This is a genomic window from Actinokineospora terrae (assembly GCF_900111175.1).
In the GTDB taxonomy this organism is placed as follows: Bacteria; Actinomycetota; Actinomycetes; order Mycobacteriales; family Pseudonocardiaceae; genus Actinokineospora; species Actinokineospora terrae.
In genome coordinates this window covers 1-114917 of the sequence record NZ_FOGI01000006.1, presented here as the reverse complement: position 1 = coordinate 114917, position 114917 = coordinate 1, and the positions used below count along the sequence as shown (strand labels likewise).

Genomic DNA, 114917 nt, shown 5'->3' with positions numbered 1-114917 from the left:
GACCCGGGCCGCGGTGCCCGGGCTGCCGAGCACGCACCCCATCGGGGAACTGCTGCCCGCGCTGTACGCCGCCGACGACTTCGCCTCGCGCTTCACCGCGGGCCTCGACGACGTGCTCGCGGTGGTCTTGTCTACTTTGGACAACCTGACCGCCTACCTGGATCCCGCGCTCACCCCCGAGGACTTCCTGACCTGGCTGGCCTCGTGGGTCGCCGAGTCCCCAGACCCCCGCTGGCCCGTGGAGGTCCGCCGCGAACTCGTCCGCCGTGCCATCGCCCTACACCGAGACCGCGGCACCCCCCACGGCCTGGCCACCCGCCTCCGCCTGACCCTCGGAGTCGGCGTGACCATCGCCGACGGCCCAGGCGTGGCCTGGTCCCCCTCCGCGGGCGCCGAACTGCCCGGCACACCCCCAGAACTCGTGATCCGCGTCTGGCCCGACCGATCCCCAGTGGACCAAGACCAGATCACCGCCGTCGTCGCCGCCCACTGCCCCCTGCACCTCACCCCGCAGATCGAGGTACTCCCAGCCCCACCCGAGGACCCCACATGACCCGCCCCTGCCCCGTCTGCGGCACCCAGGTCCACCCCACAGACGACTTCTGCGGCAACTGCGCCACCTACCTCGGCTGGTCCGCCTCCACCGACCCAGCCGACCCTGTCACGCTTCCTGCCGCTCCCGCACTCAGCACCGATCTCGCACAGCGGCCAGAGAACCCCGTCTCGCAACCGGTCGACAACCCGGTCTCCGGTTCCCAGGCCCACCGCCGAGACGACCCCGCCACGGGCACGAACAAGCCCACCCAACACGCCTCCGTGGGCACTCCCCCGCAGTCCGGAGGATCCGCCGACAACCCGACGACCGAGGTCTCAACCCGTCAGACAGGAGGATCAGCGACCGTCCATAACGGAACCCCGACCTCGGGCGCAACCGAACCCGCCACCGGCGCCGCTCATACGGCCACCAATCCGGCGGCCTCTCTCTTCGCCGAACCTGTCCCCGCACCCACTGCTCGTGGCCGCGCCGCCGACAATCCCCCCACCCCGACGCCCCCCGAACTGGACACCGCCCCTGTACTGCCGGGAAGACCAGTCGCCCAGCGCCCAGTCGCCTCCGCCGCCCAAGTCGACACCGTCGAGGGTCCCCCCTGCCCGGTGTGCGGGACGGCGAACCCGCCTGGCAGGAAGTTCTGCCGCCGCTGCGCCACCCCCCTCGACCCCGCGGCCGCCCTGTCCGCCACCACCAAGCGCCGCCGCTGGTCCTGGCACGGGGACCGGTCCCGCTGGCTACGCGCGATCGTCGCCCTCCTGGTCGTCGCGGCCTTGGTAGTCCTCGGCGTGGTCCTCTACCCCCACCTCGACCCCGCCATCCAGGACATCCGCGACCGCGTGTCCACCCCCGCTGCCGTCGCCCCCCGAACCGTCACCGCGACCGCCGAGCTCCCCAACCACCCGGCTCGCGCCGCCGCGGACGGCCTGTCCAACCGCTACTGGGGCACCCCCACGCCCGGCGCCCAGGCCACCTTCACCTTCGCCGAGCCCATCCGCCTGCTGTCCGTCGTGATCCACACCGGCCCCACCGCCGACCGGGACCACTTCACCGACCAGGCCCGCCCCACCACCGTCGACCTCACCACCACCAGCACCGGTGGCACCACCCGCACCACCACCATCACCCTCGCCGACGAACCCGGCCCCCAGCGCACCGACCTCGGCACCTCCGACGTCACACAGGTCCGCCTGACCATCCGCTCCGCCACCCCGCAAACCCCCACCACCCACATAGCCCTCGGCGAGGTCGAGTTCTTCCGCCGCCCCTGACCCACCCGGGTGACGGGCCTCAGGACCGCGGCAGGCCCGCCGATTCGAAGGCGACGGTGGAACGGGCCGCCGGTACGCGCAGGGGAGCATCCGCATGTCGAGTTTCCGGGGCCGTCTGCTGGCCGTGCTGGTTCCGGTCGTCGTCGCCGGTCTGGCCGTGCTGTCGACCTTCGTCGTGGTCAACGCCACGGCGCTGGAGGAGAGCGCGCAGCGGGGGCACGGCAGCGACGTGGCGGAGAGCCTCGCCCGGCAGGTGGAGACCCAGATCTCGGCGGCTCGGACGGCCGAGCGCGCCATCGTCGCCGCGGGCAGCGCCATGCCCGTGGCGAACCGCCCGCTGCTCGACGAGGTGGTGCGCGGGACTCTCGCAGGCACGCCCGAGATCTACGACATGTACCTGTGCTTCGACGTCCCCGGTGACCCGCGCTACCCGCTGTCCGGCGTCTCCCAGTACCTCTGGGTCAAGGACGGGACCGGCAAGCCCGTGCGGCAGGACCTCGACGACGCGGCGAACGCCGACGCCATCACCTACGCCTGGTACACCGAGCCCAAGCGCACCGGCGCGGAGAGCGTCGTCGAGCCGTACTACGACGCCAACCTCAAGGCGCTGATGACCTCGGTGACCGCGCCGATGGTCCAGGACGGCCGCACGATCGGCGTCGCGGGTGTCGACGTGACCCTCGACCAGCTCTCCAAGAAGGTCAGCGCCGCGAAGGTGTCCGAGCACGGCTACGCGATCCTGCTCTCCCGCGCGGGCACCCTGCTCGCGGCCCCCGACGCGTCGGTCGTGGGGTCCAAGACCCTGGAGCAGGCCGCGTCCGAGCCCGCGCGCGACACCGCCACCGCCCTGACGCGCCGGATCGCCGAGGGCGGCAGCGGCACCCTGGACGGCAAGAACCCGCTGGCCGGGGCCGCGGACGACGCGGTGCTGACCTGGGCGCCGGTCGAGGGGACGGGCTGGACGCTGGCGACGGTGACCCCGATGAGCGACGTGCTCGCCCCGGTCGGCGCGCTGCGGACCAAGCTGATCGGCTTCGCGCTCGTCATCGCCGTCGTGCTGCTGGCGACCGTCTGGTTCACCACCCGCCGCCTGACCGCCCGGATGCCCGTCCTGCGCACCGCCGCGCTCGACATCGCCCGCGGCCGCCTCGACGTCACCCTGCCCCGCTCCGGGCGCGACGAGCTGGGCGAGCTGGCGGGGGCCTTCGGCGAGATGGTGGCGACCCTGCGCCGCACCGCCGACCACCTGCGCCGGATAGCCGCCGGTGACCTGACCGCCCCGATCGAGCCCGCGGGCGCCGACGACGAACTCGGCACCGCGCTTGTGGAGATGCAGCGCGGGCTCACCGCCTCGGTGCAGGCCGTGGTGGACACCGCGGCGGACCTCACCGGGTCGGCCGAGGCGCTGCGCGGCCAGGCAGGCGAACTGCGCGAGAGCGCGACGGTGACCCACACCGAGTCGGCCGCGGCCAGCATCGGCGCCACCGAGTTCAGCGCCAGCGTCGCCGAGATCGCCTCGTCCATCTCCCGCGGCTCGACCCTCGCCGCCGACGCCGAGCAGGCGACCGCCACCATGACCGCCCAGCTGCACAGCCTCGCCGGGTCGTCGGCCGCCATCGCGGGCGTGGTCGACGTGATCACCAGGATCGCCGCCCAGACCCACCTGCTCGCCCTCAACGCGACCATCGAGGCGTCGCGGGCAGGCGAGGCCGGGCGCGGCTTCGCGGTCGTGGCCACCGAGGTCAAGAGCCTCGCCGAGTCGACGACCACCGCGACGGTGAGCGTCACCGAGCGCATCGCCGCCATCCAGTCCGATGTGGACGGCACGGTCCGGGTGATCGAGCAGATCGGCACCTCCATCCGCGACATGGCCCAACTCCAGACCACCATCGTCGCCGCCGTCGAGGAGCAGTCCGCCGCCTCCCACTCCGTCCGCGAGAGCATCGGCCACGTCACCGACGTGGCCGCCCACACCGAGACCAACGTCCAGGCCAGCCTCACCCTCGCCGACAACCTCGCAACCGCCGTCCACCGACTCGAGCAGGTCAGCAAGAGCTTCCACCTCCCCCGCTGACCGCCGCGCACCGATCAGTCCCGAGTGGACCATCCGCGGGGTCGACCTCCATCATGATCTTCGACCCCACCCGAGGAATCCGGTACAACACTTCGCACGAGCGCGGCGTTCGCCACCGGGAGTGGATTCCCGTACTCGCAACACTGAGCCCTTTTCATCCTGCTGTGGCTTCGTGGTTCTGGAGCACGTGGATGGCCTTGGCGAGTCGGCCGATGCGGCGTGGGTTGACGCGGACTTTGCGCAGGACGCGCCAGGTCTTGAGTGGGGCGTGGGCGCGTTCGCCGGGGTCGCGCAGGCGGGCGTGGGCGCGGTTGGCGTCCTTCTGTGACTCGGGCTTGTTCCGCCCCTTGTCAGGGGTGATCACGCGCTGACCGGTGGGTCGTAGCCGTGATAGCCCTTGTCACCCAACGCGATCAGCCCGGCGTTGCGCAGAGTGGCGAGAATGTTGCGGATCCTGGCGGCGGCGGTGTCGTGCGTGCTGCCGGGCAGATCCCCCGACACCCACAAGATCGTCCCGGCCGGTGAGGCCACGACCTGCAGGTTCACCCCGTGCATCCGGTGTTTGCCGGAGTAGAAGGGCCGGTCGGCGGCGATCCGGTCGATCGGGATCAGCGTGCCGTCGATCACCACGTAGGCCATGCCCTGGCGTTTCGCCGCCGGCAGCGCCGCCCCCAGCTTCGGCGCCCGCCGGGGCCAGCAGCTCCACGGTTTCGGCGACGTAGCGCCAGCAGGTCGTGGTCGACACCCCGAACCCGGCGCCGACCTGCGCGAACGGTTCACCCTCGCGCAGGTACACCAGCACCGGCAGCGCCTGCTGTCCCGGGGCGAGCCTGCGCCACACCGAGCCCAGTTCTCTGCGGTGGGCGCGGACCAGGCCGGACACAAAGGTCAGGGTCCGATGTGACAACGGCAGCGCGGCACGGTGGAACAACATGCGAGGCCCGTGGTGGACGGGGATCTTGGTCGATTAACGTCCTACCAAGGGCTTCGCCATGTCCCGGCACGACACGCCGACACCGGGCAGCCATGATCAACAACAAACCCCTGCCCGCCAACGCATCCAGCCCAGGATGAAAACGGCTCACTGAGGGCACATGCCGCCTATCGCTTGCGGCGACTCCGTTTTCTTTCCATCGGGCGAAGGGTGAGCTTTTCCGGGGCGGGCGCGGGCAACAACCTGGACAGCCAACTTCCCAGGAACACACCTATTGTCATACTCGCACCAGGTATTCCCACCATCAGAAGGAAGAACAACACGCCGTCGTACCGGTGCGGATAGTCCGCGGTCACGATCTTGGCGCCCGCGCCACCTCGGCCAGTGCCGGAACCGTCGATTCGCAGCTGCACGTCGACCGCGCCGACGCGCGGCCCCACCGAGTGGATCCGCTTATCCTCGGTGCGTTCTTCGCCTTCCCACCGCACGTCCGCCTCGCAGATCGTGGTCAACCAGAGGTTGAGAGGATCCGCCGCGCACGACCGCACCTCGGCGACGCCGGTGCGGCGCACGGACGGCTCCGCCGAGGGTGTCAACCCGGTCCGCGACTGCACGCCGATGAACACCCAGATCCCGACCAGCAGGAAAGCGATACCGGTGCCGATGGTCGGTCCCCAGCGCATCTCAGGCGTCCTCGTCCGGGTTGAGGGTGTCGTTGATCGACTTCGTGCCTTCCTTGACCGTCTTGGTGCCCAGGTGATCGAGGGTGCGGCCGAGCCCGGACTCGGCCGTCCGGTCCACCCTGTCGGTGTAGGCCTTCAACCGCCCCGACTGCGGCGCCAGGTCGTCCAACGTCCTGGTCGACTGCCTGATCGCCTTGTTCGCCTCCCGCCCCAGTTCCGTCGACCTGCGCCCGAGCGACCTCGCTGCCTCGGCCGACCGGTCGCCGAGGGCGCGGTACTTGGCCACGAACCCCTGGATCGCCTGGAGCAGCTTGCCCAGCCGTTTCTGCAGCTTGGCGGCGAGCTGGACCGCGTCGGCGATCACGCTGGCGATGAACACACCGACCGAGGCACCCAGGGTGAACCAGGACGATGCCAGCGCCAGCAGGGCCCGGGTGATCACATTGCTGATGAAGGTGGCGATCAGGTCGAAGACGATGGCCCTGGTCGTGCCGACGACGACACCGGCGGTCCGCACGCCGTTGGCGGCGTCCCTGGCCTGGTCGGCGACCTGTGTCAAGGCCGCGATGTACTGGCCGGCCAGTCCGCGGTACGCCGTGGCGGCGTCACCGCTCCACCCCGCGGTCAGCGTCATCGCCGAGGTGTAGTCGGCGTTCATCTTGTCCAGGCGCTTGCCGATGTTCTCCCAGGTCGCGGCGATGGCGTCGATCTGGCCGGGGTCGCCGGTGAGCACCTCCAGCGGCTCGCGGAGGAGGTCGAGGTGCTCCATCAACCAGCCGACCCCGGCCTTGACCAGCTCACCCAGCGGGTTCATCACCACCGACAGGGCGTCGATGCCGATCATGACCCCGTCCACGGCCAGTTCCTGCCAGTTGGAGTCGTCGCCCAGGTCGTGGGCCAGGTTCATGCTCGATTCCAGCAGGCCGGAGCCCGCGAAGGTCTTCGGTCCCTCCGCCCGGGCGACCAGTTCGTCGCTCACCGCCCACCCCCGAACCTGTCGTAGTGGGCCGCGAGCCGCCGCTCCAGTTCGTCGTAGTCGGTGACGGTGCGCGAGATGCCCTCCGACAGCGCTCCGGCCAGGTCGGACGCGCTCTTCAGCAGGTCGTCCATGTGCCCCTGGAACACCTGCAAGGCGGGAATCACCAGCGGTGAGCAGAGCAGCCCGTAGGCCTCCACACCGCCGAGCCCGACCTGCGCGGCGGCCGAGTCGGCATCCCGAATGCCGTCGGCGACGGCCGCGAGCCGCCCGGCGTGCGTCGACAGCGACGCCGTGTCCTCGATCTCGTACCCTGCGGTCACCGCCGATCCCCCTTCCCGTAGACGCCGCCGAAGCCCTCGTCGTCGTCGAGGTGGGGGCGGGGCCGGTCGTCGGGTTCTGGGTCGGCGGGCATGGACCGCCGGACGATGTCGAGCGCCTCGGAGTCACCGCCGACGAGATCGGACATGATCTCCATGGTGCGCGCGGCCGCCTTCCGCGCGGCCTGGGTGTAGGTAGCCTGGATCAGCGTGGCCAACTGCCCGTGCCGCATCCGCTCGGCCTCCGGCGAGAGGGTCAGGCCGGTCAGGCCGCCGCCGGGGTTGACGGTGACGCTGACCACGCGGTCGGCGCTGGAGTGCGTGACCGAGTTCGCCGCCAATAGCTCCTGCGCGTCCTGCGCCTTGGCCATGAGCGCGGCGGTGCGCTGCTCCTGCTCCCGCATCCACTCCTGCGGATCGTGAATGTGCGCGCCAAACACCTCGGGCCGTCCTCCTCGGGTAGACGTCGGATCGCGACGGAGGGTAACTCCCCCGCGCCCGGCCCACGCGGCCATTTGGACGATGTCGGCCGGATCCGCGCCGGGGCGGGGCGACGGGAACGCACCGGGTCCCGGAGTTCGCCGCGGGCGCCTGAGCGAGCGCCGGATCAATCCGCCTGGGCGACCGCGCGGCGAGGCGCTCGACGACCTCCGGCAGCAACCGGGGTTCCGCCACAAGGACCTGCGCCGCCAGGCTCTCGGCCGTGTCGTCGGGCAGCACCGGCACTTCCCGCTGGGCGATGACCGCGCCCGCGTCGTACTCGGCTGTGACGCAGTGCACTGACGGACCCATGACCTCGTCGCCTGCCGCGAGCACCGCATCGTGTACCGCCGACCCGAAGTCTCCGGCGAAGCGCTCAAACACGGCGCCATCGCAGGGAGGCGGTGTGCCATGATGGCGCCGATTACCAGTTGGGCTGGGAATGCGACCAGGCAAAGGTCGTCGAGGTTGATCGGTCGACCGGTGTTGCGGTGTTCGCGGGGCGGGCTGGTCGAAACCCTACTTGGCGGGTACGACGGGTCGGGCTCCTGGTCAGTTGTGCTGTCGGCTATCCGTAGTTCCGATGAACAGCAAATGGTGGAGTTCCACGAGGGCCTGCACCACGAACTGCAGTTCACGTCGCCGTATGGGCTGGTGACCGCGATCGCGGCCTCGTTGGCGCGCCGGGGGTTTCGACCCGACGGCATGTCAGAATTGTTCGTTGACCTGGTGCAGAGTCCACGCAAGTCCACGAAGCGTTCGCCACTGCGCTCTCCGCCGAGTTTATCGGACAGGCGCGGGCGCGAGAGTTGCTCGTGGGCAACGTCGAGTACCTCGACCACTTCGACCGGGCGCACGCCTTGGTGGCCGTCGGCGCGGGCGGTCGGGAGGTGCGCAGCCGATTGGTCACACCCCTAATACAGACATCGGGCTGCCGATGGGGAGGTATACCTAGTGGTGACGTCAATCATGCGGCAGCTTGGGTGGAACCTGGCCGCACGCACCGCGAGGTCGTACCGACCTACCGTGCGCGGCGAAGCGAAGGTGATCACATCACTGTCAAACGCACGTTAATCCAAACGTCCCAACGGCATCGGCTGCGTTCGTCGGCCAACGGTGGCTACATCGGCGCCTGGATCGACGTGCACACCCCGGTCACACAACCCCGTCAACGCCCAGGTGCTGGATGCGGACAACCACACCTACAACGCCCTGCTCCGCAGACTGCGCCGTCTCGGAGAAACCACGGCACTCTTCCTCTGCAGCCAGCACGCACTCCGCCATATCGTCACCAGCCCGGCCCATTCATGGCATGGGTAGAAGAACGCAAAGACGGATTCCGGGTCCGCTACAGACTCGACGACGGAACCGTCTACTCCGAGAACGGATTCGTATCCCTGGACGCGGCCGAGGACCGGGCCGCGGACGTGGAGTCCGACCAACGCCGCCGCAAGTTCACCGATCCCAGGTTGGCGGAGACGTTGATCGATGAGTGGATCCGGCAATGGTCGGCCGCACACGATGTCTCGCCAGTGACGTGGTCCACCTACGACTCGCACATCCGCAACCACATCCTGCCCCGCTGGTCCGGCACCGCGCTCGGCGCCATCGCGCGGATCGAGGCCAAGGGATGGGTGAACAAGCGGCTCAAGCCGAACATGGCGCACAAGTCCGCCAAAGACATCCTCGTCCTGTTCTCCATGATCCTCGGCGAAGCCGTCGACGAAGGGCTGATCGCCGCGAACCCATGCCGGAAGCTGAAGATCACCTTCAACGACCGGCCCGAACGCGGCACCGCGACCACCGACGAGGTCGACGCTCCAGTGGATCCGGGTCTACCTCGACGACAACCCTCGCATCGAGATCGACCCCGACTTCGGTGCCCTGCACGAGATCAACGGCCGCCTGGAACTCGGGCCGCCCAAGACCCCCGCCAGTGTCCGAGTCGTGCACCTGCCGCCGTTCCTGGTCCGGCTGCTTCGCGACCATCGGGAACGGAACCCCGAGGCGCGGTTCGTGTTCACCGGCACCCACGACGGACTCTGGCGCCGATCCAACTTCCGCCGCCGCTTCTGGCTACCCGCACTCGCCGGAGACACCGAACAGGGATGGGCGCCGATCCTGGAAGGCATGCACTTCCACGACCAAGGCCACACCCACCAGACCTGGCTCATCGAGGACGACGTACCCCGCGTCCTACGACTGGCCCGGCTCGGCCACCGCCGCCGCGACACCGACGACGGCTACAGCCACGTCACAGAACGCATGGTCGAACGCATGTTGATCACATTGGATCACCGCTGGGAGCAGGATGCGACCTGGGAATGGCCCGAAAACCACGCCGCACCAACGCAAGCAGCCTGACCCCTTCGGTACGGGGCATAGGGGTCAGATCACGCTGCTCCCCACGTGCTCCCCGAAACGATCAACGCCCCACCAACGTGATCCGTTGACAGGGCGCTGACCTGCAAATATAACCAGTGGGCGATACTGGGATCGAACCAGTGACCCCTTCGGTGTGAACTATGTACAGCATATCGTGTTGACCTGCGGAATTGGTGTTTCCGCAGGTCAACACGAGTTCGTTCAATGTCGTTGAGTGCCGTTAACGGCTGTTCTGAGCGCATTCTTGCTCCCCGTTTGCTCCCCATCGTGCTCCCGACTGGATGCGGCTTCACGGGGGCCGGACGAAGTCATAGTTGGTCCAGGTCGGCTTGGTAGGGCTGGAGGGGTGGGCGGGGCAGGGAGGTGAGGAGTGCGGCGATGCGCTTTGTCGCTTCGGTGGAGAGGTCTATGTGGGCGGCGAGGCTGCTGGGGATGGTGTCGGTGGGCAGGCCGAGGTCGTGTAGTTCGGTGAGGATGCGGCGGGCGTCGCGGAGGCCGGGCTTGTCGGCGTAGCCGTTGTTGCCAGCGAACACCAAGTGGTCGAGGTGTTCTTGCACCGCTTGGTTCACCGGGGTGGGGAGCCCGGTGGTCAGGTCGATCGCTCCGACCTGGCCTGCCCAGCCCCGGATCGGTGCGTCTCTGTGTTCCCACACGCAGATGGCCGACGATGCCATCCGTTGGGCTGCGCGCAGCGCCTTGAAGGTTGGCTGGAAGGCCAGGACGGGACCCGCGGTCGGCGGGCCGCCACTGCGAACACTGAAGTGGGTGGTGCCACGTGTGAAGGCTTTCAGCAAACGGTCGGAGCCGACTCGTAGTTCGTCGGTGAACAGCACGGCAGGCGCGCCGGTTCGCCGCTGTTGACCTTCTAGCCAGTGCGATACCAGTTGCCACCCCGCCTGGTGGGTGTCGGGGGAGGTGGGCTGCGGTAGCCAGGCTGCGGCGTCGAACCGCGCGATTGTCACCTGCCTGCTCCTTCGCCTCGGACCATCGGGTAAGCGACCAGAGTAGACGAAGGTGCCGGCACTCCACGGAGCCGCGCGTTCGGGGCAGTCGAGCGGTCTCCGCTCGTGCTGGCAGTAGAAGCGGTCATCCCAACAGAGCTCGCCACATGTCGATGGCCTCGCGGGTGATGAGCGTGGTGGGGTGTTCGGGTCCCAGAACGCGCTGTTGGTCAGGGTGCAAGGTCTCCAGGGTGGCTATGGGATTGAAGGACCCGCAGACTCTAGTTGCGGGGCGCTGGCCTCCTTCCGGGCGATTCCGAACGCCGACACCCGTACAACCCGGTAGCCAGACCACGCATCAACTGTCGGTGCTTGATCGCATACTGCTAGCGACAGTGATCGCACGTAGGGAGCAGTTGTGACATCGGTCTACCGGGACGAAGTGCCTGAACACCTCATGACGATGGGGCAGCTGCGCAGGATAGGCAGGGAACCTGCAGTCCGATGGACGGTCGATGGTTGGCTCGCCCGCGAATCTGACGACGATCTCTGGTACGCCCCGCTCTACGACGTGCGCCTTGCCCTGCGGGTGCCGACAAGTTCATCTTCTCGCGTGGAGGGCCAGCAGTGGGCGGCCAGCCTTCTGCGTGATCCGAACGCGGTAGTTCTCGACACCGAGTTGACCGACTTCCACGGCCGGGTAATCGAGATCGCTGTCGTGGCCAGTGATGGGACCGTTTTGCTGGGCACCTTAGTGAACCCCGGCCTGGCACCCATGAATCCGCAGGCGCAACGCAAACACAAGATTACCACCGGGATGCTCGCCAACGCCCCAACCATACGACAAGTTTGGCCTCAGCTGGACTCCTTGCTACGCGGTAAGTTGGTGATCGCCTGGAACGCCTCCTTCGATCAGAGCAGACTCCGCGCGGAACACCACCACGTTCATCCAGGCGTGGCCGAGCCCGATTGGCTTGCCCGGCCCTGGCAGTGCGCGATGCTCCAGCACGCCGAGTGGGCATTCGACGGAACCTCAGGGGCACGACCTCGACGACACCGGCTGGAAGGAGGGCACCGCGCCGTTGGCGACTGCCAAGCGGTGTGGACCCGCATCCGTGAAATGGCAGGCTCCTGCCCTGCTCCGCCAGGACGTGTACCAGCGCCCGGGCTTGACCTGTTCGGACTCCGGTCCGCGTGGCCGGAGATCCAGAAGGCAGCCGGAAAACGCCGATACTCCCTCGCTGGACTGCTGTCCCAGGCCGACGTCATCGAGGCGAATCGCCACACCGTGGTGTTGACCCATCCGCAAGCAGTGATCGCAGACAGGCTGGCAACCGCCTGGCTTCCTCTCATCGAAGAGTCTTTTACCGAAGTCTTTGGTCCTGCTGACTGGATAATCCGGGTCGAAGCGCCGCCAAAGGGCGAATCTATCGCCACGGCAGGCGACGCCCCGTTAGATCCGACACTTGTGCGCTGGCGAAGAAGCGGCAAACTCCACATTACGCTGGACGGTATTCTTACCGTGTGCGGCAGCGAGATCATACCCGAGACGGCCGAAACACTAAATGACAGCACAAACTGGCCAGAACGAGTTCGATGCTACAATTGCGCCTACCGGCACACGCCACCTGGTTATCATCAACCAGCCTCCAGCCGCGACTTTCCGCTTAGAAAACAGCAACCGTGACAGGTGCAGGACTACGTCGAACCATACTGTCGTCATTGCCCTATGCTGGTCGGAACTTGGTTGCCGACCAGGCCTGCTGTTTTGTGATGTTCGTTGATTGGTGGTCTGTGGCTGTTCGACTGCTATACGAGCTCGTGGTCCAGGTGTTGCGCTGGCTGGCTGCTGTTCCGGGGCTCGGCTTCCAAGGACGCGGAGATACGCGCTCTGCGCCATGAGATAGTAGTTCTGCGCCGTGCAAACCCGCGTCCGCGGCTGGACTGGGTCAAACGGGCGGTGCTCGCGGCCCTGTCTCGGCTGCTACCGAGGTCCCTGCGGCCACCTGTCGGATCGTCACGCCCCGCGACGCTGCTCCGGTGGCATCGCAGGCTCGTGGCCAGGAAGTGGCGTCAACCGAAACCACCGGGCCGTCCTCCGTTCAGCGACGAGATCACCGCTTTGATCGTCCGCTTGGCGAGGGAGGACTCGACCTGGGGCGTGGTCCGCATCCAGGGCGAGCTGCGTCGGCTCGGGCATCGTCTCGCCGCCTCGACGATCCGCCGGATCCTGCGAGCCCGTCGTGTTCCGCCGCCTCGGGCCGATGCGTGGCGCGTGTTCCTGCGTGCTCCGGCCGATGGTCTTGTCGCGATCGACTTCTTTCACGTCGGCACGATCTCACTCAAGCGTTTCTACGCGGCGTTCGTGATCGAGCACCGCACCCGCCGCGTCCATCTGTTCGGCGTTACCGATCACCCGACCGGAGCCTGGGCAACCCAACTGGCTCGCAACCTCGCGTCCGATCTTGTCGACACCGGTCAGCGTTTCACCCACCTGATCCGCGACCGCGACGCCAAGTCCACCGCGGCCTTCGACGGAGTATTCACCTCGATCGGTATCCACACGGTTCTCACCGCGCCGCGAGCACCACGGATGAACGCGTTCGCCGAACGCTGGATCGGGTCATTGCGACGCGAACGCACCGACCGGCTACTCATCATCAACGGCCGCCACCTCCGGCACGTGCTGGACGCCTACGTCAAGCGCCACAACGTCACCGCAGCCACCAAGGCCACGGCATGAACCTACGAGCACCTGACGACGACCCGAACGTGATCAACTTGCCCACCCAACCGGCCAGATCACACGCACACAACGCCTCTCCGGACTGCTCATCACTACCTACCAGCCGCATGAATCCGCAGCTCACAGCCGATGACGGCATTCTCGACCAGCACAACGGTCTGGCCGTGCTCAGCCAGACACGCCGCCACCGAACTCACCATGCCGCCGTGGAAGGCCAGGCCCAAGAGCGCGATCCGTGCACTGGGTCGCACCACCAGCACGGCCTCGCCGCCGCCCGCGCGCACCCCCACTGGCACCGCGAGCCGCTCGCCCGCGGGCACGGCTCTGGGCTCGGACATCCGGAATGTCCGCTTTATCCGCGCGCGGGAGGAGCGGCAACGGCGGGGCGGTGGGCTGAATGACACCCGTGCGACCCGTTTCGGTGTCCATGGAGGATGGCCAGAGTAGCCGTGTGGCGGGATAGTGCGTGAGATGGCCAGCCAGACGGAGTGTCTCCGCGTCCTGGGCCGCCCGCCGTTCGTTGCGCTGGCTCTTGTGTGCTTGCCGGGCAGCGCGCAGCTCGAGGTTAGGGACCCAGCCGAAGAGCGCCTATCTGAATGGGTAGAGCCGTCGGTAGCAGATCAGGGCGCAGGCAAGGGCGAGGAAGGCTTCGTGGATGTCGGCGCGGCGTTCCCAGCGGGTGCGCAGGCGTCGGAACTAGCCGGAGCCGGCAACAACGGCTCCACCACCGCCCACTCGGCATCGGACAGATCCGACGGATACCGCCGCACACGCGCCACCCCACCCACCATGGACGACCACCCCGGCAAGATCAAGCAATCACGCCAACCAAGATCTCAAACACGCTCTTAGCTGGACGTGCGGCTAGTAATCAGGTGATCGACCGTCAACGCGACCCTTGCGCCGTTGTTGTCGAACCCGAACATCCGGGTGGGCAGGTTGAGCGCGTCCGCCTTCGACGGGTAGCAGAAGTAGAGGATTTCCCCACAGTAGGAGGCCGCGTCGGGCATCACGGCGTCCTGGCACGTGCCCAGCACGGTGATGCCGTGGTCGCGGGCGACCTGCGCGACGGCGGACAGCACATCGCGGCGGTGTTCGTCGCCGAGCGAGTCGCCGAGTTCGTCCAGGATCAGCACCCGGCCACGTGGGTGAGGGCTCGCGAGCAGGGCGGCCAACACGAGGTGAATGCTGAACAGCTTCTCCTGAGCGGTGTTGGTGGCGCTGTCGTAGGGCAGCATCCGTCCGTTGGGCGAGCGACGCCATGCCGGTGTTACCCGCCAGGTCCAGGTTTCCTCCGGGCCGACGGGCCTGTACACCTCGTAGTTCAAGGTCGCGCCGTAGCCGCTCGCGGACCTATTGAGCCGGTCGAGCGCGTCGCTGATCGCTGTAAGGTTCGCCTCGACGCGCTGTTCGAGACTGTCCTGGACATTGTGCAGGCTTTCCTGCAGCACGCCGAGGTTTGTCTCGACGTACCGCCTTTCCTTCGCGCGTTCCCCGCGGGCGATTTCGATCTGCTCCTCGGCCAGCCGGTCGCGCTCGACGTGCTGATCGAGCCAGTTGCGCAACGCGGAGGCGAGCACGGTGAACCCTGCCTCGTCGGGGGATGCTGGCGGTTGATCCCGGTCGTTGAGCACTTCCCGGTGCCGTACTGCCTCGGCGATCTCCACGGTGGGAGCTCCTTGGCCGGAGTCTCGTTGCACACCGAGGGCGCCGAGAATACTGCTCAGCTCCTCGTTGGCGCGGCGGGCTAGAACCTCGCGTGAACGGGTCACGCGTACGAGGGCGTCGGAGGACGCGGCAGGCCGGGCGACTCCGTCCTGTCCGTCGTGCTGCGCCGGTTGAGTGGTCCAGTTCAGAATGAGACGGGCATCCGCCTCGCCTCCCGGTAACCCGGAAAGCCAGTAGTCCAGTGCGGCTGACTCCCATGCCTGCTGGATCGTGGCACGCTCCTTCTTGGCAGAGCTGTGCTTGTTATGCGCCTCCTGGCGGTTCGTGTGTGCCCGTGCGCGCGCCGCCTCGATGCCCTCTACCTTTGCTACCGCCGAGGTAAGCACCTCCAAGGCATCCTTGCGCTTGTTTGCCCTCTCCTGCACGAGCTGGCGGATCTTGGGCAGTTCGTCCTGTTCGATCCTGCGGCGTTCTCGAAGACAATGTTCGTAGTCTGCCGCAGCCCGGGCGGCGTTGAGCTCTGTGAGTGCGTCGGTCTCACGGTCCGCGGCCAGTTCGGCTGCCGACTCTGCTGCGGCGTGCTCTTCCTCGACCTGCTGGAGACGGTCCCGGAGGGCGGCGACCAGTTGTACGCGCCCCGTCGTCGGACTCACGAACCCGCCGACCACCACTGCGCCGAGTATGTCGTCGCGGACCGCTCTGACGTCCGCGACGTCGATGGGAGAGACCCGTGTCGCGAGTTCGACCAAGAATCGCCATGCGGAACGCGGAGCGGCCAAAATGCCTTCAGGAAGGACAATATCTGCATCTGCGGCGCGTCCCGCGATGAGCACCGCTCCCGCACAGCCAACAAGCGCACTGAGAGCGTCATCATGGAGTTCGTCGTCCACGCAGACGGCGGCCCGCCAGGGGTGCAGGCGAGGCTCCCACACATCGCGGAACCCGTCTGCGACCTCGACAGCGTCCAGCAGGCCGACAGCGGGCACACCGGCGTCTACGAGTATCGAGATACTGAGGCCCGCGTCACCGGTCCTGCCTTCTTCCGCCTCGGCGAGTGCGAGACGTACGCCCTCCACAACCTCGACAGCCTTGGCGAGCTTCAATGCAGAGCTCCGCTGCTCCGATGTGCAGTTCGCCAATGCCCGCTTGGCTGTGTCGACGTCTACGCGTGCGCTTCGCGCACCTTGTTGTTCAAGGCGGGACATTTGCTCGCGGAGTTCGCCGATCTTGTTAGACAGCGTTGTTTCCTCGCGGGTCGCCTCTGTCAACCGTTCGTCGGCCCGTGCATGTGCGTCCTGCGCATCCTGTGCCCGCTCATGGACCGACACGTCATCAGCGAGCGCCTTCTCCTCGTCGCGGCACATGCGCAGTTCCTTCGCCAGTCTGGCGATTTCCCGTTCGACCTGCCATCCCTGCTGCTCTAGTGCCCGTCGACGATCAATTGTGTCGAGCAAGCCCCGTGCCAGGTGTTGACGCCATAGCTTCTCGCCCTCGTCGAGTCCGGCGCGGATCTTCCTGCGTACCCGGACGCCCTCGACAACCTTCTCCTCCGCTTCCCACTTCTGCTGGTGCTGAGTAGTCGTTATGGTGAGTTCGTCGAACTGCCTCGCCAGCTTGCGCCGCTGTTCCTGTTCGAATTCGAGTGCTTCGCTGCGCCCAGTCAGGCGGACGAGCGCCGCGCCGATGTCCTCTGGACTGAACGCGCCTGTGTCCATCTTCAGAAGCGACGGACCGCTGCGCTGCTTGCCACGAGCGGCGACGTAGGCCAGACAGCGCGGGCTGTGACCGTAGAGGATGTCGACGTAGCTGTGGGCGCCGAGGTCCACTGCAGGCAGGGCCTTCCACGCGGTCGGTGCCAGCCGGTGCCGTTCGACGTCGTTGTCCGCGTCCACCAGGTGCACACCGTCGCAATGGCGAACCTGTACGTACTTCGGCCTTGAGGACAGCTTCATCCATACCGTGTGCGCGGTGGCGGCGGGGTCGTCCGGGTTCGCGAACACGCCGATGATGAACCCGGTGTCCGCCGCGGGGTAACGGGTGGCGGCCACACCGGCGGTGTCGGGTTCGAACAGCAATTGGGCCACGGCCGCGACCCCACCCCCCGTGACCCGCCACTCGGGGTCACCGAGCAGCAGCGAGACCGCCGCGTTGAAGCTCGTCTTGCCGGACTCATTCGAGTCCCGGGGACCACGACCGGTCACCGCGACGAACGACGAGGGCACAATGGCAACGGGATGGCTGGTCAAGCGGGCGATGTAGAAGGTCTGCACCACCACAAGCTGTCGATCACCGATGACGCCGAGCGCGCCGCTGGCGTCCGTGAGCTGTTGGTCGAACAGGGTGCTCATCCCACCTCCAAGGTGTTGTCCGGCGGGACTGCTCCGGTTCGTCTGGCCCTGACCGCCTGGGCATAGAGGCTGGCCGGCGCGGCAAGGAGCAACAGGTTCTCCCACATCTGCGCGGAGCGCTTCGAGGTGAGCCGCAGCAACGACGGACCGGGAAAAAGCAGACTTCGACGGCGCTCCACCAACCCCGAGCTGCACAGACGGCTCATGGAGTCCTTGATTTGGGTCTTCGAGATGTTCCGGTTCTGAGCCAGGTCGTCGATCGAGGTGCCCCTCACCCCGTCGGTGTTGCCCCAGGTCTCACCCGTCGTGTTCCCGCGAGCGCGGGGAATGGCCACTGTGCGCAAAAGGAGAAGGACGAGCACGGCCCGGTCTCCGACCGGAAGAACGCCGAGACCGGACTCGACGAGCGTGTCGGCAACGTCATCACGGTACCCGCTCGTCCAGCCACCCTCGACGTTAATCAGCGTTCGCCCACAGTCCTCAAGACGCGTGCTGATCGCCTTGCGCAATGCGAGGTCCTCCAGAGCAGGGAGCACTCCGGGCGGCACGACGCCGTGGACGATCTCCAGCGCGCCGATCGCTTCACGCACGGCGGTCTCGTCCAGTGCGGACAGACGCTTCGGGGACGTCATTCGTCCCACGAATCGTCGTCCGAGCTCTCATCGGCATCGTCATCGTTGAAGAGGCCCGCATCGATCACGGACGTGCCGTACTCCTCCTCGGCGAGTTCGAGGTCTGCCAGTTCCTCGTCGTCGAGTTCGGCGTCGTGATGAGCAGCCGGTGGTGAGTCCAGACGGGGAAGCCGGTCGTGGAACCGCCGTAGCGCGTCGACAAACGGCCCCGGCAACGCAGCGGTCGCCGGCCCCAAATACAAGGTGGTTCCATCGACAACCACCAGCCTAGAAGGGGCGAGCGTTCGGAACAACGCGATCTTGACCCACATCGACGTCACGCCCAGCTCACCCGCAACGTCGAGCACTTCCGACGTGGTGAACGGCTCGCCAGGGTAGGGCGCGGCGGTCCGGTCTGGCCAGGCGAGTCCTAAACAGCATGCCCACGTCACCCTTGCCACAGGGGACAAGTTCCGCACCGGGTATTCCTGGCTTTCCTCCGGCGCGGGTGTCGACTGAGGAAGCCATCCGAGTGCGAGTCCGCGGCCGTCTGAGCGTTTGTGGGTGGCGCCGGTCCTGCACGGCACGAGTGTACGTCCGGCGGACTCGGCGCTGCGCCGTGCGGAGTCGACGGCTCGCGGATCGATTCGTTCCAAAGCGAGACCGGCGGTAGCGCGGATCGCGGCTAACAGGGTGGCGGGGTCTGTAAACAGCGTGTTCATGATCGCACCTCCCCCTCCACCGATGGTGTCCGGTATAGCACCACGGGGTGCAGGTACGTCACCGGCGCCTCGGCATCGGCGAGGAGTTCCTCACCCAGTCGCACGATGAACGGCTGTTCGGGGTCAGCCGAGACCCCAAGCAGATCGACGAGCTGGACGGCGGCCGCGGGCCAGCCCAAGTCGTGAAGCATTCCGGTCAGCTCGACCGACTCCGCATTCGCAAGGCGTGACTCGATCGCCAACCGTCGCTGGCGGGCGAGACGGTCATGCTGTTCCTGCATGACCGCGATCGGATCGACTTCGGCGCCTCCGACAGGCTCCGGCGGCCGAGTCGCCACCCGTCGCCTCGGGCGGAACTCATCCAACGCGTCCAGAACCGAGCCGGGATCCAGCCAGGCGCCAGGAGGGTCGACAACGAGTCTCTCCGCCACCATCGCCAACTCTTCCAGCGAGCCGTCGAGGGCCGCAGACAGGTACTGCTCGGGAGTCAGGACGCTGAAGTCCAGTGAAGCCCCTCCTTGGTCGAGTACCCGGTCCACCGCTGCGAGCACTTGATGGCGGTAGGCGAGTTCCGCCTTCACCAACTGGAATGCGAGTTCGCCAAGCTCGTGGTCGCTGTTGAACCGGTCGGTCACCAAACTGTTGAGCAAGTGGACGTCAGCTTCCACCCTGCTCGGGTCGTGGTTGCGGTGCTCGTCCATGAGTTCGCCGATGGAAGCGGTCGTGATCAGTCGCGATAAGGTCGCGGCGTAGACGCTGAGCATCTGCCGACATCGCTTGAGGTGCTTGGCCACCGTGGTCCGGTCCGCCTCGCCGGTTTCGATCAACCAGCGTGTTCGATCGAGCAGCAGCATCATCTCCTCGACGCCGCCCCGCGTGCCGAGCCGTTCGAACACCAGCAGGCCGACCATGCCCGAGGGGACTAGTACGTAGCGTGACTGACTCTTCTTCTCTAGGAAGGGTTTGATCAAACCCATCTTCAGGAAGAGATCAAACCGCGAGTCGAACAGCGCGCGGTCGGTGTGTCCGCGACGCGCCATCGCGTGCTCTACCTCGGTTCTGGTCATCCCGGTGAGTCCGGCATGATCGGCGAACACCTCGGACAGATCGCGCGCCACCTTCACCGCTCGCGGGTCGTCGGTGACGGCGGCCGCGTCGCGGGCAATTGGTGCCACGAATGAACGGATATTGTCCAACAGGGTCGCGTCGCTCACCTGACTCGCCTGATCGGGTGCCTTCGTCGGCGGCGCGGGGAACAACGCCTGCGTGTCCGACATGTCCACGTGTCGCTACTCCATCCCAAGTATGCTGAGTCGATCTGCCAGGGTCCGCAGGACGCGGTCGTGCAGCGTCTGTTGCTCGACCGCCTTCCCTGTCGCCTCGATGTACTCGGCTACCTCACGCAGCGAATCGGGCAGACGATCCTTCAGGCTGGCCGCCAGGCGCCTATCCTCACGATCGGCCTTCTGCTCCTCTTCGACGCTCGCCCTCTTCCTCGCCTGACCGGAGCGCAGCAGTTCCAGATCCATCCCGACCGGTGTCGCCGTCCGGCCGAGACGGTCGGTCAACATCGAGAAGATCTGCAGACCGGCTGCGTCCAAGTCCATCCAGGCAGCGACCTTGACCGGTGGCAGGGCGATGATCAGGTCGACCGCGTTGACCACCGCCTTGCCCTGACCCCAGATGCACAACCATGACTCGGTGATCTCCTTGATGTCACAGACTTCCTGGAAGGTCTCGGCGTTCTCCACCAACAGGATTCCCGCCGCGGCGAACTTGACGTCTCCGACCAGCCGGACGCCTTCGGAAGGCAGGCCGATCCACGGCCTGCTCCGAGCAGCGTCCGCGATCGCGCTTCCGTGGCTCCAAACCAAAGGCCCGCGCACCCTAATCGTGATGTCCGACTTCTTCACAGCCTGTGAGAACTCGCGGCCGACCAGTTGGCTGAACACGATGGACCGGGCGGTGGACCACTTCACGTGCGTGTCACCCCAGGCCAACCCAGCGAGTTCGGCTGCACCAGGCACCCGGTCCGAGCTCGCCCACCTGATCGCGGCCAGTAGTGAGGCTTCGTAGGTGGTCCAACTCTTCGCAGTCGTCGTGGTGCCCGGCGGTGGCACCAACGCAGAACCGGCGGGCACAGCGCGGAGCACATCTCGCTCCGCGACCAGTGACGGTGGTGATTCCAGGTTGTCGAGCTGGTCGAGCAACGCCCGACGCACCTCGTCGGGGTCGCGCTGCGGCCGCAGCTCGGCCAGCTCGTCGTCAGCCTGTTCCGCCCATGCACTCGACAAGGACCAACTCTCGGGCGATCCCAGCGCCAAGCGGTCCGAGTCGACGTCACAGCGAAGCACGACGCCGCCGGACCTGACCAGCTCGACAGCCACGGAAAGAGCACGACCACCGAAGCGGTTGCCCACCGAAGACCACTGCCGCCGCGCGGCGGACAGCACCCACGCCAGGTCCGCCCGGGACAGACCGTCGGGGGGCGAAAAGAGGGCGGTACGCTCGCTCGGAACGAGGTCCACCTTCGTCACCTTCACCCGACCGCGCCGGTCGCGCGGAACGCGGGACACACCGTTGCGGCGAACGGGCACAGTGACGGCCTCCACACCCGGCGGCAGGCCGCTCAGCAGGATCGTTGACCGTCCGGACATCTCCCCCAGCAAGGGTTTGTAGTGCTCACGCACGCGCACCGCCGGTCAAGCCATGCCTGAAACAGGCCAGCTCGGTTGTCCGATGCGGTGGTCTGTGCAAATGCGTTCCATCGATCCCGTCACTGACGCTCGCTCGTCGCTCCCGACGCTGTACCGAGTTCGTAACGACGTTACTCGGCAGTGCAACCGCAGAGGCTAGTACGGCGGCTACGGCAGCCGGACACTTCAGTGAGTCCCTCCCTTGATCACGTGCTTGCTCATCACGATCGGAGACCTGCGCCACTCCGTTACGGCCGACGCTTTCAGTCACCTCATTGGCGGACCCCATGGAGCGCACTACCGGGTCGGTGCACTCTGGCCGACCTCCGAACCGATCCAGTACCGTAACGCTGAGTGAACGCCAACCGATACCTCGTCCAACCGGTCAGCGGATCACCCCTGGTCGGGTCGCAGGATCTGAAGGGCGATCGCATAGTGCACCTCAGCAAGCTGGTGGTACGAGGTCTACGAGCCGGTGCCGAGTACGACTTCGAGGTTCGGTTTCCTGGTCGATTCGCAGTGCTGGTGGGTGCGAATGGCGTGGGCAAGACGACCGTGGCCGAAGCACTCCAGCTTGCCCACACAAGGGTCTTTCCTCGACTCAGCCCGCCCAGCGGAGCTGCCTTGGGCGAGGGTGAGCGATCGGTCGAGGTCGAGTGGACCTACGCTGACAGCGATTCCGTGGAGAGCCCGCTGGGCGCCTCAATGCAGGCACGCAGTGGCCGACCGACGCCGGGAGCGACGGCCATTGGGTGGACCCGAGGGTTGAGCCGCGACCTGGGCAGAGTGGCATCAAGACTGCTGACGCCGGTCGAGGGAGACCAGGCTGATGCGTTCCGGTTGGTGTACCTGCCAGCGTGGCGCAATCCGGTCGATGAGTTGGCACGCCGGGAAGCACGCATCCTGGTCGAGTTGCTGCGCGCCCAGCGGCAGAACTCAGGCGGAGGTCGCGACCTGACCGGTCTCCGAGCCCGTGCGTCTGCGCTGTTGGAGCAACTGACCGGAGATGGATTGATCAGGGCCGTCGAGGAACGGATCTCCACGCACCTCCAGGCGCTGTCGGCAGGGGTCTCCCGCAACTGGCCCTACGTGCGCAACCAGGTCATCGACGACACCTATCTGGCCAGGGTGCTGGAGTTGATGCTGGCCGTTCTGGAGGGCCGGGAGCACGCACGTCCGCTGGAAGTCTCCGGCTTGGGGTACGTCAATTTGCTGCACATCGCGGTCATCCTGGCCGCGATCCCCGATCAGCTCATCGCTGCCACAGCTGACGACCCGGCCGAACATCCCGATAATGCAGAAGGGGAATGTGGAACTCCCTCTGCGGAATCACCGGTTGAGTCCGACCTTGCCGAGGCTGCCGACGCGGAAGTCAGGTTGCGCCAGGCCCAGGCCGAGCGCGAGAGCGAGGAGGACTCCTTCTTCCCGTCCCGCCCGCTGCACGTCACCGTGCTCATCGAGGAGCCGGAAGCACACCTGCACCCGCAACTCCAGCACTCCCTGGCCCGGTACCTGCAACGGATCGTCCGTCGTCGTCCCGAGTTGCAGATCATCCTGTCCAGCCATGCCACTGACATCATCACCTCGTGCTCACCGGAGCAGATCATCGTTCTTCGTCGTGACCGGGACGGTCGCCGCGTGTGCCGCGGTATCGCCGAGCTGGACATCCCGGATCGCGCGGAGGTTATGCGTAAGACCCGGCTGCACCTGGACGCGAGCCGATCCGCGGCACTGTTCGCCGAGCGGCTGCTGCTGGTCGAGGGAGTCACCGACGCGGCGTTGGTGCGCGAGTTCGGCTGGGTATGGGCTGGCAGCGACGAGGACAAGCGGTCCTTCGTCGACGCTTTGAGCATCGTGCCGATGGGAACCAAGGTTGGTTCGTGGGCAGTTCGGCTCCTGGCCACTCGTGGCCAGGAGTTGTGTGACCGGCTCGCGGTGCTGCGCGACAGCGATAAGGAACTGGAAGACAGACCGACACAGCCGAAGTGGCTGACCGACGCTGCTCATGATCCACGGGTGGTTCGGGTGGTGCACAGCCATCCGACTCTCGAGCCGTCCATCACGAGCGGCAACGAAATCCACATTAAGGCAGTGCTCGACATCCTGCGCATCGAGGTCCCTGAGCCGCTTGACGTCAGAGCGGTTCACGAACTGTTCCGCAGCCCCCGCAAAGCCACCGCAACCCGCGCAAGCTCTCCAGCAGGTCCTGCCGCCTCACGCAAGGGCGAGTTCGCCTTGGAACTGGCAGCCCGCCTCGCCGAGCGCCGCGACTCGGGCGCGGCCGACTTGGCTGTCCCCGACCATCTGAGAGAGATCTTCGACTTTCTTTACTCCACTGATGTCGACGAGACGCCCGACGACCCGTCCGAGGCGTCGGCCGCCAACGACGCACAGGAGTGAGCCGCACAGTGGTCGGGATGCCGCCGTTGCAGAGTAGCGACGTACGTCCTGCAGATTTGACCAGGCAACAGATCGTGGCCAGTGGAACTCCGGAGAAGCGCCTGTTCATCGACGCAGGGCCGGGGACGGGCAAAACCACGGTCGCGGCTCAGCGCTTCGGTGCCCTGCGCTTCTCCGCCGAGGCGCGGAACGATCACCGGTCAGTCACCGCTGTGAGTTTCACCAAGGCGGCGACATCGAACCTGCGGCGAAGGCTTACGCGGATCTGGGGACCGGTCGCCCTCGGTTGGCCCCATCGCGTCGTCACGCTCGACACGATCATGTACGACCTGCTGCACGACCTGCTGGATGCAGGCTTGCTTCGGTGGCCGACCGGCCACACCGAGCTCACAGTTGTCGACAGTTGGAACGCCTTCAGTCAGAGTGCATGGACCGACGCCTCCTATGAAGTCTTCGTCGAATCGGGTGAGATCCGCTTCCGGCGGATCACCCTGAACTCGACTTCACGTGTTCCGATCAGGGTAATCAAAGAAAAGCTCATGAGCGGCATCTGCACTCACCAGGATGTCCGGGACGCTCTCGAGGCATCGCTGAACGACAGCTCGATCGCCGATCGTATACGGGCACGCTGGGTCAAGACGACACGCGCCCTGATCGTCGACGAAGTGTTCGACGCCAACGAACTCGACGCGAAGGTCATCGAACTGGCGATCGAAGCCGGCTTGTCCGTCACGCTGGTCGGCGACCCGTGGCAGGCTCTCTACGTCTTTCGAGGCGCGCGTCCCGAAGCGATACGCGACCTCCTGCTTCGCACCGGAACCCGCACGCTCGTGCTAAACGACTCATTCAGGTGGCGCGATCCCGCGCAGCGTCAGCTTGCATCTGACCTACGCGCCGGTAGAGCCGTCAGCCTCGTCCCATCTGACCACCACGCCGTGGACGTGGTGCTGGCCGTCACGTGGAAGCAACTGTGGGCGGCCGGTGAGCGCATCCTGCCCTTGGCCTTCCAGTCCTTCAAAGGCGGCTCCGAAGAGGCAGCCGCCACCCTGTTGCTCAACCATGTGACCAGTACCGTCTTCGGAAGACAGGCCACCTATCTCACCGAAGCCCTTCTTGCCCTGGGTATCGACGATCCCGACATCACCGATCAGGTCTACAGCAAACTCCAGGACGTGCTGGACCTTCTGGCACGCAACGACAAGATGGCCGTCACCAACGCCTACTCCGCGCTCGCCGAGGTCATCAAGAGTGTCTCGTCCCGCCAACTCCGTCCAGCACACCACGCACACACCAGACGCCTCGCCGACCTCGCATCCCGACTCGCTCATGCCGACAAACCGATACTCGGCCTCACGACCCACCAGGCCAAGGGCGGCGAGTGGGACGTTGTGGGTGTCGTTCTGTCACGGTCCGAGCGGGATCGACTGCTGATCGGCCTCGACAACGCAGAAGAGACCGACCGCAAGTTGTACGTCGCCTGTACCAGAGCAAGGTACAGGACTCTGCTAATCAACACGTGACTATGCGGATCATGCAGCCGAATCCCTCTTCTGAGTACGCATCTCAAATAGCCGACGAGAGCTCTCAGAGGCTGTCCGATCAACAGGCCGAGCGGATCGACCAGCAAATCAGCGTGTCAATGCGGGAGAACTTTCTCGATCGCACATAGTAGGGAGAGGTGACGTGTTGGAAGCAGCGCATCGACCGCGAGCATCGAGATGTCCCAAGATCCCAACTGAGTCCAGACTACGACGGTCTCGGCGCACAAAGTGACCGGGTCGGATCTTCCTAACCCCACCAATCGACTCTGGGCACTGCTCCCCTCGACGAACCCGGGACCACCACCGCCAGCACGCCCTGCTCGAACCGAGCTTCGGAGAAGACCGTCCACGGGGCGCCCGCTGGAGTCCCGTCAAGGTCGCTCACCCGCCGAATCCGGCGTAGCCGCCGAAGTGCGCCATGCCCAACCAGGCGTCAGACGCCCGTGCGTCGTTTTGGCCTTGACGAGAATCGATCAGGTCGTGGTGCGCACGATCGACGGCACCGGATCGCTGTAGACACCGAACCTATCGCTGACCCGGACGTCGAAGACGTGCTGGCCTGGATTGACACCGCTGAACTGCTTCGACGAGCGCGTGCCGCACTGAGAGTCGAACCAGGACTGCCCGTCGATCAGGAAGTGGCAGATCACCGGATCTCGGCCACTCTGCCAGCCGACGTCGAACGCGACTCCGACGTTGCCGTCTCCCTTGACAACGACGACGAAGTTGGCCACGGTCGGCTTCGGGTCCGCAGGAACAACCGGTGTTGGTGGAACCGGGTCGCCGGGAATGTCGACGGTCAACGCTGGCGACCACTGGCTGGTGTTGCCAAGACGGTCACGGACGAGCGCCTTGAATCTGTGCATGCCCGCAGCGAGACCGGTGACTCGCGTCGACGAACGCGTCCCGCACTGGCTGTCCTGCACGGCCGAGTCGTCTACGTAGATCACGCACCGCACCGGATCCGTACCAGCCGTCCAGCCAACGTCGAACATCACGGCAGCGACACCCACGCCAACACTCTGGACGGAGAAGTTGGCCAAGACCGGCGCGGCGGGCTTCACCACACCGGTATTCACGGCGGGCGGTTCGCCCGCCGCCTTGGCTGCCACGGTCAGAGTCCGTGTACCGTGGATGATCTTGTTCGCGTCCTTCGGCTGGGCGTCAGCCCACTTCAAGTAGGTCGGGAGGCTCAGAAAGAGGCTAAACAGCTTCTTCGAGAGGCCGGACGCGACGGCCCTGCCGACCGCGAACTCGACGTTCCTGACCCGTAGGACGTCACACTTAAGCCGCTCGACCCAGTTCGTGTCCGCGACGCAGTTCTCATAGTCGGCGTAGACGTCCGAGATCTCGGTGATCAGGGTCGTGTAAATGCCCCAATACTTCTTGACATCCGCGAGCTGAAGTCCGGGCATGAACGTCACGAGCGTGGTGAGCAGAGCAAAGTTTCGGCCCGCGCGTGAGAGCTCAACCGAGATCGTCGAACCGCCCTTGTCCAGTGGAACACGCGCGACATCTCCCGGCATGAGGATGGAGGGGTCGGAGTGACGCAACCGCGTGAGCGCAGCGGCCAATCCCTGGTTAACGCCGACCGACCGGACAGCGGACGCGTCACCGGTGAGCTTGATCTGAACCGGAAGCGCGAGCGTGTTCCTCAGGATGACTTCCGACGTCGTCATGCACGCTTCGATCGGGTAGTCCGCCGGAACCGCTCCCCTGGATTCGTCCGTGGCGCAAAGTCCTGGCGCGGGTGCCGCGATCGCCAGCGTGCCAGTGCTCGCGAGTGTGCAACTTGCTATGACAGCGACGAGACGCATCAGTTTTCGGCGAGCCTGCACGGCCCCTCCAATCTCTTTCCGAGCTCGGCCAAGGCGTCAGCCGCGCGAGTCGCGGCTCTTTCGTCCGAGAAACCTTTCCCCGCCAGGTCGTCCAAGGCGTCCGCAGTGTTCAGAAGAACATCGCGGGCCCCTGCAAGATCAGGGGTCCTGGCCATACCTCGAAGACCTTCCGCCGTCTCGCGCAGCTTGCTTCGCGCCGCTTCAGCCGAGTCCGGGTCAGCGAACTCGTTCATCGCATCGCTGAGCCTACCGAGGTTGGCGTCGCCAGACGACAACCTCTCGCACGCGTGGCTTCCACCGCCATCCTGGGACGCAGCCTTCTCGTCCGCACTCGAGCCACAGGCCACTAGCGTCGTCAGGAGCAACCCAATGACGACGCCTGAGGGGCTTCTTCTGATGATCTCCTCCTCGAGTCAACGGCGAGCAGCGCGGTCCAGTATGAAGACTGCGCACCGCGAACCCAATCGAGTTGATGAAGAATTAGGACAAGACATCACCCTCTCGTCCATCGAAACCGTTCGCTGGAGGATGGTGCCGTCACGCTTCTAGCCCGCCGACGGAGGGCGGCGAAGGGTACGAGCTGGTCCTTGAGGCGTAGCTGATCTCGTAGTCGACGATGCCCACCAGTCACCCTCCACGCTAGGGAAGCGGCCGTGCAGGCGTGCAGGGATGGCGTCGGTGAGGTCGAGGCCGGTCTCGATCACATGTCGCGGGGCTCCCTTCAGTCGCGGGAAGAGGGCGTCGAGTCGGATCCAGGCCGGAGTGAGCACGCGGCTACGGCCGTGTAGGGTGTCGCCGTCCCACGAGGTGTATGGGCTGATGATCACGACTCGCCCGGGTTTGCCGCTTTGCCGCCCTGGGAAGACGGGCTGGCCGATTGTCGTAGAACCTCGCGTCCAGTTCGGCCCGTTCCGGGTAGCGGTGATCGCCGGTCCACAGCCAGCCGGTGTCGGTGCCGCCCGGTGTGGTGGCGCGGGCCGGGCAGTCGCCCCGGAGTTCGCCGTCCGCGGCGCGCGCGGTGCTGATGCCGGGAACGAGTGGGTGTCGCCCGCTCTTGCACCTGGTGGGCAGGATGGCGATCACCGCGCCCACGGGATCGAGCCGGTACCGCAGCACCCCGTCCGGTGGAGTGAGCGAGGAGGGCGGTGTCATGCCTGGCAACATATCACCCGTTCGCGCATATGTTCGATGTGGACATCGTCTGGCGTGCTGGTTCCCGACGGTGACCGCGTAGTCACTTCGCCCCCGGAGGAATCCTCCGTCCAAAGCTCTGTGTCGTCGCGTTGGTGATCTTGCTACACCTGTCCGTGTCCGCGTGGAAACAGGTTGTAGCGCGAAGGAAACCGATGCCCCGCACCAAGTCCGGCTTGCTCCTGCCCATCCTGGCCGTCGCCGGGATCGTGGCCTATCTCGGTCCGGAGGCGGTGATCGACACCGTGACCGGCGTGTTCGAGAACCAGGACCCGGTGCTGATCGAGGACGAGGGCCACCAGCTCCTGTGGGCGGTGACGGGGAAGCCAAGGCCCGGCAGTGCACCGTGGAGGTCGCGTTGACAACGCGGCAGTGCGGGGACGTGAAGGTGGTGGTGATCGACGCGGCCAAGATGCCGTTCATCGCCCGCAACATCCACCTGGCCTGGGGCGAGGGTCAGCCGTCGGTCCTGACCCGCAACTCCGCCAAGCAGGCCGCCAACCGGGCCGCGGCGTGTAGGCGGTTCGTGCCGAAGAACGGGGGGAGTTGCGACGAATATGGCTTCGCGACCACGGACGAGGGCGGTTCCGGCGCGCGCACCGAGGAGGTCCCGTTGCGCGAGCAACGTTGCCAGGGCGGGGCGATCAGCTCCGAATACGCTAAGGCCAAGATCGGCCAGGGGGACGGTTTCCTGGTGGTCATCTCCAACCCGGCCCAGGTCGCCACGACCGGGTTCGCCGGGGCCGACGTTGCTGACGAGCAGTTGGAACAATGCGCGCTGTGACCCGCTACGCGTGGGCGGACACCGCCTTCGACCTGGCCTGGACCCTGGCCGTGACCACCGGCCGGACCGAGTACGAGGTGCTGGCCGCCTACGGCGTCGGCGGCGACGCCCAGCCCACCGACGTGACGTTCGAGGCCGCGCTGGCCGAACACAACGAGCACGTTGACGACTACGGTCTCCTGCAACTCACCCGCCACGACGAGTGCGTGCTGGCCATTGAGCCCAATGGCTGGGTTGGCAACGCCCCGGCCGTCGCCCGGCAGCTCGCGAGCCCGAGCGGGTTGTTCGTGTCGGTGTACTGGAGCGCCAACGGCGACCATCAGATCGTGCAGGCCCGGGACGGGCAGCTCGTTGGCCGATTCGACCCCACCTTCATCGGTCTCCCGGCCGGGGCCAACGACATGCTGCCCGGCTGGGTGGAGCCCGAGGACTTTCCCCTCGACCACCTCAAGTCCGCCAGCCTCGCCGCGGTGGAACGGGTGACCGCGGTGGCGTTCGAGGAGTCCTGGTTGACCACTCCACTGCCGACCTACCGCCTCCCGGCCTAGGCCAGCCGCCGCAGCCCGGTCCAACGCCTGCTGGAAAGACTTCTCGTCACGCTGGATCTGTTCGGCCCGCTCGGGTCGGGTTCGGGGATGGCGTTGGTCCGGGGACGGCGGGGAAGGCGGTCCGCAGGGCGGCAGCGCAGTGCGCGCCGTCACTGCTATCGGCTTGGAACCGGTGCCCACTTGACTGTTTTTGCGGTCTGGCCTACGGATGGTTCTCGACCAACGCTCGGACGCAGCGGGCGCGTGCCTATCGCAAGAACTCGAAGCCGTGGAGCCCGAATGGTGGTGATTCACGGACGTTTTGCGGGTGAGGCTTCCGCGAAGGCGTTCCAGAGGAGGTTGAGGGGGTGGTCGGGGGTGTAGTGGGTGCGTTCGTGTTTGCGGGTGAAGATGCCGGTGACGATTTCGAGGTGGGGGTGGTAGTCGGTGGCGAGGGTGAGTTTGCGGAGGCCTTGGCCGGGGAGGTGGCCGTTGAGGGCGGCGTCGGCGACGCGGTCGGTGGTGAGGAGGCAGCCGTGGAGGAGGTGGGTGGTGAGGAGGTTGAGGCCGTAGTTGAGGGAGTCGATGGTGGCGATGACGGTGAGGGTGGAGTGGTAGTCGGGGCCGTACCAGCGGGTGAGGAAGTCGGCGAGGAGTCCGGCTGTGGGGGTGAGGAGGGGGAGGGTGGGTAGTTGGGTGGCGGTGATGGGGGTGTCGGGGAGTTCGCGGGTGGTGAGGTTGGTGAGGAGGGCGACGCGTTCTCGGTGCCATTCGAGGAAGTCGTAGTCGTGGGTGGGGGCCTCGTTGGGCGGGGCGGCGAGGCTGCCGCAGACGATGTCGACCTTCTTGCTGTCGAGGGTGCGCCAGAGGTCGCGGGTGCGGACGTGTTCGATGGTGAGGTGGATGCCGCGGGCTTCGAAGTCGTGGCGGAGTGTGGGCCAGATGGCGCCGAGGAACTGGACGGTGAACTCGGTGGTGCCGAAGGTGACCGTGGATCCGAGTCGTCGTCGGCTTTGGTGCAGGCTGTTGTTCCAGGTTGAGAGTGTGCTGCGCGCCAGGGCGACCAGCTCTTCGCCGGTGGTGGTGAACAGGAAGTCTTTGCCTCGGCCTTGTTTGACCACGAGTGCCTCGCCGACGAGTCGGGTGGCGGTCTTGTTGAGGTGGTCGAGTTGTTTCTGCACGCTGGATTGCTCGCGTCCGAGTGCGCGGGCCGCGCGTTGGGCGGTGCCGGTAGCGTGCACGACGGCGAGTGTGCGGAGTTGGTCGAGGCTGAGGTCGAGCAGGTGAGGTGGGCACCCCAGCAGCGCCGTGAGGGTCTCCGTCGCGCCGGTGTCCGTGCCAGGCATGGTTCTCCCGCGGGTTGGTGATGTTCGTTGGGACAGCTGGGTTGTCGTTGGCCGCAGTTCGCGTTGGGGTGGCCCAGAGATGTTCGCCGAGACATCGCGGGCCGCGCTACTGTCCGAGCGGACATCATGTGGGTTTTCGCCCGTTCGGGCTCTTTCGGTGTATCGCTTGGGGAAGCGAGGTTTCCGATGACCGCTCGCAGCATCGCCACCGACGAGGTGGCGTCGTCGTGCTACTTCCGTACCACGGTGGAGCAGCCGTTCCGCAAGGCGCTGGTGCAGATCAACGAGGATTGCAATTTGCGCTGCGCTCACTGTTTCGTCTCGGCGACGAGGATCGGTGGGCGGATGTCGCTGGAAGACGTTGTGGTGAGGGTGATCCCGGGCTTGGCCGCGGCCCGGGTCACGAGGGTGACGTTGACCGGTGGCGAGCCGTCCATCCATCCGGAGTTCCTGGCCATCGTGGCAGCGTTCCGGGCAGCGGGGATGAGTGTCGGTGTGTGCACCAACGCGACCACCCTCGACGACGCCCAGATCAGCACACTTGCTGCCCTCGGGGTGCATTGCAATGTTTCGTTGGACGGGTTCGCGGCCGAGTCACACGGCAAGTTCCGCGGCGACCGGGCAAGTTTCGCCGTCACCATCGCCACGGTGGAGAAGATCGCCGCGGCGGGCATATTGCAGGGGTTGCTGTGCACGCCGAACTCGCTGGCGCAGAACGAGGAGTACGCCCGGCTCTGCGCATTCGCCCGCGTCCACGGCGCCCGCTACGTGCTGCTCAACCCGCTCGGCAGCATGGGTCGCGGCGTCAAGTCCCAGGCGAGGCTGGCCAAGACGACCCTGCACATGCGGGAGATCTTCGAACTGACCGCCCCGTTCGACGGACCTGACCTCGACATCGCCCACATCCGCTTCCCCAACACCGCGGGACGCCCGCTGGCCGGGTGCGAGGCGGGCACGATCATCTACGTGTTCACCCCCGGCGAGGTCACGGTATGCCCCTACCTCGTGTTCGCCGCCCGCACACCAGCCTCGCAACACGCCGACACCGAGTTCATCGTCGGCAATATCCTCACCGATCCCGACATCGCCCAACGACTCGACGACTACCGATTCCACGACCGCTACCAGGTCGGCGCCAATCCCACCTGCACCGCCTGCTCCCTGAGCTCCGGCTGCGGCAAAGGGTGCCCGGCAGCCGTCGTCGCCGCAGGCGGACGCATCGGTGACCTCGACACCGAGCAGTGCCCGATCACCACGCCCACGGAGGGACGCAGGCTGCTGCCGCTGATGCCCGCATGAACAACGCTCGCCTTCCCGGCCTGCTGCTCACGCTGGACGGGCCCGGCGGCGTGGGCAAGTCCACCACCGCCAGACTCATCACCGAGAGCCTCGCGGCCGCCGGCGTGCCGGTGCACGCCACCTCTCAGCCGTCCCGCGCCCGGCTCGGCGAGCTGGCGCGTCACGGGACGGACACCTATCACGGCATGGCTCTGGCCTGCCTGTGCGCCGCAGACCGCCATCACCAACTCGACACCGAGATCCTGCCCGCCCTACGCCACGGCACGGTCGTGGTGTGCGACCGGTATGTCGCCTCCTCGCTGGTGTTGCAAGGCCTTGATGGTGTGTCCGCGGAAGTGGTGTGGCAGCTCAACCACGGCGTCTACCGGCCCGACCTGTCAGTCATCCTCACCGGCGACCCCCACGTCATCAACACACGACTTCGGGCGCGCGGCGGGCACAGCCGCTTCGAACGCGCCGCCGACAACAGCCTGCGCGAGACCGAGCACTACGTCCGAGCCATCGACAATCTGCGCGAACGGGGCTGGCGGGTCACCTCGGTGGAAGCCACCACCGAGCCACCCGAGACAATCGCCGCGGCCATCGTGTCCCTCGTCCACCACGCCATGACCGAGAAGAGCGCGGCATGACCCTCAGCCTGATCACCATCAACATCGGCGCACCCTCCCTCGACCGCGCCCACCGCCAACTGCGCTGGCTCGCGCAACGGCCCGAGGACGTCCTGGTACTCACCGAGACCAAGGCCACCCCGGGCAGCCACTACCTCGCGGAAGCCCTCGCCACCGCCGGATACGCCGTCACCTTTCCCGCGCACGGCCCCGGCGAACTCGGCGTCATGATCGCCAGCAAGATCCCGGTCGCACCGGACCCACTCGGTGCCGCACTGGACTACCTGCCCGCACGCGCTACCGGGATCGTCATCGACACGACGAACGGTCCCGTCCGCGTCATCGGCGCCTACGTTCCCTCACGAGACGCCAGTGCTGAGAAGACCGAACGCAAGAAGACCTGGACCAAGCACTTCACCCACGCCATGGACGCGACAGCAGGCTCCGCGCCGCTGCTGCTGCTCGGCGACCTCAACGTCCTCGAACCCGACCACCAACCCCCACACCGGGGCCAATTCGCTCCATTCGAGTACGACTTCTACACCGACCTCACCCACCGCCACGGCCTACGCGACCTGTTCCGGCACCTGCACCCACACGAGATCCAACACAGCTGGGCACGTCGACCCGAATTGGGTTACCGCTACGACCACGCCCACGGCACACACGCACTGGCCGACGCCCTGCTCGCCTGCGAATACCTCCACGAAACCAGGACACCCGCCTCCGACGGCACGCGACTCACCGACCATTCCGCGCTCTCGGTGCGCCTGGCCCTGACGGTCACCACACGCCTGCTAACGTCCGACCCCGCCACGGTGGCCACACCCGCCGAGTCGGAACCGACCTTGTTCTGAACCCGGTTCACGGTCCCCTGCTGGCACTACGCCCGCCAGCGGACCGCGAGGACCAGCCCACGCCATGCCCACCCGCACCACAACACCCCGCGTCGGCGCCCGCGTCCTCCTCCTGGACCCCGCCGACCGCGTGCTTCTCATCCACGCCCTGGACCCCACCGACCCCGACCACCACTGGTGGGAACTCCCCGGCGGAGGACTCGACTATGGCGAAGACCTCCACGCCGCGGCACGCCGAGAGGTCGCCGAGGAAACCGGAATCCTGCTCACGACCCTGGGGCGCAAACTCTGGGTGCGCGAGACCCGATTCCACTACAAGGGCCGCGACCACCACCGCATCGAACACGTCTTCCTTGCTCGAACCCCCACCACGGCACCCCGAGTGCCACTCAAACCCACAGCCAACGAGAAGGCAGGACTTGTCGAACGCCGCTGGTGGACAGCCCAGGACCTCCGCCGCTGCCGCGACAAACTCCTCCCTCCCACACTGCCCACCCTCCTGCACGACCTCCTCACCGACCAGCTCGGCTCGGAACCATTGGCTCTCGCCGACTAACCGGTGTCACCGCTGCTAGGAACCTGAACTTAGGGCTGCGGGACATCCCGCTTCGGTAGCGACGGCTAGTGGTCGTCTCCGCTGATATCTACCCCGTAGAGCTAGTGTCAGCTCATTCGGTGTGGCGCGGGATGCGGATACTCAAGTTTGGTCGGTGAGACTCGGTGCGGTGCGGACGCCATGCCAGCATTACGGCTTGGCCCACACTGTGATATCAATGACGACGGTGGAAATCGGAGCTAAAAGCTCGTGGATGCGACCAGTCCCAACGGCTGATCATCATCCCGATGTCCACGTTAATTCGCCTGGTTCATGTCGTGGTCACGCTGGTCGCGCCCAGGGCCGAAGACGCGTTGTGCAGCGTGGAGAGAGGTGGTGTTCGATGGCTGCCCGGCCCAATTCCCCTCTGGCCGCCGCCCGGGCAACTGCTGGATTCACTCAGGAGAGCCTCGCAACCGCGTTGGAGGTGGAGCGGACCACTGTTGGTCGTTGGGAGCGTGGGGTTCAGTCACCGCAGGCGTGGCAGAGGCCTGCGTTGGCCCATGCTCTGAAGGTCTCCCTCGGCCACCTGGAGGTCTTGCTCGACAGCGCCACCGTGCGTTCTGGCAGAGCGGCCTCCGCTCCGGTTGTGAGTATGGCCCTGTCACGAATTGAGTTGTCCGTGGACGGCGGTGCCGGTGAACGCGCACTGGTCGCCGAGGTTGATGTTGTGCATGCTGCCGTTCCGCGTCTGCGTCGTGCGCTTGACGGCTTGGACATGCCGGATGATGGACCTACGAGGTCGATCGCTGATCTCCAAGGCGAGATCGTGCGTGCCAGTGATGATAGGGTGCAGTCGCGGTATGGCGGGCTCGCTCGTCGTCTGCCTGACCTCATCACCGAGCTGGCGAGGGCGAACCAGCTTAGTGACGTGGCCGGTCGGCGTCGGACGGCTGCCTTGTTGACGTTGGCTCTGCGCGCCGCTGACGGAGTGGCCTTCAAGTTCGGCTATCTAGATCTGTCGGCGCGGTTGATTGACCTGATGCGTACAGCCGCCCAGTGTGCTGAGGACCCACTGTTGGTGGCCGCTGTCGCGTATGTGCGGACAGAGACGTTCTTCGCCAGCGGGGATCTGGGCACTGCGGCCCGTGCTCTCGAGCACGCTTTGGACCGCGTCCCGTTGCTCGATTCCGCTGCCGCGCACGCCTCGCTGGGCGCGCTCCACATGCGGGCCGCTGTCGTCGCGGGCCGGGCGGGCAAGGCGGACCGGGCTGCCGACCACCTGCGCGAAGCCCGCCGTGCGGCGTCCGTTGTACCCGAGGGTGTCTATCTGGGTACCGCGTTCGGTCCTGACTCGCTGCGCATCCACGAACTCGCCGTCGCTGTGGAACTACGCGAGCCGACCAGGATCGAACGAGCGGCGGGGTGGCTGCCGCCCGAGACCTTGCCCGCTGAGCGTCGTTCCCACTACTTCATCGACCTTGCCCGCGCCCAACTCATGCTGGGCCGCCACGAGGACGCCTACCTGTGTCTGCTGGCCGCTCGCCAGGCCGCGCCGGAACACACTCGCGCGCATCCCCAGGTCCGCCAGACCCTCTCGACCTTGCTGCGCACCCACAGCGCCGCGGGATCCGGGCTGATAGACCTCGCCGCGTGGGCCCGGGCGCGCTGAGTCAGTTCAGGTCGCTGAGCAGGTCGGGTAGGTCGAGCAGGGAGTCGATGATCCAGTCCGCGTCGCGGCGCACCAGCGGATCCTCGGCCCACAGGTAGCCCCAGGGACCACGCTTGATCAGTGCTGTCTTGCACCCTGCGGCCTTCGCGGCCACGATGTCGTAGTCCCGGTGGTCGCCCACGTAGACGGTCTCGGTGCAGTGGTGGGGCACCATATCCGCGACACGCTCGAAGAACCGGGACGAGGGCTTGGCAACGCCCCATTCGCCCGAAGTCGCGATCGCGTCCACGGGGAGGTCCAGGCGGCGGAGCAGGGTAGCGGCGTGGGCGGTCTGGTTGCCTGCGATGCCGACCCACAGGCCATGTTCGCGCAACGCGGCCAAGCCCGGCCGGACGTCGGCGTACAGGTCACTGTCCTGGATGGACTCACCGATCCCGGCTTCCTCTCGGAGTCGGCGTTCGCGGGCAAGGTCGAACCCGGGCTTGAAGTACTGGAAGGTCTCGACGTTGTTCCGACCCTCGGCAGTCACCGCCCCGAGAACAGCGGAGAACGTGTGGCGGGGTACACCGACCCAGTCCGCCCACGCTCCCCATTCACGCGAGTCGTCCAACAAGGTCTCGCCGACATCGAACACCACTGCGATCACGACCCCCATACTCCTACGCCATCCATTGGCACACGCGACCGGCCTGGGCTCGCACGCCGCTGGAGTGTCGGAGCGACCGCGATCAGCGGCGCAGGCATTGGCAGGGGATGACTCGGGCACCGGTGACGATCACGCCACGCGGGCGCTGGTTCGACTGTGCGCTCTGATTGTCTTTGGGTGAGGCCGCCTCGGCGGGGCCTGTCTGCGGGGTCAGGGCCTGCCAGCAGGGCCTACCTGTGCGTTGCGTGGACATGTGGCCACTCTGGTCGCCACCCCTCCCGATAGCTTGCGGCGCCTCAAGTCGTAGGAGGTCGGCGACGTGCAGCAGGTCTGCAGCGTGTGCGGCTTCTACTACTTGCGGATGTGGTGCAGGAGTAGAGCGAGGTCGATTCGCAGGTCGTGGAGTGTTGTGGACATCGCGTTCATGCGTTGTTCGATGGCGTCCAGTCGGGGTGCCAGAACGTGTGGGGCGTCTTCGGATTCGTCGGGGTGTGGCGGGGTGGTGCCGTGGAGGATGGCGTGGAGGTGGTCGGGGTGCCAGCCGAGGGCGATGGAGAGGGCTTCCAGCGTTCGTTTGCTGCGGTTGCGTTCGATGGAGTTGTATTGCAGTTCGCGGATGATCGCTTGGGAGACGTCGGAGCGTCTGGCGAGTTCGTTTTGGTGCCAGCGCAGTTCGCGGAGTCGTGTGTCGAGGGCGTGTGCGACTGCCGCCCAGCCTGTGGTCGGCTGCTTCATTGTGCGGGTGTGTTGGCGGACAGGGTTCTGCTGTTCGCGATGAGGGTTTCGACGTGGCCGAGTTGTGTCTGCACGGCACGCTTCAGCTTGTTGTGTTCGGCACGGACCTCGCGGAGTTCGGTGCGGGTCCCGGCGAGCATGTCGAGGATGAGGGTGCGCAGGCGGGGTGTGAGGTCGGCGTGGTCGAGTTCCGCCTGGAGCTCAGGTTCGGGCACAAAGGCGGGTTGGTCGGCCAGTTCTCTGAGGTGGTCGAGATCGAGCCCGAGAGTTCGAGACAGGCGCGAGAGTGTGAGGTGATGGCGGTGCCGTTGGGCGGTGTTGCGGGCGAGTTCCTTGACTGTCGTGAGGGAGACCCGGGATCGCGCGGCGAGTTGCCGTTCGCTCAGGCCGAGTGTGGTCATGCGGTGCTGGATGGTGCTGGCTACTTCGCTCCAATTGTGGGCTTGCTGTGTGGTCGGCATGTCACGGTGTCCAGAGAGTCGGCACGCGGCCGATGACGAGCCGCGGGGCGAGAGGGTCGTGTGGGTCGGGTAGGTCGACGAGTTGGTCGATGACGTCAACGAGGGTTCCGGTCCGGTTCCAGACCAGGCCGCCGTCGTGGGTGGCGCGGGCGGCGGCGGTGTTGGTGGAGTGGTGGATGACAAGCAGGTCGATCCATCCGCCGGGCCAGTGGCGGAACCCGTAGATCTGGGTGACGCCGTCGTCGTCGAGGGTGGGGCTGAACACCCAGCCTGCGTCACGGACGTCGATCAGGTGCTGGAGTTCGGGATAGGCGGCAACCGCCACCGTGTCTGTCGGGGGCATGAAGGACTTCCTCCGGCCTCTCGCAGAGGTCACGCGGGCCGACGACGTAGCGCCGGAACCTAGCCGAGGAGACGTCCTCGCCCAGCTCGGCAAGCAGGCCGGGCGAGGACCACCTCAGCGCCCTACTCGGCGTGGTGAGCGCTCATGCCCCCGTCCGACGGGGACTCGGCAGTCGCGGGCTGGTCGGACGCCGTCGTCGCCTTGGTGGCCACGGCGAGGAAGTCGTGGAGGGTGGCGCCGGTGAAGGTGAGCACCACGGCTCCGTTCATGCGGCCGCCGAGGGTGAACTCGGTCTCGCCCGCGGTGGTGGTCTCGTATGAGATCGGGCAGCCGGTGGTGACCTTCGCGTAGACATCGAGAGTTGGGGCATACATTTGTGGAGCCTCACACTTCTGCCGCGTAGCCAATCCACGCGACGTTGATATTGATCGGTTGTCAACTCGTGGGACCGTGACGGCGCCCCGTGTTGTGTCCACCAAATTAGGACGACGGTCGCGGTCGCGACAGAGCGGCAATGCAACAACGTTGTGGCGTCCTTGTGGCGTCGCTATCGCCGCAACGCATTCTTCGCGGAAGACTTTGGACCCATGCCCTCGGTGTGTCCCCGAGAATTGCCATGTCAGACCGAGATTCCCTGGCCATGGGTGCTGCCGGGCATCGGTTCTGCGGGCGCTGGTGTTGATCGGATAGTTCATTCGGGTGAATCAGATTGACTTTGTCGGGCTTCGGTGGTGCCGAGGGGCTGTTGTCCCAGTTCAGCGCCTTGATGCCCCCTGGCGACGTCGTCGTGAAATGTGGCACGATCGGGGCATCGGCGTGGGGATGGGGATGTCATGGCAACGCGACGGCGTGCATTGGCTCAGCGCAGAGTTGCGATGGGATTTACACAGGAGACCTTGGCTGAGGCGTTGGGGGTAGAGCGCTCCACGGTAGCGCGGTGGGAGCTGGGCGCCCAGGTACCCACGCCGGGGATCCGGCGTCGACTAGCGGACGCGCTGACGCTGCCACTTTACGACCTGGTGGCACTCCTCGAAGCTGGCCCTTCTCAGGCTAGTTTCGATCTAGGAAATGTCGGGTCAGTGGTGTTTCACCCCTTGACGGGCGGGGACGTTGTGGAGCGCATCCATGATGCGACTCAACAGATCCAGACTGCCGACCGCAGGCTCGGTGGCGGCGCTCTGTACGGCTCGGTGTCGACGTACTTGGCGACGCAAGTCGCGCCCCAGCTCGTCGTTTCCACCGCTGGTATTTCTGCGCGACAACTGTTCGCGGCAGCGGCGTCGGTGACCGGCATCGCGGGATGGATGGCCCACGACACCGGTGACGACCAAGCCGCACGAGGCTACTTCGACCGGGCACTCCGCTTGTCGCTGGGCGGTGATGACGATGCCCTGACGGCCAACGCATGCGCTTCTATGGCGCACCTGGCTGTCGAGCACGGTCAGCCGGTCGACGGTATGCGCATGGCGGAGAAGGGGTTGCAGCGGGTGCGCGCCGCGGAGGACGCTCTTCGACTGGAAGCGCGGCTCCATGCCATGAGGGCTCGCGCCCTAGCCCAGTTGGGTGATCGTGCGGCCTGTATAGAGGCACTCGACGCGTCGCAACGGTCGCTGGATCTAGCCGTTGGTAGTGGGCATGCTCGGTGGATCGCGGGCTTTGACGAAGGCGCACTGGCCAGCGAGGCCGCCCTCAGTTTCCTCCATCTCGGAGAGCTCGGTGAAGCCGAGGCCAGCGCGCGAGAGGCGATCCGACTTCGGTCCAATGATGACCGCGTTCGCAGCCTGGTCTTCGCGCGGATCACCTTGGCCGCGGTGCTCGTCCGCACAGCCCGCTCCCAGGAGGCCGCGATGGTGGGCACCGAGGTGTGCGCCGCGGCGGGCTCGCTGAAGTCCGGTCGTGCCGTGGCCAAGCTCGGTGCGTTGGGTATGGCCTTGCGAGGTGCTCCGGTCTCAGCCGAACGCGCCGAGTTTCTGGCAGCCGCAGCGAGTGTGACGGGCGCCCAGAGGTCTGGTATAGACGAGGCGTGGCCGATCTAGGTGAGGACGAGGCTCGGTTCGCCTACTACGCGGAGGGCAACGCGCGCCAAGCACGCAAGCGGGTGGCCGCTGACCTGATCATCCGGGACGAGGCGGGGAGCGTCTTGTTGGTCAACCCGACATACAAAGACGGATGGGACCTGCCGGGCGGCATGGTCGAAAGCAATGAAGCACCTCGGAGCGCGGCGGAGCGTGAGCTGCGCGAAGAACTCGGCCTCGAGGTGACCGCGGGTCGGCTGCTCGCGCTCGACTGGGTCCCGCCGGACGGTCCGTGGGACGACTTGCTGGCCTTCGTGTTCGACGGTGGACAACTGTCAGCCGCTGACGTGCTCGACCTCCAGATCAAAGACCCAGAGATCAGCGAGTTCGCCTTTGTAGGCATCGCCAAGGCGGTGACCATGCTCGGACCAGCCCTCGCCGACCGACTCCTACGCGCCAACGCGGCACTCGACTCCACAACTGCGGCGTACTGCGAGCACCAGGGCCGGGCAACCTGCTGAAGGCGCTGGTCGCCGTCAAAGCCTCAACCCATGCCGGTAAAGATCACTGCGGCTATGGCTCCCAGAGCTAGGTGTGGGCCGAGGGGAGTCGGCGTATCACGCTCGATTCGCCGGGATGCACGGAGCGCCAGCCTGGCGGTCGCTGCCAGTAGCCAGCCGAGGATGGTGCCGGTCAGCACGGCCTGCCAACTGATCCAGCCAAGGGCGAGACCCAGGAGACCTGCGAGTTTGACGTCGCCTGCTCCCAAGCCTCCTGTTGCCAGCGCTAGCACGAGGTAGGCCGCAGCGAGTGCTGCCATGGTGATCAACGACCTTGCCAGACTCTCATACCGGGCGTCGAGGACGGCGACAGTAGTCAGGCTGGCCCCGAGGATGGCGTAGCTGGGTAGGAGCATCGCGCTTGGCAGCCGTCGCTCCGCCAGGTCCACCGCCGCAAGAGGGACGAGCACAGCGGCTAGGTAGCTGAAGGGCAGCAAGACGTGGTCCTGGCCAATCCGCGAGGTCAACGCGGCGAACAGGATCCCAGTCAGGACGGCCGATATTATCCAGGCTCGCCATCCGAAAGCTCGTGTTCGCAGCGTTCTTCGTGTCATCGCGCCGAGCGCACCGCCGCTCGCGGTGCCGAGCGCCGCCCAGGAAGCAATCATTTCTGTGGAAGTCAATGCCTCTTACCGCCTATCACTCCTTGTAGCTGTCTTGGCTCCAGTTTGGCGAACCGGTCGCCGTGAGTAACACGCACAGAAGTTGTGGTCGCGAGCGACTTTAGTCCAAGCGGGTGAACTAGAGCGAGGGAGTGGCATACCGACTTCAAAGTCAGCACATTCCGACTTTCCCGTCTGCCGGGGGTCGGGGTGTAAACCTATGGTCGGTGAGTCAAAAGGGATCGTTCGGAAGGGATCGGTGCACCTGTGACACGACGGATGGTTCGATCTTGGCGCGACCGCGTGACCGTCGGGTTGCTGACTGCCGCAGCCCTGGTGGCGTGTAGTCCTGGGGGCTCAACCAGCCCGTCGTCCAGGGTGCCTGGACCCACTGCGACGAGCTCATCGACCACGGAGGCCGATTCAATGGTGCCGCTGGCCGAGCAGGCCAAAGAGGCCGCTTTGGCCGCCTATCGAGGGATGTGGGCGGACTTCGTGGAGGCCGGGCACACCTCCGATTGGCAGTCGGTGAAGCTCGGGGTGCATGCGACGGGGGTCGCGTTGACGAACCTGTCGCGGGGCTTGTACGCCGATCACTACAACGGGCTGGTGACCAAGGGCGAGCCGGTGCTGAGTCCGACCGTGTCCTCGGTAGAGCCCGCGACGGAACCGAAGAAGATCATTGTGTCCGACTGCGGTGATTCGACGAACTGGTTGAAATACCGGGCCGACACCGGGGAGCTCGCGGACAAGGAGCCGGGCGGACGGCACGCGATCAACGCGATCGCCGAGAAGCAATCTGACGGCTCGTGGAAGATCTCTGATTACGGCGTTCACGAGGTGGGGACATGCTGACCAAGAAGCGCTTATCGATCATCGCTGGCATCGCGGCGCTCGCCCTTGTCGGGACTGGTTCGCCCGCGCTGGCGGACACCGGCTGGGGAAGCACTGACTGCGGACAGGTCCCCACCCCCGCGTGTGAGCTGGAGGCGGGCAGTAATGGCGGCGGTGGGTCTCCGGGTGGGTCGTCTGGGCACGGCGGTACCCCGCATCGCCCGGGTGCCGGCGCTGGCGGTGGTGGGCAGGGCGGGTCGGGCGATACCAGCAGCGGCGGCGGTAACAGCGTGGCCAACTGCTCGTACGTGCGTAGCGACTTCCAGCCTCCGGCCGGTGGCGTGATCAGCGCGGCCTACCACCGTCCCGTCGCACTCGGTGGAGTCGTCCAGGCCGCGATGCCGCGCCCCGCAGTAGCGAGGGCTGCGCAGCCGGGTCAGGGCGCGGGTGCGTGGTACGTGTGGACGTGCGACACCGAGGGTGTGGCGCACGGGATGTACCGGTCCCCGGTGTGGATGGCTGACGGCCAGGCGCCGGGCGAGGCGTTGTTGCCGTCCCCGGCGGAGCTGTCGCGGGTCGCGCGCCGGCAGTTGCGGCTGCCCTCGCCCGCGATCGCGGCGAGCCCCACGGGTGAGCAGCTGGTGAACCTGCCGACGTGGCTGTGGCTGACCGGCAGCTGGCGGCCGGTGTCTGCCACGGCGTCGGTGCCGGGGGTGTCGGTGACCGCGGTCGCGACGCCGACCTCGGTGTCCTGGGTGATGGGCGACGGCTCCACGGTCACGTGCACCGGTCCCGGCACGTCCTACCAGGCTGGCGGTGACCCGAGGGCGGCGTCGCCGACCTGTGGTCACGTCTATCGGCGTTCGTCGACCAGCTTGCCGGGGCAGGTGTATGTGGTGTCGGCGACGGTGCACTGGCGGGTTTCCTGGTCGGGGGCGGGCCAGGGCGGGGTCTTTCCGGACTTGACCACGACTGGGACTGCGGTGTTCCGGGTGGCCGAGTCTCAGGTGCTCAACAACGGCGGCGGCTGACCATCACGGTCTGACTCTCCGCACGTAAACGTTGCTCTCTGTTCCGCGCGCCGGTGTCGGCGTCGCGGCGGGCTACCCCCATGCCTTCTGGAGGTTCGGCATGTCTGCCAACACCACATTCCGCTCCGATTCCGGCAGGTCCGCGAAGGCGGGTGATGGCCGGTGGGTGGAGAACGGGAAGAAGTCGGCGGCCTCGCGGCTGCGCACCCCGGGCCGCCGCCGCGGCGTCCCGTACCTGCTGCTCGGGGTGCTGCTCGTGCTCGTCTGCGTCGGTGCATTCGTGTTGATCTCGCTGCGCTCCGGCGACCGCCAGCCCGTGCTCGCCCTGGCCCGCGCCGTGTCGGTCGGACAGGTCCTGGCCACACAGGATCTGCGGCAGGTCAACGTCGCAGTGGACCCCGGCGTCGCGGTCGTGCCGGTGGACCAGGCGGCCGCGGTGCTCGGCCGTCCGATGGCCACGAGCCTGTCGGCTGGGGCGCTGCTCACCCCGGAGGACGTCGGCGCCGCCGCCGTCCCTGCCGCGGGACAAGGCATCGCCGCGCTCGCGCTCAAACCCGGACAGTTCCCGGCCGAGGTCTCGCCCGGAGCCCGGGTGTCGGTGGTGTTCGTACCCGGCCCGTCCGGGACGGCGAGCACCCCACCCAGCTCGGGCGGTGTTGTGTGGCCTGCGGTGGTGACCAGCGTCAACACCCAACTCAACGGGCAGGACACGGTGGTGTCCGTGCAGCTGTCGGAGACGGCGGCCCGGCAGGTCGCGGCGGTGCCCGCCGGTCAGGTGTCGATCGTGCTGCTCGCGGCGGGGGGCAGCTGATGTTGGTCTCGTTGCTGTCGTTGAAGGGTTCGCCCGGTGTGAGCACGTTGGCTACGGCCGTGGCCGCCCGCTGGCCCGCTGCGGCGAGGGCGGTGTTGGTCGAGGCCGATCCGTCCGGTGGGGACCTCACCCTGCGGTTCTCCTTGTTGTCGACCCCGGGATTGGTGTCGTGGGTCGCCGCCGCGCGCCGGGCCGGTGACGACCCGGACCTGGTGTGGCGGCACACCCAACAGCTCCCCGGTGGGCTGACGGTGGTCGCGGCCCCGCCGGACGCTGAGCAGGCCCGCGCGGCCCTCACGGCGCTGGCCCCCGACCCCGCAAGCGGACTGGGTGGCTTGCGCGCCGCGGCCGGACAGCCGGACACGGTGGTCGTCGTCGACTGCGGTCGCCTGGACCCGGGTTCGCCGGCGCTCCCGATCGTGCGAGCCAGCGACGCGGTCGTGCTGCTGACCGGCGCGGGCGCCGACGAGCTCGCGCACCTGCCCCGCTGGCTGCCCGTGATCAGCAGGTGGAGTCCGAACCCGATGTTGCTGCTGGTCGGCGACGGCTACTCCACCACCGAGGTCGCCCGCGAACTCGACGTTCCCCCATGGGGCCGCGTGCCGCACGATCCGAAGGGCGCGGCCGTCCTCCGTGGACAGCGAGGCAGCTCCCGCTGGCGGCGCACTGGCCCAGGGCGGTCGGCGTTGGGGCGCTTCGCGCTCCACCTCGCCACCGAACTCGCCGCACGCCACGAAACCTCGACGCCACCGCGGGAACACCAAGACCCGGCGGTATCCCCCGCAGCCGTCGTCGACGCGGCCCGCGTCGGCTCTGCTCGCGACGTCGATCTTGCACACCCTGGAGGGCAGCAGGCATGACCAATCCAACCGACAGCCACCCGGTGGTGCGCCAACTCCGCCAACACGGTTCCTCCACATCGGATCTGCCTGACCAGCCTCCCGACCTCGGGTGGGACATCGAGGGGGAAGCCACTTCGCCCGCGACGCTGGTGCGGCTGCGCCGGGCCCTCCGGGAACGGCTGAGCACGGAACTCCCCCAGCGGGTGGCCGAGCAGTCGGAGCACACCGGAGCCGCCGCCACCCCCGAGGCCCGCCGCGAGCTGGCGCAAGTGATCCTCGACGAGGCGCTGCGCGCGCACACCGAGGACGAGCTGGCCGCGGGCAGGCAGCTGCCGCCGCGCGAGGCCGAGCAGAGGGTCGTGGACGAGGTCGTCGCCGAGCTGTTCGGCCTGGCCGGGCTGCAGCCGTTGTTGGACGACCCGGACGTGGAGACGATCAACGCCAACCGCTTCGACCTGGTGTTCGTCCAGTACAGCGACGGCCGCCGAGCCCGGGTCGGGCCGATCGCCTCCTCCAACGACGAACTCACCGATCTGGTGCGGCTGCTGGCGGCGCGCGCGTCGAGCCAGGAGCGGCGGTTCGACCAGGGCTCCCCGGCGGTCAACCTGCAACTGCCCGGCGGGGAACGCTTGTTCGCTGTGATGGGCTTGACCGCGGGCGGGGTGACCGCGCTGTCAATCCGACGCCACGGCTACCTCACCGCCACCCTCGCGCAGCTGCGACGCGGCGGCACCATCGACGCGAGCCTGGAGGCGTTCCTGCGAGCGTTGGTCAAGTCGCGCAAGAACGTCCTGATCACCGGTGGCACCGGGGCGGGCAAGACCACGATGCTGCGCGCTCTCGCGGCCGAGATGGAGCCGCTGGAGCGGATCGTCACCGTCGAGGACGCCTTCGAGCTGGGCCTGGACCACGACCCGGAGATCCACGCGGACGTGACCGCGTTCCAGTCGCGCGAGCCCAATGTGGAGGGTTCGGGCGAGGTGACCCAGGCCGAACTCGTGCGCTGGGGGCTGCGGATGTCTCCGGACCGGGTGATCGTCGGGGAGATCCGCGGCCCCGAGGTCATCCCGATGTGCAACGCCATGAGCCAGGGCAACGACGGCAGCATGGCCACCCTGCACGCCTCCAGTTCGCGGATCGCGTTCACCCGGCTGGCCTCCTACGCCGCCCAGGGCGCCGAGCGGCTTCCTCTGGAGGCCACCAATCTCCTGGTCGCTTCCAGCGTGCACTTCGTCGTGCACCTCGCTCGTGCCGAGGACCGCCGCACCCGCGTGGTGTCCTCGGTGCGCGAGGTCGTGGGCGCCGACGGGGCCCAGGTGGTCTCGAACGAGGTCTACCGCCCCGGCAGCGACCGCAGGGCCCGTCCGGTGGCGGGCGCGCTGCGAAGCGACACCCTCGACGACCTGATCGAGACCGGCTTCGATCCTGAGCTGCTGGAGGACCCCGACGGGTGGTGGACGCCGTGAACCTCACCCTCGGGCCGAGCACCGCCGCCGCGGCCCTGCTCGGGATCGGAACCGGCCTCGGGGTCCTGCTGATCGTCCTGGGCTGGCGCGGCACCACCCCCCGCCCCCGCAGGATCCGCGACCGCACGGCCGGCGATCAACGGCGCCTCATCCGCGTCGCGGTCGCCGCCGCGGCCGGGGTAGTGACCGGGGTGCTCACCGGCTGGGTTGTCGGCGCCGTCCTGGCCGGACTCGCGGCGTGGTTCCTGCCGCGGGTGCTGGGCCGCGACCCCGAGCACGCCCGCCGGGTGGCGCGGATCGAGGCCATCGCCTCGTGGACGGAGATGTTGCGCGACACCCTCTCGGCCGCCGCGGGTCTGGAGCAGGCCGTGCTCGCGTCGGCGCCGTTGGCGCCCGCAGCGATCCAAGCGGAGGTCGGTGAGCTCGCCGCCGGGATCGAGGGCGGCGAGCGCCTCTCGACCGCGCTGCGGCGCCTGGGCGAACGGCTCGACGACCCGGTCGGTGACCTCGTCGTGGCCGCGCTGCTGCTGGCCGCGGAGCAACCGACCCGCGCACTGGGTGAGCTGCTGGGCTCGCTGGCCGAGTCCGCCCGCGGGCACGCCGCGATGCGGATGCGGGTGGACGCCGGGCGCGCCCGCACCCGCACCTCGGTGCGGGTGATCGTGGGCACGACGCTGGTGTTCGCCGCCGCGCTGGTGGTGCTCAACCGCGACTACATGGCCGCCTACGGCACCGCCACCGGCCAACTCGTCCTGCTCGGCATCGGTGGCCTGTTCGCCGCCGGGTTCGCGTGGCTGACGCGAGTCGTGCGCGTCGAGCAACCCGATCGGTTCCTCGCCGCGCACGTCTCCGACCCGGCCCGACCAGTCGCCGTCAGCATCCAGGGAGGTCGATCGTGATCACCTACGTCGCCCTCGGAGTGGGCGCGGGGGCAGGGTTGTGGGCGATGGCCGTGTACCTGTTCCCGCCGCGTCCCGCGCTCGGCGCGGTCCTGGCCGCCGCGACCACACCCCCGGCTCCGGCACCGATCCTTTCCACCGACGACACCGGCTGGGCCGTGCGCCTGGGCCGACCCGCCATCCCTACCCTGCGCGCGCTCGGCCTTCCCGGGCGGAAAGTGGCGCGTGATCTCGCCGTCGCGGGCCGCTCGGTGTCGGTGCATTTGGCGGAGAAGGCAGTCCTCGCCGTCGCCGGGCTCCTGCTCCCGGCCTTAACCGGCGCGGTCCTCGCCCTCGCCGGGTTCGGGCTCGGAATCCAGATCCCGCTCGTGGCCGGGCTCGCGCTCAGTGCGACCGGGTTCCTCGTCCCGGACCTCAACGCCCGCGCCGAAGCAGCGAAGCTGCGGGCCGGGTTCCGCCACGCGCTCTCGGCCTACCTGGACCTGGTGTGGATCACCCTGGCCGGGGGCATGGGCGTCGACTCCGCCCTGGGCGACTCTGTTCTCGTGGGCCGGGGGTGGGCGTTCGAGCAACTCGGCCGCGCCCTCGACGCCGCCCGCCTCACCCGCACCACCCCCTGGGCCGCGCTGCGGCAACTCGGCGAGGAACTCGACGTCGGCGAGCTCGCCGAGCTGGCCGCGTCGGTCAGCCTGGCCGGGACGGAGGGCGCCAGGGTTCGCACGTCCCTCGCGGCCAAGGCCCAGTCGCTGCGCACCCACCAGATCACCGAGGCAGAGGGCGCCGCCCAGGCCGCCACTGAACGGCTGAGCCTGCCGGTGATGGTGCTGTTCCTCGGTTTCCTCGCGTTCATCACCTACCCCGCACTCACACAGGTCCTCAATGGACTCTGACAACCACCGTGAGCCACTGCTCGCGTGCAACTGGGAAGGACATCATCATGCGTCTCCAACTCCAGGCGATGTGGACAGTGCTGCACGCCCGCTGGGACCAGCTGCGCCGCAGGCCCGAGGCCGGGTACTCGACCGAGGCCGTCCTGGTGACCGCCTTGTTGGTGGTGGCCGCGATCGCCGTGATCGCGATCATCGTGGACAAAGTGACCGAGAAGGCCACCGGGATCACCATGTGACCCCCGCGCCGGAAACCGGCAACCCGGTGCGCGGGCGAAGGCGAGGTGAATGGTCAGGCCGGGTGCGGCGTGCGTTGTGCGGAGATCGCGGGGCGGTCAGCGCGGAGTTGGTGATCGCCACCCCGCTGTTGCTGCTGATGTTGCTGGCGATCGTGCAGTTCGCGCTCTGGTCGCACGCCACCCACCTCGCGCAAGCCGCCGCCGCCGAGGGTCTGGCCGTCACGCGGGCCCAGAACGGCACCGCTGCGGCCGGGGCGACGAGCGCACGACAGCTGCTTGACCAGCTCGCCGCCGGACCACTGGACAACGCCACGGTGGCCGCGGACCGCGGACCGACCTCGGCGTCGGTGCGCGTCACCGGGACCGCGGCCGCGGTGGTGCCGTTTCTGACTCTGCCGGTGCACGCCGAGGCCACCGGCCCCGTCGAACGCGTCGTCCCCGACCTGGAAGGCAGGTGACCCCCGATGACCGCACCACCAACCACTACCGGGCCTGCCGCACAGCGGCTTCGACACCAGGAATGGGCGGCGTGGTGGCGTGCCGAAGAGGGCTCGGTGTCCGCCGAGATCACCATTGCCGCACCGCTGCTGATCATGCTGCTGGTGTTCGTCGGGGTGGTCGTCCACCGAGGCGTGGACGCGCGTCTGCGGGTCGACGACGCCGCCCACCAGGCCGCCCGCGCGGCGAGCCTCGAACGCACCCCCGCCGCCGCGGTCACCGCCGCGCGTACGACGGCGTTTACGGCGTTGTCGGCGGCCGGGGTGATGTGCCGGTCCCTAGTGGTCACCACGTCGACCAGCGGGATGCGTCCTGGTGGGACGGTCGCGGTGACCGTGTCCTGTCTGGTCGACTTCAGCGACGCGCTCCTGCTCGGCGTCCCCGACCGACAACTGGAGGCCACCGCCGTCGAACCGATCGACCTCTGGCGCGCCACCCTCACCACCGGGACCCGGACATGAAGCGCCCCACCACATCTCGGTGGCGGGGATGGTGGCGCGCGGACGAAGGGCAGGTGACCGCGTTCGTCGTCGTGCTCGTCACCGGCATCCTCGTCCTGGCCGGACTCACCCTCGACGGCGGCCTCGCCCTGGCGGCCAAGGTCCGGGCGACGGGACAGGCCGAGTCCGCGGCGAGGGCCGGGGCGCAGGCCATCGACCTCTCCGCCTACCGCGGCACCGGCACCTTGCGCCTCGTGCCCGCCCAGGCGGTCGCCAACGCCCACGCCCACCTGGCCACCGAAGGCGCCACCGGCACCGTGACCGTCACCGATGACACCGTCACGGTCACGGTCACCGCGGTGCAGCGCACGCAACTGCTCGGGCTGGTGGGGATCGGCTCGTTCCAGGTCCACGGCCAGGGAAGCGCCCACCCCCAGCGCGGATGACCGCGCTGAGCACTCCAACCCGCCCCCAGGGACGAACGGAAGGAACCACCGATGCCCACACCCGAGCAGATCAGGCAACGCGTCGCCGACGCCGACACCTCCCGCAGCACCCGACGAGCCGCTGCGGCCCAGCAGGTCTTCGAGCTCGCGCAACACCGGGCCACGGTCGTCGAGCAGCTCGAAGGCGTCGAGCGCGAACTCGGCCACGTCCTCGCCGAGACCGCGGAGATCATGGACCTCGACGAGCTCGCCGGGTTCACCGGCCTCAAGTCCGCCGATCTCACCGCCTGGCTCGCGGGCCACAAACCCGCCCGCGGCGGCAGACGCAAGAAGACCTCCGCCGAACCGCGAGCTGCCTCGACCGAACCCGCCACTGACCGGCACCTCGACCCGACGGAGCCGGTCGCGGCGCCATAGGCCGCCTGGTCGAGCCAAAGCAAACCCCACTGCGTCGACCTTGTCCCGACGAATCGAGCACGCCTGTGAGCACACGAGCACACCTCTCCCGCCGCAGGGCGCGTCCGCGGCGCAGGCATCGTGGTCTTGCCGCGATCGCGAGCCTGCTGCGCGGGCTGCTCGCGGCGGCGGTGATGGCCACGCTGGTGGGAGGGTTGCCTTGGGCGCTGACCCAGTTCATCGGCTGGCCCCTGCCCGACCACGTCCCGTCCTGGACGGAGATCGAGGGCGCGCTGCTGGGCCCGATGACCTCCGGGTTCCTGCTCGATGTACTTGCCTGCGCCGCCTGGCTGGTGTGGGGGCTGTTCGTCCTCGACGTAGTCCGCGCCGCGATCATGATCGCTCGCGACACGCGAATGCCGGACCTGTCCACTGCCGGGCCCGTGCATCGGGTTGCGGCTGTGCTGGTCGGCGCAATCCTGATCTCCTTGCTGGGACAGCGCATCGGCACGGTCTCCGCGAGCACACCCTCGGTCGGAGCGGGCCCTGCGGTATTGGCGACGGCGTTCGCACAACAGCAGCCCTCCGCCTTCACAACTGAAAGGGTTCGTCTGGCCTCCCACACCTCGGCCCGCCAGGTCCTGGCCACGCCATCACCGTCCACCGCGGCTCGGTCGGCCGTGGTGCTGCCCTACAACCCCGCCACGGGGAAGCGCGATTCGTTGTGGCGCATGGCCGAACGGGAGTTGGGCGATGGGAACCGGTGGCCGGAGATCTTCGAACTCAACAAGGGCAAGTTCCAACCGGGTGGTGGTCGACTGACCTGTCCCAGCGTCGTGTTTCCCGGCGAGGAGATGCTTCTGCCGCCCTCCACCGCCGCGCCCGTCGCACAGCCCACCCCACCCGCTGCCGCCCACACCCCGGAACCTGTCACCTCGCCGAGCCGGACCGCGCAGCCGAGCACCTCCACGGCGCCACCGTCGCCTGCCCAGCAGACACCCCAGACCATCCCGGTCACGTCTGCTCCAGCGCCGCATGACCTTGCCTCGCCCCCGACATCCGTGCGCGAGGATGCCGGGGGCGAGGCGGGAGTGCGGTGGGGCGCAGAGGTGTTCGTCGGCCTGGGGCTCGCCGCCGCGGTCAGCGCGGCCCTGCTGGTGGCCCGCCGACGGCACCGCCGCCGCTACCGGCCCGGCAGCGGCGACCGCACCGACCTGCCCGTCGCCCCGGTGGTCTACGGGCTGCGGCTCGCGCACCTGCGCGCCGACCCCGATGACCTCGTTACGGAGCCCGACGACCCGCCTGCTCGGTCACTGCGACCCGCTAGGTCCTCGGTCGTCGTGGGCACCGGGGAGGGCCACGGCTCAATGGCGGTGCTGCCGGTGGGCGTGCGCGACGGGCGGGAACTCGCGCTGGACCTGGCGGCCGCGCATGGCCTCGGGCTCCTCGGCGCGGGCGCCGCCGCCGCGGTGCGCGCGCTGCTGGTCACCACCGTGGCCGGTGGCGAGACGCGCGTGATCGTCCCGGCCGCCGACCTCGTTGGGGTACTCGGCCGCAACGCCGCCCGCGCTCCATTGCCCGCGGCGCTGTGCGTGGTGGCTGATCTCGCCGCCGCCCTTGACGAACTGGAAGCCCAAACCCTGGTCCGGCTCAACCGCGACCGGCAGGGCACGAGCCATCGGTTCCCACCGCTCATCCTGGTCACCAACGCGCCCGCGCGACACACGCCCCGGCTGCGGGCGGTGTTGGACAACGGGTCCGGCGTCGGGGTGACCGGGCTGCTGCTGGGCCAATGGTCGCCCGGGGTCACCGCTTATGTCCGCGACGACGGCATCATCTCCACCACCAATCCCGGCGTCGGCGAACCGCTCCGCAGCGCGCGGGTGTTCCGCCTCGGCGACGACCACACCGGCGACCTACTGGCCCTGCTGCACCACGCCGACCGGTCCAACGACCCCAATGGCGGAGGCTTCGGACCGTTGTTCAATTCCACGGAGCCCATTCGCCCCACGGATGTGGAACCGCCGACCGAGGACAACACGCTGCCACAGGTCGGCACCGCACTGGAGATCCTGGATACGACTTCGCCGACCGCCTCGGATGAGCACCCACGACTCGAAGTCGACCCGCCGAGTCCACTCACGGTGTCCACCCACGCGGCGCACGGCCCCGCGGACACGGCAGGCAGCCCAACCCCGCTGCGGATCAGTGTCCTCGGGCCGCCCCGGGCATGGTGGCGGCCCAACGTGGGAGGAGAACTGGAGGTCACCTCGGCGTTCCCACCGCGCACCCGCGAACTGCTTGTCTTCCTCGCGCTGCATCCCGATGGGGTCAGTCGGGAGGCGCTCGTCGCTGCCCTATGGCCCGCCAGCCCGCCGGAGCGGGCCACCAACGTGCTCAACACCTCGCTAAGCCGGGTGCGCCGCGCGGTCACCGCCGCCACCAATGGCACGGTCTCCGATGTGGTCATCGTCGGCGAGAGCCGCTACCAGCTCGACCCAGACCTGGTGGAGGTCGACTACCACCGCTTCGCCGCCGCCATCACCGCCCGCCGCCTCGCCACGACCGACCAGGACCGAGTCGATGCCTACCGGGTGATCGTCGACAGCTACACCGGCCCACTGGCCGACGGCACAAGCTCCGAATGGATCGAAACAGTCCGCGAGGCCATCCGCCGCGACGCCATCGATGCCGTCGCAGCCCTCGCTCGCGCCATGGTTGGGGACGATCCACAGCAGACGATGGACCTGCTGGAGATGGCTCGGAGTTTCGACCCGCACAACGAACTCATCTACCGCGACATCATGCGGTTGCAAGCCCACCTCGGACAGTTGGACGCCATCGGCCGCACCCTGGCCCTGCTGACCACCCGCCTGGCCGAGATCGACGAGCGCCCTACTGACCACACCGTCGAACTGGCCGCACGGCTGCACCACCGACACGACCGCGGCGACGAGTCCCCATCGCCGTGGGAAGCAAGCCGAGGACAGACCAGCACAGGCTGACCTCGACACTTCAGCCTTCAGGTAGCAAGCCCCCCGCGCAGGGCGGCAGGAGTCAGCCGACAGAGCCTTCTGTGCGGAACGGGCGGCGACTCTGCGTAGGGAACGTCGCGTGCCCGCCTATCTCGGTCACCTCACCAAACCCCACAGCGTTCGCGTTCTGCCTACCGAGAGCCTGAGCCCGCGCGAGAAGAGCCGAGTTCTCCTCCGCCCAGCGGATCAAGGGTTCCGCCAGGGCCAACACGCTCGTAACATCAGGACTCAACGAGTAGGTGACTTCCGGCGGAAAAGTCTTCGTGCAGCTCTCGCGGACGATGACGCCCTGTTCGCGCATCTTCTTCAATGCCCGCGCAAGAATGCTATCCTGCAAAACAGCACGTTTGTCCGACCAATTCTCGTCGATGGAATAAGTGTTGACCGTGGAAAGTATCTCTACCCGACGCAGCGGGCCGTCCCGCAGAGCGACCAGGATCGCGGCCGTCCACTTGTCGCCGAAGAGATTCTTCAGGTCGTACAACCCGCGTAGCAACCTTTCGTCCCGCTCCGTCATCGCGCCTCCCCATGTGCGCTGACCCGCCCCCAGGTCGCGCCCGTCGTGTCGTGCGGCCACGCCCCTGTTCGGACGCCCCGCCGTTGCGGTCATACCTGCCCTCCGCCAAGGGCAAGCCACGACTCGCCTCCCCCGACCGGGGCGCGCCGAGCCTCACACGCTACGCCAAACGGATGAGAACGCCATCATGTTTCTGCTCGCATCACACTACTCTCAGTAGCAGTGTTGAGATCGACTGCGCGCACGGTGACTTCCACTCGGGGGTCCTATCGCGGATCCCACGGGAGGTCCGACCGGGGCTCCCACTAGAGCGCCACCCCCCGGCTTCGCCGGAGGCGCAGGTAGGCGGGCCGACAGGGGGATCCGGCGGTATCCCAGACTGGCTTGTCCGCAAGCCGGTGAACACATCGGGCGGCAGGCGGGCAAGTCCGCGGTCGGCCCGCCCCGATCCGTCGACCACCTATCGGCGATACTCCATTTCTCCCGCCTATCTTTCATTTTTCGTCTCACCTTTCGTGTCACATCGGTATTGGCATTCTATTTCAAATAGAGAAGCCAGCCCGGCGCAGGATCGTCGACCTCCGCAACTCCCCTACCTGGGCAAACGTCGCCGGCGCGCATCGAATGCGCGCGACCCGCCCCGATAATCATTCCCTCATCGCCGCGTTGCCCATTCTTGATCGCCATGCGGAAATCGCGCGCAAAAGAGTCTTGAAAATCGGCGGACGAACCTATTGCGCGCGGTGCGACATCGAGCAATAATTAATGCATCGCCAGGGAAACGAAAACCCACTGAATACCACCCCCGGCGCGAGCCATGTCCACTGAACGCGAAACGCGGAAATGGGCGAACCATCCCTGACAATACGCACCATTTGTAGTGCGGCCATGAAAGGACCACCGCGATGACCACCCCCACACCACCCACGCCGGGCCGACTGCGAAACGGACAGTTACGGGCGATGGTCGCGAAAGTACTTGCCGACGCGTCGAGTACACCGATGACGCCGCGCGTCATCGCCGCACAGCTGGGCGGCCGGTCGTCAGGGGCGGTCGGCAACGCGCTACAGACGTTGGCCGATCAGGGCCACGCGGCGGTCACCGCGACCGCGCCACTCACCTATCAGGCGACCGCGACGACCGCCGGTGTGGCGGCGGGGGCCATCGTGCCGGCCCCACCCGTCACGCCGCGCCCGCGCCCGAACGGGACACCCGCGCCCACGCCGCCCCCGCCCGCACCCGCGCCGCTCACCGTGCCCGTGTCCGGCCCGATCACGCGCCCGAACGGCGCGGCATACCATCCGCGAACGTTGTCCGGGATGCCGGACGTGACGGCGTTGCGGCGGCTACGCGACGCGGGGGTTCCAGCGCTGATGTACGGGCCACCCGGAACCGGGAAGACATCGGTGATCGAGGCCAGTTTCCCCGACCTGGAAACCGTTCCCGGTGACGGCGACACGGTGGTTGCCGACTTCGTGGGCGACTACACCAAGACCGATGACGGCCGCTACGTGTTCATCTACGGCCCATTGATCCGGGCGATGCGGGCGGGGGCGGTGCTGTTCATCGACGATGCCACGATCATCCCGCCCACTGTGTTGGCGGTGGTGTACCCGGCGATGGACGGCCGCAGGCAAATCGTGATCAAGGCCAACGGCGGGGAAATCGTCACCGCCGCCCCCGGGTTCTACGTGGTCGCCGGACACAACCCGGGTGTGCACGGGGCGATCCTGTCGGACGCCCTGGCGTCACGGTTTTCCGCCCAGATCATGGTATCCACTGATTACGATCTCGCCAAAGAACTCGGGATCGACCCGCGCGCGGTGAAAGCGGCGCGGAACCTGGCCACCCAGCAGGCCAAAGGCGAGATCGGGTGGGCGCCGCAACTGCGTGAACTGCTGGCATATCAGAAGATAGCCGCCGCGTTGGGTACGGACGCCGCCGCCGGAAACCTGGTCGGGATCGCACCGGAAGAAGACAGGGACGCCGTGGCCGCCGTGGTATGCGCGGCGTTCGGTACCACCGTGGAACCCCTTGCTTTGGGTGCCCGCGCCTAGAACGCGCCCGATCCAATCCCCACCACGACCACACCCCGCCCATCAATGTCCTGAAAGGACGAACCGCGATGACCACGCATGTGGCACTCAACCCCAACGCTGCCGGAACCGCCGTGTTTCCCGCCCGCCCCGAGTGGCTGACCCTGTCCGCCGCGCTGGCCGATGAAGTCGGCGTGATCGCCGGCCGCGACGACCTGTTGGTCACGATCGCGCCCGGTGCCGGTGGCGATGCCCCGGCATGTTTCTACCCGACCCGCGCGTTGATCGAAGTCGACGGTGTCCACTTGGGTGTCGACCCCGCGACCGTCTACCCCGCCGACCCATACGACCGGGGCCGCTATCCCACGGCGTGGGGGTTGTTGACCCACGAATGCGCCCACGCCGCCCACAGCGTGTGGGAACCACCCGACGGCACACCGCCCGGCGTCGTCGACGCCGCCATGCTTTTGGAAGAATCGCGCATGGAAGCCGCGCACATCCGCCGCCGACCCGATGACCGGTTGTGGTTGCGCGCATCGGCGGTGAACCTGATCCTCGACGATACCGCCGCCACCGACCCCACGCGGGCGCCGCGCATGACCACGGCCGACGCCGCGCGCGCTGCGGCGTTGATCCTCGCCCGGGTCGACGGTGGGATCCTGACCACGGCCGAAACCGCCCCGGTCGCGGACGCGGTCGAGACCATTCTCGGTGCGCCGCTGTTGGACGAGTTGCGCGGGTTGTGGCGGGAAGCGTTGGCCACCGGCGACGACGACGCCGACACCATGATCGACATCGCGCGGCGGTGGTGTCGGGCCATCGGCACCGATCCCGACAATCCGACCCCCAGGGACTCCGACCCGTCCGGCACGGCGGCGGGGCTGTCGGGACTGGCCGCCGCCATCACGGCCGCCGCCGCGACGGTGACGGCGGCCGTGGCCGCCGAAACACCGCCCGACCCCGCCGCCATCGCGGCGGCGGCCCAAGCAGACGAAGAGGCCGCCCGCGAGGCTGCGGACGAGGCCGCGCGCACCGTGTTCTCGAGTCCGGTCCGCGCCAAGCGGACGGGATTCACCGCGACCACCGGGACACGTCTGCCCACCACAGCCGAACGTGCCGCCGCTCGCGTATTGGGGCGCGCCCTGTCCACCGCTGGTGTACGCGACCGGGTGCCCGTGAAAACGACGTCGCCTTTCCCGCCCGGACGGCTACGCATGCGCGGGGTGTTGGCGGCTGATGCCCAACGTGCGGCCGGTGCGGATGTCACCGCCGAACCGTTCACCCGCACCACCCGACGCACGGTGCCCGCCCCGCCGCTGAAACTGGCCGTGGCCTGTGACGTGTCCGCGTCGATGGGTCACCTACGCAAGGCGGTCGCCTCGACCGCGTGGATTCTCGCCCACGGCGGCCGTCACGCCACTGTGGATGTCACCACCGCTACCGTGATCTTCGGTCACAACGTCCGTCCCATAACCCATCCCGGCACTCACCCCGCCCGGGTCACCCTGTTCGCCGCCAACGATGGGTGCCACGCCATCGCCACGGCCACCGACGCACTCGACGGCGCGCTAGGACTGTCCCGACCCGGTGCCGCCCGCCTGCTGGTGATCATCTCAGATGGACACTTCCTCGCCCATGAGCGCCACGGCGGACAAAAGCGAGTCGAACGGTTGCGCGCGTCCGGATGCGCTGTGCTGTGGCTGACCACCGATGAGCTCGACAAGCCATTCAAAGGCGTGACCGTGCACCAGCTCACCGACCCCGACACCACCGCCCACGCCATCGGCCGCGCCGCCACCGCCGCACTTCGCGCCGCCCGTTAGCCACCCCGGGGCGTGCCCCGGAAACCGGCCGTTTCCACACCCGACGACGCCGAGCACGCCGCAACCCACTGATCCACCCGTTGTATGGCTGGGAATCCGGCGGTCGGCTCGGGGATCTTCCCGTGCACGCCGCCGACGCACTTGGGTGGACGTGACTACCCAATTGCCACGCCGCGACTTAGTCCCTTGTGATTCTGGCGCCCACTCACGGTCGCACCCCACCGTGACACCCAGGCTCGCGCCGCGCCTTGAAGCCTTCCCAACGAAACCGAGAGATCACGATGACCACACCCGGACTTGCCGAACGCGCGGTCCACGCTGCGCACACCCACCGCACCACCAACCCCGACGGGTTCCACGGTCGCCACGACACCCCCCGAACGTGGGACCGATGGGCGCGCCGCGCCCGTGTCGCCCGCATCGTGGCCGCCACCCTGCAAGTACCCGTGGACGCGGTGGTCGTCACCGATGACCCCCACCGCACCTACCCCACCCGCACCGGGCCGGTTCCTGGCGACCTGATCACCGTCACCGACCCGCCAACAACACATGCGTGGCGTTTCATCCCCGATCACACAACCCCCGGACAGTCGTGGTGGCTGCTCGACTGGTGCCCCGGCTGTGCTGGGCCGACCTCGGCGAGCACCTCGAACGCGGGACCCGGTGCGAGGGGACTTGTCGGACGACATCAGCCTCACCCGGCGAGGCCGCGGTGCGAGACGTGACAAGCGCGGTGAGGGTATGTCGACCACGACGGACTTTTACGTCGGGCGCGGTGCTCGCGCCGAGTGGATCGGTTCCCTGCAAAGGGAATGCGCACCAGTCAGCCTGATTCGCGTCCCACCCGGGCGACTCGCCCTTGCCGCGACCGACGAGTCCATCTACCGCGCCGCCATCGCCGATCTGTTCGTCGTCTGGGAAAGCGAAGGCATCGGTCACGCCTACCCGCGCCGGACCGGCTGGCCGTGGCCGTGGCACAACAGCCACCACAGCACGTGGATCGTCACGTTCGACCCCGTCATCCGCCGGGCGTTGGCCACCGTGGGCGGTGGCGTGCGGTGGGAACTAGCAACACCGCACGCATCCCGCACCGACGACAACACCCGCACCGGACACCGAACCCCCACCACGCCGGTCCCGCTGCCGCTCATGCGCGACCCCGACACCGGACACCCGACTCGTGCCGCGCTCACTCTCACCCTACCCCCAGGAAGATCACCATGACCCTGCCCGATGTCCCCGACGACCGGTACTTCACCGCCCGCAGCTTTTCCGAGGACAGCGGCTATGAGGTCACCGCGATCGTCTTCGACCCCGAGGACGCCCAACAAACGTGGTACGGGTACGTCACCCGCCACGGCGTGCTCATCGGCTCGTACTTCTGCGCCGACCGCGTCCGACAACGCGACTGGCACATCGTCACCTCGACCGGCGTCCACATAGTCCTCGACAGCCCGGACATCCATCCCGTCGGCGAGAACGTCGCCGTCATGGTGCTCACCGGCCTCCGCAGCGGCTCCAGCGCCGAGCTCGACCGATGGGCGGACGAGATGACCCGCCGCCTCGCCGACGAAAACCACCCCAAGCCCCACTGACCCCTTACGTTCACCCGGAGAAGCCGATCCATGAGCACCAACCACGGCACGACGCCAATACCCGCCCCTCTCCGCGATGCCTTCCCACCTGAGACCGTCTCGCTCGTCCCGGCATCACCGCACACCGTGCCGATGCGTGCCCCCGATGGGGCGTGGGGATTGGTCGTAGTTGCTCTGCGCACCAACCCCAGCGTCGTGGCACAGGTACAGCTGGTTGGCGATGGGCCGCCACCTGCCCTTGCTCACACCGACGTCGCCGAACTGATGGCCGGGGTGTGGCTGACCGCGCCACCACCCGCCGCGCTGTGCACCGGGGACGTGGTCGTGCGCCTACACGCCCCCGACAACGGTGACCCGGCACTGACCGACGTCGAGATTCTGGCCGCCATGCAAGGTGAGTGGCGCACCGTCGGCACCTTGACGGCGATCGACGCGCGATGGCCACATGCGGCCGCCTTGTCGGTGTTGCTGCATATGCGGTGGTTCGCCGACGCCGCCTTGAGCGACGCTCAATGGGTCGCCCTGTCCACCTCGTTGCCCGGCTTCCTCACGCGAGAGGCGTGGCTCGATTGCGAGTCCCCGGGTCGAATGCCTCGCCGCGTGCCTGACGCCGTCGCCGATTTGGTTGCTGCTGGCCTGCTTGAGGTCGGTGAGCGGCTTGTCTGGGGCGAACACACGGTCACCGTGGGCGAGCGAGGCGTCGTACACCCCGGGCCGGACGTGGTCACCGCGTCAACGGTCACCGCCTACACGAACCACGTGACCGGGTACACCGTCAACGGCTGGCACCTGTGGCGGCGGGCCAACGACGGTCGCCTCCTGGCAGACCTGCGCTCCGAACTCGCCGCCCGCTGAATGGCCGCGTCCAGGGGCGCGGGGGTCAAGGCCACCTGGGCCCTCGGGTCGCCGCTGGTGAAACACGCTTCGAAAGAACGATAATGATAACCATTTCTAAAGGCTTGACCTGCGCTATCCCGACCTGCCGGACAACCTCGGCCCGCCATGCCGGGATCGTCACCCTGCTGCGCCACGCAGCCGGAGCGCGGACACAAGACCTTGATCAACAGGTGTGAGCCCACGTCTGCTCCCTACATCCGGGCGACGAGGACAAGGCCGCCTGCCCCTTCGCACTGTCCGGTATGGACCACAGCCACCCGCGCGTGGCGGAACCCGACACACCCCTGTCACGGGCTACAACCCCAACCGTAAGGAGGGCACCAATGCATCCCGATCAACGCTTCGATGGCACCCGACCTCGCGCCCGTTTGCACCAGTACCTGTCGAGATGCCCCGACTGCGACGCGCCCGTCGGCCGGGAGCATGACTACGACGAGATCGATGGGGGCTGCGACCAGGCCGTGTGTCTGGTGACGGGGCTGCAGCGGCTGATGTGCGATCGCGAGGACCATGTCGACTGCGGGCGGGACGTGTGGAGCGGGTGGTCGGCGGGCTACCTGGACTGTTTGCGGCTGGGGTGGATGCTCGACGCCGAGCTCCCGGACATGTATCGCCTCTTGACCGAGGCGGTGTGGGACCCGACCCGATGTGCCTGGGTCGATCCCTCGGTCTCGCCCGTGCCGGCGGCCTCGCCGCCCGTCGCGCGCCCGGACGCCGGAGGCCCACCGGCCTGGTACACGGCGGGAGACCGCCAGAGCCGGTTCGCGCACGCGGACTTCTACCTCGGCACCGGCCCGCAGGCCCGCTGGCTGGGGTCGTTGGCCGAGTCCGGTCACCCGAGCACCCTCATCACCCTGGGCGGGGCGCCGGGGATGTTGACGGCGACCACCTCGGACGCCTACGAGGCGGCTGTCGAGGCGCTTCTGCTCGGCCACGACACCACGCGGCCTGGGTTCGCCTTCCGGGCAGAGCGCGGTGAGGCCTCGAGCTGGCCGTGGCTGAGGACTGGCAGCAGCGGCTGGTGGGCCTATGCCTTCGTCGACGGACGTGTGCGGGCGTGCCTGCGTGGCGGGCCGTGGTTCCGCCCTGACCCGCACCAACCGGACGGTGGGGCCGAGACCGCAACCGGTCCGGATGCCGAGCTGCCCGTTCCCGGCGAACGCGCGCCCACGCCGACCACCTTCTCGTGGCGGCCCGGGTTTCGCGGCGCACCGGTGCCGATCACCGCCGTCCTTCCCCCGAGGCCAGCCGGTTACCTGGCTCGCCGCGGCGAGGTCGCCCTCACCGTGCGGATCGTCCTCGACCTGGTCCTCGACCGACACCACCCTCTACCCGACCTCGCCACCCACGCCATCCGCGAGATCCTGCACAGCCTGCAGCCCGGTCCCACCGCGAACGCGCGCCAGCTGCCCGACGACGCCTCGCCGGCCTACGAACAGGTCGTGACCGCGCTGCGGGACCTGCTCGGCGCCGACCACTACGCCGAGGGCAACAACCCTGCCCGCGCCACCGAGCTACTCGACTCCGCCGCCACCACCGCCGTGCGAGCACTCATCACCCACCACACCGCCCCATGACCCCGACAAACCGAAAGAACCGCGAACGATGGGATTCAACGGACTGCTCGTACTGGCCCCACCGACAGCCCACTTCCCGAGCTGGATCCGCTGTCCGGATGCGACACCGAGCTGGTCGGCGCCCGTGACGACGGCTGGCAACTCGCCGCCGCGTCCGGACCCGTGCTCGACGCCCCCGACTGGGCCGCCGCCTCGGTCGCCGTCACCGCCGCCCCGGTGCTGATCACGGTCGTGGACAACGAACCGCGACACCGCGCTGCTGCTGGCCACCAGCCCCGGAGACCATCGGTGGATCAGCGGTGCTCAACCTCCCCAACACCGCCGCCGGGCGCGCGGGGATCAACGACCTGCGGCCCATGACGGCCATCGCAGAGGCCGCCGTCGCCTGGGCCGCCGAGGCCGGACACGCCACCGCCACCGGGCCGGTCCTGAGCCACCCGGCGAACTCCGCGGTCTCGGCGCCGAACGCCAGAAGCCCGCGGCGCACGTCCGGGCTTGACCTCGCGGGCATGCTCCTCGACCGCCCCGAGCAGACCCAGCACCATCGGCAGCGTCTTCCTCGTGCCCAGCGTGCCGTCGTCGCTCTTGCACATGTCGAGCTGACGACGGAAGTAGTCGATCACCGAACCGTCGAGATACCGCCGAGCGTCGTCCATCGCGCTCGCGACCTGCCGCAACTCGTCCAAACCGAGAGCGGGCAACGCGGTGGCGGCGATCCCGTGCTTGAGCAACGAGCGACGGTTCAACGGACTCATCGCATCCCATTCGCTAGCGGTCACAGCCGGACTCGTCGACGGCCCCAGCTCCGGAATCCGGTCGTTGAGGTACCGGCCCAACCCACTGGCCGCCACCGTACGAGCATCAAGCGGCACCAGCACCGGCCGGCCATCCACCATCACCGGCAACAGCACACCATCCGGCACCGCGGGCACCCGCGGATCAGTCACCGATTCCGTCGGCTCGATTCCCGCACCGGCCTCGGTGACGTCGGCAAGCAGCTCGTCCAGATGGTCGAGGGACACCTGCAGCACCCGCGCGATCTTCGGACGCAACCACGGCTGCGGTAACGAGAGCGGGTCACCACCCTCCCACCGGACCACGGTCGAACGCTCGACACCGAGCCGCTCAGCCAGCCCCTCCTGCGTAAGCCCGCACGTCTTCCGCCGTTGCGCGAAGCGCTCACGTCTCGACGCCATCCTGGAGCCTCCGCTCAAGCTAACCGGTCTCGGCTGCGCTGGAGCTTCTGTTCAGGCGCCAGCGCGTAGCGACGCCCGTTGGGTGCGCTTGCGCTCTCTGTCGCCGATCAACTACAGCCTGTTGTATCGGGGTATGGCCCCGTCGAAGCACGCAGCAACCAAGTACGGCAATTCCCGGGTCGAGCGCACGGTGATCAGGCACCGTGCGTCTGCGGGCATCATCTGCTCGGTGACGTGCTCGTTGGCCCTGACGCCCCGCGGAGGTGTTGAGCCAGAGACCTGCCCATCTTCGGCGCTCAGGCAGAGCAAGCCAGCTGCCGGGCCGATGGTGCCTTGGTGGGCGGATTGACCTTCCCCGCCGACCCGCCCACCAAGACTCGCAAACCATAGCCCACCCTCGAACGTATGTGCGAATCCGGGGTCGGTCCCTACGAGGAGCCCGACCGCCGCGGTGGCACATTCGCAGCCCCGTCGACTGGAGATGGGAATCGGCGCCCTCTGGGGTCGATCATGAGCGGCACGATGTGCCGGTACGGTTCGTCGTCCAGTTCGGCGAGGTCCGGGATGGCGCCGGTAGTCCTCAACACCCAGAAGTGATCGACATCCGGCGCTTCGGCACAGCTGTCGCACGAGATCCGCACGACACCGTCCACCTGGTCCACGCGGGCTTTGTAGCCGACCGCGTGTAGCGAATGGATGCCGACCTTGCAGGTGGCGGGCAACACTGCGACCCGCACCCCCGCGTTGGTGTGTCGATAGTGGACAGTGGCGTCAGGGGGTCGGTCATCGAACATGGACGCACCTTAGCCCAGGAGTCGAACATATGTTCACTTCCGTTTGAGGCATCCCTCGTGCGGGGGACTGCGGTACCGGATCGAGGTACGTGGCGCACGTGATCGGTGTCGCAGCGTGACTTCATGCAGTTCGGTGCGACCGTGGCGGGATGACTGCGGGTCGGCGGCGTCGCGTGATGGCGATTGCGCGGTTAGCGTTGAGTCCTTAGTGGTCACTCATCGGACTTACGCGCAGGAGCGAGGAGATGGCAGCGAACATCTCGGCTGGCGTGCCGGAGTGGGTCGAGCCGATGCTGGCCAAACCGGACGGCGGTCGAGTCCCGCAGGGTCCCGAGTGGACCTACGAACACAAGCTAGACGGCTACCGGTGCGCGATGCGGATCGGCGCCGACGGTTCGACGGTGGTGACCAGTCGCAACGGGATCGACTTCACCGACGAGTTCCCCACGCTGGCCGGGGTGCTCGCACCGGCACTCGATGGCCGAGCGGCGGTGTTCGACGGTGAGATCGTCGTCTACGACGAGCACGGGCGCCCCGACTTCGGGGCACTCCAGGAACGCCGCGGCCGCTACCGCAAGCACAGCTCCTCGCCGCGCCGAACCGGGCGGTTCGACGACGTACCGGTCCGGTTCCTTGCCTTCGACCTGCTCCGGCTCGGCGACCAAGTGCTCCTGCAAGCTCCCTATGACCAGCGGCGAGCGCTGCTGGAGCAGCTGGTGATGCCCGATCCGTATCTCGCGTCTGTGGTACCTGCGGTCACCTTCGACACGCTCGCCGCTGACCGGCTCACCCCGAAGACCCTGCTGGAGCAGGTGGCGGCCGCGGGGCACGAGGGGCTGATCGCGAAGCTGCGGGCGTCGACCTATGTACCGGGGCAGCGGTCGGGTGCGTGGCTCAAGCATCCGCTGATCCAGACCCAGGAGGTGATCCTGTGCGGGTGGCGGCCGGGGCAGAGCAGGTTCACCGGCATCCTCGGCGGGCTCCTGCTCGGCGCCCACGACCCCACCACCGGGGACCTGGTCTACCTCGGCGACGTCGGCACCGGCTTCAGCGAACGCGAACGCTCCGCCCTCCAGGACCGCCTGCAAGCCCTGGAACGCCCTGGGCACCCATTCGTGGAGGACCCGCCTCGTGAGGATGTCCGCCGCGCCCGGTGGGTCGACCCGGTGCTGGTCGGCGAGGTGGTCTACCGGCAGTTCACCCGCGGCGCGGGCAGACTCCGCCACACCGCCTGGCGGGGTCTGCGCGAAGACCGCGACCCAGCCGAGGTCATCGCCCCGCACAGCCGACCCGGACCGTTCCCGGCCAGCACACCCGCCGCCGAGCCCGTCGTCGACAAACCCGGGGCAGGTGAGCGGGTCACCGTCCAGGCCGGTCAACGGCGACTGACACTGTCCAACCTGGACAAAGTGCTCTACCCGGCCGACGGGTTCACCAAGGGCGAGGTCATCCACTACTACTCCCGCATCGCCCCGGTCTTGCTCCCGCATCTGGCGGGCAGACCGGTGACCACCATCCGCTTCCCCGACGGTGTGGACGGCGAGCAGTTCTTCGAGAAGAACACCCCACGGGGGGCACCGCCCTGGCTGTCCACCGCTCGGCTACCCAGCTCCGGCAGCCGCAGCGGCCGGGGCCCCGGCACGATCGACTACCCGCTCCTCGACGAACTCGCCGCGCTCGTGTGGGCGGCCAACCTCGCCGCCCTCGAACTGCACGTCCCCCAATGGACCATCGGCCCCGGCCCCGTCAAGCGCCCACCGGACCGGCTGGTGTTCGACCTCGACCCCGGACCCGGCACCACCATCGTCGACTGCTGCCGCATCGCCGAACGACTCCGCGACGTCCTCGTCGCCGACGGACTCACCCCGGTCGCCAAGACATCCGGATCCAAAGGCATGCAGGTCTACGCCGGAATCCGCACCCGCCAACCCGACCGTCCGTCCGTCTACGCCAAAGCCCTCGCCGAACGCTTCGCCGCCCAGACACCCGAGCTGGTGACCGCGACGATGGCCAAGAACCATCGGCACGGCAGGGTGTTCATCGACTGGAGCCAGAACAACCCCGCCAAGACCACCATCGCCCCCTACTCACTACGCGGCCGAGAACACCCCACCGTCTCCACCCCCATCACCTGGGACGAAGTCGAAGCCTGCCACCGGCCGGGACAGCTCGTGTTCACCGCCGACGACCTCCTCGACCGCGTCGATGACCACGGCGACCTGTTCGCCAGCCTCATCACCACACGCGCAACCCTCCCCGCGCGACCGTGACCAGGCAGCGTCCACACTAGACACGACGAGTCCGGCGGTCGGCCACAGCCTGCCCGACCGGGTCAGGCGACCGCGACCGCGATCGCGTGGCCGCTGCCGTCGATGCCGGGGCCTCAGCCCTTGAGCGGGTCGTGTCCCCAGTTCATCAACGAGGAGCGCAACTTCGTGTGTTCCACATCGTGTTGGGGTCGCTGGGCGAGGTGGCGGTGGACATAGCCGACGACCTCGCGTATGTGGTCGTGGTCGGCGTCGGTCAGGTCGCCCTTCTTCTTCCGGAGCAGGAGGCGGGGCGGACCCCGATGCGTCCACTGTGTGGTCTCGCTGTGGTTCAGGGGCTTGAAGATGACCTTGATGGCGCCGCCAGTAGGGCAGTTGAGGTCAACAGCGGGTATCTGCGCGTTGAACGCACTCATCTCAGCTCGGGTCGGGCGTGGTCCACGCTCTTGGCAGTTCCGCGTCTGCCCAGCACAGCGTGCCCACCGGGGTGTATTCGCAGAACGCGCTGTGAACCACCTGTGACCGGAACCCGAGGTCACCCGGGCGGTCTCTGGGGTTGGTGGTCCATTGCTCACAGTGCCCGCACAGGGAGCACTTTCCGCGTTCTCAGACAGGCGCCCCACCATGGGCTTCGTCTTCGACGGAAGGATCGCCGTGCAGCAGCGACAGACACCGGTCAGCGGATCCCGCTGGGAGCCATCACCCCTGGGCAACGACGTTCCCCCGGTGACGATCCCGGTCGTCCCGATCCAGGCGGGCGGACCCGAGCGAGGACCGCGGGGTGAGGTGCGGCGCGTCGTGGTGGCCGCCGCCGTCGTGGCGGGGGTGCTCGTCGGCGGGACCGCGGGCGTGGGCATCGCCTCGGTGACCATCGGGTCCACCGACCCGACCGACCCCGGCACCTCCCAGGTCGTGCCGGGTGGAACCGGACCGGACGGTCCCGGCGACCTCGGTGGCCGAAGCGGCGCGGGCGGGCCCGGAACCCGAGGCGGCACCGGGATCGGCACGTGAGGACCACGGCGGGGCGGACGACCGGGTCGGCGACCGGAACGCCCTCGTTCACCGGCGCCCGCGTCGACCGCGCCGTGCGCCTGGCGACCGGGTCGGCGCTGTGGCTGGGGCTGCTGCTGGTCACCTACTGGTGGGTGGCGGGTGGCGGGATCACCGGGCTGACGTCGTGGACGGCGGGCCTGCTCTCGGTCGGGCGTCTGGCCGGGCTGCTCGGCTCGGCGCTGCTGCTCGCCCAGGTGCTGGCGATGGCCCGGATCCCGGTGGTGGAGCGCGCTTTCGGCCAGGACGCGGTGATCCGCCACCACCGGATACTCGGGTTCACCTCGCTGAACCTGGTGCTGGCGCACATCGTCGTGATCACCTGGGGCTACGCGGCGGGTGAGTTGACCGCGGTGCCCACCGCGTTCTGGGACCTGGTCACCGACTACCCCGGCGTGCTGCTCGCGCTGGCGGGGACGGTGTGCCTGGTGCTGACCGCGGTGAGCAGCGTCCGCGCGGCCAGACGACGGCTGCGCTACGAGTCCTGGCACCTGCTGCACCTCTACGCCTACCTCGGCGTCGGACTGGCCCTGCCGCACCAGCTGTGGACCGGGCAGGAGTTCCTGACCTCGACCGCGGCGACGGTGTTCTGGTGGGCGCTGTGGATCGCCGCGGTCGGAGCCGTGCTGATCTGGCGCGTCGGCCTGCCTGTAGTCCGCAACCTGCGCCACGACCTTCGCGTGACCACGGTGGTACCGGAGGCGGACGGCGTGTTCTCGGTCTACCTCACCGGCCGCGACCTGCACCGGCTACCCGCCCGAGCGGGCCAGTTCCTCGGCTGGCGCTTCCCCGGCAGGCCCGGGTGGACCCGCGCCAACCCGTACTCGCTCTCCGCCGCCCCCGACGGACGCAGCCTGCGGATCACCGTCAAAGCCCTCGGCGACGGCAGCGCGGCGCTCGCCGGTCTGGCCCCGGGCACCCGGGCGCTGTTCGAAGGCCCCTACGGCAGGCTGACCCAGCGGGCCCGCACGTCCGACCGGGTGCTGCTCGTGGGTGCCGGGGTCGGCATCACCCCGCTGCGCGCGCTCGCCGAGGAGATGACCGGCGACGTGGCGGTGCTGCACCGCTTCACCTCCCAGCCGCTGTTCGCCCGGGAGTTCGCGGTGCTGGCGGCGGAACGCCGACTGCGCGTGGTCGACCTGCCCGGGCACCGCCGCGGCGGCGATTCCTGGCTTGGCGACGGGATCGCGCCGGTGGACGACGTGTCCGCCCTGCGCGCACTGGTACCGGACATCGCCGCGCGCGAGGTGTACGTGTGCGGTCCTGAACAATGGACGGCGCTAGTGCGCGCCACCGCCCTGGCCGCGGGCGTTCCCGCCGAGCGGCTCCACATCGAGAACTTCGCGTGGTGAAGACATGAGACGAGTAGTCCTGTGGGCCTTGAGCACCATGACCGTGGTCGTGCTCCTGTTCGGCTACCACACCTCCACCTCGGGCGCGCAGTCCTCGGCGAAGTCCGCGGAAGTCCGCCAGACAACCGGCAGCGGCACCACCGCAGGCGGTGACACCGTCACCGGGGACGCCGCGGACACCCGCTGGGGCCCGGTGCAGGTCCGCCTGACCGTCTCCAGTGGAAAGATCACTGCCGTGGACGTCGTGGAGTACCCGGACAGCAACGGCAAGGACAAGCAGATCAACGCCCGCGCCCTGCCCATCCTGGTGCAGGAGACGCTCGAAGCCCAGTCCGCCGACATCGACATGGTCAGCGGCGCCACCGTGACCAGCGACGGCTACCTGCAGTCGCTGCAGTCAGCCCTGGACGGAGCCGGACTGTGAAGCGCTACGTCGAGCACGTCATGAACATGCCCGTGAGCCTTGCCCTGCGCGGCAGGCACACCGACGACCGGAGGGCCCGCGCGGCCTGGACCGCGGTGATGGCCGACCTGCGCGCGGCGGACCGCGTGTTCAGCACCTACCGCCCAGACTCGCACATCTCCCGCCTCAACCGCGGCGAACTCACCCCCGCCGACTGCCCACCCGAGGTCACCCAGGTACTCGCCTTGGGCCACCTAGCCGAACACGACTCCGACGGCGCGTTCAGCATCCACCGCCCAGGCCCCGACGGGCACCGCACCCTCGACCCCAGCGGGGTGGTGAAGGGCTGGGCCGCCGACCGCGCCGCACGCCACCTCCGCGCCCTCCCGGACACCGACTACTGCCTCAACACCGGCGGCGACCTCATCTGCCGCACCCTCGACCCACACACCCGCCCCTGGCGCATCGGCATAGAGCACCCGCACAACCCCCAGACGGTGATCGCCGTCGTCCCGATCCACGACGGCGCGGTCGCGACCTCCGGGGCCACCCACCGCGGCAACCACATAACCGACGCCCGCACCGGTCGCACACCCACCGCGATCGCCTCGGTCACCGTGGTCGGCGCGACCCTCACCCACACCGACATCGACGCCACAGCCGCCTACGCCAACGGCCCCGAGGCGACAGCCTGGCTCAGGACCCGCCCCATCCGCACCGCGCTGCTGGTGTGGCAGAACGGCTCCACCACCCTGATACCCGAACCATCAGCCTGAACACCCTGGCACACCACGGCCCGACCGCAACCGGCGGCCCTGTAACCCAAGCTGAGCTCCGGCTCGCGCATCTCACCCCGCATCGCGTCATGGTCTGGACCCATGATCTGTTCAGCACTGTCTCGGAACCGCGGGTCTCGACAACATCAGGTGTGTTGGCCACTGGCACGGATCGAAGTCGTACCAGGTTGTCTGACCTGCCCACCTTGACCTCGCCCGTATACGCACTCCGTGGTGGCTCGGCGGGATTCAGTACCAACAGGTCAAGCAGGCAGGCGCACGGTGGTGGCGAAGAACTCGTCGACCTTGCCGACCGCGGCGAGGAACTCGTCAAGATCCGCGGGTTTGGTGACATAGGCGTTGGCGTGCAACGAATAGCTGCTCAGCACGTCCTCGTCGGCGGCCGAGGTGGTAAGCACGACGACCGGGATCGTGATCAGCTCTGGGTCAGCCTTGATCTCGGCCAGCACCTCGCGTCCGTCCATCATCGGCATGTTGAGGTCCAGCAGGATCAGTCGCGGCCGGGGCACGTCACCGTGACCGTCGGTCCGGCGCAGGAACGCGACCGCTTCGATGCCGTCGTTCACCACATGCAGTTCGGTGTTCGTGCTGCGTCACTCGAGGGCCTCGCGGATCATGATCACATCGCCCTCGTCGTCCTCGACGAGCTGACGTCAAAGGCCGCGGTCACGGTGATGAGGCAGAGTAGGTCGGTCGTCCAGTTGGCGCAGGCGTAGCCGAGTCCGGACAGCCACGACCGGAGCGGGACCGCGCGTATGCCGCGCAGTGCGGCCAAGAGTGCGGTGAGCGCGCGGTGTGTTCGCGTGGCGTCGGGCCGTGCGGTGCGGTTTTGTCCGCTTGCGTCGGTGGCCGGGCCGACCCTCGGGTGCGGCGCCTCGCACGGCTGCACTGGCTGCTGTGCCGATGGCCAGTAGCGCGGGCACCGTGGTGTACCAGGGCTGGTCGAGCGTCCACCGGACCGCGAGTCCACCGAGGTAGATACGCGCAAGACCGAGTGCGGACACCGCCCCGGAGGCGACAGTGAGGGTGGCGGTGGTCGTCCGGCTCGCGCCGATTCGGCGGTATTGCTCGACGGCGAACAGCGCGGAGACGACCGTGCCCGCGGGGAGTGTCATCGACATCGCGGATCGGCCGTAGGTGACGGCCAGCATCGATCGGGTCGGTACGCGTACGCCGAACATCCACAGCGAACCCGCCTGCGGGCTGACGGCCGGCAGTATCAGCGGTAGGTCGTGGTGAACGCGTTCACCAGGCTCGACCACGACGGCAGGCTCCGCATGGCGAACCATCCCGCGGCGACCAGGGCGAGGACCACGAAGGCCGACCGCACTGTCCGGCCGGGGGTGCGCGGTCGCGAGTGGGTCTCTCCCGAGGCAGGTCGTGGGTCATCGAGGCCGTGGCGGCTACCACGGTGTTCCGGTCGGGTGGCGGGGGTGGGGATCGACAATGTCCTGGGGACACCCGCCTCGGGGCGCGGCGTGGACGGTGGCGCGAGGACGGGCATTGTCATGGGTTGACGACCGCTGCTGAGCCTGTGCCGGTCATGGACGGTTCCTGTGTGCCTGCTGTGAGCGTCGGCGTGGTTCCGGGCAGGCGCAGGCGCTTGATCGTGTGCACGCCGGCGGACAACACAGCGAAGCCACCTGCCAGCGGCACGGGGTGGTCGACGAGCAGGTCGCCGATCGGCTCGAGAGGGTTGTCCGCGAGCAATCCGACGCGTTCGGCGAACCACGCGGTGGCCAGCACGGCGCCGACGGTGGCGGCGGTGACGCGCCAGTGGAGGTAGAGGGTGGTGCGACTGAGCAGGATCAGTGACGGCATGACAAGGGCGACCACCAGGAGTTGGGTGAGTTCGATACCGACGTTGAACCCGAGCAGGTTGAGTACGAGGTTGGCGCGGGTGAGGTCGAGTTCGTCGAGCAACGCGGCGAACGCGAGGCCGTGCAGCAGTCCGAAGGAGCCCGCGATGAGGACCTCGCCGCGACGCACGATCGGCCGGATGGCGTGGATCGCCGAGACCAGCACCGACAGGGTGATCCCGCTCTCCACCAGCCGGGTCGGCAGGTGGATGAGGCCGGTGGAGCCGAGCACGAGGGTGATGGAGTGGCCGATGGCGAACGCGGTGACGACGTGCACCACCCGCAGGAGGGCGCGGCACGGGTCGGCGCGGCGGGCCCAGCGCCTGCCGCTGACGATGAGCGGGGCGGGTAGCAGCAGCATGATGAGGAACAGCAGGTGGTCGCTGCCGCCGCTGATGTGTTCCACGCCGAGCTGGATCGAGGAGAGGAACCCGGTCGTGGCGACAGGTTTGGCGGCAGTGACCAGGACGCTGGTGGTCTGCCAGGACAGCATCGTCAGGGTAGTGTAGTCGCCGGTGTGGCCGTCGCGGGCCGAGACGAACGCGCGGTGGGAGACGAGCTGGTCGATGACCGCGTCGTAGGTGAGGGTGAACTCACCGACCGCGCCGGTGGTCGGGGCGAGGGCGGCGTCGAGGACGAGGTGGTCGACGCCGTCGATGCTCTCGACCCGGCCGCCGCTCACGCTGGTGGTCCAGGTCTGCCGGTCGGCGCTGGTGGCGGAGATGTGGTGCTGCACGTAGTCGCGCAGGCCGGCGATCGTGTCCGGGGCGAGCACGGAGTCGGCGGTGTAGGTGGTGCCCAGGGCGACGTCGAGCTGGTCGATCGGCAACTGGACCGAGGCGGTGACCTCGTCGATGCCGACGTCGAGCAGGACGGCGCTGGTGCTCAACGGGTGCGCCGAGGCCTGCGCGGTCGCGGACAGCAGCAGGGCGGTCAGCATGCCGAGCACCGCCAAGAGCCGGCGGGCGACGTTCACCGGGTGTCGCCCCCGCCGGGCCGTGGTCGGATCGCGGTCGTGGGCATCTCAGGTGCTGGGGTTGGAGCTGCCGTAGTCGTCGTTCTTGTCGCGAAAGACTCCGTGGTAGTGCACGTCGGGAGTGCTGCGGCTGCGGGTGTTGACCAGTTCGATCCACACCCGGGGGCCGTCGATGCGCAGGTAGGTGCTCTCGCCGTCGACGCTGGTGTTGTTGGCGTAGGCGACGCGGGTCTGGTCCAGCCCTGACTCGTAGGTCGACAGCAGTGACGTGGCCGCACCGGGCGCGGCGTCCTTGACCCAGGCGGCGATCGCGGTCAGCACCGACTGCTTCTGCTCGGCCGACAGCTCGCTGACCGGCAGACCCTCGGAGGTGGGGAACTTGCCGCTGTCCACGCCGGGGCCCATCAGGATGTCGTTGATGGTGGCCGACAGCTTGGCCTTGGCGTCCTGGTCGTCGGTGAGCGAGTCGAACACCGCGAACGCTGTGTCGGCCTTCCCCTTCATCGGCTCGACGGTGGTGTCGCCGACGGTGAACGTCTTCGGCTCGGTACCGGTGAACGCCGGGGTGACGCTGGCTGTGTCACCCTTGTAGGTGTAGTTGCGGGCCAGGTGATGCCCACCGAACTGGACCATGAACGGCTCAGTCGCCGACGGTGTCCCGTACACGGCGATGTAGTAGTTCCCGTCGCCGAAACCGTCGTTGCCGCCGGTGCTGTTGGCCTGCAACCAGTCGTCGGCCCGCTGGATCGCCTCGACCTGCGCGTAGCCCTCGGCTGACACCATCGTCTTCACCACGGCCATCGCCGCGGACCTCGACGCCTCGCTCAGGTCGCTCAACGCGATCCCCTTGCGCGGTACGTTCGACGCCGGGAAGTTCGACCAGGTCTGCCGTGACTGGTTGTCGGTGAAGTCGAACGTCGCGGTGTCCTTCTGCTCGTCGCTCAACGTCGCAAGGAAAGTCCCTACCGCGGTCACCACGTCGGCGGTGTTGGCACCGGAGGCGTTCTCGCCGTCGGTGTCCAGGTCCACCGCGGTGAACGTCTGCCGCCCACCACCGGCCCCACCACCGGCGGGACCTTGCGCACGCGACGAGGTGCTCGTCGTGGTCCCGGTCGAGCTGTCGGTGCCGCACGCGGTCAACGCGAGGGCTGCCACCACCAACGCCGCCGCGGTCACCGCGGACCTGCGGCCACGACGACCCGTCCAGGCTGCCGCCACCGCCTGCTGTCGCCCGGCGTCTGACATTGGTCCACCGATACCGGAATGTCGAGTCGACACAGGATCTCCCTCTGGCTGAGTTCGCATGGCGCGTTCGCCGTGCGAGATCGAACCTAGGAACCAATCCTGTGCGACTGCTGTGCACGGCATGTACAACCACCCAGATGGGTGACGTCGGTGCCGGTGGCTCGTAGACGGCTCCCAGCTCAATCACAGCATCATCACAGGCCGGGTCCTCACGATGACGTCATCGGCTCGACGGCAGCCGGACACAAAGGAGCCCCAGAAGATGAACCCACCACGTCGCGGAATCCGTCGATGGACCGGCATCGTCGCCGCGGGCACCGTCGTCGCCGGTGGACTCCTGCTCGGCGTCATCACCACCGCAGGCGCCCAGACCGAGACCACCGCGCCCTCGTCGCCCTCGGCGACGCCCCAGCCCACCGACGGCTCGGGCCAGGGGAACCGTCCTAACGAGACCCCGCTCACCGGCGCCGACGCCGACAAGGCGAAGGCCGCCGCCCTGGCCAAGTACCCGGGGGCGACCGTCGACCGCGTCGAGACCGACTCCGACGGGGTCTACGAGGCCCACATCACCACCACCGACGGCAAGCACATCACACTGAAGTTGGACAAGAACTTCGCCGTCACCGGTGAGGAAACCGGCCGGACCGGCGGGCGGCACGGCGGTGGGACCCTGCTCACCGGCGCCGACGCCGACAAGGCGAAGGCCGCCGCCCTGGCCAAGTACCCGGGGGCGACCGTCGACCGCGTCGAGACCGACTCCGACGGGGTCTACGAGGCCCACATCACCACCACCGACGGCAAGCACATCACACTGAAGTTGGACAAGAACTTCACCATCACCGGCGAGAAGACCGGACGCGGCGGTGGTCACGGCGGCCGTGGCAACTCCAACGAGACCCCACTCACCGGCGCCGACGCCGACAAGGCCAAGGCCGCCGCGCTCGCCAAGTACCCCGGCGCCACCGTCGACCGCGTCGAAACCGACTCCGACGGCGCCTACGAAGCCCACATCACCACCACCGACGGCAAGCGGGTGACAGTCGAGCTGGACAAGAACTTCACCGTCACCGGCGAGGAAACCGGCCACGGCCCCAAGTAACCCCGACCCCTGAAACCGACTGCCCGGTGACCGCGTTGCGACCGGTCACCGGGCAGTCCGCACGCAACACATGGCGCACATCAAGATCGGGGAAAGTCAGGCTCGTCCGGGCGAGTCGATCCGCACACCGGGAGTTGCAGAGTACCCACCGGCACCACTCGCGCCCTAGGCGGGTTGGTCTTCCCGCTGGGACCGGTTTCCTTCTTGGCGTTCTCGCTCGCGGCGACTGTAGGTCGCCTTGCGGACGGTCTCCTCGTCTTCCAGGCTCGACCCGAGCGCACCGGCGACGATCCCAACGGAGCTGGACAGCCACACCAGGTTCATGTACGAACCCACGCCGACCGGATGCCCCAGCGTCTGCGCGAGATGACCACTGTCGATCAGGACGACCGCCGCGAGCAGTGCGAGCGCGAACAGGATCGCGTACATGCACGCCACCCCGATCGCCAGCGTGGTCGCTGTGGAAACGTTGTACACCAGGGCCTTGCGTCGATCCGCAGTCTCGGAAGGCCGGTCCCACAAGTGGTTGTACACCATCAACCACGCCGCCATGACCACGACGGCGACCACAGTGATCCCCGCGAGCCGCAGCGGCGACAGCGCGTCCGCGAGCTTCCAGAACGAACTGGTGATGACGCCGTAGGCCGCGGTCCCGGCCGCCGCCGCGGTGGCGCCCGCCAAGTGCGGCACCAGCCGCCACGGACGGTTGTCCCGCACCATCCCGGCGAGCAACCGCAGCCTGCCGCGCAGCCCGACCAGCGCGAGGTGCGTCGCGGCGGACTGGTGCCCATCGACCACCCGCTGCGTCGGCGCCAGCGCCTCACGCAACCGTGCCAACACCCCCCGTCCGCCTTGGTCCTCCTCGATACCAAGCCGCTGCGCCACCAACTGCCGCACCACGCGGATGATCAACGCCCGCGTCCGGCGACGCACGAGGACCGCACCGAGCGCGGGCAGCGAGATCATCGCGACACCGTGCTCCACATCGATCCCCGCGACGACGGGTCTCGACCCCGCACGCCGAGGCAGATCGGTGACCAGCACGAGCAGGTCCCAGCCCCGCTCCTGCCGATGCCGCTGCGACAACGCGCGCATCGGAATGTCACCGGCCTCGTCCAACGGCACCTGCTCCACCCGGTGCTCCACCCGCCACCGAGTCTCCGCGCTCACCCGGGCAGCGAAACCCTCGGGTAGGTCGTCGACGATCGCCCTGATCACCCGCTCCGGTAGCCCTCTATCAGCCAGCACTCCGACACTCACCCGATCGGGCGCGTCCATATGAGTCCACCTCGCTTGTCGACACCGACCGGCTTCCCCGGGAGATACCCGCCAAACCACGTGACCCGCGCGCGGTGTCGTCGTGGAGCCACTCAGGAGACACCGACCGCGCGTCGGCAAGCAAAGTCGCGGCTTGCCGACGAACAGTGACACCACCCCGAATGCGCTACCCCGTCGACGCGTCCGTGCTGCTTCGTCTGGACGTCGTGGGCGGCTACCGGTCTGGCCCCGCCCGCTGGCGCCGAAAGCCCGCTACGTCCAGGACCGCGATCTCGCCGAGCAACTGCGTGGGCGGTGGGATCGCGGGCGGTGATCGACCAGGCCACCTGCCGTGCCTCGACCAAAACCTGACCGTGTCGCCGGGCCACCAGCTCGCCATCGACTCGCCGAACTCGTCACGCACGACCCCGGCGACGACCTTCGCGCCACGCACAGCTCACGGCGGCTGAACTTCGTCGTCGAACGCCCGCCGACGCGGTCGGCCCATGGCGCACCGGTCGCCCATCCCGTGCTCAGCGCCGGTGGCTGCTCGCGCTGGTGAGGTCCTCGGCGAGGACGAGCACCCGGTCCACGGCGCTGACGCTGAACGCCCGACGGGGAGCACTGCCCTGCGGGCTCACCACGACCAGACTCAAACCGGCCATCCTGGCCCGCTGGTTCGCCTCGACCACGGCGCTGAGTCCGGCCGAGGCCATAAACGTCACCTCGGTGAGGTCGACCACCACTGTCGCGGCCTGCGAGCCGCGGTCGATCACCGCGTCCATAGCATCGGCCAACACCGAGACCGAACCCAAGTCGACCTCACCCCAGGCACGCACGATCTCCTGGCCGGGCACTCGCTCGACCGAGACGGTCAGCAGAGGGGACATACCGAAGCCTCCTGTCGATACGAGACAGGCGGTCGCACTCCGCGATCACCCTGATAGCAACCCGAGCCTATCCATTCATGTTCAGCGGTGCATCACTAGCCGGGCGCCGTGCACCTGCCCGCACATGAGCAGCAGGTGCTCGCCATCCTCGCCGAAGGTGCCGCCCTCGTCTTCGGCGGCCTACAGGGGATCTACCTCGCCTTCACCGGCAACGACACCTTCACCGTCACCGTGGCCGCCGACCGCCGGGCCACCAGCGCCGCCAATCCCCGCCGACTACCGCTTCGTCGCCGCAGGCAACTGGGAGCGCTACTAATTCACCTCGCCCTCCGGCCGCTTCACCTGCGGCATCCTCGACTCTGTGGCCGATGAACCCGCCTCCGCCGGCTGCCACGGCCCCACCGCTCCCGTCCCACCCCGGCCACGCGACCGCTCCGAGCACATCTCGTGGGGAGGCGGCCTGTTCGTCGACACCAACGGGCACAACGACTTCATCTGCACAGGCGGCGTCATCTACGACAGCGGGTTCGGTAGTCCCGCCCGCGCCCTGCCCTACGGCACCTCACTCACCGCACTCGGCTTCTCCTGCACCTCAGCCGAGAACGGGATCCGCTGCGCACACACCCCGTCCCATCACGGTTTCCGCATCGCCTCGACCTCCAACGAACGCTTCTGATGATCGCGCCGGTAGATCCACGAACGGCCGTCCGGCGAAGGGCATGGTGTGGACGGTGTCGGGCTTTGCCGATGAGATTGTCGGAGTCGGCCCGGTTTGCGGGTTCAACCTTGCGTTCGCGGGGGTCGGTGGTGGGGCAGCCGATGCCCACGAATCCTGTGCCGGTTCGCGGGTCAGGGCTTCGCGGATCGCGTCGGCGACCAAGGGCGTGGACGCGGGGGTGCGGTTGCTGTGTCCAGTGACACCGATACGCACGACGGTGTCCTTATCCGAGGGGGCGGGTTCGGGCCGACATGTTCTCCTGGGAGAGATGTTCGTACACGAGCCGGACGGCCATCGCGCCTTCGCCGACGGCCGATGCGACTCGTTTGACGGAGCCCCGGCGCACGTCGCCCACCGCGAACACGCCCGGTCTGCTCGTCTCCAGCACCAGCGGGCGCCGGGACACGTGCTGCCACCCGTCGTCGGAGCGGCTGTCGTCGGCGTCCGCTCCGGTCAGCACGAAGCCGTCCTCGTCGAGTGCCACCAGACCGGACAGCCAAGCGGTGTACGGGGCGGCTCCGATGAAGACGAACAGCGCCCGGACGTCGAGCTCTCGACGCTCACCGGTGCGGTTGTTCGCCACGACCAGCGCCTCGAGCGTCGCGCCACCCACGACGCCGCAGACCTCGTTGTACGGCAACACGGTCACCCTCGGGTGTCGTTCGACCTGGTCTACGAGATAGCGCGACATGTTCTGGGTGAGGTCGCCGCCGCGGACCAGGAGGTAGACCCGCGGCGAGCCCTGCGCGAGGAACACCGCCGCCTGGCCTGCGGAGTTGCCGCCGCCCACCACACCGACCGGCGACGCCCCGCAGGTTCTGGCTTCGTGCAGGGTCGCGGCGTAGTGGACGCTCGTTCCCTCGAACTCCGCGATGCCGGGCACCTCGAGCCTGCGGTAGTGGACGCCGGTGGCGATCACCACCGCGCGGGCGGTGATCTCCACACCGTCGTCGAATCCGACCACGTAGTCGCCGTCACGCCGTCGCAGCGTCCGCGCGCAGGCGGGTACCGCGACGCGGACGCCGAACTTGTCGGCCTGGATCAACGACCGTTCGGCCAGCTCCGCGCCGGAGATCCCACTGGGGAAGCCGAGGTAGTTCTCGATCAACGATGTCGTGGCGGCCTGCCCACCGGCCGCCAGCGCGTCCACCGAGGACACCGATAGGCCGTCGGATGCGCCGTAGACGACCGCGGCCAGGCCCGCGGGACCGGCGCCGACGACCAGCAGGTCGAGGACTCCACGCTGCGCGTCCGCTCGTCGCAGGCCCATCCGCCGGGCCAACTCGGCGTTGCTCGGGTTGCGCAGGACGTCCGTTCCGCGCAGCACCACGACCGGTGTGTCGCTGGTGCCCACACCGAACCGGCGCAGCAACGCCTCGGCCTGCGTGTCCTTCTCCAGGTCCACCAGCCGGTGCGGCAGCCGGTTGCGCGCCGCGAACTGCAGCAACCGCCTGGTGTCCGGCGAGTAGCAGGAGCCGACGATGCGGAATCCGCTACCGCCACCGATCAGCAGCGAGCGCCGGATCAGGTAGGCGCGCAGGATCTGCTCGCCGAGTGCGGGGTCACCGAGCACCAGTCGGCGCAGCGCGGCCACCGGCACGGCGAGCACCTCGCCGTCCTCGGCGAGGACCGCGCCTGCGAAGGCCGGTTGTCCCTCGAGCAGGCCGAGTTCGCCGAGGAACCGACGCGGCCCGTGCACGCGGACGATCCTCTTGGAGGCCCTGTGCACACTCGACGAGGCCACCACCGCCACCAACGGGCACCACGCTGGCCCGGCCGGGACCGGTCGGCAACCAGTCCTGGTTTGCGTGGCGCGGGTGCTGGCGGTGCTCGAGGTGGCCGTACCCATCCCGAAGGGTTCCCCGTAGACACGTCTGGCGGTGCTCGACGACCACTGAACCACCCGCCTTAACGAACAAGGTTGTGCCCCGCCCGACAGGTGATCCCGTCGGGGGGCACAACCGTGTTCGGTGAACGTTGGCACGGGGTTGGGCTCCCGAGTCAGTTCTCCGGCGCGTCCGGGACAGGCTGCTCGACCGGGGCGAGGGCAAATCGTCTCGGCTTGTCCTGGACCCTCACCGCCACGCCGTCGGTGACCAGTTTGTCGAGGGCGTTGCTCACAGCGCCCCCTGACCTGCCCTCCAAGGCACGGGCGATCTCGGTGGGACTGAACGGCTGGGTGGGGTGATCGCGCAGGTAGTCCTCGACCTGCCCACGAAGCGCGCCCGGCGCCAACCGCCCCGGCTTCGCTACGCGGGCCTTGATGGTCTCTGCGGGCGAGACGGCGGGGTCGGGCACGGGTTCGGCGTTCGAGGTCTCGTCGGACACGACAGCGGCGGTGTCGGACCCGCGCCGTGTCGCTTCCGGCACGAACTCCTCCTGCGGCACGGCGGCTGGCTCGTTCGTCTCCACGTGCTCGTCGCTGCCTGCGTCCGGGACCGGGGGTTCGTCGCCGTCGCCGTCGGGTTCGCCCGCGTCGAGACCGTCGCCCACGCCGGTGTCGATGGTGCTCGGTTCGGCGGTGTCGGTGTCGGTGATCGTCCACAGGTCGGCGGCTCGCCCGCTGCCGCCTGCGGCGCCCGCCGTGCGGGTGACGCATCCCTCTTGTGCCCACCGGGTGAGGATCTTCTGTGCGGTGGACTTCCCGATACCGGCCGATGTGGACAACTCGACAGCGGTGTTGCCGGGGTTGGCGTGCAACACCGCCCACAGCTTGTCCTCCGTCGCCGTGCGAGTCGCCGTCGCGGCCGAGTCGGGTACCACGCGCAGAGTAGGTTCCGGGCGAGTCGTGGTGGTGCGGGTTGTACGGGTGCGGTCCTTGGTGGGCATGGCTTTAGTTCCCTCGGTTCAGGTGGGTGCCGTGATCGTTGTGGCGAGCAGGGGGCATATGGATTGCCCCGGCCGGTGCGAGCGCGGCCCCGATGCGGTGCGGACCGGCGGGCCACACGTATATGGACGCTTCCTTCCCCCGGAGAAGTCAAGCCACGTCAAGGGAAATGCTGCTCTTGGCACGGCCGCGGCCCCAGGGGAGCTTGACAACGCCGCGGCACGAAGCGTCCATAACACGTCGACCACCGTCGACCGTCTACGCGACGCACGCCAAAACCGAAGGGGCACTTCGACATGGCGATACGCCACATCGAACCTGAACCCGCCGAAACGGCCGCCGACACCGGCCAGGGGGCGCCCGGTCACCCCATCGACCCCGAACCCGCCGATGCGCCCGCTCGACCACCACAGCCGCACGGCGAGGGATCGTCGCGCGAGCGGGAGGGACTGCCCTCGAACACGATCATCCTCGCGCCGACGCCGACGGCACCGCCGATGCGGTGTCCCGGGCAGGCGTGGGGACTTCTCGTGTCGGCGGTGGACATCATCGACGAGACGAACCCCGACAGGGAAGGCGAAGTCGTCCAGTTCGCCGGGTGCTGGGTACCCCGACAGCCGGGGGACGGCCTCTACGACGGGGACCTCGTCGTGCGTCTGACGTCGTCGACTGACACGTCTACACTGGAGGGCACGACCCGATGTCGAGATGCTGCTGGCCCACTGTGGGCGGTGGCGGCGAGTGGGCCGGTGGCACGATGCCGACGACCGGTGGCCGACCCTGATCGCCCCGCCCGCCGCCGCCGTGATGGGCCTGCACTGTGCTCTCGTCGAGGCCGCCGCGTGCTGGGAGTCCGCGCCGCCACCGGCCATACCCGCGCCACCGAGGGGGCTCGGGACGGTGTCGCCGACCTGCTTAACGCCGGTCTATCAATCCGCCATCCCTTTCAATGCGTTCACGGTCGGCGGCCCCACCCGAGCCGGGCAGAGCACCCACCCCCAAGCCAACACGCCCGCACGACGGTGCTGACCGTTTCACCGGAACGTGGGCGTGCCGAAGCACACGACGCGAACAGCGCCGCATCGGCACAGGACAAGGACTACAAGCCGCCCACCGCGCCGTGTTCATCGGGCACCTCGCCCACTCCAAACCGTTAGGCCGGACTCGTCCCTTCAGTCCGGGACAGCGCTACTGGGTGCCTCGCCCGACATCCCTCCGGACACTCAACCCCGACTTCCGACCGTCCGCCGCGCGTGGAAGCACCAGCGCCAGCGCTCTTCCCGCCGCCACGGGCGCCGGGAAGCTGGGAGCGGGCGTGGTCGACCTTGACGCTGCCGAATGGAAACAACGAGTTGGCACCCGCACAGATCATCGCGAATCGCAGCCGTGGCTCACCGAGTGGGAGTTCCCCCGGTCGTCGGCTGTCGCGTTGTGGGCGACTTCGTCCCCGGGGCGGAGACAGATGGTCGCGTCGCCGGGATCATCTGTGGGCGTAGTCGCACTTGCGTACACCGTGACATGGTCTTTGACACCCGGTCCGCTAGTCAGGTGGTTGGCCCACGAGGAATCCTGGTCGGCGATACTGCCCTCCCACCAGTTGTCGTCGCCTGCCCACTGGGAGCGCTGACCCCCGAAGTTCGGATCGGTCCAGGCGCAGAAGTAGCCCTCGGGACACTCGGCCAACGCCGTTGCCGCCGCTGCCGCCGCTGATCCTGCGAACATCGGCACACCGGCGACCGCCAACGCTGCCATTGCGGCGGTCACGCGCGTAAGAGTCATCGATTTCTTCCTTCCGTGCGGGTATCCCCTTTCCGGGGTTCCCGTTTCGCGCCGATCAGTCGCGCGTCTCGTCCAACTTCACTCGGTCGATGGTCCCCCACATCTCTGACGCCGCAGGCCCCAGTGGGCAGCATTCAGACCCGGTACGGTCGTCAGGAGCGTCCTATCACATGCCGATTGCTGACGAGTCAGGCTGCCGGTCAAGGGTCCTCGGATCGATCAGCCCGACGAGCTGAAGGGAAACTCATACCGTTGGGCGGGTCGCTCCGGCGTAGTCGTCGCCGTTGTAGCGGTAGGGCTCGATCTTGACGACCTGGCCGAAGTCGGGCGCGTCGACCATGAGTCCGCCGCCGAGGTAGAGGCCGACGTGGTGGATCTTGGCGGGTGTGCCGTAGAAGACGAGGTCGCCGGGCAGGAGCGGTTGACCGTCGGGGACGCGCGGTCCGGCGTGGAACTGGGTGTGCGCTGTGCGGGGCAGGGTGATCCCGGCGGCGGCGTAGGCGGCGGTGGTCAGGCCGGAGCAGTCGAAGCCTACGTCGCCTCGGGAAGGGCCGTTGCCGCCCCATTCGTAGGGCAGTCCTCGTTGTCCGCAGGCGTAGTTGATCGCGGCGAGCGCGGCGGGGTTGGGGGCCTGGATGGCGTTGCAGTCACCGCCGGTATCGCCGGTGCCGCCGAGTAGGGCTTGGGTGTAGAGGGCGGCTTGGGCGAGGACCTTGTCGACGTAGTGGTCGTCGTGGTTGTAGGCGAAGATCGCGGCGCGCAGGTCGCCTCGGCGGGCTCCGTTGTCGCAGAGCAGGAAAGAAGCGGCGTGGATGGCGTCGCTCGGGTTGTACCGGGATGGTGGTGAGGCACCGCCCGTCGGCAGTGGGTGCGCGGCAACAACACTGGCGAAGGTCGAGGCGAGGAACTGCATCGGGCCACCGGCGCCAGCACTGTTCTCGCCGTCGCGGACTCCGGGAAGAGTGGAGCGGCCGTGGTCGGTTTCGACCTTGCCGATGGCGGCGAGCACGGTCCAGGGAAGGCCGGGGCAGTCGGGGGCGGCGGTGACGTAGAGCCGGCAGTAGTCGGGTGAGATGTCGGCGATCGGCGTGGAGCACTTGGCCAGGGTGATGGTGTCCGAACCGCCAAAGATGGCCGAAAGCGCTCCGGCGACACCGGCGCCGGCCAAGACGATGACGAGCAGCACCGCGGCGGCGGTAAGGACCAGTTTGGTGGGCATCCGGGATGTCACCGCCGTCCTGAACGATTACGCGCCAAGGGCGGCATCGGCTGCGGCGCGGGGACCATCGCGGCCGGCACATCGACGCCGAGGACGGTGTCGGTGGTCGGGATGACCGGTGGTGGTAAGTGAGGCCACGCGGCGGTCAATCCCGCCAGTCCGCGCCGGACCCCTCCCGGGGCGGCGTCGACGGGAAGCCAGACCTCGTCGGCGGGGCCGGGGTGCGCCGCGCCCGGGTCGAGGAGTTCGGCCGCGGCGGTGGCGACGGGCACCGAGGCCGGGTCGTCGAATCCGCGCAACGCTGTGGTCAGGGCGCGGCGGGCACCTGCCTCTCGTCGGGAGGTCGGCACCCACACCAGCAGTGGAGTGGTGATGCCGCTGGCTTGGGTGAGGGCGGCGTAGCCGGACAGTTTCCCGGCCAGCTTGCCCAGCGGTTCGGTACCGGTGTCGTACTCCAGGAACCACTCGATCTCCCGACCTGCCTGCTGCCAGCGGCCGTAGCCGTCGGGGCGGACCAAGTCCCCGAAATGGCGGGCGCAGCGCCGTTCCGACCACCACGCCGTCAACGCCGTGTCCTCGTTGCCCGTGTTGCGGGCGTGGGCAACCAGGGCGGTGAACCAGCCGTTGACGCCGCTGGTGTGGGCCAGGCGCAGGCTGTGGGCGACGCCGAGGACGCGGTCGTGTCGGTAGCCGAGTTCCTTGACCTCCATGCCGTCCTCGGCGGCGAGCACGGCCGCCCCAGCGGGGGCGAGGACATAGTGCATCGGCGAGCTGCCGGTCGTGACGAACGGCTGGAACCGGTCCACCACACCGAGCAGGAACAACTCGCGCAACCTGATGCGCGCGGTCCGTGGACCGGCGAAGGCCAACTCGGTCAGCTGGTGGGTGGTCAACACCCGGTGTTCCCACAGCATCCGGCCGATCCATTTGTCGCGTGGGGTCAGCCGCCACGCCAGCATCGCCCGGTGCTCGGGCGTGTTCGCGGAACGAGGGCTGGGGCGGGTCGGCTGGTGGCCGCGCAGGGAACGCTGCCGGGTGGTGTTGGTGATCATGAGTCGGCCTCCTGATGGGCGTGGTGAAGCCGCCCGCGGGGCGTGGGAGCGCCGGGCGAGTGGGGCGGGCGGTGTGGGAGTGGTGTGGCGGTGGCTCGGTCAGCGGGCGCGGCGAGGGTCGCTGCTCGGCGGGCGCGGCGTCCGGTCGACCGGGTGGGGCGGTCCGGTGGGCCGTCGAGGAGGCCGGCCGCTGTCGTTCGTGGGAGTGTCCGCGGCGATCGTGGTCCGGTGGGTCCGGGTGGTGTTGGTGCGTGCCGCCGCGCGGATCTCCCGGGCGCGGCCGGGGATGGCGGGCGGGAGAGGTTGGGTGAGCAGGGTGAACGGTTGGGTCTGTTCGCCGTGTAGGACCAGGCGGGCGGCGGCGTGGTAGGCGCCGAGGTGGGCGAGGTCGTGGTCGGTCAACCGCGGCGCGGTGTGGCGGGCAAGTTCGCGGGCGTCCTCGGGGCCTGCGTTGAGGTAGATCTTGTTGCGGGCGTTGGTGGAGATGCCCTCGCGCAGTTCGCGGTGGAGTTGGGCGAGGTGTTGGTTGGCCAGGGTCATCGCCAGGCGGAAGCCGCGGGCCTCGGCGAGCATGTCCTCGATGGGGTAGGGAAGGTTGAGGAAGTTGTGGAACTCGTCGATCACCAGGCTCGCGTCGCGGCGGAGTCGTTGGGGTGTGCGGGCGCGGGCGGTGGCGGCCTGCCAGGTGCGCGCCACCACCAGCGACCCGACGAGCCGGGTGGTCTCCTCGCCGAGTGATCCCTTGGGGATGCGGACAAGGCAGATGCCGCCGTCGAGGATCTCGCCCATGTCCACGGTGGAGCGCCCACCCGCGATGGCGTCGCGCACAAAGGGTCTCAATAGGAATGCGCGGAGTTTGTTCATCAGCGGGCTGATGACCTGGGAACGGGTCGAGTCGGTCAGGTCTTCGTACCAGGACCAGAAACCCCGCAACACAGGGTCGGCGACTCCTGCGGTGACCCGTCCGCAGAACGCCGGATCGGCGAGCAGTTTGGGAAGGTCCGCGAGAGTGGCGACGCCTTCCTGGGTGCGCAGGGTGAGGCAGGCCGCGCGCATCACGTCGTCGGTGCGTGGTCCCCAGAAGGCGGCGTACACGCGCCGGAACACCGAGACGACGTTGTCGACGGTCAGGTCGGTCTCGCCGCCGTCGAGGGGGTTGAGGCAGGGCGGGGAGTATCGGCTGTCGGCGTCGAAGACGACGACACGGTCGGCGGCCGAGCGCGGCAGGCGCGCGAGCACGTCGGTGACCAGGTCGCCCTTGGGGTCGACGAGCACGATCCCGCGGCCTGCCTCGGCATCCGACAGGATCATGTTCCCGAGCAGGGTGGACTTGCCGGAGCCGGTCGCCCCGAGGACGTGCAGGTGGTGGCGGGCGTCGGCGACGCGCAGAGCGACGGGACGTTGGTGGCCTGTGTCGGTGATGCCGAGGGGTTTGGCATCCGGCCCGGGGGTGACAATGCCCGGTGGCGGCGCGATGGCGCGGGCTCCGGCTCGTTGGATGCCGGGGATGGCCTCGTCCGTTGGGAGATGGGCGATCGCGGCCAGCTCGGGCACCGACAGCAGGTCTCCGCGGCCGAGTTGCCGGTGGTCGATCACCGCGCCGGGGTGGCGCAGGCGGCGGCGGGTGTAGTGGTTGTGCTCGGTGTAGGAGGCGAACGAGGCTGCGAGGGCGTGGGCGCGTCCGCGGGCGACAGCGCGGGCCTGGCGCAGCGTGTTCTCGTCGGTATCGGTGGGCAGCAGGGCCGCCACGGCGTAGCGCACCACGGTCTCGAACTGCGATCCACGTTGCTTGCCGACGATCGCCCGGTTCTGCGCGCTGTATTCCAATGAGGTCTGTGGGTCGGAGTGCAGCGCCCCGGCGGCCGTGCGTGCAGAGGCCGGGCGGCGCGACCGGCTTCGGGTGCCTGGGGTGATCAGGTCGAGCAGACGGCCGATCACCCGGGTCGAGCCACCGGTGTGGACGTGGCGGGCGGCGCGGCGAGCCTTCTGGACGCGACGGCCGGTGACCGGGCGCGCCAGCACCTGCACGCAGGCGTGTTCGTCGCGACCGAGTCCGACCGGTGCGCCGAGCAGGGCGCGGATGGGGTCGGCGTCGAAAGCGGACCGGATCGGCAGCGCCTCCACCCGCGCGAGCCGGAGTTCGCCCCCGACCACCAGCCGCCACTGCCCCTCACCGGGTGCGGGCAGGGGCGGTTCGGCGGGGCCGACGCGGGTATGCGCGCCGGGCCACGCCGCCTCCACGGCGCGCTCGACCAAGCCCGGCGGGATGAGGCCGGGGACCCAGAGTCGGATGGCGACCCCGGCCTCGGAGAACACGTACTCACACGCCACGTGCGGCTGCCCGGTGAACGCCCTCCGCCACCCCGGCCGCAGCAGGCCGACGAGGTTGGACCACAGCGCGGCGCCCCCTGCGGGGTCCACTATGGGCGGGGCGAGCACGGTGACCATGCGGGCATCGGCCAGTAGCAGCTCGTGGCAGCGCCGCTGCCACCGCCGACGCCCGAGAACGACCGCCGTGACCAGGACCGCGAGCACGGGCACCGTGATCGGCCCCCACGTGATGGCGAGGTCGCGGAGTCGGCCCAGCAGCGCGGCGAACGCGCCACCCGGGTCACGCAGGTAGTCCTCCACCCACCCCGACGCCGACACCGTGGTCGAGAGCAGCTCGGAGACGCGCGGCGACGAGCCACCGACCATGGCCCCGGAAACTGGGTGCGGGCTCATGCGGTGCCCAGATCGATCGGGGTGTCGTCGCTGCCGAACCCCTCGCTGTCGTCGCCGAGGTCGACGAACATGTCCTCGGCGTGGTGGGCGTCGGGGTGGGTGGCGAGTTCGGCGGGATTGCTAGTCACCAGGTAGTGCTCGGTCGGGGACGCGATGGCCTGAAACGCGACCCGCTGAGTCCCCGAGGACAACAGCCCCTGCCCCCTGTCCGCGGACAGCAGGAACGCCCGCTCTCCGGCGGAAAGGTCGAACGCGCGGCCGACCTCGTCGATGGCCTGCGACGCCTGGCGCAACAGGATCTGCGTGGCGGCATTGGCAACGATCGCCTGGCCGAGTTCGCTGGCGAGCAGGTCGGGTGTGTCCTGGGTGGCCACGGTGACTCCTGCCCAGTGTTTGCGGCTGGCTTTGGACATGCGGAAGAGGAACTCGGCGCCGGCTTTCTGTTGCATGAGCAGCCATGCCTCGTCCACCACGACCAGCCGCGGACGCCGAACGGCCGGGTTGGACACCCGCCGCCAGACCGCGTCCAATACGAGCAGTGTGCCGACGCCCTTCAGCTCGTCCGGGACATCGCGCAGGCTGAATACCGTGAGGTGTCCCTCCGGGCTGGTGCTGGTCGGGCCGTCGAACAGCTGCGCGAAGGCACCGTCCACGTAGGGGTGCAGGCGGGCGGCGAGTTCAGCAGCGGACCGCTCACCAGCCTCCGCGAGCTGGTCGCGCAGGTCTCGCAGGATTGGGGAGGGGCGGGTCCAGGTGCGGGGGTCGGCGGTGATGCCGACGGACTGGTAGGTCGCGGCGATCGCCCGGTCCAGGGCCGCCCGTTCGCCCGCCTCCAGATCTTGGCCGACGAGGACGGCGATCACCGTGTGCAGGAACAGGCTGCGTCGCGTGAGCGCGTCCTTGGGCGCGGTCCGCCGCCCGTCGGCGCGGGTGTGGATAGGCAGGTCGAACGGATTCAACCTGACGCTCGGGGCGCCGAGGTGGACGTAGGTCCCGCCAACCGCGGTGGCCAGGCGGGCGTACTCGTCCTCGGGGTCGATGACGGCGATCTCGATACCCCGGTACAGGCTGCGCAGCAGCTCCAGCTTGACCAGGTAGGACTTGCCGGAGCCACTGCGGCCGAGGATCACGCTGTTGTAGTTGTGCATCCCCTCGCCGAACCGGTCCCAGTGCACCAGCCCCTGGCTGCCAATGTTGTAGCCGTAGAGCACCCCCGACGGCGCGGCCACCGACGTGGGGTCAGGCGCGGGCAGGTCCGGGCTGGTGAACGGGAACGCCGCGCCCAACGCGGCAGTGTCGAACGTGCGGCGCATCCCGATCAGGTCCAAGCCCATCGGCAACGTCGACACCCAGCCCTGCAGAGACCGGTAGGTGGTGTGCTTGGCGTCCAACAACAGCGACGCGCACAGCGAGCGCAATGCCGCGACCTCGTCGGCGAGGATTTTCTCGGTGGCGGCGTGGATGGTCAGGTACAGCCCGACCCGGAACAGCCTCCCCTCGCCGCGGGCCACCCGGGAGGACAGGTCGTAGGCGTCCTCGGTGGCGGCCTCGACCCGCGGGTCGAACAGGCGGCCGTGCTCGGCGGTGTGGCGATGCCCGGCCTCCAGCTTCGCGAGTTGCTTCTTGAGCCGGTCGGCGGCGGTGGCCGGGTCGATCGGCTCGATGTGGACTGACACGTCCAGGCGTCCGGGGTAGGTCAGCAGCGGCGCCAGCCACCCCGGGTGCACCTCGCGGGGGAAGCCGACAACGGCGAACGAGCTGACCCACTCGCCGCCGACCTCCAGGTGGCGGGCGGCGACGGAGAGGGCGTCGGGGGTGAACGCCGCAGCTCCGGGCGCCGCGGCCGTCGAGGCTTTACGGCGGGGAGTGCGGTGTGTGCGGGTGCCCATCAGGAGCGCCCCCTCTCGTCCTCGAAGTCCTCGTCGTCGTCCCAGTCGCCGCCCTCGTCGCGGGCTGGCATCCGGGGGTCGTGCTGAGGACCGGTGTCGCGGTCGTCCTCGACGAACCACGCGGTGGGGGTGGTCGTGATGACCTCGTCGGCACCCGCCAGCTCGGCAGACGGGGGCAGCAGACTGTCCGGGTTGCACGCCGAAGCCAGCACGGCGGTCACCTGCCCGGCGTCCAGAGGTGTCACCACGATCCCGGCGGGGGACAGCAGCTCGACAGCCTCGCCGAGGCGACGCACCAGACGTGTCTCCGCCGCCCGCCGGGCCCCGACGTCGGCCTGCCCGCTCGCGGTCTTGCGGCGCTTGCCGGACATCGCGGCGAGCACGGCGAGCGGGCCGGGCCCACCCAACCCGTCAGTCGGCCTGGTCGGGCCCAGCGGTTCGCGCAGCACGAGCAGCACTTGCCTGCGGAGCAAGTCGGACTGCTGCCCGAGGTGGACGAGGTAGTCGGCGTGCTCGATCGCCGCGGCCTCCAGAGCGGGGTGCGGCAACCCACCGGACCTCGAGCGCAGTTCGGCGATCTGCGTGGACAGGTCCAGCCGTTCGGTGCGCACAAGGATCTGCACCGGGGCGGTGAGGGAGTGCAGGTACCGCCCGAAACTCGCGACGAGGGCCTCCTGCTCGGCCGCGGTCCGCAAGGCGAAGTTGACCGTGCTGGCGACCGCGACCACCGCCAGGCCGTCGGCACCGAGGTCGACCACCCCGGCTTCGGTAACCGACTCGGCGGGCAGCCGCAACGCCGACGGCGACACCGCCTCATCCGGCAGCGGCGCCCCTCGGCCCGCGCGCTTTCCCGCGCCCGCGGAAGTAGCGGTGGAGTGGGTGGTGGTGAGCCAGGCGGGTGCGGGCCGCACCCCCTCGGGCGCCGCGACCCGGTGACGCGGGGCCAAGCGCTGCCGGATCGCGGCGAAGAGCAGGATGTCCATCGGGACTCCGTCGCGGCGGCCGAGGGCGAGCATCGCCGCCGCGGCCCCGACCGGGACGGCCACGGCCAGGAACACCGGCAACGGCACCAGGGCGCGGGTCGCGATCCACAGCAGGTAGAGCGCGGCCCCGGCGGTGGCGAGGATCGCGAGTTGGCGGGCGGTCAGCGGGCCGAGGACACGGTCGTGCATGTCCACATCGGCCGGGATGCGCACAGGCGCGGTCATGGCTTACCTCCGGGCTTGGGTGTGGCGGGCCGCGCTGTGGGCGGCGGAGGAGAAGGCGGTGGTGGGGTGACGCGCGGCGTGGTCGGCGGCTTGGGCAGGTCCAGCGGCAACCGCAGCTGCTTCCCGGCGCGCGGCGCCGGGCGCGAAGGGCCGGGCGGAGGCGATGCCGGTGCGGGCGGTGGCGTCGTTGCGGCGGAGGTGCGCCGCACCCCGTCCAGGGGCAGGGGGTACTGCCCGGCGTTGTTCGGGCGAACGCCCTTGTAGGGGTCGAACGGCAGCTCCGGCTGCACGACTCGAGGACGAGGCGGCGACGACTTCGGCGGAACCGGTGATCGGGTCGGCGCGGGTGGTGGGGTCGGGACTCGCCGCACGCCGTCCAGCGGCAGGGGGTATTGCCCCGTGTTGGTCGGGCGAACGCCCTTGTAGGAGTCGAAGGGCAGTTCGGGCTGCGTCGCGCGAGGCCGACGAGTGGGCGTCGTGGGCGGAGCCGGTGGCGTCGGAGTCGGAGTGGGGGGACGGGGTACTCGTCGCACGCCGTCCAGCGGGAGCGGGTACTGCCCGGTGCTGGTGGGCCGGTTGCCCTGGTAGGGGTCGAACGGCAGCTCCGGTTGGCTCGCGCGCTTCCTGGCCGCGCGGGGGACACCCGGGTCGGCGGCCGGTGGCGGGGTGGGCGAGGCGGGGGTGGGTCGGACATCCAGAGGCAGTCGGTACTGGCCGTCGCGGCCGAGGACCGGCTTGTTCTCCGGCCAGTCCTCGCCCAACGGCAACGCCAGCTGACGCCCCTGGCCCGCGCCCGGTGTCGCTGCTGGCCTGGGCGTCTTCTTTGCGGCGGTCGGGCGGGTCCGGCGGATGCCGGGCAGGGGCAGCATCAGCTGACCGCTCGACGTGGCGCGCGTGGACTTGTACGGGTCGAGCTGACCGCCATCGCCCCCGCCGCCACGGCCCCCGCTACCGGTCGGACGGGGTCCTCGCCGCCCGCCACCTCCGCCTCCCCCGAGCAGGCCGAAGGTCTTGTAGGCGAGGAAGCCCTTGATGAGTCCGCCGATCAGGGACCGGCCGCCTCCGCCGCGGATGGATCCGAGTACCCAGAACGGGATCTTGAACAGGATGTACATCAAGCTGAGCGCGACCAGAAGGTTCACCAGGCCCGACACGGTCGGTCCGAAGACCGTGAACCCACCGGGGGCCAGGAAGACCTTCACGCCGGTGATGAGGGTGAGGCTTTGTCCGATCTGGATGGCCAGGCAACCGCCGTAGGCTTTCCACCACCAGTAACCGATGCCCTCCGTTTGTGGGAGGGCGTGGAACATCAACGCCAACGGCGCACCGCCAATGAGCAACAGCGTCAGGGCGACGCGGACGACGTAGGTGATGAGCAGGGCGATGAGCATCCCGGCGAGAAACAGGCCTATGAAGATGATCCACAGCCCGCCGTTGAGCGACCCGATGACGAGGTTGCGCAGCGTCTGCCCGGCGGTGTTCGCGTCAACCCCACCGCCCATGATCGCGGCCACCAACGCGTTGGCGATCTGGATGCCTTTGGTCGCCACCCACAGCGACAGGGCCCCGGACAGGAACCCGACGACCAGGCGGGGTGCGAGTTCCTTGATCGAGTGTCGTGTTTGGAGGGTCTGGTAGCTCATCGCGATGACACCCGCTATGAGGACCAGCAGCCCGTAGGCGATCAGCAGGATCTGCCACGAGTTGTCCCACAGCTCGCCGAGGCGGGGCAGCGAGTCCGGCATCGGCGTGGTCAACAACGTCCGCGACAACAGATCGAGCAGCGGGTTGAGTGCCTCGGTGACGATGCCCCGAAAGAGCGCGTTGATGGCCTCGGTCACGCACGCGACGGGGTCGGTGATCCCGCAGTCGTCCTCCTCCTCACTGCCCTGCCCCGGTTGCCCGGTGCCCGGACCGGGCACGGGCGTGGTGGTGGTCCCGGGTTGGGGGATGCAGCCCTCGCCGGTGCACGGCGGCATCGACGGTGTGGTCGAGGCGGTCGGGGGCAAGGTGCCGCAGACGGGCAGTGGCAGCGACCCGCACGGATCGGGTTCGACCGTGGGAATCGGCAACGGCGGCGGCTGCACGGCGGCGGCCAGCGACACCCGCGGGCCGCTATGGGAGTCGGCGCCTGCGACGGCAAGTACGGCGACGGCGAGGACGAGCAGACTGACCGTCAACGCCACCAGGGCCCGTGCCCGCGTGGGCCGCGCGAACCGCGTCCACCGTCGGATCCGTAGCGTCGGCGGCGCGAGCATGGGCCGATCCGAGGCGCCTATCGATCCGTCTCGTGTGGTGGTTGTCGTGGTGTGAGACGGCGTGGTGGGGGTGGTCATCGGCTCAGCCCCCGACGATGCCCTTGAGCACCGTCACGACCAGCGGGGCCAGAGCGGCCAACGCGTAGCCGATCCCGGCGGCCTTGAACGCCTCTTTGGACTTCTCCTGCTCGCCCGGGTCGCCCCCGCCGAACACGCGGCGGACGCCGCCGATGGTGAGGAACACCGTCGCCAGTAACGCGAGGATGCCCATCAACCAGTTGCGGATGTTGGTCAGGACCTCGTCGACACTGCCCGCGATCGCCAACACCACGGTGTCCGCGTGCGCGGGTGTGACGGTCGCGAGCACGGCTGACGCGACCAGCCCGAGGACCACGAGGCCCCGACGGCACGGGCGCCGACGGCCGGTGGGCACGGTGTCGCTCGGGCACCGCCAAGGAACCGTCGGCGTGGTGGTGGGTGTCGTGTCGGGACGGTCGACTGCGGTCTCGTGGTCGAGGGCTCGGCCGTGCGACAGGGAAGGGTGAGTGGGGTTCAGGCGCATCGCGACGCTCCCGGAGTCGTGCCCGACAGCGGCTGAGGCTGGGGCGGGGGATCCGCGGGGGTGTGTCTTCTCCCGCGCCTCTCAACTCCGGAGAAAGTGCCTTTCGGGGACACGCGATCTTGAACTTTCTTCGCCCGTTTTCCCCGGCCCGTGGTGGCTGTGCGTGACGGTGCGCCGGTTGCCCTCGGGCGGTCGGTCGCGTCGGAGGGGCTGGTGCCTTCGGCGGTCCGGGGCGCCGAGGTGGGGGTGGTGTCCTGTGTGGTCTGGGAGTCGTGGGTGTCGGCGAGCAGGTAGTCGACGAGACGGAACTCGGCCCTCCTGCGTGCCTTCTTCACCGCTTGGCGGGACAGGTCGCGCAGCGCCGCGGCGTCGGCGAGGGACACTTCCTCGAAGCGGGTCGAGCCGATGAGCTCGGCCTCGGCGGCGGTGATGACGCCCGCGGCGACCGCGTCGGCGAGGACGAAGTCCGGGTGCCCGGACGGCGGCGATGGCGCCATGGACCGGTACCCGTTGCCTGCGGGCAGCGGCGCGTCCAACGCCTCCCGGACGCACGCGTGGCCGGCGCGGTAGGCGGCCCACCGCAGCCGGTTCATGATGCGCGGACGACGCAGGTCGACAGTGGCGAGTTCGGCGACGAACCCGGCCAGCACGGCGGCGTGGATGTCGCTCGGGTCACCGGCGAACCGCGCCGCCAACCTCGCGCAGATGGAGGTCAGGGCGGGTAGCGCGACACCGACCGCGCCGACGGTCCAGGTGCCGCCCTCGGTGCGCGAGAGCAGCACCAGGTGCGCCCACACCGCGTCCCGCAGCGTCTGCGGGCACCGGCGCCGCAACAGCCAGTCGCACACCTCGTCCAGCGGCACCCGCCGCGCCGGGAACCCCGGGAACAGACGGCCATCGATGGAGACCGGGTGGGGCCCGGTGACCAACCACTCGAACGCCGCACGCGCCGCGTCCACAGCGTTCTGATCGCGCTCGAAACCCGAGCGCGGAAGGGAATGAGGAGAAGCCATGGGAACCGCTCCTGAAGCGAGTCGGAACAACGACCCGCCCAGGACGCCACCCCAGGTGGTACGAACCTCTTACCGAACTGGTACGAAACCCATACCGCTCTAGTACCAAGGTATTACCAAGATCGTCCACACGCGACACAAGATCGCCCACGCGGGCGCGTGTGGATCACGCGATCCCAACGGCAAGATCGACGACGGCGGCCATTCGTGTCGGTCTAGCTGGGCATCCGCGCGGCGGTACCAGTTTCGTACCACTCCGGCAATAGCTGTGACAACACGACCACTCTCGGCAACAGACGTGGACGATCACCCGGAGCAAGATCTTCCGCGCGCTGAAAGCGCACGTTTATCGGCGCGGGATACCTGTTCTCGCGTACGCGTGGGCGCGAGCCTTGTTCACCGGAAGTCGAGGTCGAAAAGTCGGAGAAAAAGTTCGCGGATCGATGTCCCCGCAGGTGCTGTTTTCCGGAGTTAAGGGGTGTCCTCAAGCGCCACGCCTCGGCGGGCGCACCCCACCCTCCCGAAGGGAGACCCGTGACCTCATCCGAGCACCCCGACCGCCGCGCCCCGCGCCGTCGCGCGGACGCCGCCCGCCCCGCCGACAACCGGCCCGGCGGGCGCCGGGGCGGGGACCGCCGCCCGTGGCCCACCGCTCCCGGCACCACCCGGGTCAGCCCCGCCAAGCCCGCCTCGGCCACCGCCCGTACGCGCTCGGACGCCGCGCCCTCGGCGCCGACTCCGGCGACCGTGTGGTCCGCCGGGGCCGCGCCGATCCCGCTCGACACCGGGTGGCCGGTCGCGCTTGTGGAGCGGATCGTGACCTCGTTCAGCGACCCCGGCGCGCGCGTCGTGCTCCTGGCCGAACCCGTCCAAGCCCGGCACCCGCGGCCCGCGTGGATCGGGCCCGGCGGGGTCGTCGACCACGCCCCCGACACCGCCCCGGAGCCCGGGCTGGCCGAGGCTCGCGCCGCAGTCGAACGCCTCGAACGCGCTCCCTGGATCGAGCGGCTACCGCTCGCCAGCTCGTTGTCCGGCGGCGCGTCGCGCCCGTTCTGGGCCGACCTCGTCACCGACTCCGACACCACCTCCGCGACCGTCCCACCGCCGCCCGAGGTGGTCTCACCGGACGGTCCCGACACGGCCCTCGCCACCGCGGACCTCGTCGTCGCCCACCTCACGCCGGGGCGTCTGGGCGTTCCGCTCGCCGACGTCGCCGCACTGGTCGCGGCACGCCTGCTGCGCGTCGGCGGCGTCTTCGTCGTGCTCACCCACTGCGACTGGAGCAGCGGACGGCTGACCGACCCGACCGGCGAGGTTGTGGCCGCCGGGCAGACCGCCGACCTGCTCTACCTGCAGCACATCGTCGCCCTGCACGCCCCCATCCGCGACGGCCACTTCCTCCATCCCGACCCCACCCACGACGGACGACAGGACGCCGGTGGCGGGGCGGACGAGGGGCACCGCGCTCGAGTCCGCGGCCTGCCGTCGCCGCACGCGCGCGTTCACTCCGACCTGTTGGTCTTCGCCCAGCCACACGAGCACCGAACCCCGACACCACTCCCGACGAGCACCACGTCGAGGGACCGGAGTGCCGCCTGATGACCACGTCCGACGCCGACCCCACTCGCCCAGGACCGCGCCATCAGGAGACCCCGCCCATGACCCACAACCCTGCCGACCCACCGTTCCAGGGCATCCTCACCGGCTCCGATGACGAACCGACTCAACCGATCTCGCGTGCCCTCATCGCCGCCCTCGACACCTCCGCCGCGGGCACCGACGACTCTCCGCGAGCCGGAGGGGCAACGGAGAGGGCGGTGTCGGTGTGGACCACCGCGCAGGCGTCCCCGCTCACGCAACGCAAGAACAAGTACGTGCCCGCCTCGACCGCGCACCCGGCCAAGATGCTGCCCTCGGTCGCCGCCCACGCCATCGCCCACTACACCCAGCCCGGCGACCTGGTCCTCGACCCGATGTGCGGCATCGGCACCACGTTGGTCGAAGCCGTCCGCCTCGGCCGCCGCGCTGTCGGTGTGGAGTACGAGCCCCACTGGGTGGAGGTTGCGAAAGCGAATCTCGAAGTCGCGCGGAACGACGGCCACGCCCACGACGCGCGGGTCTTCCAGGGCGACGCCCGCCAACTGGTCACGCTGCTGCCGCCCGAGTACGTCGGACAAGCGGCGCTGGTGGTGACCTCCCCGCCTTACGGGCCCTCGACCCACGGGCAGGTCTCGGTCGCCCCTGGCGAGGGGGTGCAGAAGTATCACCACCTCTACGGCAACACCCTCGACCGCGGCAACCTCGCCAACGTCGGTCACCACCGCCTGCTGGCCGGGTTCACCCGCGTCCTGTTCGGACTGCGCACGTTCCTTAAGCCCGGCGGGCACATCGCCATCACCATCCGGCCGTGGCGCGAGCACTCCGAACTCATCGACCTGCCCACCCAGATCCTCGCCTGCGGCTTGGCCGCCGGACTCATCCCGGTCGAGCGCAACGTGGCGTTGCTGGCCCGCGCCGCCGAGACCGACTTCGTCGCGCGCGGTTCGTTCTTCCAACGGGACTTCATCCGCAAGCAGCGCGAGGCGGGACTGCCGCTGCACCTGATCGCCCACGAGGATGTGCTCGTTTTCCGCACCGCCCTCACCACGACCACCGACGCCCCCGAGACGGAGGTGACCGACAGCGCTCCGACACGGCCGGGATCGGCCATCGAGGCGTCGACCGGCACCGAGTCGGAGCGGGCGTGACGACCGGCCTGAACCACCCCCGCGAACCCCGGACGATCCCGGCCTGCGCACTGGCGCCCCCACCCGCCGTGCCCCGGCCGAGTACCCGGGTGGGTGGTGAGTCGGGTCCCGTTCTCGGGTCGTTGTGCACCGGCGCTGGTGGCCTGGATCTGGGTGTGCTGGCCATGTTCGGCGGCAGGGTCGCCTGGGTCACCGATCCCGACCCGCACGTCGCCCGGATCCTCGCCGCGCGGATGCCGGGAGTGCCCAATCTTGGTGATCTGCGGTCGGTCGACTGGTCTGTCGTGGAGCCGGTGGACATGCTCGCGGTCGGGTTCCCGTGTCAGGACATCTCCGCCGCCGGGAAACGCGCGGGCATCGAGAACGGAGTACGCAGTGGTCTCTGGTTCCACATCATGGCGGGTATTCGCGTACTACGACCCCCGCTCGTCGTCGTGGAGAACGTCGCCGCGCTTCGCTGGCGCGGCGGAGGTCTCCACCGTGTACTCGGCGACCTGGCCGAAGCGGGGTATGACGCGTTCTGGCGTAGCGTCCGCGCCTCCGACATCGGCGCCAGCCACCGTCGGGAGCGGGTGTTCGTGCTCGCCTGGCGCCGCGACCACAGAGACGGCGCTGCCGACTCCGGCGGCGGTCACTCCCCAGGGCGGCGGGGACTCCTCGACCTGGTCGCGGCGGGGCGAGCATCAACGTGCGCGGGAGAGCAACGAGATGGGGAGCCCGTGTGCGATGGCGGTGCGGCTGCTGCCGACCCCGACCGCCTCGGACGCGAAGAGTTGCACCCACCGCACCCAGACCGGCGGCCCCACGCTGTCCGACCAGGCGCGGCTGCTGCCGACACCTCGAGCCACGGACGGGACCAAGGGCTGCCCGGCCCAACGCGGCTCCAAGGGCGACCTGATGCTGCCCTCGGCGATCATCCACCTCACCACCCCAACCGACCCGGCCACCTGAACCCACCATCCGGTTCGACCGCCGGGACGCGGGGTTCGGTGGACTGGGGCGTCTACGGCCCGGCGATCCGGCGATGGGAACGGATACTCGGCCGCCCCACACCGCACCCCACCCAACCCGGCAACCACGGCAGGCCGGTCCTCGCACCCAGGTTCGTCGAGCACCTCATGGGCCTGCCCGAGGGCTGGGTCACCGACCTCCCGCTGCCCCGCACCGCGCAGCTACGCGCGCTGGGCAACGGCGTCGTTCCCCACCAAGCCGCCCACGCGGTCAGTCTGCTACTTAACGACCTCGCCCCGTTGCTGCACGCAGATCCCGAACGCGGCACGCCTCCACACCGCGCGACTACGTCCACCGGCCGACGCCGGACCGGCCCGGGTGTCCGTGCGCATACCCAGCTCTCGCGGGCCACCGGACCCCCGCGACAACGACCCGCCACGCGGCCCGCTTCAGGCGGCCCCACGCGCGACACAACGGCCTGAACTACGGGACCAGGCGGGAACACCCACGGGACCGCCGCGGCGCGGTGGCGGCGCGACACGAGTCCCCGCCACCGTGCACCAGTCGGGCGCCGCGACTTCGCCCACACACCACTCGAACAAACCAGTTCCGCGCATATGCCGCCTCGCGCTGTGCGTGAAGGAGAACCGCCATGTCTGAACACGAACCACCCAACCGTCCGTACCCCGACACGACTCGGCGATCCGAGACGGGTTCACCGCCCCTGTACTCGGATGTCGCGATGGAGTCGTCATTGGATACCCGGGTCGAGGAAGCCGGGCCGCTGCTGTTCACCCCGGCACAGGCCGCCGACCTGTTGCAGGTGAAGGAGTCCTGGCTCCGCCGCCGCGCCGGGCAGCGTCGGGTGCCCTCCACCGCCCTGGGCAAACACCTGCGGTTCTCCCGCGCGGACCTGGAGCGGATCGCCGCCGACGCCGCCCGACCGGCCACCGGGCCCGGAACACCGACTCGTCCGACCCGATCACGACCGGGCGGCCGTCGAGGCACTCGAACCCAGGGTGAACACATTTAGATTGCTCTTTTCCGCCCATGGAGCGTGGATGTGGCCGTGCCCAATTCCGGGCACGGCCACATCCACCTCTCTCTTTGTTGAAGGCGGCCAATTCATGGCATGGGTAGAAGAACGCAAAGACGGTTTCCGGGTTCGGTACAGACTCGACGACGGAACCGTCTACTCCGAGAACGGATTCGCATCCCTCGACGCGGCCGAGGACCGCGCCGCGGACGTGGAGTCCGACCAACGCCGCCGGAAGTTCACCGATCCCAGGTTGGCGGAGACGGTGCTCGATGAGTGGATCCGGCAGTGGTCGGCCGCGCACGATGTCTCGCCAGTGACGTGGTCCACCTATGACTCGCACATCCGCAACCACATCCTGCCCCGCTGGTCCGGCACCGCGCTCGGCGCCATCGCGCGGATCGAGGCCAAGGGATGGGTGAACAAGCGGCTCAAGCCGAACATGGCGCACAAGTCCGCCAAAGACATCCTCGTCCTGTTCTCCATGATCCTCGGCGAAGCCGTCGACGAGGGGCTGATCGCCGCAAACCCGTGCCGGAAACTGAAGATCACCTTCAACGACCGGCCCGAACGCGGCACCGCGACCACCGACGAGGTCGACGCCCTGGCCTGCCGGATGCGACCGGACGCCGGACTGATGACCATCACCGCCGCCTACACCGGGATGCGCTGGGGCGAGCTGGTCGGGCTCCAGTGGATCCGGGTCTACCTCGACGACAACCCCCGCATCGAGATCGACCCCGACTTCGGCGCCCTGCACGAAATCAACGGCCGCCTCGAACTCGGACCACCCAAAACCCCGGCCAGCGTCCGGGTCGTGCACCTGCCACCGTTCCTGGTCCGGCTGCTCCGCGACCACCGCGAACGCAACCCCGACGCGCGGTTCGTGTTCACCGGCACCCACGACGGACTCTGGCGCCGGTCCAACTTCCGGCGCCGCTTCTGGCTACCCGCACTGGCCGGAGACGCCGAGCTGGGGTGGGCGCCACTGCTGGAAGGGATGCACTTTCATGACCTGCGCCACACCCACCAGACCTGGCTCATCGAGGACGACGTCCCCCGCGTCCTACGACTGGCCCGGCTCGGCCACCGCCGCCGCGACACCGACGACGGCTACAGCCACGTCACAGAACGCATGGTCGAACGCATGTTGATCACTTTGGATCACCGCTGGGAGCAGGATGCGACCTGGGAGCGGCCCGAAAACCACGCCGCACCAACGCAAGCAGCCTGACCTCTTAGGTATGGGGTATTGGGGTCAGATCACGCTGCTCCCCACGTGCTCCCCGAAACGATCAACGCCCCACCAACGTGATCCGTTGGCAGGGCGCTGACCTGCAAATATAACCAGTGGGCGATACTGGGATCGAACCAGTGACCCCTTCGGTGTGAACGAAGTGCTCTCCCGCTGAGCTAATCGCCCGGTGCGGCTGGGCCGCATCGACTGGGGAAAGAGTACAGGATGGTCTTGGTCAGGCGAACAGGGGGGACCCCAGCCAGGGCCAGTGGATGCCGAACCAGCCGCCGACCAGGGCGAATCCGTTGAGGAGCCAGATGGTGGTGACCACGATGAGGGCGGTGAGGGCCAGGACGAGCAGGCGGACGGCCAGGTGCTGGCGCTTGAGCCAGTCGGTCCAGGCGTCGTATTTGCCTCGGGCGTAGGTGAGGGCTCGGTGGGCCCAGGTGAACTCGACGGCGAGGATGGCCAGGCCTGCGAAGACGACGAGCCAGCCGGGGCCGGGGTAGGGGATCATCACGATCCCGGCGACCAGGACCAGTCCACCGACCAGTCCAACCCCCACCCGCCACACCGTCCTGGTCGTGGCGTTGCGGTCTGCCCAATCGGGGCGGAACCGACCCTGCTCGTGCGCCTCGTCCGTCACGTCCGCACCATCCCCCTCGCCGTTGCCACCATTGTGCCGTTGGGCCGTTCGAGCGGCACGATCAAGCGTCTTGACCCACCTGTGACCTGCGTGAAGGGGTGGCTCACACCACAGCGGCGGGGAGTGTCGCAGGTCAGCGCGGCATTGCCGCGGGTGAGGAAAACAGGGAAGGAACATTCGTGCTCAGGGCGCTACCGGCGCGGCCGAAAACCAGCCAGTATGGAGAAGCCACTGGCAGATTCGTCACGCTGAGCAGTGGTACGACGGCCCTACGCACAGGTTGGTGGACCGGACGGGTGATGCTCAGGCGATCCACGTCCCGGCTCCGGCGTGGTGCCGTCACATGGAAGGGACTCAGTCGTTTGGCTGGGAGGGGAGCAGAAGGGTAGCGACGATGCGAAACGATCACGTCACGCTGCGGTCAACCGCGGTGTTCGACCTCCTCGCGCCGAGGACCCCCGCGGTCCCGGTGAAGGTCGAACTGCGCTACGACACGCGTGATCCGTACGCCGTGGTCGCGGCCTTCCGCACCGGCCGCGCGGGCTGGGTCGAGTGGGTCTTCGCCCGCGACCTGCTCGCCGACGGCCTCATCGCCGAGGCAGGCGACGGTGACGTGCGCATCCGCCCCGCCGTCGACGACCCCGAGGTCGTGGTGATCGAGCTCAGCTCCCCGTCCGGCCACGCCGTGTTCGAGGCCTCCGCCCAGGAGCTCGCCGACTTCCTCGACCGCACCTACGACGTCGTCGTCCCCGGCAACGAACACCTCTGGGTCGACGTCGACGAGGCCCTCACGCACTTGATCTCCACCGACCTGACCTGAGCGAACACCGGGAACGGACCCCCGATTTGGAGCCGGGATCAGCCGTCCTATAGAGTTCTCCTCGCACCACGGAGAACCGGCCGGGGCGAGAATCCCAGCTGGACAACCGGTGGCGCGCGGACGTAGCGCAGCTGGTAGCGCATCACCTTGCCAAGGTGAGGGTCGCGGGTTCGAATCCCGTCGTCCGCTCGGAAAGCGGTTCGGCCTCTGCGCCGGCCCCCCGGGGGCCAACACCCTTCGGGATCCGGCGGAGTGGCCGAGTGGCTTAGGCAAGGGCCTGCAAAGCCCTGTACGCGGGTTCGATTCCCGCCTCCGCCTCGGGCGATTAGCTCAGTGGGAGAGCACTACCTTGACACGGTAGGGGTCACTGGTTCAATCCCAGTATCGCCCACCAGTATTCACACTGGTGACAAGTCCCGTCCCCCTTCATGGGGGGCGGGGCTTCAGTGTTGAATGGGTCGGCTGGATTCTCACTCCGCCTCTTCGACCCGTGAATCACACCGATCGGTAGCGGCGGAACGCAGCATTTCCACCAGTTCGCCGTGGTCGGAGTTCCGTCGGATGGCGGCCGCGATCTGGCGCTTCGGTGTGTGAGACGCGATCGCCTGGATCCGAACGCTCTCCGGCAGGATGGGCGGAAGACCGAGTTCCGGCACCACGGTGACGCCGAGCCCCGCTGCCACGATTCCCACCGCGGCTGCGAAATCGGTTGCGTGGTGTTTGACGCGCGGTTGGAACCCGGCCATCGCGCAGGCACTGGCCACGACCTCGCGGCACGACGTGGTGTGCCGCGAGAGGACCCAGTTCTCAGCGGCCAGGTCCGCGAGTCGGATAGGAGCGGATCCGGCAAGCGGGTGGCCGGTAGGCAGAACCGCGCAGTAGTTCTCGACGGCCAGTGGCAGCAGTTCGATCCTGTGGTCGGCGAGCCCGGGCTGGTTGGGCGTGATCATGACGACCGCCAGGTCCACGTCGTGGTCGAGCAGCAAGGTCAGCGACTCGTCCGTCTCGGCTTCCTCGATCTCGACGTGCCAGCCCGGTAGTCGCACGCCGAGTCGGGCCACGGCCTCGGCGACGAAGCCCGCGATCGCGGTCGGGAACGCGGAGATCCTCAGGTGGGAAACCTGTCGCTGCTGGAAGTGCCGCAGGTCGGTGTGCGCTCGCTCGATCTGTTCCAGGATCGTTTCCGCGTGGTTGAGCAGGACCTTTCCCGCTTCGGTCAGCACCACCCGTCTGCCGTGCCGTTCGAGGATGGCGCAACCGGCGCTCCTGGCGAGCGAGGCCAACTGCTGGGACACCGCGGAGGGGGTGAGGTGCAGCGCGGCCGCCGTGTCGATCACGGTTCCGTGATCACCGAGCGCGCGGACGGTCCGGAGATGCCGGGGGTCGATCATGCAGCACTCCTGAATGGATTCGCGTAGAAGATCTCGCTGGACTGCATGGTAGTCGGCGAGCTTTCCTGGACGCGTGACCCGAGCCAGCGCACTTCCCTTGCGCCACCTTGTTTTCGCTGCCTTCGTCGTGGAGTCTGGGGCGTCAACTTCACCGTCATCGAGATCGCGCTGAAGGGCTTTCCGCCGGTCCTCCTCGCAGCACTGCGGTTCGCGCTGGTCGCGGTCTGCTGCCTGGTGGTGCCCCGGCCGAAGGTCGCCTGGCGGTACCTCGTGCTGGTGGGACTGTTCACGGGCACCGGCCAGTACGCCCTGCCCTTCCTCGGTATGGCCGCTGGGATGCCCCCGGGGACCTCGTCGCTGGTGCTTCAAGCCCAAGTACTGCTCACGCTGCTCGTCGCCGCCACCGTGCTGCGGGAACGGCCGACGAGGCGACAGGTTCTCGGTCTGTCGATCGCGGTTATCGGGCTCGTCATCGTCGGGTTCAACCGTGGTGGCACCGTGCCGCTGGTCGCTCCTGCTGGTGCTCGCCGCGGCCGGAAGCTGGGCGGTCGGCAACGTCTGCACCCGGATGGCCCAACCCGATGACGGATTCCGCGTCACCATCTGGTCGTGCCTCATCCCGCCTGTCCCGCTGTTCCTGCTGTCGATCGCGACCGAGGGCGCCGACCGCGGCATCACGGCGATCGCCGACGCGGACATCACCACCTGGCTGGCCCTGGGGTACGTCGTCGTGTTCGCCACCATCCTGGCGCTCGGCGTCTGGTCGATGCTGCTCGGTCGCTACCCGGCGCACAAGGTTGTGCCGTTCGCCCTGCTGATCCCGGTCGTCGGCATCCCCACCGGCTGGCTGGTCGAGGGCGACGTGGTCACCCTGCCCATGTTGGCAGGCGCGCTGGTCCTGCTCGCGGGTCTGTACTTCGTGACCATCCGCGCTCGGGTCGACCGGGATACCGTTGCCAGCAAAGGGATGTCGGTAGTACTGCGGAGATCCAGCACCCCACGCGCTGTCGATCATCGAGCGGGGACTACCTGAACGGCGAGGGGATCCGCCTCGATGGCGCGCCGCGCAGGGAGTCGAGGTATGCCAGCACCTCGTCCAGCAGGGTTCGCACGCCCTGGACGAAGCTGCCCGCGCTGTGCAGGGCGCGGTTGAACTGCTCGACCTCGTCGGCCGAGGCGCTGGTGAACATCAGCGTCTCGGTCAGCTCCAGCCGCCGGTTCACCGAGCCGACCGAGCTGCGCCAGCGGTGCAGCAGGTCGATCAGCTCGGCGTCGCGGCGCGGGCTCAGCGCGCCGGAGGCGAACGCGGAGTCCACAGCGGACTGGATCAGCCGGGGGTACAGCCGCCTGCCGACCGGGCCGTCGGCGCTGAACGCCTCGCCCGCCAGCGTCTCCAGGTTCCGGTTCAGCTCGACCTCGATGGACTCCAGCGCCTGGTTGCGGCGTTCGCGCTGGGCCGCCCACCGCTCGGCGAAGATGCCGGTCATGCCCGCGAGCAGGGCGAGGGTGTTGACCGCGGGCTCCCAGCGCTGCCCGTCCGGGGACACCGCGAACCAGACCACGCCGAGGCCCAGCGCGATCACCAGCGCGCCGAAGGTGACGACCGTGATGACGATCCGGGTCATGCCGGGTCAGTTCTCCCAGATCTCGTCGGCCCTGGTCCGCTTCCCCGGTTCGGCGGGCGGCGCGGGCGCCTCCCCCGGCGCGAGCAGGAGCAGGTCCATGCCGAACCCCTGCGCGCTGCGCGCCGCGGGGAAGTCCGAGTGCGTGGCGGTCACCTTGCGCATCCCCGCCGCGCTGACCATCTCCTCCTGCGCCTTGCGCAGGTACTTGCGGGTCAGGTAGAGCCGGATGGTGTCGCCTTCGGGGAACGGCACGCGGGTGCGGTCGGGCAGCATCATCTGGATGTCGCCGCCGGTCTGGTTCTGGTAGATCACCTTGACCCGCAGCGCGCGATCGCCCTCGACCGCGCCGCGGAAGCGCACGGCGTCGGTGTTGATGGTCAGGTCGGTGTTGTGCAGCAGCGCGCTGGTGACGAACTCGCGGTAGGCGCGGCTGCGCGAGTACTCCTCGACCGCGTCCTGGGCGAGTTCGTCGGACACCGCGTCGGTGCTGGCGACCTCCAGCAGGAACCGGTCCTGCGGTCGGGCCAGCGCGGCGAGGTTGGTGAGCAGTCCGGTGTCGTCGTCGAAGTTGGCCAGCGTGTTGCCCAGCAGGGAGTACAGCACCGGCTCGTCGCCGACGAGCCGGTGGACCAGGCCACGCAGCTCGGTCAGGTTCTGCGGGATGGCGAAGTCCACCTGCACCGGCACGACCCGGTGACCCGGCAGCCGCACCCGGTGGGTGGACTCCTGGGTGCCCAGGCGCAGCATCTCGGAGCTCATGTCGACCGGCAGGTAGACCATGTCCGGGTTGCGGCCGAGCAGGTGCTCGACGATCAGCCCGTCCTTGTGGCCGGTGCCGACACCGAAGCTGACGTAGTGGAAGCCGTCGCCGAGCTTGCCGCGCACCCGACCCCAGCGGCGGGTGAACGAATCCAGGCTCTGCTTCATGACCAGGTAGAACGGGTCGGTGCAGGCGTGCGCCCACGCGATCGTCGGACCGATGCCCCAGTAGGCGTACCCGGAGGTGATCTGCTTGCCGTCGCCGGTGGTCGACAGCTTCCCGCGCAGGTCGCTGGTCAGCGCGGCGAGCTTGTCGCGCTGGTCCTCACCGACCAGCACCAGCGACCAGGCGAAGTCGGACTCGTCGATGGCCCTCGCGAGATCGCCGACCATCCGCTCATCGCTCGCCGTCACCGGTCGGCCTCCTCTGCTGGCTGGCTGTGCGTAGCTTACCGACCACGGGTCGCCAGATCCGGTGGTTCAGCGGCCCGGTCGACCCGCGCCTGCCTGTACGGGGCCTCGGCGCCGATCGAGGTCGAGCAGGCTTCTCCCTTAGCGGCACGCAGGAGTCGAACTCACACGGCGACCCGAAGTCGGTGATCGTTCTACCGCCATCAGCGCGCTCCGAATCGGCGGTTCAACGCGGACCTCGGATGGCGCTCGTCGGCGATCAGCGGCCTGCCGGTGAGTTTCCGTCGGACGGTACCGAGATTCGGGGAATGCTGTAGTCGCGGATCTCGGACAGAGTGGACACGAGAGTCTTGGCCGCTGCCGGGTACAGCGTGATGATCAGGTCCACCGGCACCGTCTCGGCGTCATCACGGAAAGCGCGGAGAAGGGACTGTTCGGCGCGCGGGCGGTCAGCCGCGGCCGCTGCTGCTCGGGCGATATCGGACAGGACGACGGCGCGGTGTCGGGCGTTGGGGATTGTCTCGAGCACGCGTTCGGCCTCGTCGAAGCGCTTGTCCCGGGCGAGTGCGCACGCCACCGTGGTGAGCGCCCGGGAAGGGGCGCTGCAGACTCGTGCCGCGGCTTCGGCAGTCTGGTAGTGGCCCATCCGGGCGATGCTGCCGATAACCTGGCAGACGGCGCCGTTGCGGGCTTTGCGGTTGGCGATGGCCTCGGCCGCTTTCACCGCCTCGGCGCACAGGAGCTCGACCCGGTCCCGGTCGCCGTCGTCGGCGACCATGGTCGCGACGCCGGTCAGCAAGGCGTACTTCGGGTACGGCTTCGCCATCGCCAGGGCGATCCGCTCGGCGTCGTCGATCCGGCCCGCGAGGGCGGCGGCCTTGACGAGCTCGCCCGCGAGCCGGTTGGCCACCAGCCGGTCGGGCATCGCGTCCACCGCGACCACCGCCGCCTCGGTGAGCCGACCGGCGCTCGCGGTGTCGCCCAGTGCGGCGTAGGCCTGGATTCCGCCGAGCAGGCTGTCGAACCGGGACTCGACGGTGGGCAGACCATCCGTCAACTGCTCCGCTTCCCGCAGCATCCGCTTGGCGGATCTGCGGTCGTGGGCAAGCGCAGCGGCCCGCGCCACCCGGGCGAGCTCGACGGCCCGACCGGTTCGACTGGCGATCTTGGTGCTCGCCTGCTCGGCATCCTTGATCAGCGCCTTGGCCCGCCGGTGGTCCTTCGCCCACCAAGAGGCGATCGCGATGGTCGTCAGCATCGCGGTCGACCACGTCGCCCGCGGGATCGCCCTGGCCAGGCGTTCGGCTTCGTCGAACTGTCCGTTGCCGACGGCTTGCCTGCACGCGTAGGCGAGCGCCCGGGACTGGTCGGAGCTGGGCGCGGACAGAGCCGCTTGGCGCGCGGTGTTCACCAGTCGGGACGCCTTGGCCTGGTCACCCGCCCGGATGGCCAGCCGGGCGGCGGTGAGATACATCCGGACCTGCTGCCGGAACTCGGTCACCTCGTCGCGGGCAACCTGAACGATCTTGTCCGTCAAGGATCCGACCCGGTCGTCGTCGGCGATCCGGAGTGCGGCGTCGGCGAGATGGGTGAGCAGGGCGGCCTTCGACGCCGGGTCGGTGACTTCCGGGACAGCGCGTTCGGCGGCCTCCATCAACCGCCGGTTGCGCACGTGGTCGCTGACGTGGGTCGTCTGGTCGACCAGTTGCGCGATGGACCGGCCCCGGGCGGCGGGATCGGTCATCAGCGCGGCGACGGCTTCGGAGTCGGCGTGCAAGCCCGCCGACTCGGCGGCCGCGACGACGCGGGCCAGCGGCGTGGCGAGCGGTTCTGCGCGTTGCGTGTCCCCGATGAGCTGCTCTGCGCGGGCCAGCAGCCGTTCGGCGCGGGTCATGTCCTCGGCGGCGTGTGCGGCTCTCGCGATCTGCGCGAGCCCGGTCGCCTGTCGATACGGGCGCACGACATTCCCCGAGGTGACCAGCCGTTCTGCCGCGTCGAGGGCGTTGGCGGCGATAGCGTGGTCCGCCGCCGCCATCAGCGTGACTTGCCGCAGTGGTCCGAACAGGATCCGCTGAGCGATCTCCTCGGCCTTGGCGAACGCCCCAGCCGCGGCCGCCGCCAGCGCAAGGTCGTGCAGGGCCGCGGTACGCGCGTGCGGATTGGGGATGGCCAGCGTGAGCCGCTCGGCGACGGCCAGGTCCGAGACGGCCGCGACCCGGGCGCGGGCGGCGCTCTCGGCCTCTGGTCCGGTGATCGAGGTCGCGATCTCCTCGGCCTCGCTGAGCAGCCCGATGGTCGCGGCCATGACGGCGATCTTCACGAGGGTGGTGTCCCGCACGTGGCCGACGCTGCGCCGCGCCGCGGACACGGCGGCAGCCAGGATCGACGACACGCGGTCGTCGTCGCCGTCGTCGTTGGCGACAAGCAGGTTTCCCGCCAGTGTCGCCATCTGTTCGCCGAGGCTGTCGGTCATCGCGACCAGGCTGGTCGCCTTGCCGAGCAGATCGGCGCCGCGCGTGTCGTCACCAGTGTCGAAGGCAGCCAGCGCCCTTCCCGCGAGGATCGCCCACGCGGGGAGCTTGCCCGGCACGGAGCTCGCGATCCGCAGGGCACGCACGGCGTACTCGCGCTCGGCCGCGGCAAAGGCGGCGTCAGCGATGCGGAGGTGGACAGCACCTTCCGCTACGGCCTTCACGACGCTGGCCCGGCGAGTGTTGAGGCTGGTCCTGTTGGTGTTGCCGGGACGCGCCAGCTGTTCGGCCCGGTCGAGCACTCCGGCTCGCGCCGCGAGGACGGCAACCTCGCGCGAGACCGACTGGCCCACACCTGCCCGGTCGACGATTCCGGCGGCGGCGTCCCGGTTGCCTGTCGCCACCGCGATCCGCAGCAATGAGATCAGCCGCTTCGCCGAGCTCTTCGTCCGAGATGCCGCGATGTGTTCGGCCGCGTCCAGGTCGCCCCTCGCGAGGGCCGCGCCCGCGGCCTTCTTCCACGCGTCGCCGTGCCGTGTGCCCCGCATGTCCGCCAAGGCCTGGACGGCGAGGTCGGCGTATCCGATGGTCGCGGCGGCCACGGCCACCGCCACCAGACCCTCGTCACGCAGGTCGGTCCTCGGCAGGAGCTCGTCGCGCGCCATCGCCTGGTCAAGGACCAACCGCGCGCGGGTGGTGTCCCGGGTGGCACCAAGGGCCTGGGCGACGACGACGAACGCCGCCATGCGCTGATCGGGTTCCACCATGCCTGCCGCGGCGAGCTCCGCGTCCTCCAGCAGCGACTGCGCGTAGTGCGCCTGGCCTGCGTCGGCGGCCGCCGTCGCGATGGCGGCGAAGGCGCGGACGCGGTCCGACTCGGTGCCGAGCCTGCGCGCCAGGTGTTCGGCCTTGTCGAAGCGGCCGAGCAGTGCCCAGACGCCGGGGACTTCCGGCGGCAGGTTGGCTGTGACATGACGGATGTGGTCGGCCCACAGGGCCAAGCGCAGGAGCGTGGTGAAGTCCGCTCCTCTCGCCGCCACCAGATCGACGGTCTCTCCGAGGTCGCGCAGGGTGAGCTGGTTGCCACCGGAGCGGACGTACTGCAACCGGTGTCGCACAGGGTTCTGCAGTGCCAGCAGCGTGTCGACGTCGCCCTCGTCGGCGAGGAGCCGGGAGTAGTGGTTGAGCAGGTACATCGGTGTCGAGTCCGGCCAGCCCTTGTCTGCGAACCCCGCCGCCCATTCGCCAACGCGTTCGCGGTGTGCGGACTGAACTGTGTCGCCGAGGGTGGCGACCGTCTGGTCTCGAATGATGTCGTGCGCCAGTACATAGCGCCGCTCGCCGAACTCGTCGCGAGGTTCCACCAATCGACCGAACGTCTGCTCCAGCGTCTGGGTCGCCTCGAACCGGTCCGTCTCGACTGGGCTGAGTCCGACCAGGTCGTCGGCGGTGAGGTGCCCGTCCGCCGCGACCAGGAGCCCCAGCAGGGATCGGTTGAGCCGGGCGGTATCACGGTCGGAGTCATCCAGCGACCGGCGCAACTCCTGCAGCATGGCGTCCCGGGACTCGATCGAGCCCTCGGTCGCCCGCAATCGCATCGACACGCACGAGGTGCGCAACGGGTGGCGCTCGCCCACCGAGGCGAGCACGTCCGGCGAGTTCCGACTGGTGACCAGCACCCGACTGCCGTCCGGGAACGACTCGGGCAACTGGGAGGCGATACTGACCCCACGCTCGTTCCTGTCCTCGTCAAGACCGTCGACGACCAGCAGCAGCGTGTGCCCAGCGGCCCGGACGCGCGCCGCTGCCAGCCGCCAGAGGTCGTCCACCTCGAACCCGTGTGGCGTTGTCTGCCACGAGCGCGGCTTGCCCGCGAGCACGGCCAACTGGTCGGCCAGTGCGGCCCGGAACTCGGGCAGCCGGGAGCCGTCGGCCCGGGAGATGAAGAAGGCCGCGACCAACACATTTGCAGGCGGGTCAGTCGCCAGCGCGGCCGCGAGCGTGGTCTTGCCGGAGAACGGCTCACCGATCCACCACATGTACGGCTGCTCGCCGATGAGAAAGTCCGCGATCTGGGCGAACTCGACCTCCCGCCCCACCGGGCTCGGACACCGACTGGCGACCTTCTGCACCGTCGCCCAATACCGCGAGCGCCCGACCAGCGACAACGGCGTGGCAAGCGGGTCGCGCGCGGGCAGCTCGGGCAGGTTGGCGATGAAGTTGGCCCCCACGATGATGGGCGCGTTCACCGGCCCGTGAACCTGCACGTTGTGTCCGCCGACGAACCCGGCAACCGACTGCCCCGGCTCGGGGTCGAGCGAGTCGAGCTCATCCGGGACGTGGTCGTCCGGCCGCCACTGTTGGTCGTCGAGCAGGTCAGCCACCGCGCGGACACTCCCCTCGCCACTACCGATCGTGACCATCTTGCCACGCGTACGGCTATGGTTGAGGCAGGTCGCGCGCGAAAGGGGACGCTGGATGGGTCTCGAAGTAGTGGTCGGATTCCTGGTCGCCTGGGCCATCGCCAAGGGAAGGCGTGTCGCCGAACGCGCGGACGGCATCATCGACGAGACCCTCGACGCAGGCGTCGACCGAGTTCGTGCCCTCGTCAGCAGCAAACTCGACGGCGACCCCTCCTTGGAACGCCTGGCAACCGAGGCCACCACCGGAACGGTGACCGACCGCACCACCACGCGCGTGCGGCTCGCGTTGGAGGAAGCCGTGGAACAAGACCCGGAGTTCGCCACCCGACTACTGGAGGCGGTACGCGCGGCGTCCCCGCAAGTCCAGTCCGGCGCGGGCCAGTCCGTGTCCGGCACCGTCGAGGGCTCCAACGTCCAGGTCGGTGGCAATGTGGGCGGCGCGATCTGGATCCACAACCCCGAACGCTGACACATGCGACATCGCGTCGACCGTCCACTGTGGCTGGTGAACGGAGCGGAGCAGCGGTGATCGGGCGGCCGCCGCTCGTGCGGTGGACCTGTTGTCCCAAGGTCCCGCACGATGGCCGCTGGTTGAGATCCACTTGGACGACCTGGCCCACCTGCGCGCCTATCTCGCAGAACTACTTGCTGGATCTGTTGCCGAACTGTCGTGACTACGGGACTCCACTGGGGTGCTCGTTGCCGTGGTTGGTGTGTCCACGTCCACGGTTGGGGTTTCGGGGCGGGCTCGGTGGGGGAAGAGGGGGGAGATCAGGAGGAATAGGGCGATGATGACTGCTTGGACTATGAGGGCGTTGCGGAAGCTGGGGGTTGCTTCGCCGGTGAAGAAGACTGTGGTGAAGATGGCTACGCCTACTGAGCCGCCGATGGACTGGACCGCGGTGAGGACTCCGGAGGCGGAGCCGACCTCGTTGTCGGCGACGGCGCCGAGGACGGTGTTGAAGACGGCGGCGATGACTATTCCAGCGCCAATGCCGGTGACGACGCTGGCGGGGACGATTCGCCAGATGGTGAAGTCGGTTGCGTCGGCGAGGGCGAGCCACAGCCAGGCGATGCCTGCGAACTGGACCACGGCACCGGCCTGCAGCACCGCGCGCCCGAGTCTCGCGGCGAGTAGGCCGCCGCTGATGCCGCCGCCAACGGCCGTGCCGAGGGCGACGGGGAGGTTGCCCAGGCCGGCTTGTCCCGCGGTGAAGCCCTGGCCGATCTGGAGGAAGAACGTCAGCACCAGCTGGGTGCCGATCAGGCCCCCGAAGAACAGCGCGACCGCGACCAGTCCGACCGTGAACGCGGACTTGCCGAACAGGCTCGGCGTGACCAGCGGGGTGCGGTCGAGGCGAACCACACGACGCTGCCAGAGTGCGAACGCCACGTAGCCTAGTGCCGCCGCGGTGAGGGACAGCCATGTCCACAGTGGCCACCCCGCGGATTGCCCTTCGTTGAGCGGGAAGACAAGCAGCGCGGACGCGGCGGCGACGAGGACGGCGCCCACGATGTCCACTCGCAACGTCCTGGTCTGCTCGTCGCGGGGCACCAGTCGCCAGGACAGTGCGAGCGCGGCGATGCCGACCGGGACGTTGACCAGGAACACCAGCCGCCAGCCGAGGCCGAACAGGTCCCAGTCCACGAGCGCGCCACCCAGCACCGGGCCCAGGACGCCACCGAGCCCGAGGACGGGGCCGAACACGGCGAGTGCCTTGGTCAGCTCGCGCGGGGTGAGGTTGTCGCGCAGGATGCCCAGCCCCTGGGGCAGCATCATCGCTCCGGCGACGCCCTGCACCAGTCGGAAGGTGATCAGCAGACCGGTGTTCGGCGCGATCGCGCACAGCAGTGACGCGGCGACGAAGCCGATCAGTCCACTGAGGAACACCGGGCGGCGGCCGTAGCGGTCACCCAGGCGTCCGCCCAGGACCAGGCCCGCGCCGAGCGTCAGCGCGTAACCGCCGATCACCCATTGCAGCCCGACCGGGCTCGCCCCCAGGGACCGTTCCAGCGCCGGACCGGCCACGTTGACGATCGTGGAGTCCAGCAGGTCCATCAGCTCGACGACCAGCACGGTGGCCAGCAGCCACCACATCGATCGGGTCGTCTTCTTCTCTTGCACAGCCATGTCTTCGTCTCCGACCTGGGATGATCAGCGCCCGCCCGGGGCGGGGTCGTCGAGCCGGGATCAGTCCCGGGGCAGGGAGTCGGCGGTGTCGGTGTAGATCCGCACGACCTCGTTCAGGAAGTTCGCCACCACGTCACGGTCGCCGGCGCTCAGCGCCTCGACCAGGCCCTCCACACCGCGCAGCAGCGGGTTGAGGTGGTCGAAGAGCCGGGTCACCGACTCCTGGACCGGCTCGACCAGCACCTTGCGGCGGTCGGTGGCGTGCGGTCGGCGGACGACGTGCCCGGCCTTCTCCAACCGGTCCACGATGTGCGTGCTCGCCGCCGTGGACACCCGCAGCCGGTCGGCGATGTCCTTCGCGGTCAGCGGACCATCACTGGCGAGGTGCTCCATCGCCGACAGCCCGGTGGCGTTGACCCCCAGGGCCCCGCCCAGCCCCTTCTCGATCACCCGCGTCAGCGCCCCCACCTCTTGCAGCCGCTCCATGACCGGGTTGCCCACGCCGGGCGCGGTGCTTGCTGGGGGTGTCATGCCATCAGCTTACTAGCTAAGTCACTAACTAGGTTAGTTATCTTGTGTGAGAGACGCCACCTCCCCGCCGTGCAGGCGGACTGCGAAGTAGCTGACGCGGTGTCACCCGCGCCCGCCTGCCGACGAGGACAACGAGGACACTGGTCGCCGGGATGACTGCTGAATGGAGATGACCGTGGGCGACACCTCTGGGCGTGATGGGATTCGGCGGATGGACAACATCGCCATCGTTGTCGACGATCTGGCCGCCGCGAAGGCGTTCTTCGTCGAGTTGGGGTTGGAACTCGAAGGCGAGGCAACCGTCGAGGGCGCCGCGGTGGATCGGTTGGTCGGGTTGGCGGGGGTTCGGTCGGACATCGCGATGATGCGGATGCCGGACGGGCACGGGCGGATCGAGTTGACCAAGTACCACTCGCCGCCGGTTCTGATCGGGGACTCGCGGGCCCCGGCGAACGTGTTGGGCGCGCACCGCGTCATGTTCGCCGTCGAGGACATCGTGGACGTCGTCGAGCGGTTGCGGCCGCACGGGGCCGAGTTGCTCGGTGAGCTGGTGGAGTACGAGAACAGCTACCGCCTCTGCTACCTGCGCGGTCCCGCGGGCATCCTCGTCGCGCTGGCCGAGGCGACCGGGTGAGCGGCCCGCGCCGGGAAAAGGGTCCGGCAGATTGGGGTTGACCAATTGGTCGGGGAATCGACTTCTGCTAAGGCAATGGCCGAGAAACGCAGGTCAGCGCCGCCGACTAAAGGAATGCGCAAGGACGCCCGGCGATCGCTTTACAGGTGTGCGGGACGGTGTTGTGATGGCTGTGTTCGCACGAACAGTGACGCTGACTGAGGGGAGGGTCACCAATGTACGACATCGAGATCGTCGAGGACGCGGCCACGCTGCTCCACCACCCCGGCACCTGAGTCGGGTAGTCGAGGGCCGGTCGCGGGGCGTATGTGGCGCCCCGCGGCCGGATCTCCATTTTACGATCCGTGCGGCGCGATCGCCGAAGACCCGAGGAGTTCGCGGTGAAGGTTCGGCGCCTGGAGGGGTTGGTGTGCCGGTGGCAGCCGGAGGGGTTGCAGGTCGGGCTGGCCGACCGGCACCACTGGGTGCGGGTGCCGCCCGCGCTGTTCGGGCTGCTCGACCGGGCGGGCGAGTGGACCGACCTCGACGCGCTCACCGACGGCCTCGGGCCCGACACCGCCGCGCAGGCCGGCGCCGCGCTGCGCAAGATGGTCGACCTCGGGATCCTGGTCACCGAGGAGACCGAGACCCCGGCGTTGTGGCGGTACTGGGGCGCGGTGGCGCACCGGTTCCACACCGACGCGCGGGACGCGAACTACCTGGTCGATTCGCCTGAGCGCGATGCCGAGGCCAGTGCGATCGCGGCTGATGGTGCGCCGCCGCCGGTGTTCAAGGACTACCCCGGCGCGAGGGTGGTGATGCTGCCTCGGGCGCCGTTGCCGTTGCGCATGCCGGTCGAGACTGTTTTCACCTCCCGGCGTACGCATCGCCGTTTCAGCGCGGAGCCGGTGAGCCTCGACCAGCTCGGGACCCTGCTGTTCTACGCGTTCGGTCCCCAGCGGTTCCTCGACGGCGGTGTGTTCGGTCCGCAGCAGGCCAGGGTCAGTGCCTCGGCGGGCGGCAGGCACGAGGTCGAGGCGTACCTGGCGGTCTACAA

104 protein-coding genes, 4 tRNA genes and 9 pseudogenes (2 of these 117 only partly in view) are annotated in these 114917 nt (G+C 68.7%); 64 read left to right on the top strand and 53 right to left on the bottom strand.

Features of this window, described 5'->3' with window-relative positions:
* Positions 1 to 2, top strand: a 2-nt sliver of a protein-coding gene (locus BMY07_RS14550; protein WP_092778564.1) for a putative baseplate assembly protein. It extends 1942 nt beyond the left edge of the window; just 2 of its 1944 coding nucleotides fall inside the window; its start codon lies off the left edge, out of view; the stop codon is cut by the window's left edge — 2 of its three bases fall inside, at positions 1 to 2.
* On the top strand, positions 1 to 553 hold the 3' portion of the coding sequence (locus BMY07_RS14545; protein WP_092778563.1) for a phage tail protein. Its footprint begins 2 nt before the window's first position; 553 of the gene's 555 nt are visible here — the last part of the coding sequence; its start codon straddles the left edge of the window (only 1 of its three bases is visible, at position 1); its stop codon occupies positions 551 to 553. Before BMY07_RS14550 ends, BMY07_RS14545 begins: the two co-directional genes overlap by 4 nt.
* Before the next feature lie 602 nt (positions 554 to 1155).
* Positions 1156 to 1821, top strand: coding sequence for a zinc ribbon domain-containing protein (locus tag BMY07_RS35400; RefSeq protein WP_245782388.1), 666 nt, complete (start codon positions 1156 to 1158; stop codon positions 1819 to 1821).
* A gap of 94 nt (positions 1822 to 1915) precedes the next feature.
* Positions 1916 to 3895: a methyl-accepting chemotaxis protein gene (locus tag BMY07_RS14535; protein ID WP_092778561.1), complete on the top strand. Its 1980-nt coding sequence runs from the start codon at positions 1916 to 1918 to the stop codon at positions 3893 to 3895.
* Between the two features lie 154 nt (positions 3896 to 4049).
* On the opposite strand, the pseudogene BMY07_RS14530 reads toward BMY07_RS14535, so the two are convergent.
* The 6 genes and pseudogenes from BMY07_RS14530 to BMY07_RS36205 all read right to left on the bottom strand — a co-directional run.
* Positions 4050 to 4829 (bottom strand): annotated as a pseudogene (locus tag BMY07_RS14530) (transposase family protein).
* Between the two features lie 167 nt (positions 4830 to 4996).
* The gene (locus BMY07_RS14525; protein WP_092778560.1) at positions 4997 to 5512 is read right to left on the bottom strand and encodes a hypothetical protein; all 516 of its coding nucleotides are present in this window, start codon (positions 5510 to 5512) and stop codon (positions 4997 to 4999) included.
* A gap of 1 nt (position 5513) precedes the next feature.
* Positions 5514 to 6491, bottom strand: coding sequence for a WXG100 family type VII secretion target (locus tag BMY07_RS14520; RefSeq protein ID WP_092778559.1), 978 nt, complete (start codon positions 6489 to 6491; stop codon positions 5514 to 5516).
* Positions 6488 to 6811 carry a hypothetical protein gene (locus BMY07_RS14515; RefSeq protein WP_092778558.1) on the bottom strand — a complete coding sequence of 108 codons (324 nt, stop codon included), beginning with the start codon at positions 6809 to 6811 and terminating at the stop codon, positions 6488 to 6490. The genes BMY07_RS14520 and BMY07_RS14515 overlap by 4 nt, the downstream gene beginning before the upstream one ends.
* A complete protein-coding gene (locus tag BMY07_RS14510; RefSeq protein ID WP_177215584.1) occupies positions 6808 to 7212 on the bottom strand; it encodes a YbaB/EbfC family nucleoid-associated protein in 405 nt (134 codons plus the stop codon). Before BMY07_RS14510 ends, BMY07_RS14515 begins: the two co-directional genes overlap by 4 nt.
* Before the next feature lie 250 nt (positions 7213 to 7462).
* Positions 7463 to 7672, bottom strand: a pseudogene (locus BMY07_RS36205) (formyltransferase family protein); the annotation flags it as partial.
* 923 nt (positions 7673 to 8595) lie between these two features.
* Here BMY07_RS36205 and BMY07_RS36200 point away from each other — a divergent pair.
* Together BMY07_RS36200 and BMY07_RS35395 are read left to right on the top strand one after the other, a co-directional pair.
* Positions 8596 to 8919 (top strand): annotated as a pseudogene (locus BMY07_RS36200) (tyrosine-type recombinase/integrase); the annotation flags it as partial.
* A 316-nt stretch (positions 8920 to 9235) separates the two neighbouring features.
* The gene (locus BMY07_RS35395; protein ID WP_092778548.1) at positions 9236 to 9652 is read left to right on the top strand and encodes a hypothetical protein; all 417 of its coding nucleotides are present in this window, start codon (positions 9236 to 9238) and stop codon (positions 9650 to 9652) included.
* A 329-nt stretch (positions 9653 to 9981) separates the two neighbouring features.
* On the opposite strand, the gene BMY07_RS14490 is transcribed toward BMY07_RS35395, so the two are convergent.
* Positions 9982 to 10635 carry a hypothetical protein gene (locus tag BMY07_RS14490; RefSeq protein ID WP_092778547.1) on the bottom strand — a complete coding sequence of 218 codons (654 nt, stop codon included), beginning with the start codon at positions 10633 to 10635 and terminating at the stop codon, positions 9982 to 9984.
* A 397-nt stretch (positions 10636 to 11032) separates the two neighbouring features.
* On the opposite strand from BMY07_RS14490, the gene BMY07_RS14485 reads away from it, so the two are divergent.
* Together BMY07_RS14485 and BMY07_RS14480 are read left to right on the top strand one after the other, a co-directional pair.
* Complete coding sequence (locus BMY07_RS14485) at positions 11033 to 12301, top strand: 3'-5' exonuclease (protein WP_092778546.1); 1269 nt, start codon at positions 11033 to 11035, stop codon at positions 12299 to 12301.
* 369 nt (positions 12302 to 12670) lie between these two features.
* A complete protein-coding gene (locus BMY07_RS14480) occupies positions 12671 to 13357 on the top strand; it encodes a helix-turn-helix domain-containing protein (protein ID WP_143073488.1) in 687 nt (228 codons plus the stop codon).
* Positions 13358 to 13452: 95 nt separating this feature from the next.
* On the opposite strand, the gene BMY07_RS14475 is transcribed toward BMY07_RS14480, so the two are convergent.
* From BMY07_RS14475 to BMY07_RS14450, 8 genes and pseudogenes are all read right to left on the bottom strand, one after another.
* On the bottom strand, positions 13453 to 13698 hold the full coding sequence (locus BMY07_RS14475) for a hypothetical protein (RefSeq protein WP_092778544.1): 246 nt from the start codon (positions 13696 to 13698) through the stop codon (positions 13453 to 13455).
* A 250-nt stretch (positions 13699 to 13948) separates the two neighbouring features.
* A pseudogene (locus BMY07_RS33690) lies at positions 13949 to 14056 on the bottom strand (IS5/IS1182 family transposase); the annotation flags it as partial.
* Positions 14050 to 14151 (bottom strand): annotated as a pseudogene (locus BMY07_RS33685) (transposase); the annotation flags it as partial. The pseudogenes BMY07_RS33690 and BMY07_RS33685, both read right to left, overlap by 7 nt.
* Before the next feature lie 57 nt (positions 14152 to 14208).
* Positions 14209 to 17376, bottom strand: a complete 3168-nt coding sequence (locus tag BMY07_RS14470; protein ID WP_092778542.1) for a coiled-coil domain-containing protein — start codon at positions 17374 to 17376, stop codon at positions 14209 to 14211.
* Positions 17373 to 17966, bottom strand: a complete 594-nt coding sequence (locus BMY07_RS14465; RefSeq protein WP_143073487.1) for a hypothetical protein — start codon at positions 17964 to 17966, stop codon at positions 17373 to 17375. Before BMY07_RS14465 ends, BMY07_RS14470 begins: the two co-directional genes overlap by 4 nt.
* A gap of 38 nt (positions 17967 to 18004) precedes the next feature.
* The gene (locus BMY07_RS33680; RefSeq protein ID WP_143073486.1) at positions 18005 to 18709 is read right to left on the bottom strand and encodes a hypothetical protein; all 705 of its coding nucleotides are present in this window, start codon (positions 18707 to 18709) and stop codon (positions 18005 to 18007) included.
* Positions 18706 to 19992, bottom strand: a complete 1287-nt coding sequence (locus tag BMY07_RS14455) for a hypothetical protein (RefSeq protein ID WP_092778536.1) — start codon at positions 19990 to 19992, stop codon at positions 18706 to 18708. The genes BMY07_RS33680 and BMY07_RS14455 overlap by 4 nt, the downstream gene beginning before the upstream one ends.
* A 6-nt stretch (positions 19993 to 19998) precedes the next feature.
* Positions 19999 to 21399: a Wadjet anti-phage system protein JetD domain-containing protein gene (locus BMY07_RS14450; RefSeq protein WP_092778535.1), complete on the bottom strand. Its 1401-nt coding sequence runs from the start codon at positions 21397 to 21399 to the stop codon at positions 19999 to 20001.
* Between the two features lie 360 nt (positions 21400 to 21759).
* On the opposite strand from BMY07_RS14450, the gene BMY07_RS14445 reads away from it, so the two are divergent.
* Both BMY07_RS14445 and BMY07_RS14440 read left to right on the top strand, forming a co-directional pair.
* Positions 21760 to 23805, top strand: coding sequence for an ATP-dependent nuclease (locus BMY07_RS14445; protein ID WP_143073485.1), 2046 nt, complete (start codon positions 21760 to 21762; stop codon positions 23803 to 23805).
* A 17-nt stretch (positions 23806 to 23822) separates the two neighbouring features.
* On the top strand, positions 23823 to 25325 hold the full coding sequence (locus tag BMY07_RS14440) for a UvrD-helicase domain-containing protein (RefSeq protein WP_143073484.1): 1503 nt from the start codon (positions 23823 to 23825) through the stop codon (positions 25323 to 25325).
* Positions 25326 to 25819: 494 nt separating this feature from the next.
* Here the strand turns inward: BMY07_RS14440 and BMY07_RS14435 are convergent, their stop codons facing one another.
* Positions 25820 to 27025 (bottom strand): hypothetical protein, encoded by a 1206-nt coding sequence (locus tag BMY07_RS14435; RefSeq protein ID WP_092778532.1) that lies wholly within the window; start codon positions 27023 to 27025, stop codon positions 25820 to 25822.
* Positions 27026 to 27162: 137 nt separating this feature from the next.
* Positions 27163 to 27417, bottom strand: a complete 255-nt coding sequence (locus BMY07_RS33675; RefSeq protein ID WP_143073483.1) for a hypothetical protein — start codon at positions 27415 to 27417, stop codon at positions 27163 to 27165.
* Positions 27418 to 28530: 1113 nt separating this feature from the next.
* Between BMY07_RS33675 and BMY07_RS14430 the strand changes: the two genes are divergently transcribed.
* From BMY07_RS14430 to BMY07_RS14420, 3 genes are read left to right on the top strand one after another with little or no spacing between them, the layout of a single operon-like run.
* Positions 28531 to 28737, top strand: a complete 207-nt coding sequence (locus BMY07_RS14430; RefSeq protein ID WP_092778531.1) for a hypothetical protein — start codon at positions 28531 to 28533, stop codon at positions 28735 to 28737.
* Positions 28734 to 29159: a NucA/NucB deoxyribonuclease domain-containing protein gene (locus tag BMY07_RS14425; RefSeq protein ID WP_143073482.1), complete on the top strand. Its 426-nt coding sequence runs from the start codon at positions 28734 to 28736 to the stop codon at positions 29157 to 29159. The genes BMY07_RS14430 and BMY07_RS14425 overlap by 4 nt, the downstream gene beginning before the upstream one ends.
* Positions 29147 to 29707 carry a DUF6461 domain-containing protein gene (locus tag BMY07_RS14420; protein WP_092778529.1) on the top strand — a complete coding sequence of 187 codons (561 nt, stop codon included), beginning with the start codon at positions 29147 to 29149 and terminating at the stop codon, positions 29705 to 29707. The genes BMY07_RS14425 and BMY07_RS14420 overlap by 13 nt, the downstream gene beginning before the upstream one ends.
* A 290-nt stretch (positions 29708 to 29997) precedes the next feature.
* Here BMY07_RS14420 and BMY07_RS14415 read toward each other — a convergent pair whose 3' ends face one another.
* Positions 29998 to 31032 carry a LysR family transcriptional regulator gene (locus BMY07_RS14415; RefSeq protein ID WP_092778528.1) on the bottom strand — a complete coding sequence of 345 codons (1035 nt, stop codon included), beginning with the start codon at positions 31030 to 31032 and terminating at the stop codon, positions 29998 to 30000.
* Between the two features lie 186 nt (positions 31033 to 31218).
* On the opposite strand from BMY07_RS14415, the gene BMY07_RS14410 reads away from it, so the two are divergent.
* The 5 genes and pseudogenes from BMY07_RS14410 to BMY07_RS36055 form a co-directional block, all read left to right on the top strand.
* Positions 31219 to 32331 carry a radical SAM protein gene (locus BMY07_RS14410; protein ID WP_092778526.1) on the top strand — a complete coding sequence of 371 codons (1113 nt, stop codon included), beginning with the start codon at positions 31219 to 31221 and terminating at the stop codon, positions 32329 to 32331.
* A complete protein-coding gene (gene tmk / locus BMY07_RS14405; protein ID WP_092778525.1) occupies positions 32328 to 32960 on the top strand; it encodes a dTMP kinase in 633 nt (210 codons plus the stop codon). Before BMY07_RS14410 ends, tmk begins: the two co-directional genes overlap by 4 nt.
* A complete protein-coding gene (locus BMY07_RS14400) occupies positions 32957 to 33796 on the top strand; it encodes an endonuclease/exonuclease/phosphatase family protein (RefSeq protein WP_092778524.1) in 840 nt (279 codons plus the stop codon). Before tmk ends, BMY07_RS14400 begins: the two co-directional genes overlap by 4 nt.
* A 64-nt stretch (positions 33797 to 33860) precedes the next feature.
* Positions 33861 to 34352, top strand: coding sequence for an NUDIX hydrolase (locus BMY07_RS14395; protein WP_092778523.1), 492 nt, complete (start codon positions 33861 to 33863; stop codon positions 34350 to 34352).
* 217 nt (positions 34353 to 34569) lie between these two features.
* A pseudogene (locus tag BMY07_RS36055) lies at positions 34570 to 34854 on the top strand (helix-turn-helix transcriptional regulator); the annotation flags it as partial.
* A 141-nt stretch (positions 34855 to 34995) separates the two neighbouring features.
* On the opposite strand, the gene BMY07_RS35385 reads toward BMY07_RS36055, so the two are convergent.
* Complete coding sequence (locus BMY07_RS35385; RefSeq protein WP_245782439.1) at positions 34996 to 35151, bottom strand: hypothetical protein; 156 nt, start codon at positions 35149 to 35151, stop codon at positions 34996 to 34998.
* Between the two features lie 261 nt (positions 35152 to 35412).
* Here BMY07_RS35385 and BMY07_RS35380 point away from each other — a divergent pair, with 261 nt between their 5' ends.
* Positions 35413 to 36003, top strand: a complete 591-nt coding sequence (locus BMY07_RS35380) for a hypothetical protein (RefSeq protein ID WP_245782438.1) — start codon at positions 35413 to 35415, stop codon at positions 36001 to 36003.
* Between the two features lies 1 nt (position 36004).
* Here the strand turns inward: BMY07_RS35380 and BMY07_RS14385 are convergent, their stop codons facing one another.
* The 5 genes from BMY07_RS14385 to BMY07_RS14365 form a co-directional block, all read right to left on the bottom strand.
* Positions 36005 to 36658, bottom strand: a complete 654-nt coding sequence (locus BMY07_RS14385; RefSeq protein WP_092778521.1) for an HAD family hydrolase — start codon at positions 36656 to 36658, stop codon at positions 36005 to 36007.
* Between the two features lie 342 nt (positions 36659 to 37000).
* Positions 37001 to 37384, bottom strand: coding sequence for a helix-turn-helix domain-containing protein (locus tag BMY07_RS14380; RefSeq protein ID WP_092778520.1), 384 nt, complete (start codon positions 37382 to 37384; stop codon positions 37001 to 37003).
* Positions 37381 to 37785: a hypothetical protein gene (locus BMY07_RS14375; RefSeq protein ID WP_092778519.1), complete on the bottom strand. Its 405-nt coding sequence runs from the start codon at positions 37783 to 37785 to the stop codon at positions 37381 to 37383. Before BMY07_RS14375 ends, BMY07_RS14380 begins: the two co-directional genes overlap by 4 nt.
* Before the next feature lie 61 nt (positions 37786 to 37846).
* A complete protein-coding gene (locus BMY07_RS14370; protein ID WP_092778517.1) occupies positions 37847 to 38188 on the bottom strand; it encodes a hypothetical protein in 342 nt (113 codons plus the stop codon).
* A 122-nt stretch (positions 38189 to 38310) separates the two neighbouring features.
* The gene (locus BMY07_RS14365; RefSeq protein WP_092778515.1) at positions 38311 to 38562 is read right to left on the bottom strand and encodes a hypothetical protein; all 252 of its coding nucleotides are present in this window, start codon (positions 38560 to 38562) and stop codon (positions 38311 to 38313) included.
* A 459-nt stretch (positions 38563 to 39021) separates the two neighbouring features.
* Between BMY07_RS14365 and BMY07_RS36195 the strand changes: the two are divergent.
* The 3 genes and pseudogenes from BMY07_RS36195 to BMY07_RS14355 all read left to right on the top strand — a co-directional run.
* A pseudogene (locus BMY07_RS36195) lies at positions 39022 to 39192 on the top strand (helix-turn-helix transcriptional regulator); the annotation flags it as partial.
* Positions 39193 to 39207: 15 nt separating this feature from the next.
* Positions 39208 to 40224 carry an NsdA family TPR-like regulatory protein gene (locus tag BMY07_RS14360; protein WP_245782387.1) on the top strand — a complete coding sequence of 339 codons (1017 nt, stop codon included), beginning with the start codon at positions 39208 to 39210 and terminating at the stop codon, positions 40222 to 40224.
* Positions 40212 to 40724: an NUDIX domain-containing protein gene (locus BMY07_RS14355; protein WP_092778511.1), complete on the top strand. Its 513-nt coding sequence runs from the start codon at positions 40212 to 40214 to the stop codon at positions 40722 to 40724. The genes BMY07_RS14360 and BMY07_RS14355 overlap by 13 nt, the downstream gene beginning before the upstream one ends.
* Before the next feature lie 23 nt (positions 40725 to 40747).
* On the opposite strand, the gene BMY07_RS14350 is transcribed toward BMY07_RS14355, so the two are convergent.
* Positions 40748 to 41371 (bottom strand): prepilin peptidase, encoded by a 624-nt coding sequence (locus BMY07_RS14350; protein ID WP_092778509.1) that lies wholly within the window; start codon positions 41369 to 41371, stop codon positions 40748 to 40750.
* A gap of 420 nt (positions 41372 to 41791) precedes the next feature.
* Here BMY07_RS14350 and BMY07_RS14345 point away from each other — a divergent pair, with 420 nt between their 5' ends.
* From BMY07_RS14345 to BMY07_RS14285, 13 genes are all read left to right on the top strand, one after another.
* Positions 41792 to 42220, top strand: coding sequence for a hypothetical protein (locus tag BMY07_RS14345; RefSeq protein ID WP_245782386.1), 429 nt, complete (start codon positions 41792 to 41794; stop codon positions 42218 to 42220).
* A 269-nt stretch (positions 42221 to 42489) separates the two neighbouring features.
* Positions 42490 to 43230 (top strand): hypothetical protein, encoded by a 741-nt coding sequence (locus BMY07_RS14340; RefSeq protein ID WP_245782385.1) that lies wholly within the window; start codon positions 42490 to 42492, stop codon positions 43228 to 43230.
* A 100-nt stretch (positions 43231 to 43330) separates the two neighbouring features.
* A complete protein-coding gene (locus BMY07_RS14335) occupies positions 43331 to 44041 on the top strand; it encodes a hypothetical protein (protein WP_092778505.1) in 711 nt (236 codons plus the stop codon).
* Positions 44042 to 44079: 38 nt separating this feature from the next.
* Positions 44080 to 44901, top strand: a complete 822-nt coding sequence (locus tag BMY07_RS14330; RefSeq protein WP_143073481.1) for a CpaE/TadZ family protein — start codon at positions 44080 to 44082, stop codon at positions 44899 to 44901.
* The gene (locus BMY07_RS14325; RefSeq protein WP_092778501.1) at positions 44898 to 46349 is read left to right on the top strand and encodes a TadA family conjugal transfer-associated ATPase; all 1452 of its coding nucleotides are present in this window, start codon (positions 44898 to 44900) and stop codon (positions 46347 to 46349) included. The genes BMY07_RS14330 and BMY07_RS14325 overlap by 4 nt, the downstream gene beginning before the upstream one ends.
* On the top strand, positions 46337 to 47248 hold the full coding sequence (locus BMY07_RS14320; protein WP_092779080.1) for a type II secretion system F family protein: 912 nt from the start codon (positions 46337 to 46339) through the stop codon (positions 47246 to 47248). Before BMY07_RS14325 ends, BMY07_RS14320 begins: the two co-directional genes overlap by 13 nt.
* Positions 47245 to 48138 (top strand): type II secretion system F family protein, encoded by an 894-nt coding sequence (locus BMY07_RS14315; RefSeq protein ID WP_092778499.1) that lies wholly within the window; start codon positions 47245 to 47247, stop codon positions 48136 to 48138. The genes BMY07_RS14320 and BMY07_RS14315 overlap by 4 nt, the downstream gene beginning before the upstream one ends.
* 47 nt (positions 48139 to 48185) lie before the next feature.
* Complete coding sequence (locus BMY07_RS14310; RefSeq protein WP_092778497.1) at positions 48186 to 48374, top strand: hypothetical protein; 189 nt, start codon at positions 48186 to 48188, stop codon at positions 48372 to 48374.
* A 62-nt stretch (positions 48375 to 48436) separates the two neighbouring features.
* Positions 48437 to 48832, top strand: coding sequence for a TadE/TadG family type IV pilus assembly protein (locus BMY07_RS14305; protein ID WP_245782384.1), 396 nt, complete (start codon positions 48437 to 48439; stop codon positions 48830 to 48832).
* A gap of 6 nt (positions 48833 to 48838) precedes the next feature.
* Positions 48839 to 49333 carry a TadE/TadG family type IV pilus assembly protein gene (locus BMY07_RS14300; protein WP_143073480.1) on the top strand — a complete coding sequence of 165 codons (495 nt, stop codon included), beginning with the start codon at positions 48839 to 48841 and terminating at the stop codon, positions 49331 to 49333.
* Between the two features lie 53 nt (positions 49334 to 49386).
* Positions 49387 to 49758, top strand: coding sequence for a pilus assembly protein TadG-related protein (locus BMY07_RS14295; RefSeq protein ID WP_092778495.1), 372 nt, complete (start codon positions 49387 to 49389; stop codon positions 49756 to 49758).
* Positions 49759 to 49809: 51 nt separating this feature from the next.
* Positions 49810 to 50175 (top strand): hypothetical protein, encoded by a 366-nt coding sequence (locus BMY07_RS14290; RefSeq protein WP_092778493.1) that lies wholly within the window; start codon positions 49810 to 49812, stop codon positions 50173 to 50175.
* A gap of 65 nt (positions 50176 to 50240) precedes the next feature.
* Positions 50241 to 53159: an AfsR/SARP family transcriptional regulator gene (locus BMY07_RS14285; protein WP_143073477.1), complete on the top strand. Its 2919-nt coding sequence runs from the start codon at positions 50241 to 50243 to the stop codon at positions 53157 to 53159.
* A 52-nt stretch (positions 53160 to 53211) separates the two neighbouring features.
* On the opposite strand, the gene BMY07_RS14280 is transcribed toward BMY07_RS14285, so the two are convergent.
* Entirely contained in the window at positions 53212 to 53706 is a 495-nt protein-coding gene (locus BMY07_RS14280) for a winged helix-turn-helix transcriptional regulator (RefSeq protein ID WP_092778490.1), read from the bottom strand.
* A 905-nt stretch (positions 53707 to 54611) separates the two neighbouring features.
* Here BMY07_RS14280 and BMY07_RS14275 point away from each other — a divergent pair.
* The 6 genes from BMY07_RS14275 to BMY07_RS34310 all read left to right on the top strand — a co-directional run bounded on the left by BMY07_RS14275 (position 54612) and on the right by BMY07_RS34310 (position 61634).
* The gene (locus BMY07_RS14275; RefSeq protein WP_092778488.1) at positions 54612 to 55763 is read left to right on the top strand and encodes an AAA family ATPase; all 1152 of its coding nucleotides are present in this window, start codon (positions 54612 to 54614) and stop codon (positions 55761 to 55763) included.
* Between the two features lie 68 nt (positions 55764 to 55831).
* Positions 55832 to 57565 carry a vWA domain-containing protein gene (locus BMY07_RS14270; RefSeq protein WP_092778486.1) on the top strand — a complete coding sequence of 578 codons (1734 nt, stop codon included), beginning with the start codon at positions 55832 to 55834 and terminating at the stop codon, positions 57563 to 57565.
* A gap of 741 nt (positions 57566 to 58306) precedes the next feature.
* A complete protein-coding gene (locus tag BMY07_RS14260) occupies positions 58307 to 58789 on the top strand; it encodes a hypothetical protein (protein ID WP_092778484.1) in 483 nt (160 codons plus the stop codon).
* Positions 58786 to 59160 carry a hypothetical protein gene (locus tag BMY07_RS14255; RefSeq protein ID WP_092778482.1) on the top strand — a complete coding sequence of 125 codons (375 nt, stop codon included), beginning with the start codon at positions 58786 to 58788 and terminating at the stop codon, positions 59158 to 59160. The genes BMY07_RS14260 and BMY07_RS14255 overlap by 4 nt, the downstream gene beginning before the upstream one ends.
* 30 nt (positions 59161 to 59190) lie before the next feature.
* Complete coding sequence (locus BMY07_RS14250; protein ID WP_092778480.1) at positions 59191 to 60015, top strand: restriction system modified-DNA reader domain-containing protein; 825 nt, start codon at positions 59191 to 59193, stop codon at positions 60013 to 60015.
* A gap of 512 nt (positions 60016 to 60527) precedes the next feature.
* Positions 60528 to 61634: a hypothetical protein gene (locus BMY07_RS34310; RefSeq protein ID WP_177215582.1), complete on the top strand. Its 1107-nt coding sequence runs from the start codon at positions 60528 to 60530 to the stop codon at positions 61632 to 61634.
* 293 nt (positions 61635 to 61927) lie between these two features.
* Here the strand turns inward: BMY07_RS34310 and BMY07_RS14240 are convergent, their stop codons facing one another.
* Together BMY07_RS14240 and BMY07_RS14235 are read right to left on the bottom strand one after the other, a co-directional pair.
* Complete coding sequence (locus BMY07_RS14240; protein ID WP_092778478.1) at positions 61928 to 62830, bottom strand: helix-turn-helix transcriptional regulator; 903 nt, start codon at positions 62828 to 62830, stop codon at positions 61928 to 61930.
* Positions 62831 to 63258: 428 nt separating this feature from the next.
* Positions 63259 to 63624 (bottom strand): hypothetical protein, encoded by a 366-nt coding sequence (locus BMY07_RS14235; protein WP_177215581.1) that lies wholly within the window; start codon positions 63622 to 63624, stop codon positions 63259 to 63261.
* A gap of 245 nt (positions 63625 to 63869) precedes the next feature.
* On the opposite strand from BMY07_RS14235, the gene ligD reads away from it, so the two are divergent.
* The gene (ligD, locus tag BMY07_RS14230) at positions 63870 to 65894 is read left to right on the top strand and encodes a DNA ligase D (protein WP_092778476.1); all 2025 of its coding nucleotides are present in this window, start codon (positions 63870 to 63872) and stop codon (positions 65892 to 65894) included.
* A gap of 113 nt (positions 65895 to 66007) precedes the next feature.
* Here ligD and BMY07_RS14225 read toward each other — a convergent pair whose 3' ends face one another.
* Positions 66008 to 66307, bottom strand: coding sequence for a DUF3140 domain-containing protein (locus tag BMY07_RS14225; RefSeq protein ID WP_092778474.1), 300 nt, complete (start codon positions 66305 to 66307; stop codon positions 66008 to 66010).
* Between the two features lie 238 nt (positions 66308 to 66545).
* Between BMY07_RS14225 and BMY07_RS14220 the strand changes: the two genes are divergently transcribed.
* Genes BMY07_RS14220 through BMY07_RS14205 form a run of 4 tightly spaced genes read left to right on the top strand, consistent with a single transcriptional unit; the run spans position 66546 to position 69472 of the window.
* Positions 66546 to 66902, top strand: a complete 357-nt coding sequence (locus tag BMY07_RS14220; protein WP_143073476.1) for a hypothetical protein — start codon at positions 66546 to 66548, stop codon at positions 66900 to 66902.
* A complete protein-coding gene (locus BMY07_RS14215) occupies positions 66899 to 68293 on the top strand; it encodes a ferredoxin reductase family protein (protein ID WP_092778470.1) in 1395 nt (464 codons plus the stop codon). Before BMY07_RS14220 ends, BMY07_RS14215 begins: the two co-directional genes overlap by 4 nt.
* Before the next feature lie 4 nt (positions 68294 to 68297).
* Positions 68298 to 68717, top strand: a complete 420-nt coding sequence (locus BMY07_RS14210; protein ID WP_092778468.1) for an FMN-binding protein — start codon at positions 68298 to 68300, stop codon at positions 68715 to 68717.
* Positions 68714 to 69472, top strand: a complete 759-nt coding sequence (locus BMY07_RS14205) for an FAD:protein FMN transferase (protein WP_245782383.1) — start codon at positions 68714 to 68716, stop codon at positions 69470 to 69472. The genes BMY07_RS14210 and BMY07_RS14205 overlap by 4 nt, the downstream gene beginning before the upstream one ends.
* Positions 69473 to 69735: 263 nt before the next feature.
* On the opposite strand, the gene BMY07_RS14200 is transcribed toward BMY07_RS14205, so the two are convergent.
* The 3 genes from BMY07_RS14200 to BMY07_RS14185 all read right to left on the bottom strand — a co-directional run bounded on the left by BMY07_RS14200 (position 69736) and on the right by BMY07_RS14185 (position 73573).
* Entirely contained in the window at positions 69736 to 70059 is a 324-nt protein-coding gene (locus BMY07_RS14200) for a response regulator (RefSeq protein WP_342741542.1), read from the bottom strand.
* A 940-nt stretch (positions 70060 to 70999) separates the two neighbouring features.
* Complete coding sequence (locus tag BMY07_RS14190; protein WP_218150665.1) at positions 71000 to 72328, bottom strand: HupE/UreJ family protein; 1329 nt, start codon at positions 72326 to 72328, stop codon at positions 71000 to 71002.
* 48 nt (positions 72329 to 72376) lie between these two features.
* Positions 72377 to 73573, bottom strand: coding sequence for a DUF3500 domain-containing protein (locus BMY07_RS14185; protein WP_092778464.1), 1197 nt, complete (start codon positions 73571 to 73573; stop codon positions 72377 to 72379).
* Between the two features lie 262 nt (positions 73574 to 73835).
* Here BMY07_RS14185 and BMY07_RS34970 point away from each other — a divergent pair, with 262 nt between their 5' ends.
* On the top strand, positions 73836 to 74672 hold the full coding sequence (locus tag BMY07_RS34970; RefSeq protein WP_092778462.1) for a PepSY domain-containing protein: 837 nt from the start codon (positions 73836 to 73838) through the stop codon (positions 74670 to 74672).
* A gap of 165 nt (positions 74673 to 74837) precedes the next feature.
* Here BMY07_RS34970 and BMY07_RS14175 read toward each other — a convergent pair whose 3' ends face one another.
* A complete protein-coding gene (locus BMY07_RS14175) occupies positions 74838 to 75950 on the bottom strand; it encodes a hypothetical protein (protein WP_092778460.1) in 1113 nt (370 codons plus the stop codon).
* A 512-nt stretch (positions 75951 to 76462) separates the two neighbouring features.
* Positions 76463 to 76819 carry an STAS domain-containing protein gene (locus BMY07_RS14170; protein ID WP_092778458.1) on the bottom strand — a complete coding sequence of 119 codons (357 nt, stop codon included), beginning with the start codon at positions 76817 to 76819 and terminating at the stop codon, positions 76463 to 76465.
* 108 nt (positions 76820 to 76927) lie between these two features.
* Here BMY07_RS14170 and BMY07_RS33660 point away from each other — a divergent pair, with 108 nt between their 5' ends.
* Positions 76928 to 77191, top strand: a complete 264-nt coding sequence (locus tag BMY07_RS33660; protein ID WP_143073475.1) for a hypothetical protein — start codon at positions 76928 to 76930, stop codon at positions 77189 to 77191.
* Positions 77181 to 77495 (top strand): hypothetical protein, encoded by a 315-nt coding sequence (locus BMY07_RS14165; protein ID WP_092778456.1) that lies wholly within the window; start codon positions 77181 to 77183, stop codon positions 77493 to 77495. Before BMY07_RS33660 ends, BMY07_RS14165 begins: the two co-directional genes overlap by 11 nt.
* Positions 77496 to 77760: 265 nt before the next feature.
* Here the strand turns inward: BMY07_RS14165 and BMY07_RS14160 are convergent, their stop codons facing one another.
* From BMY07_RS14160 to BMY07_RS14110, 11 genes are all read right to left on the bottom strand, one after another.
* Positions 77761 to 79236 carry an FAD-dependent oxidoreductase gene (locus BMY07_RS14160; protein WP_245782382.1) on the bottom strand — a complete coding sequence of 492 codons (1476 nt, stop codon included), beginning with the start codon at positions 79234 to 79236 and terminating at the stop codon, positions 77761 to 77763.
* A 302-nt stretch (positions 79237 to 79538) separates the two neighbouring features.
* On the bottom strand, positions 79539 to 80366 hold the full coding sequence (locus tag BMY07_RS14155) for a MarR family transcriptional regulator (protein ID WP_092778452.1): 828 nt from the start codon (positions 80364 to 80366) through the stop codon (positions 79539 to 79541).
* A gap of 1366 nt (positions 80367 to 81732) precedes the next feature.
* Positions 81733 to 82086: a peptidase inhibitor family I36 protein gene (locus BMY07_RS36190; RefSeq protein ID WP_425426304.1), complete on the bottom strand. Its 354-nt coding sequence runs from the start codon at positions 82084 to 82086 to the stop codon at positions 81733 to 81735.
* A gap of 301 nt (positions 82087 to 82387) precedes the next feature.
* Positions 82388 to 83362: a C40 family peptidase gene (locus BMY07_RS14145; RefSeq protein WP_092778448.1), complete on the bottom strand. Its 975-nt coding sequence runs from the start codon at positions 83360 to 83362 to the stop codon at positions 82388 to 82390.
* Positions 83363 to 83370: 8 nt separating this feature from the next.
* Positions 83371 to 84414 (bottom strand): replication-relaxation family protein, encoded by a 1044-nt coding sequence (locus BMY07_RS14140; protein ID WP_092778446.1) that lies wholly within the window; start codon positions 84412 to 84414, stop codon positions 83371 to 83373.
* Between the two features lie 99 nt (positions 84415 to 84513).
* Complete coding sequence (locus BMY07_RS14135; RefSeq protein WP_092778444.1) at positions 84514 to 87111, bottom strand: type IV secretory system conjugative DNA transfer family protein; 2598 nt, start codon at positions 87109 to 87111, stop codon at positions 84514 to 84516.
* Positions 87112 to 87134: 23 nt separating this feature from the next.
* Positions 87135 to 89027, bottom strand: a complete 1893-nt coding sequence (locus tag BMY07_RS14130; RefSeq protein WP_092778442.1) for a VirB4 family type IV secretion system protein — start codon at positions 89025 to 89027, stop codon at positions 87135 to 87137.
* On the bottom strand, positions 89027 to 90235 hold the full coding sequence (locus tag BMY07_RS14125) for a PrgI family protein (protein ID WP_092778440.1): 1209 nt from the start codon (positions 90233 to 90235) through the stop codon (positions 89027 to 89029). The genes BMY07_RS14130 and BMY07_RS14125 overlap by 1 nt, the downstream gene beginning before the upstream one ends.
* On the bottom strand, positions 90232 to 92421 hold the full coding sequence (locus BMY07_RS14120) for a TrbL/VirB6 family protein (protein WP_425426288.1): 2190 nt from the start codon (positions 92419 to 92421) through the stop codon (positions 90232 to 90234). The genes BMY07_RS14125 and BMY07_RS14120 overlap by 4 nt, the downstream gene beginning before the upstream one ends.
* A gap of 154 nt (positions 92422 to 92575) precedes the next feature.
* Entirely contained in the window at positions 92576 to 93055 is a 480-nt protein-coding gene (locus BMY07_RS14115) for a pilin (protein WP_342741541.1), read from the bottom strand.
* Entirely contained in the window at positions 93046 to 94068 is a 1023-nt protein-coding gene (locus BMY07_RS14110; RefSeq protein ID WP_092778438.1) for a PqqD family protein, read from the bottom strand. The genes BMY07_RS14115 and BMY07_RS14110 overlap by 10 nt, the downstream gene beginning before the upstream one ends.
* 534 nt (positions 94069 to 94602) lie before the next feature.
* On the opposite strand from BMY07_RS14110, the gene BMY07_RS14105 reads away from it, so the two are divergent.
* The 6 genes and pseudogenes from BMY07_RS14105 (at position 94603) to BMY07_RS14085 (ending at position 100036) form a co-directional block, all read left to right on the top strand.
* On the top strand, positions 94603 to 95667 hold the full coding sequence (locus tag BMY07_RS14105) for a hypothetical protein (protein ID WP_092778436.1): 1065 nt from the start codon (positions 94603 to 94605) through the stop codon (positions 95665 to 95667).
* 59 nt (positions 95668 to 95726) lie between these two features.
* Positions 95727 to 96815, top strand: a complete 1089-nt coding sequence (locus BMY07_RS14100; RefSeq protein WP_245782381.1) for a TRM11 family SAM-dependent methyltransferase — start codon at positions 95727 to 95729, stop codon at positions 96813 to 96815.
* A gap of 164 nt (positions 96816 to 96979) precedes the next feature.
* Positions 96980 to 97357, top strand: a pseudogene (locus tag BMY07_RS35375) (DNA cytosine methyltransferase); the annotation flags it as partial.
* Positions 97358 to 97541: 184 nt separating this feature from the next.
* Positions 97542 to 97766, top strand: coding sequence for a hypothetical protein (locus tag BMY07_RS35370; protein WP_245782437.1), 225 nt, complete (start codon positions 97542 to 97544; stop codon positions 97764 to 97766).
* A 742-nt stretch (positions 97767 to 98508) separates the two neighbouring features.
* Entirely contained in the window at positions 98509 to 98799 is a 291-nt protein-coding gene (locus tag BMY07_RS14090; RefSeq protein ID WP_092778432.1) for a helix-turn-helix domain-containing protein, read from the top strand.
* Between the two features lie 94 nt (positions 98800 to 98893).
* Positions 98894 to 100036, top strand: a complete 1143-nt coding sequence (locus BMY07_RS14085) for a tyrosine-type recombinase/integrase (RefSeq protein WP_177215579.1) — start codon at positions 98894 to 98896, stop codon at positions 100034 to 100036.
* A gap of 117 nt (positions 100037 to 100153) precedes the next feature.
* Here the strand turns inward: BMY07_RS14085 and BMY07_RS14080 are convergent.
* A tRNA-Val gene (locus tag BMY07_RS14080) sits at positions 100154 to 100225 on the bottom strand.
* A 49-nt stretch (positions 100226 to 100274) separates the two neighbouring features.
* Entirely contained in the window at positions 100275 to 100685 is a 411-nt protein-coding gene (locus BMY07_RS14075; protein ID WP_092778428.1) for a TIGR02611 family protein, read from the bottom strand.
* 394 nt (positions 100686 to 101079) lie between these two features.
* On the opposite strand from BMY07_RS14075, the gene BMY07_RS14070 reads away from it, so the two are divergent.
* From BMY07_RS14070 to BMY07_RS14055, 4 genes are all read left to right on the top strand, one after another.
* A complete protein-coding gene (locus BMY07_RS14070) occupies positions 101080 to 101505 on the top strand; it encodes an SsgA family sporulation/cell division regulator (protein ID WP_018687187.1) in 426 nt (141 codons plus the stop codon).
* 116 nt (positions 101506 to 101621) lie between these two features.
* Positions 101622 to 101694 (top strand) — tRNA-Gly (locus tag BMY07_RS14065).
* A gap of 57 nt (positions 101695 to 101751) precedes the next feature.
* Positions 101752 to 101823: transfer RNA gene (locus tag BMY07_RS14060), tRNA-Cys, on the top strand.
* Between the two features lies 1 nt (position 101824).
* A tRNA-Val gene (locus BMY07_RS14055) sits at positions 101825 to 101899 on the top strand.
* A 76-nt stretch (positions 101900 to 101975) separates the two neighbouring features.
* On the opposite strand, the gene BMY07_RS36185 is transcribed toward BMY07_RS14055, so the two are convergent.
* Positions 101976 to 102896 (bottom strand): LysR family transcriptional regulator, encoded by a 921-nt coding sequence (locus BMY07_RS36185; RefSeq protein WP_092778426.1) that lies wholly within the window; start codon positions 102894 to 102896, stop codon positions 101976 to 101978.
* Between the two features lie 45 nt (positions 102897 to 102941).
* Between BMY07_RS36185 and BMY07_RS36180 the strand changes: the two genes are divergently transcribed.
* Entirely contained in the window at positions 102942 to 103481 is a 540-nt protein-coding gene (locus BMY07_RS36180) for an EamA family transporter (protein WP_092778424.1), read from the top strand.
* A complete protein-coding gene (locus BMY07_RS14040; protein ID WP_092778422.1) occupies positions 103384 to 103929 on the top strand; it encodes an EamA family transporter in 546 nt (181 codons plus the stop codon). The genes BMY07_RS36180 and BMY07_RS14040 overlap by 98 nt, the downstream gene beginning before the upstream one ends.
* Here BMY07_RS14040 and BMY07_RS14035 read toward each other — a convergent pair.
* The 3 genes from BMY07_RS14035 to BMY07_RS14025 all read right to left on the bottom strand — a co-directional run bounded on the left by BMY07_RS14035 (position 103922) and on the right by BMY07_RS14025 (position 110546).
* Complete coding sequence (locus tag BMY07_RS14035; RefSeq protein WP_092778420.1) at positions 103922 to 104521, bottom strand: hypothetical protein; 600 nt, start codon at positions 104519 to 104521, stop codon at positions 103922 to 103924. The two genes, BMY07_RS14040 and BMY07_RS14035, sit on opposite strands and share 8 nt — an antisense overlap.
* A 6-nt stretch (positions 104522 to 104527) precedes the next feature.
* Complete coding sequence (locus BMY07_RS14030) at positions 104528 to 105694, bottom strand: L-histidine N(alpha)-methyltransferase (protein WP_143073474.1); 1167 nt, start codon at positions 105692 to 105694, stop codon at positions 104528 to 104530.
* A 256-nt stretch (positions 105695 to 105950) separates the two neighbouring features.
* Complete coding sequence (locus BMY07_RS14025; RefSeq protein WP_092778416.1) at positions 105951 to 110546, bottom strand: P-loop domain-containing protein; 4596 nt, start codon at positions 110544 to 110546, stop codon at positions 105951 to 105953.
* Positions 110547 to 110640: 94 nt separating this feature from the next.
* Here BMY07_RS14025 and BMY07_RS14020 point away from each other — a divergent pair, with 94 nt between their 5' ends.
* Entirely contained in the window at positions 110641 to 111054 is a 414-nt protein-coding gene (locus tag BMY07_RS14020) for a chromosome partitioning protein (protein ID WP_143073473.1), read from the top strand.
* 159 nt (positions 111055 to 111213) lie between these two features.
* Here the strand turns inward: BMY07_RS14020 and BMY07_RS14015 are convergent, their stop codons facing one another.
* Both BMY07_RS14015 and BMY07_RS14010 read right to left on the bottom strand, forming a co-directional pair.
* The gene (locus BMY07_RS14015) at positions 111214 to 112716 is read right to left on the bottom strand and encodes an MFS transporter (protein ID WP_092778412.1); all 1503 of its coding nucleotides are present in this window, start codon (positions 112714 to 112716) and stop codon (positions 111214 to 111216) included.
* 60 nt (positions 112717 to 112776) lie between these two features.
* Positions 112777 to 113247, bottom strand: a complete 471-nt coding sequence (locus BMY07_RS14010) for a MarR family winged helix-turn-helix transcriptional regulator (protein ID WP_177215577.1) — start codon at positions 113245 to 113247, stop codon at positions 112777 to 112779.
* 211 nt (positions 113248 to 113458) lie between these two features.
* Between BMY07_RS14010 and BMY07_RS14005 the strand changes: the two genes are divergently transcribed.
* A complete protein-coding gene (locus BMY07_RS14005) occupies positions 113459 to 113881 on the top strand; it encodes a VOC family protein (RefSeq protein ID WP_177215576.1) in 423 nt (140 codons plus the stop codon).
* Positions 113882 to 114261: 380 nt separating this feature from the next.
* Positions 114262 to 114917: pseudogene (locus BMY07_RS14000) on the top strand (hypothetical protein); the annotation flags it as partial.

Coding starts and splice junctions, on each gene's coding strand:
- BMY07_RS14535 (WP_092778561.1), top strand. CDS start 1,916: ATGTCGAGTTTCCGGGGCCGTCTGCTGGCCGTGCTGGTTCCGGTCGTC.
- BMY07_RS14525 (WP_092778560.1), bottom strand. CDS start 5,512: ATGCGCTGGGGACCGACCATCGGCACCGGTATCGCTTTCCTGCTGGTC.
- BMY07_RS14510 (WP_177215584.1), bottom strand. CDS start 7,212: ATGCGGGAGCAGGAGCAGCGCACCGCCGCGCTCATGGCCAAGGCGCAG.
- BMY07_RS14475 (WP_092778544.1), bottom strand. CDS start 13,698: ATGTCCGAGCCCAGAGCCGTGCCCGCGGGCGAGCGGCTCGCGGTGCCA.
- BMY07_RS14470 (WP_092778542.1), bottom strand. CDS start 17,376: ATGAGCACCCTGTTCGACCAACAGCTCACGGACGCCAGCGGCGCGCTC.
- BMY07_RS33680 (WP_143073486.1), bottom strand. CDS start 18,709: ATGAACACGCTGTTTACAGACCCCGCCACCCTGTTAGCCGCGATCCGC.
- BMY07_RS14440 (WP_143073484.1), top strand. CDS start 23,823: ATGCCGCCGTTGCAGAGTAGCGACGTACGTCCTGCAGATTTGACCAGG.
- BMY07_RS14435 (WP_092778532.1), bottom strand. CDS start 27,025: ATGACGACGTCGGAAGTCATCCTGAGGAACACGCTCGCGCTTCCGGTT.
- BMY07_RS33675 (WP_143073483.1), bottom strand. CDS start 27,417: ATGAACGAGTTCGCTGACCCGGACTCGGCTGAAGCGGCGCGAAGCAAG.
- BMY07_RS14430 (WP_092778531.1), top strand. CDS start 28,531: ATGCCCCGCACCAAGTCCGGCTTGCTCCTGCCCATCCTGGCCGTCGCC.
- BMY07_RS14420 (WP_092778529.1), top strand. CDS start 29,147: ATGCGCGCTGTGACCCGCTACGCGTGGGCGGACACCGCCTTCGACCTG.
- BMY07_RS14415 (WP_092778528.1), bottom strand. CDS start 31,032: ATGCCTGGCACGGACACCGGCGCGACGGAGACCCTCACGGCGCTGCTG.
- BMY07_RS14410 (WP_092778526.1), top strand. CDS start 31,219: ATGACCGCTCGCAGCATCGCCACCGACGAGGTGGCGTCGTCGTGCTAC.
- tmk (WP_092778525.1), top strand. CDS start 32,328: ATGAACAACGCTCGCCTTCCCGGCCTGCTGCTCACGCTGGACGGGCCC.
- BMY07_RS14400 (WP_092778524.1), top strand. CDS start 32,957: ATGACCCTCAGCCTGATCACCATCAACATCGGCGCACCCTCCCTCGAC.
- BMY07_RS14395 (WP_092778523.1), top strand. CDS start 33,861: ATGCCCACCCGCACCACAACACCCCGCGTCGGCGCCCGCGTCCTCCTC.
- BMY07_RS14385 (WP_092778521.1), bottom strand. CDS start 36,658: ATGGGGGTCGTGATCGCAGTGGTGTTCGATGTCGGCGAGACCTTGTTG.
- BMY07_RS14380 (WP_092778520.1), bottom strand. CDS start 37,384: ATGAAGCAGCCGACCACAGGCTGGGCGGCAGTCGCACACGCCCTCGAC.
- BMY07_RS14375 (WP_092778519.1), bottom strand. CDS start 37,785: ATGACCACACTCGGCCTGAGCGAACGGCAACTCGCCGCGCGATCCCGG.
- BMY07_RS14370 (WP_092778517.1), bottom strand. CDS start 38,188: ATGCCCCCGACAGACACGGTGGCGGTTGCCGCCTATCCCGAACTCCAG.
- BMY07_RS14365 (WP_092778515.1), bottom strand. CDS start 38,562: ATGTATGCCCCAACTCTCGATGTCTACGCGAAGGTCACCACCGGCTGC.
- BMY07_RS14350 (WP_092778509.1), bottom strand. CDS start 41,371: ATGATTGCTTCCTGGGCGGCGCTCGGCACCGCGAGCGGCGGTGCGCTC.
- BMY07_RS14345 (WP_245782386.1), top strand. CDS start 41,792: ATGGTGCCGCTGGCCGAGCAGGCCAAAGAGGCCGCTTTGGCCGCCTAT.
- BMY07_RS14335 (WP_092778505.1), top strand. CDS start 43,331: ATGTCTGCCAACACCACATTCCGCTCCGATTCCGGCAGGTCCGCGAAG.
- BMY07_RS14325 (WP_092778501.1), top strand. CDS start 44,898: ATGACCAATCCAACCGACAGCCACCCGGTGGTGCGCCAACTCCGCCAA.
- BMY07_RS14310 (WP_092778497.1), top strand. CDS start 48,186: ATGCGTCTCCAACTCCAGGCGATGTGGACAGTGCTGCACGCCCGCTGG.
- BMY07_RS14300 (WP_143073480.1), top strand. CDS start 48,839: ATGACCGCACCACCAACCACTACCGGGCCTGCCGCACAGCGGCTTCGA.
- BMY07_RS14290 (WP_092778493.1), top strand. CDS start 49,810: ATGCCCACACCCGAGCAGATCAGGCAACGCGTCGCCGACGCCGACACC.
- BMY07_RS14280 (WP_092778490.1), bottom strand. CDS start 53,706: ATGACGGAGCGGGACGAAAGGTTGCTACGCGGGTTGTACGACCTGAAG.
- BMY07_RS14275 (WP_092778488.1), top strand. CDS start 54,612: ATGACCACCCCCACACCACCCACGCCGGGCCGACTGCGAAACGGACAG.
- BMY07_RS14270 (WP_092778486.1), top strand. CDS start 55,832: ATGACCACGCATGTGGCACTCAACCCCAACGCTGCCGGAACCGCCGTG.
- BMY07_RS14260 (WP_092778484.1), top strand. CDS start 58,307: ATGTCGACCACGACGGACTTTTACGTCGGGCGCGGTGCTCGCGCCGAG.
- BMY07_RS14255 (WP_092778482.1), top strand. CDS start 58,786: ATGACCCTGCCCGATGTCCCCGACGACCGGTACTTCACCGCCCGCAGC.
- BMY07_RS14250 (WP_092778480.1), top strand. CDS start 59,191: ATGAGCACCAACCACGGCACGACGCCAATACCCGCCCCTCTCCGCGAT.
- BMY07_RS14240 (WP_092778478.1), bottom strand. CDS start 62,830: ATGGCGTCGAGACGTGAGCGCTTCGCGCAACGGCGGAAGACGTGCGGG.
- BMY07_RS14235 (WP_177215581.1), bottom strand. CDS start 63,624: ATGTTCGATGACCGACCCCCTGACGCCACTGTCCACTATCGACACACC.
- ligD (WP_092778476.1), top strand. CDS start 63,870: ATGGCAGCGAACATCTCGGCTGGCGTGCCGGAGTGGGTCGAGCCGATG.
- BMY07_RS14225 (WP_092778474.1), bottom strand. CDS start 66,307: ATGAGTGCGTTCAACGCGCAGATACCCGCTGTTGACCTCAACTGCCCT.
- BMY07_RS14210 (WP_092778468.1), top strand. CDS start 68,298: ATGAGACGAGTAGTCCTGTGGGCCTTGAGCACCATGACCGTGGTCGTG.
- BMY07_RS14185 (WP_092778464.1), bottom strand. CDS start 73,573: ATGTCAGACGCCGGGCGACAGCAGGCGGTGGCGGCAGCCTGGACGGGT.
- BMY07_RS34970 (WP_092778462.1), top strand. CDS start 73,836: ATGAACCCACCACGTCGCGGAATCCGTCGATGGACCGGCATCGTCGCC.
- BMY07_RS14175 (WP_092778460.1), bottom strand. CDS start 75,950: ATGGACGCGCCCGATCGGGTGAGTGTCGGAGTGCTGGCTGATAGAGGG.
- BMY07_RS14170 (WP_092778458.1), bottom strand. CDS start 76,819: ATGTCCCCTCTGCTGACCGTCTCGGTCGAGCGAGTGCCCGGCCAGGAG.
- BMY07_RS14155 (WP_092778452.1), bottom strand. CDS start 80,366: ATGCCCACCAAGGACCGCACCCGTACAACCCGCACCACCACGACTCGC.
- BMY07_RS36190 (WP_425426304.1), bottom strand. CDS start 82,086: ATGTTCGCAGGATCAGCGGCGGCAGCGGCGGCAACGGCGTTGGCCGAG.
- BMY07_RS14145 (WP_092778448.1), bottom strand. CDS start 83,362: ATGCCCACCAAACTGGTCCTTACCGCCGCCGCGGTGCTGCTCGTCATC.
- BMY07_RS14140 (WP_092778446.1), bottom strand. CDS start 84,414: ATGATCACCAACACCACCCGGCAGCGTTCCCTGCGCGGCCACCAGCCG.
- BMY07_RS14135 (WP_092778444.1), bottom strand. CDS start 87,111: ATGGTCGGTGGCTCGTCGCCGCGCGTCTCCGAGCTGCTCTCGACCACG.
- BMY07_RS14130 (WP_092778442.1), bottom strand. CDS start 89,027: ATGGGCACCCGCACACACCGCACTCCCCGCCGTAAAGCCTCGACGGCC.
- BMY07_RS14125 (WP_092778440.1), bottom strand. CDS start 90,235: ATGACCGCGCCTGTGCGCATCCCGGCCGATGTGGACATGCACGACCGT.
- BMY07_RS14115 (WP_342741541.1), bottom strand. CDS start 93,055: ATGCGCCTGAACCCCACTCACCCTTCCCTGTCGCACGGCCGAGCCCTC.
- BMY07_RS14110 (WP_092778438.1), bottom strand. CDS start 94,068: ATGGCTTCTCCTCATTCCCTTCCGCGCTCGGGTTTCGAGCGCGATCAG.
- BMY07_RS14100 (WP_245782381.1), top strand. CDS start 95,727: ATGACCCACAACCCTGCCGACCCACCGTTCCAGGGCATCCTCACCGGC.
- BMY07_RS35370 (WP_245782437.1), top strand. CDS start 97,542: ATGGCGGTGCGGCTGCTGCCGACCCCGACCGCCTCGGACGCGAAGAGT.
- BMY07_RS14090 (WP_092778432.1), top strand. CDS start 98,509: ATGGAGTCGTCATTGGATACCCGGGTCGAGGAAGCCGGGCCGCTGCTG.
- BMY07_RS14085 (WP_177215579.1), top strand. CDS start 98,894: ATGGCATGGGTAGAAGAACGCAAAGACGGTTTCCGGGTTCGGTACAGA.
- BMY07_RS14070 (WP_018687187.1), top strand. CDS start 101,080: ATGCGAAACGATCACGTCACGCTGCGGTCAACCGCGGTGTTCGACCTC.
- BMY07_RS36185 (WP_092778426.1), bottom strand. CDS start 102,896: ATGATCGACCCCCGGCATCTCCGGACCGTCCGCGCGCTCGGTGATCAC.
- BMY07_RS36180 (WP_092778424.1), top strand. CDS start 102,942: ATGGTAGTCGGCGAGCTTTCCTGGACGCGTGACCCGAGCCAGCGCACT.
- BMY07_RS14035 (WP_092778420.1), bottom strand. CDS start 104,521: ATGACCCGGATCGTCATCACGGTCGTCACCTTCGGCGCGCTGGTGATC.
- BMY07_RS14020 (WP_143073473.1), top strand. CDS start 110,641: ATGGGTCTCGAAGTAGTGGTCGGATTCCTGGTCGCCTGGGCCATCGCC.
- BMY07_RS14015 (WP_092778412.1), bottom strand. CDS start 112,716: ATGGCTGTGCAAGAGAAGAAGACGACCCGATCGATGTGGTGGCTGCTG.
- BMY07_RS14010 (WP_177215577.1), bottom strand. CDS start 113,247: ATGACACCCCCAGCAAGCACCGCGCCCGGCGTGGGCAACCCGGTCATG.
- BMY07_RS14005 (WP_177215576.1), top strand. CDS start 113,459: ATGGACAACATCGCCATCGTTGTCGACGATCTGGCCGCCGCGAAGGCG.